Below are 85,818 nucleotides of genomic sequence, written 5' to 3'. Positions count from 1 at the left end.
CGGGCCTCCCGGGCCTCCCGGGCCTCCCGGGCCTCCCGGGCCTCCCGGGCCTCCCGGGCCTCCCGGGCCTCCCGGGCCTCCCGGGCCTCCCGGGCGAATGTTGCGCCGGGAAGCGGGATGCGACAACTTTCTGCGGTGTTGGTTGTCAAGTCCGGGCAATCGTGTCCGGCAGCAGAACATACGTTTCCTCGCCAGACGTGATTGGCCCGCGCTTGACACCTAACGCCGCAGGACGTTGCGGCATCGCGGGTTTCAGCGCAACTTCGTGCCCCTACTCACCCAGGGCCGGCCGCACGTCGTAGGTTGCGCGGAGTTCGTCGAAGGCCGCGAGGACGTCGTCGGGGATGTCGACGTGGGCGAGGAAGTCGCGACCCCGGGGGCCGTAGCCGTCCGGGGTGTCGGAAAGGCGCGGGATCTCCCCCATCAGCAGGGAGATCCAGTGGTCGAGATCCCAGGCGCCCCAGTGTGGCGTACCCGTGTAGGCGAGCTTGCCGTCGCGGACTTCGACCCGAGGGCTGGTCCCGGCGAAGTTGACCACCTTGGGCGTGCCGTAGGTCCATTTCGCGCGGACCACGGCATCCATCCGCTGCTGCATGGACGCGTCCTGGATCAGGATCATGGATTCCGGCGGCCCGCCGCCCCATGCCCGAATTGTCCGCTCGGTGAATGTGATGTTGTTGCCGGAGTTCGTCGATTCACGCTCCATCAGCACATCCGTGATGCCGTACTCGGCCGCGAGATAGGCGGCCATCATGTCGGCCTCGACGTCGAACCCCGCGAGCCGAGGAAAGCGCCGGAGCATCGGCGTCGTATGCCCCGCGCCCCCGACCAGCAGGAACTTCCCGGCGATCCCGTCCAGCCAGGCCCGGGCGGCAAGATCCCAGCCCTCCGGCGGGCAGCCCCCGAACAGGACCAGAACTGTGTCACTACCCAAGCCTGGACTATCAGTCGGCGGAGCTTTTGCGGCTGGACGCGTGAGGGTGGGCACGTCGCGCCGGCCGAGGAACCCGGCCAGGGTGTTCAGCTGATCAGCAGACCTTGAAAGTGTCACAAGCTGTTTTTATCGGTACGGCCAGGCCAATGCCCTCGGCATCCCGCGCTTTCGCCGTGGCGAGCCCGATGACCTGGTCCGCGCTGTTCACGACCGGCCCGCCCGAGTTGCCCGGGTTGATCGGGGCGTCGAACTGGATCGACGGCCCGTCCGAGTCGTCCGGCCGGTACGCGCTGACCACGCCCGTGGTGACCGTGTCCTCGAGCCCGAGCGGCGTGCCGACGACCACGACCTGCTGGCCCGGCTTCACGGTTTCCTTGGCGACCGCCAGCCCGGCGATCTCCTTGTCCGTACGCAGCAGCGCGATGTCCTTGGCCTTGGAGACCTTGACGATCGTGGCGGTGAGCTCGTCCTTGCCGCGTTCGAGGAAGACCTTCTTGGTTCCGGCCTCCCACACCGACTCGACCACGTGATAGTTCGTCAGCAGGTTCGTCTGCTTGTCCGCGGGATCGCCGACCGCGAACGCCGTGCCCGTGAAGTTGCCGGCCCGGACCCGGAAGACGCTCGGCAGCACCGACGACGAGATGGCCTCGGGGTCGAAGACGCCGGCGAGCTGGGTCTCCAGCTTCTCGGCGCGATCAGCGAGCTCGGTCTGCCGCACCTGCGAGGCGGTCAGCTGGTCGTTGAGCCGGGCGTCGGCCTGCTCCATCCGCCACGCCAGGAATCCCCCGCCACCGAGCAGCAGCAGCGCCAGCAGGACCGGGATCACCCGGCTGCGGCGGCGGCCCTCGATCGGCTCGGAGACGACAGGGAACGGCGCCCCACCCGACGGCGACACCAGGTATGGCCCGCTGTCGCGACGCGCCGGGCGTGGATGACCCACCCGCGGCGGACCCATGTCGATGTCCGGCATCGGCTGCGGCGGATAGGAGGTCGCCGCCCACTCGCCGGACGGGTGGTCGGGCAGGCTCAGCAACGGGTCGTGCGGCGCCCGGCGCTGACCCGGCACCCCGTAGGGGTCATAGGCGGTGGTCATGAAACTCCCGAGTACTAGAGGCTTCGGGGGGTAGTACGAGAAAAAACCCTCGTCCGGACGGGTCCGGACGGGCCTTTTTCGGCGCGGATTCAGGCAACAAGTGGATCGAGCGCCGACGCGCCGGTACCCGGCTGCACACGCGGGGGTGGGTACCCCCGTACGGTTACGGAGTGACCGACGACGCACCCCTGCACCGTCGGGACACGCCGGACCTTGCACAAGACGGACCGCACGACGTGCCGCCCGACCTAACGTCTGGCGGTCCCGAGCCTGCCCGCACCGCTGTCCCGCTGACCGCGCCCCGCGAGGGAACGCCGCGCCCGGTGGAGTCCAGCGCCGAGTTAGCCGAGGTCGTGGCCAGGATGGCCGCCGGCTCCGGCCCCGTTGCCGTCGACGCCGAACGGGCGTCCGGCTACCGCTACACCCAGCGTGCGTACCTCGTACAACTACGCCGCGCGGGTTCGGGCACGGTGCTCGTCGACCCGATGCCGCTGAGCGATCTCAGCACCCTCGACGAGGCTCTGGCCGACACCGAGTGGGTGCTGCACGCCGCGAGCCAGGACCTCGCCTGTCTGGCGGAGATCGGGATGAAACCGCGCAGGCTCTTCGACACCGAGCTGGCCGCGCGCCTGGCCGGGTTCGAGCGGGTCGGGCTCGCCGCCCTCACCGAGCAGCTGCTGGGCTTCTCGCTGGAGAAGCACCACTCCGCCGCGGACTGGTCCACGCGGCCGCTGCCCGAGTCGTGGCTGACGTACGCCGCGCTCGATGTTGAACTTCTGACCGACCTGCGTGACCTGCTCGCCGCCGAGCTGGAGCGGCAGGGCAAGGCGGAGTGGGCGGCCGAGGAGTTCGCCGCGCTGGTCGCGAGCGCCGACCGCCCGCCGCGCAGCCGCCCGGATCCCTGGCGGCGCACGTCGGGAATACACCGAGTCCGCGGTGCCCGCGCCCAGTCCCGGGTCCGCGCCCTCTGGTACGCCCGCGACGGCGTCGCCTCCCGCCGTGACTCGGCCCCGGGCCGCGTGCTCCCCGATTCCGCGATCATCGCCGCCGCCGAGCTGGACCCCAAGGACGAGCGCACGCTGCTCACCCTGCCGGGCTTCGGTGGCCGATCGGTACGCCGCCTGGCCCGCGTCTGGCTCGACGCCCTGGATTCCGCCCGCGCCCTGGGCGACGACGAGCTGCCCGTGAACCAGCCGGTCGAGGGCCCGCCCCCGCCGCACCGCTGGGCCGAACGCGACCCGGTCGCCGCCGCCCGGCTGCAGCGCTGCCGCCAGGTCGTCATCGCCATCGCCGAGTCCCACACCCTGCCCCCGGAGAACCTCATCAGCCCGGACTTCATCCGCCGGCTGGCCTGGGCCCCGCCGGACGAGGTCACCCCGGAGGCGGTCGGCGAGGTGCTGCTCGGCTTCGGCGCCCGCAACTGGCAGGTCGTGCTGCTCGCGGAGCAGGTCGCCGCGGTCCTGCCCGACGCCCCGCCCGCGGCGGAGTGATCAAGCCGCCGCCACCCGTGGGGCTTTCGGTGACGTGCAATTCACCACCCGCACGACCGGCAGCGAACTCTTCGTCAACCCCCTGATGTCGATCTATTTCACTGTCCGTCTGGAGCCCCTGACCAGGCGTAACCTCTATCTGGACCGGCTCGAGGGCACCACGGACACGGGACAGGTCAGCCTGCGGATCGAGGAGTTCCGCGCGGAGATCTCCCCACGCATTCCGCGCGCGTTCCCACACTGACTGGCCGAGCTACTTACCCGCGAGTAACATAAGCGTGTCTAGAGCCCTGGGTTCACGCCTGCAAGGAGGCTTGTTGTGCCCCGAGTAAGCCGCGAGGTCGTCTTCGTAGACGGCGTCCGCACCCCGTTCGGCAAGGCGGGCGGCATGTATGCCGAGACCCGCGCCGACGATCTGGTGATCCGATGCATCCGTGAGCTGATGCGCCGCAACCCACAGCTCCCGCCCGAGAAGGTCGACGAGGTCGCGATCGCGGCCACGACCCAGATCGGCGACCAGGGCCTGACCATCGGCCGCACCGCCGCTCTGCTGTCCGGCCTGCCCAAGACCGTGCCCGGCTACTCCATCGACCGCATGTGCGCGGGTGCCATGACCGCGGTGACCAACGTCGCCGGCGGCATCGCGATGGGGGCGTACGACGTCGCCATCGCCGGTGGTGTCGAGCACATGGGCCGCCACCCGATGGGCGAGGGCGTCGACCCGAACCCGCGGATCCTCGCGGAGAAGCTCGTCGACCCGTCCGCGCTGGTCATGGGTAGCACCGCCGAGAACCTGCACGACCGGCTCCCCGGCATCACCAAGGAGCGCGTCGACGCGTACGGGCTGGCGTCGCAGGAGAAGACGGCCAAGGCGTACGCGAACGGCAAGCTCCAGCCCGACCTGGTGCCCGTCGCGGTCCGCAGCGCCGAGGAGGGCTGGGGTCTCGCCACGACCGACGAGGCGCCCCGCGAGACCTCCCTGGAGAAGCTCGCCACCCTCAAGACCCCGTTCCGCCCGCACGGCAAGGTCACCGCGGGTAACGCGGCCGGCCTCAACGACGGTGCGACCGCGGCGCTGCTGGCCGACGAGGAGACCGCTCGCGAGCTGGGCCTGCCCATCGCGATGCGGCTCGTGTCGTACGGCTTCGTCGGCGTCGAGCCGGAGATCATGGGTTACGGCCCGATCCCGTCGACGGAGAAGGCGCTGCGCCTGGCCGGGCTCACCATCGACGACATCGGCCTGTTCGAGCTGAACGAGGCGTTCGCCGTGCAGGTGCTCGCGTTCCTCGACCACTACGGCATCGCCGACGACGACCCCCGGGTCAACCCGTGGGGCGGCGCGATCGCCATCGGCCACCCGCTCGCCTCGTCCGGCGTGCGGCTGATGACGCAGCTGGCGCGGCACTTCGAGGAGCACCCCGAGGTCCGCTACGGCATCAACGCGATGTGCATCGGTATCGGCATGGGCGGAACGGTCATCTGGGAGAACCCCCACTGGGAAGGAAACGACAAGTGACGGCGCTCCCGGACTACCCCAACGAGGTCGTGACCAAGGCGCTCGTACGCCTGGTCAAGGTGCCCGGGCTCGACAAGCCCGCCGCGCTGATCACCCTCGACAACGGCTTCGACCACAAGAAGCCCAACAGCTTCGGTCCCGCGGGGCTGGCGTCGCTCGACGAGGCGATCACCAAGGCAACCGAGGCGGAGCCGGCGTTCATCGCGCTGACCGGCAAGCCGTACATCTTCTGTGTCGGCGCCGACATCACCGGCATGCCGTTCATCACCAAGAAAGAGCAGGCCGTCGCCCTGGGCGAGCTGGGCCACCGGGTCTTCGCCCGGCTCAAGAACTCAAGCATCCCGACCTTCGCGTTCATCAACGGCGCCGCGCTCGGTGGTGGCCTCGAGGTCTCCCTGCACTGCCACTACCGCACGGTCTCCGGCGGCGCGGCGGCACTCGGCCTGCCCGAGGTCGCGATCGGCCTGATCCCCGGCTGGGGCGGCAGTCAACTGCTTCCCAATCTGATCGGTACGCCCGGAGCAGCGCAGATCATCCTGCAGAACCCGCTCACCCAGAAGGTCCTCCGCCCGAAGCAGGCCGCCGAGCTGGGCGTCGCCGACGTGCTGTTCGAGCCGGCCGACTTCCTGGAGCGCTCGCTCGAATGGGCCGCCGGCGTGGTCCAGGGCACGGTGACGGTCGAGCGTCCCGAGGTCGACCGGGACATGTGGGAGGGCGTGCTCTTCTTCGCGAAGCAGCAGCTCGACGAGCGGCTGCACGGCGCCGTCCCCTCCGCGAACAAGGCGCTGGAGCTGCTCGCTCTCGCCAAGGACGCGACGTTCGAGGACGGCACCGCGGCGGAGACCGAGGCGCTCGCCGAGCTGATCATGGGTGACGAGTCCCGCGCCAGCCTGTACGCGTTCGACCTGGTGCAGCGGCGGGCGAAGCGCCCGGTCGGCGTACCCGACAAGGGGTTGGCCCGGAAGGTCACCAAGGTCGGCATCGTCGGTGCCGGTCTCATGGCCTCCCAGCTCGCGTTGCTCTTCGCCCGGCGCCTGGAGGTGCCGGTGGTCCTCACCGACCTCGACCAGACCCGCGTCGACAAGGGCGTCGAGTACGTCCACGGCCAGATCGCCAAGATGCAGTCCAAGGGCCGGATGGACGAGGGCACCGCGGCCAAGCTGCGTGGCCTGGTCAGCGGCTCGGTCGACAAGTCCGTCTTCGCCGACGCCGACTTCGTGATCGAGGCGGTCTTCGAGAACCTCGAGCTCAAGAAGCAGATCTGGGCCGAGCTGGAGAAGATCGTCACCCCCGAGGCGATCCTGGCGACGAACACCTCCTCGCTGTCGGTGACCGAGATGGCCGCCGGCCTCGAACACCCCGAACGGGTCGTCGGCTTCCACTTCTTCAACCCGGTCGCCGTCCTCCCGCTGCTCGAGATCATCAAGGGCGAGCGGACCGACGACGTGACCCTGGCCACGGCGTTCGCGGTCGGCAAGGACCTGCGCAAGTCGTCGGTGCTGGTCAAGGACGCCCCGGCGTTCGTGGTCAACCGCCTGCTGACCCGCTTCACCAGCGAGGTCTTCAACGCGATCGACGCCGGCACCCCCCTCGATGTCGTCGACGTCGCCCTCGACCCGCTGGGCCTGCCCATGCGCCCGATCGCGCTGCTCCAGCTCGTCGGCCCCGCCGTGGCCCTGCACGTGGGCGAGACGCTGCACGAGGCGTTCCCGGACCGCTTCGGCGACAGCCCCAACCTGCGCAAGATCGTCGACGCCGGCCTGCCCCTGATGGCCGACGACGAGATCAACCCCGAGGTGGTCAAGCTGATCGAGGCCGGTTCCGCTCCCCTCACCGCCGATGAGGTACGCCAGAAGGCGCTGGACGCGCTCGCCCAGGAGATCCGCCTCATGCTCGACGAGGGCGTCGTCGCCGAGGCACAGGACATCGACCTGTGCATGATCCTCGGCGCGGGCTGGCCGTTCCACCTGGGCGGCGTCACGCCGTACCTCGACCGTAGCGGCACCGCCGAGCGGGTCACCGGCAAGCGTTTCCTGCCGCAGGGCGTGGCCAGCCTTCCGGTCTGACCCCCGCCTCGCCGGCGAACCCTGCTTCGCCGCGCTGAAGACCATCGATGCCCTCGCGTCCCCACGGCGCGGGGGCATCGTTGTCCCATCCGTTCGGACTGTCATGATCGCGTAACAGGGGATCACACGGGCCGCTCAGGGCGGCTAAGCTCGCCAGGGCCGCAGCCTGACCCGATGGAGCGTGGATGTCCCAGCCGCCCAACCAGCCGCCTTACCCGGGCGAGCCCTACAACCAGCCCGGCTCGGGCGGACCTTACGGTTCCCAGCCGCCGACCTCGGGCGGCCCTTACGGCGCTCAGCCCCCGTCCTCGGACGGACCCTACGGCGCTCAGCCCCCGTCCTCCGGCGGGCCTTATGGCGCTCAGCCCCCGTCCTCCGGCGGACCCTATGGCGCTCAGCCGCCCTATGGCGACTCGCAGCAGCCCTATGGGGCTCAGCCGCCCTACGGTGCCCAGCCCACTGGTGCTCAGCCCCCTTACGGCGCTCAGCAGCCGTCCTACGGGCAGCCCAACCCCGACCAGCCCGGCTCGGTGCCGCCCGGCTACCCGCCGGCCGCGGACTACACCCAGCAGCAGCCCGGCTTCCCGCAGCCCGGCCAGCCGTTCCAGACCCCGCCGAAGAAGAAGTCCAAAGCGCTCCCGATCGTCCTGATCTCGATCGCCGTGGTCCTCGTCCTCTGCGTGGGCGGCGGCACCGCCGGCTTCCTGCTCCTGCGTGACAAGGGCCAGGACGTCGTCGACGCCATCGCCTCGGCGGCCCCGACCACCGAACCGGGCGCCACCCCCGACGAGACGACCCCCACCACCGAGCCCGCCGCGGAATCCAACATCACCGTGACCGAGCCCAAAACCCTCGGCGGCCGCCCCAAGCTGACCGACCCCCAGTTCGCCGGCGCCGCCGACCAGCTGGAACAGGGCCTCAAAGAGGTCCCGGACGCCACGGACACGGTCGGCGCGCTCTACGGCACCCCCACCAAGCAGGACATCGTCATCGTCGCGGCAGCAGCAGCCCCGATCGCCGACCCCGAGAAGGAACTCGACAACACCTTCCTCGGCGCCGGCATCGGCGGCCTCAAGCTCACCGGCATCGTCGACGCCTCCCCCGGCGCCCTGGGCGGCTCCGCCAAATGTGGCAAGGGCGACGCCGGCGGCGCCGACCTCATCATGTGCGGCTGGGCCGATGACGGCAGCATCGGCTGGGTCATCTGGTACTTCAAGTCCATGAGCTCCGCCAAGGCCGAATTCCCGAAGCTCCGGGCCCAGGTCGAAAAGAAGAAGTAACCCGAACCGCGATTCCGGGGCGCCGCTCCTCCTCACGGAGGCGGCGCCCCGTTTCTCACCCGAAAGCCGCGACCGTCACGGTAGGTCACCTCAGCCACAAGGTATGTGCCCTGCGCTGAACAACGATCGCTCGCATTTGACAGCCGCCCCCATCACAAATTGCGGCACCTCAGGCTTCAGCGCAACATACGGCAGCAGGGCGGGTTCCGGCCGGATGATCGGTCTGGACCAGCCGCGCCCCACACCATGCAGTCGGTTACGGCACGTGTTGTCTATCGGGGCACCCGGCTGGACGCGGGCCATCAGAGGCGTGAAATCCACCGAATATTGCGCCGCTTGACCGAATACCACAATGTCTGCCAGCGCCTTCTGTCAAGCGCGGGGCAAATATTGTTCAGCGCAGGACACATACCCTTGGGCTGAGATTACCTACCGTGACGCTGTTGACTGCGGCCCGACCGATAAGCCCGGTTTCAGGCGCCGAGGGCAGAGCATGCAATCTGTCCACCAGGATCGACCAGGCATCCCGGAACCCAGACTTTCTAGCTGGGTGCCACGCCGAGGCCCTTGGCGCGCGGGACCGTCGCGGTGGCAGCTACCACCGGGGTGGTGTCGGCAGCGGGCAGGCTGACGGTTACTTCGAGGCCGCCGCCCGGCTGGGCGACTGCTGAGACCGTGCCGCCGTGGGCGTCGCAGACCGCTCGGACGATCGACAGGCCGAGGCCTGACCCGCGTGAGCCGGTGCGCTCCCAGCCGCCGCGGCGGAAGGGCTCGAACAGGCCGGGGACGTCCACCTGGTCGACCTCGAAGCCGGTGTTGCCCACCACCAGCATGGCCCGGCCATTCACGCTGGAGGTGCGCAGCCAAAGCTTGCCCATCAGGTGGTTGTAGCGGATCGCGTTCTCGATGAGGTTGCCGGCCAGGCGGTCGAGCAGGCTCGGGTCGCCCACGACGTTTGCCGCTTCGAGGTCGGTGGTGACGTCGAGCTTCATCCGCTCGGCTTCGGCCTTCACGGCGGAGAGGGCGTTGTAGACGCTGGTGGCCAGGTCGGCGGGCATTTTGCGGACCAGGCGGCGGCCGGACTGGGCTTCGCTGCGGGCGAGGACGAGGAGGGCGTCGACCAGGCCGTTGGCTCGTTCGGAGGCGTTGCGGACGACCTTGGCCATGCGGCGGTATTCGGCGACGTCGGCTTCGTCGTCGCTCAGGGTAACGTCGATTTCGGTACGCATGACCGCGAGCGGGGTTCGCAGCTCGTGGGACGCGTTGGCGACGAAGCGTTTCTGGGATTCGAAGGCGCCCGCGAGGCGGTCGAGCATGGCGTCGAAGGTGCGGGCCAGCTCGGCGACCTCGTCGTCGGCGCCGGAGTAGCGGATGCGTTCGTCGAGGGTTTCCTCGCCGAGGCGGCGGGCGGTGGCGGTGACGTTGTGGAGGGGGCGCAGGGCGCGGCCGGCCACCGCGTAGGCGCCGGCGATGCCGATGATGCCGATGGCGACGAGTGCGATCAGGCCTTTGACCAGCAGTTCCTGCGAGGCGGAGCCGACCAGGTTCTGCTGCCAGGTCAGCGCGTCGAGGCGGGTGCCGTCGGAGAGCACGACCTGGGTGCCGGGCGCCAGCTCGTCGCCGGGGCGCAGCGCGTCGCCGACCAGCAGCCAGGCCAGCAGCACCAGGATCGCCCCGGCGCCGACGAGCAGGATGCCGTTGAGCAGCGTCAGCCGGAGCCGCAGGGTCGGCCGCAACCGCAGCCGCTCCCGTTTGGACGCGTAGACGGTCATGAGGGGGTGACCACGACCGGCTCGGGAACCCGGTATCCGGAGCCGACCACCGTCTCGATGAGGGGCGGGTCGCCGACCTTCTTGCGCAGGGTCATCACCGTCACGCGGACCGTCGTCGTGAACGGGTCGGTGTTGGCGTCCCAGACCCGTTCGAGCAGCTCCTCGCTCGACACCACGCCGCCGCGGGCCTTGAGCAACTCCTCGAGGACGCCGAACTCCTTGTTCGTCAGGTCGATCGGGGTGCCGCCGCGGGTCACCACCCGGCGGGTCTGGTCGAGGACGAGGTCCCCGACGATGAGCACCGGCGGGGCCACCGGGGTCGCGCGCCGGCCGAGCGCCTGGACCCGAGCCACCAGCTCCTCGAACGCGAACGGCTTGGGCAGGTAGTCGTCGGCGCCGAGCTGCAGGCCCTCGACGCGGTCGGCGACCGTGACGCTGGCGGTGAGCATCAGGACCCGGGTGAGCGCACCCGACTCGACCAGGGCGGCGCAGATCTCGTCCCCGTGCATGCCCGGCAGGTCGCGGTCCAGCACGACGACGTCGTACCGGGTCACGTATGCCATCTCGTGACCGGTCAGCCCGTCATAGGCGACGTCGACCGCCATGCCCTTGCGACGCAGCCCCCGAGCGATCGCGTCGCACATGTTCCGCTCGTCTTCCACCACCAGCACGCGCACCGCGGGTCCTTCCGATCTGTCAGCCCCCGCGCACCAGCTTCCCCGGCATCGCGTAAAGGGGCTGTAAGTGCAGGCTACCGGCCAGTCACCGAATGTCCCAGATGGCGACGGAGGCATCCAGCCGGCGGCAGGCGAGGAAGTCGGTGGTGGCGGTGCAGTCGCCGGAGATGCCGGTGGCCGTGCCGAGCAGACGCAGGGCCGGCACGGCGGGGTCCAGCAGGCCGTAGTTGACGACTGTTCCCTCCTGACGCAGCAGGAGCACCGTACCGTCGGGGCGCACCGAGCCGGACGGCTGCCATCTGCCGTAGTCGGCGAGCACCTTGCCGGTGACGGGGTCGATGACGGCGAGCGGGAACCTGCCGGGCACGGCGTCGCCGACCTCGGTGCCCCGGACCATCAGGGCGGAGCCGACCGCGGTTGCCGTACTCCATCGGTCGGTGCTCCAGCGGACCGCACCGGTCGCGGGGTCGAGGGCCTCCAGGCCGTCGGCGAGGCCGAACACGCAGATGCTGCCCGCACAGTCGGGCTCCACGTAGCTGTCGTCGGTGAGATCTATCGGGACGGTCCAGCGCGCGGTCAGATCAGTCATACCGTACGCGGTGAGCCCGCTCTCCCCCTCGGTCAGCATCGCCTCGTCGCCGGCCCAGACGGCGATCCCCTGCTGGTTCCAGGTCGGATCCGCGGGCAGGTCGACGGCGTGAAGCAGCGCACCGCTGACCCCGTCGTGCAGCTCCACGTGCCCGTCGGGGGCCGCCGTCACCATCAGGCGCGGGAAGCCTTCCCCACCCTCGTCAACTCCCCGTCCTCCGGCGTCCGCATCGACCAGCGGAGCTTGCCGGTGGCCACGTCGATGGCGGACCAGTCCTGGTAGTCGCTGGAGCCGAGCAGCCCCAGCCCGGTGGCCGCGGAGACGCTCACGAGCTGGGCGGGCACCTTCCACGACGGCTGCGCCGCACCCAGCCGGATCCCCATGGTGGTCGGGGGGTCGGGGTAGACCGGTTGGTACGACACCAGCAGCATGTCGCCGGCCGAGGCGACCAGCCCGACCATGCCGAGCTGACCGTTGTCGCCGATCGGGGTCCGGGCGAGCACTTCGCCGCCGGGCAGCGAGTAGGTGGTGACCACCCGGCTGGCGGCGCTGGGCGGGCTGAGCACGTGCAGCCTGTGGGGGTCGAGATAGATGGACTCGCCGACCCGTACCGGCACGATCGCCGGGACCCGCTCGGCCGGGAGGCGGGCCGCCCCGCCGAGCAGCACGAGCAGCAGGATCGAGAGCGCGAGGAACGGTGACCGGGGCATGCGGAAACGGCGGATCCCGGGTGCCGGGCGATCGTCGGAGGGGTCGTGCGGACGGTCGAGATCGATCACCGCGTCGGTCACCGGGTCAGCTTAGGCATCGACCAGATCGCGATCGAGGCATCCACGCGGCGGCAGATCAGAACGTCCGGGGTGGCGTCGCAGTCCCCGGAGATGCCGGCGGCCGTGCCGAGCACGCGAAGGGCTCGCGCCGCCGGATCGAGCAGGCCGATGTTGAGCACGTCACCGGTCAGGTGCGTCACGATCGCGGTGCCGTCGGCGCGGAGCACACCGGTCATCCGCCACCGGCCGAAGTCCGCGAGCCGCTTGCCGGTTGCGCCGTCGAGGATGGCGAGCGGGTACAGCGCGTTGTAGGCGCCGGCACCGTTGTCGCCGCTGACGATCAGCGCGGACCCGGCCGGGGTGACGGTGGCCCAGCCCGGCTGGCGCCAGCGCGGTGCGCCGGTCGCGGCGTTGTGGATCTCCAGGCCGCCCTCGAAGCCGACGACGCAGAGACCGCCCGCGCAATCGGGCAGCACAAAACGCTGCTGCAGGTCGAAGGTGGCGGTCCAGCGCTGGGTCAGATCGCGCATCGCGTACGCGGTGACGCGCTTCGGCCCACCCGCCAGCAGAAGATCGCCGACGGGCATGAGCGAGATCCCGAGGCCCGGCCAGCTCTGGGTGTCCGGCAGTTTCGCGGCCCGGACCACCGTGCCACCGGCCGTTTCGATGATCGTCACGGTGCCGTCGGTGGTGGCCTGGATCAACCGGTCCTCCCCGGCCAGAAACGTGAATCCCTGGGGCGGCTCGGCAACCGTCCACCGGCGCTGTCCGGTGACCAGGTCCAGGCCGGACCAGGTGCCGTCCTCGGCGCGCATCACCGCGCTCCGGTCGGCGACGGAGAATGCGAAGACCTGGGCGGGCACCCGCCAGGACTCCGTCTGCGCGCCGAGCCTGGTCGCAACGGTTGACACCACCTGGGAGTCGTTCTCCCGGTAGGACACCAGCAGGAACTCGCCCACGGTGGCCACCGCCTGGACCGTGCCGGAGGCGACCATCCGGGTCCGCGTGATCAGCTCGCCGCCGGGCAGCCCGTACGCGCTGACCCAGCGATACTGCTGGTCGGGTGGGTCGACGACGTACAACCGCGGAGAACTGCGGTCGATGAACGTGCTGTCCCCGAGCCGGGCCGGCACGTTCACGACCGCCGGCTCGCCGAAGCTCGGCGCCGCGCCGCCCAGCAGGCAGGCCAGCGCCACCGCGGCAACGACGAATGTCGATCGGGGCAGCCGGAAGCGCTTTTCCGCGGGGGGTTCGCGAACGGTACCGAGATCGATCAGAGCGTCGCTCACGCCCTTACCCTAGGTATTGATAGACCTCGGCGCTGCCCCCGACGCGGCAGGCCAGGAATTTGTCGTCGCGCTCGCACGCGGCGGCCGCCCGGGGGATCCGTCCGAGCAGCTGGATCGCGGGTGCGCCGCGCCGGAGCAGGCCGAGCACCAGTCCGGCTCCGGGCTCGGGCCGCATGAGCAGATATCCGCGGGAGTCCGAGAGGTCGACAAAGCTCGACCAGGTGCTGAGCTCGACCCGGACCCGGCCGGTGCCACGGTCGACGACCCGCTGCGGCGCCGAGAGCGAGCGCAGCTCGAGGATCGCGTCGTCGCCGAACGCGACCAGGTCGAGGTCGTTGCCCGCGCTCCACAGCGCGGTGCCGGTGCGCGGGTCCAGCACGGTCAGGTCGGTACGCGTCTTGCGGCAGGGCAGTCCCACGCAGGTCGACGAGCTGCCCTGCGAGTCGGGCTGGTCCTGCTGCCAGCGTTCGTCGAGCGTGTCGAGGGCGTACGCGATGACCTCTCCGCCCTCCCCGAACGCGCCGTGATGCACCAGCACGGTGTCCCCGGCGACCTCACCCCACATCGGCCACGCCCCGCTGTCCTCGACGGCCCGTTCCCGCAGCACCTCCCCGGTCGACGGCGAGCGCACGGTGACCCGGTCGGCCGAGAAGACGACCACGACGTCGCCGGTCCAGACGGTGGCGACCGAGCCGGGCACGGTGACCGACCACAGGTGCCGGCCGGTGGCGAGCTCGACGCCCTCGAGCGAGGTGCTCAGGGCGGGTTCGGTGTGCAGGGTCTGGCTCGTCGTGCCGTAGAGGCGGCCCGGGTCGCCGGACTCGGGGTCGTATTCGGTACCGGCCCGGAAACTCTCGCTGGTGACCATCCCCCGGCCGGCGGCGAGCGCCTGGAGCGGGGTCGGTGACCGCCAGCGCAGGGCTCCGGTGCCGCCGTCGAGCACGGTGGTCGAGCGGGCCACGTTGACCATGAGCAGGCCCGGCACCCCGGCGGAGAGCGAGTAGTAGCCCTCGGCGCTGCCCTGCGGCCCCTGGACCCGCCACAGCCGGCGACCGGTCGCGGCGGACCAGGCGGTGATCATGGGCGGGTCGACGGCGAAGTCCGCGGCGTAGAGCCGGCCGTCGCCGATCACGAAGTCGGCGTCGCCGAGCGGGATGTGCCCGGTGTGCCGCAGCAGCATCGACTCGGGGCGGGCGGCACCGCCGAGGGCGAGGACGAGCAGGACGCTGAGGAACAGGCCGAGACGACGGTAGACGTACGCCGGGGGCGGTCCGCCGACGGGCTGAGCGGGGGCTTCGGTGCTCAGCTCGATCAGCGCCACGGTCAGCCTTTCCGCTGGTACGCCCACACCGCCAGATCACCCGAGGTGGAACGGCACGCGAGCCGGCCCGGCGCTGACTGGCAATCCGCAGTGCCGGCCGGAAGTGCCGCAAGGATCCGGGGTAACGCGTCGCCGGGGGCGGCGACCGCGACCATGGTACGACCGGCCTCGGCGGGACGGGTCACCAGCAGGTGGTCACCGCCGTCCCCGCCGACCAGCCGCCACCCGTGCAGACCGGTGAGCACTTTGCCGGTCGCCGGGTCGACCAGCCCGATGGGATCGTTCTCCCCGGCGGGCGTCCCGAACGCGACGAGCAGGCTGCCACGCTGGTCGACGCCGCGCCACTCCGGCTGGAACCACTGCTCGGTGCCGTCCCGCGGGTCGATCGCGCGGACGCCGTCGGGGCCGGTCAGGCACGCGTAACGGCCGCAGGTGGTGATCCCGAAGGCGAAGCCGGCCGGTCGGGTCCAGCGGAGCCGCAGGGTGAGCGGGTCGAAGGCGGAGACCATGCGCCCGGTCGGGGTGGGGTGGCGCAACAGGATCAGGCCCCCGGAGACGACGGGGTTGTCCGGACCGTAGTCGGCGGGTGGCAGCGGGCCGGCGGCGAGTTTCTCGCCGGTGACCAGGTCGTGCAGCGTCGCGGTGCGGTCGTCGTGCACCAGGAGCATGCGGGCGCCGTCGTCGGCCGGCCCGGGCACGCCGAGCAGCACGGCGGTGGACGGCACCGGGACCTCCCAGCGGGTCTGCCCGGTGGCGGGATCAACGGCGTCGATCGCGCGCTGCACCCGCCGGCCGACCGAGGTGAAGCTCTTGACCGGGGTGACGGCGAGCAGCGTGGGCGAGCCCGCCACGGTGGTGACGCTGTCCGCGCGGCGCCAGCGCACGCTGCCGTCCTGCAGGGAGACGGCCCGGGTGGCGCTGGTCAGCGAGCGGAGCAGCAGCAGGCCGCCACCGATGGTGAGCCGGTAGGTGGGCGTCTCGGTGCCGGCCTGCCAGAGCTTGGCGCCGTCGGCCAGGTCGAACGAGGCGAGGGTGCCCTGGGTCTGGGCGAGCAGGGTGCCGTCGTCGGTCATCGCATACGGATCCGCGGGCCCGACCTGGATCGTGAGCAGCGGCGTCAAGGCCGGCGGGGGCGGGCCGGCCGAGGCGGTGGCGGCGAGCAGGACCAGCACGGCGGCCGCGACCGGCCACAGCCAGCCGGGCATGGTCGAACGGGTCGGTGACACGTATTCCGCCGGCTCGCCGCGGGCAGTGCCCAGATCGATGACCACCGTCACGCCGCCGAACGTCTCCGCCGCCATACCCTCAAAGGTAACGGCTAGATAACGAAAACGCCCGGCGCGCGGGAGCGAGTTATTTCGCGGGCCCAGTTTCGCGGGCCCAGTTATTTCGCGGGCCCGGTTATTTGGCGAGCCGGTTATTTGGCGGGCTGGGGCTCCGAATCGGACGCCTGGATACGCGAGACCCATTCGGTGACATCCCGGGCGATGTCCTGCGCGGTCAGCCCGAGCGAGGCGAGGATCTCCGCCCGCGTGCCGTGCGGGTGGAAACCGGCCGGCACACCCAGGTCACGCAGCGGCACGTCGACGGCGTTGTCCCGCAGCATGCTCGCCACGGCCTCGCCCACACCACCGGCCCGGACGCCGTCCTCGACGGTGACCACGAGGCGGTGCCCGGCGGCCAGCGCGGCGAGCTCGACCGGGGCCGGGCGCACCCAGCGCGGGTCGACGACCGTCACGCCGTAACCCTGCTCGGCGACCCGCTCGGCGACCTCCATGCCCAGCTTGCCGAACGCACCCACCGCGACGAGCAGCACGTCCTTGCGGTCGTCCTCGCGCAGCACGTCGACCGGGCCGACGCGGCGCAGCGCCGGGAGGTCGGCGTTGACCGAGCCGGTCGGGAACCGCACGATCGTCGGGCCGTTGTCCACGGCGACGGCCTCGCGCAACTCCTCGCGCAGCGTGGCGGCGTCGCGCGGGGCGGCGATGCGCAGACCCGGCACGACCCCGAAGACGCTCATGTCCCAGATGCCGTAGTGGCTCGGGCCGTCGGGACCGGTGATGCCCGCCCGGTCGAGCACGAACGTGACGGGCAGCTCGTGCATGGCGACGTCGAGCAGCACCTGGTCGAACGCGCGGTTGAGGAACGTCGCGTAGACGGCGACGATCGGGTGCAGCCCGCCCATGGCCAGCCCGGCCGCCGAGGTGGCGGCGTGCTGCTCGGCGATGCCCACGTCGTAGACCCGCTCGGGGTACTTCTTGGCCAGCGCGGCGATGCCGGTCGGCTCGGCCATCGCGGCGGTGATGCCCACGATGTCGGGGCGCTCCCCCGCCAGCTTGACGAGCTCCTCGGCGAAGACGTTGGTCCATTTGACGGACGGCTTGGCGGTCAGCGCCCCGGTCTCCGGGTCGAACGCGCCCGGACCGTGGAAGTTGTCGGCTTCGTCGTCCTCGGCGGGCCGGTAACCGAAGCCCTTGCGGGTGACCGCGTGCACGATGACCGGCGCGTTGAAGCCCTTGGCCCGGCGCAGCGCCGACTCCATGGCCTCGATGTCGTGCCCGTCGATCGGGCCGATGTACTTGATGCCGAGGTCCTCGAACATCGGCTGCGGGCTGACCGCGTCCTTGATGCCCTTCTTGACCGCGTGCAGCACCTCGAACGCCGGCTTGCCCACCACCGGGGTCGAGCCGAGCGCGTTCTTCACCAGGTCGAGCACCCGCTCGTAACCCGGGTTGAGGCGCAGCGTGGAGAGGTGGTCGGCGAGCCCGCCGATCGTCGGCGCGTAGGAGCGGCCGTTGTCGTTCACGACGATGACGAGCTTGTTCTTCGCCGCGGCGATGTTGTTGAGCGCCTCCCAGCACATGCCGCCGGTCAGCGCGCCGTCGCCGACGACCGCGACCACGTGCCGGTCCTCGCGGCGCAGCGTGAACGCCTTCGAGAGGCCGTCGGCATACGACAGGGCGGTCGAGGCGTGCGAATTCTCGATCAGGTCGTGCTCGCTCTCGGCCCGGCTGGGGTAGCCCGACAGCCCCCCGCGCTGGCGGAGCTGGTCGAAGCCGTCCTGCCGGCCGGTCACGATCTTGTGCACGTAAGCCTGGTGCCCGGTGTCGAACAACACCCGGTCGCGCGGGGAGTCGAAGACCCGGTGCAGCGCGAGGGTCGTCTCGACCACCCCGAGGTTGGGCCCGAGGTGCCCGCCGGTGCGGGAGACCTTCGCGACCAGGAAGTCACGGATCTCCGCGGCAAGCAGGGTGAGCTGCTCAGAGCTCAAACGCTTGAGGTCGCCGGGCGTCCTGATGCCGCCGAGGATGCCGGTCGTCGTCTGATCACTGCGCTCGCTCATAGGGGCACAGTCTATCGGCGCGAAGCTCGCCCGCATCCGGCACGGACGGCCATACCGGGGTCCTCCACAAAACCTGCACACATCCCGCCGGTCACTGCGGCACCACCAGCGCCACGCATTCGACGTGCTGGGTCATGGGGAAGCAGTCGTACGCCCGCAGCTGCGCGACCTTCCACCCCAGCCCCGCGAACGTCTTGAGATCCCGGGCCAGCGCCGCCGGATCGCACGCCACATACGCGATCGCACGCGGCGAGGCGTCCACCATCGCGCGCACGACCTTGGCGCCGGCACCCGTGCGCGGCGGGTCGAGCACGATCAGGTCGACCGGACCGGCGGGGCGGCGGCGGGCGAGGGCGACCTCGACCTTCGCCGCGATGACCTCCGTGCCGACCAGGTCGGCCAGGTTGCGCCGGGCGGCGACGACGCCGATCGGGGACGATTCCACGACCGTGGTGCGGGCACCGGTACGGCCGTTGAGCGCGGCGGCGAACAGCCCCGCCCCGCCGTAGAGGTCCCAGGACGTCTCCCCCGGCTGCGGGTCGAGCAGCTCCAGCACGGCACCGACGAGCGTGTCGGCGGCGGACGGATGGATCTGCCAGAAGCCGTCGGCGGGCACGTGCCATTCCCGCCCGGCGGCCAGCTCACGCACCTCGACGGAACCCGCCTCGGGTGCGCTGTTCACCTCGTCGAGCAGGTCACCGGCGCTGCCGACGGTCGCTCGCGGGATGACCACCACGTCGCCACCGGTGGAGGCGACGGTCTCGATCGAGGACGCCTCCGGCCACGTACGCGTGGTGATGTCGAGGGCCTGGATGCCGGGGTGGGCGATCCGGCAGCGGTCCACCGGCACGACCTCGTGCGAGCGGTGTTTGAGCAGGCCGGGGCGGTCGGCGGCGTCGACTGCGTACCGCACGCGGGAGCGCCAGCCGAGTGGGCCACCGGGCAGCGGCTCCACGCGTACACCCAAATCTTTGATCTGGATCTCGCTCAGACCGGCCATCCGGGTGAGCAGGTTGTGCACCACCTCGGTCTTCCAGTCGAGCTGCGCGGCCGGGGCGACGTGCTGCAGGTCGCAGCCGCCGCACTTGCCGGGACCGGACCACGGGCAGGGCGGCTCGACCCGGTCGGCGGAGGCCTCGTGGACGGTGATCGCGTCGGCTCGTACCCAACTCTTGTGCAGCTCGGTGATCTCGGCCGTGACCTTCTCACCGGGCAGGGCGTGCCGCACGAAGACGACCCGGCCGTGCTCGCCACCGAGCCGGGCGACACAGTGACCGCCGTGGGCGGGCGCGCCCACGGTCAGCTCCACCAGGTCGCCCTCGACGAGTTCCACGGTCTCTACGGTCACTTGGGGGACTCCTCGGGTTCCGCGGCCGGATCGGGCGTGGCGGTGGTGGTGGCGGGTGCGGGCAGACGGGTGCGGGGGCCCCGGCGGGGTGCCGAGCTCAGGCCGCGGTCGTAACGGTCGAGGTCGCGGTCCTGGCTGGAGCGCAGCTGCCACGGGACGCTGGTGACCATGACGCCGGGCTCGAAGAGCAACCGGGCCTTGATCCGCAGCGCGCTCTGGTTGTGCAGGAGGTTCTCCCACCAGCGGCCGACGACGTACTCGGGGACGAAGACCGTCACCACGTCGCGGGGTGAGCCGCGGCGCACGCCCTTCACGAAGTCGATGATCGGGCGGGAGATCTCGCGGTAGGGCGAGTCGACGACGGTGAGCTGCACCGGGATCTGCCGGCGCTCCCATTCCGCCTGGATCTTGCGGGTGTCCTTGTCGTCCACGTTGACCGTGACGGCGGTGAGCGAGTCCGGGCGGGTGGCCTGCGCATACGCGAGCGCCCGCAGCGTCGGCTGGTGGACCTTGCTGACGAGCACCACCGCGTGGTTGCGCGACGGCAGCACGAACCGTTCCTCGGTGGGCTCCAGCTCCTCGGCGACCCGTGTGTAGTGCTTACGGATGCCCAGCATGAGCAGGTAGATGAAGATCATCGCGGCGATCGCGATCCAGGCACCGAGCAGGAACTTCGTGATGAGTACGACGACCAGCACCGCACCCGTCAGCGCCATACCGACCGTGTTGATCGTGCGCGAGCGGTACATCTGCCGGCGTTTGAGCGGATCTCGCTGGGTGCGCAGGAGCCTGTTCCAGTGCCGGATCATGCCGGCCTGCGACAGCGTGAAGGAGACGAAGACGCCGACGATGTAGAGCTGGATCAGCCGGGTGACCTGGGCGTCGAACGCGACGATCAGCACGATCGCGGCCACGGCGAGGAACAGGATGCCGTTGCTGAACGCCAGCCGGTCGCCGCGGGTGTGCAGCTGGCGCGGCAGGTAGCGGTCCTGGGCGAGGATCGAGCCGAGCACCGGGAAGCCGTTGAACGCGGTGTTCGCGGCCAGGAAGAGGATCAGGGCGGTGACCGCACCGACCAGGTAGACAAGCGCCGAGCCCTGGCCGAAGACCGTCTCACCGAGCTGCGCGGTGACCGTCTTCTGCACGTAGTCGGGCGGCCCGCCGATGATCTGCGACGCGTCCTCGACGAACTGCAGGTGCGTGACCCGGGCCAGCAGCACCATGCCGACCAGCATGGTGATCGCGAGACTGCCGAGCAGCAGCAGCGTGGTGGCGGCGTTCTTGCTCTTCGGCGGCTTGAACGCGGGCACGCCGTTGGAGATGGCCTCCACACCGGTCAGCGCCGCGCAGCCGGACGAGAACGTGCGCAGCATCAGGAAGACGAACGCGAAGCTGGTCAGATGGTGTTCCTCGGCGCTGATCACCAGCCCGGCGCTGGGCGCGCGGAGGTCCTGGCCGAGCACGAAGACCCGGACCAGGCCGGTAACGATCATGCCGACGATGACGATGATGAACGCGTACGTCGGAATGGCGAACGCCGTGCCCGACTCCCGCAGCCCCCGCAGGTTGAGCGCGGTTAGGATGGCGACCGCGGCGATCGCGATGCCGATCTTGTGCTCGGCGACGAACGGCACCACGGACCCGAGGTTGCTGACCCCGGCGCTGACCGACACCGCCACGGTCAGGATGTAGTCGACCAGCAGCGCGCTGGCCACCGCCACCCCGAACCGCGGCCCGAGGTTGACCGTCGCCACCTCGTAGTCGCCGCCGCCGGACGGATAGGCGTGCACGTTCTGCCGGTAGCTCGCGACCACCGTCACCATCACGACGGCGACCGCCAGCGTGATCCACGGCGAGATCGTGAACGCCGTCGCACCGGCGATCGAGAGGGTCAGGAGGATCTCGTCGGGGGCGTAGGCCACGCTCGACAGCGCGTCGGAGGCGAACACGGGCAGCGCGATCCGCTTCGGCAGCAGCGTGTGCGCCAGCTTGTCGGAGCGGAAGGGCCGGCCGAGTAACAGCCGCTTGGCTAAGGACGTCGAACTCGCCACAAGGCCAAAGCGTACGGCTGCCCGCGCCACGCCGCCGGGCGCCCCGGCCAGCGGCGGTCGCACGGGCATGGCACGCTCTGCGTGTCAGCCCCGTTTCGGAGAGGCGCGTAAAAGTGCACGTGGTGATCATGGGCTGCGGGCGGCTCGGCTCGACGCTCGCGCACAAGCTCGACGCTCGCGGCCACTCGGTCGCGATCATCGACCGCAACGCCGACGCCTTCCGCCGGCTCGGCGCTGAATTCGGTGGCACGACGATCACCGGCATCGGCTTCGACCGCGACGTGCTGCGCGAGGCCGGCATCGAACGCGCCGACGCCTTCGCCGCGGTGTCCAGCGGCGACAACTCCAACATCATCTCCGCACGGCTGGCCCGGGAGAATTTCGGCGTGGCCCGCGTGGTGGCCCGCATCTACGACGCCCGCCGTGCCCAGGTCTACGAGCGGCTCGGCATCCCCACCGTGGCGACGATCCGCTGGGCCGCCGACCGGATGGTGCGCCACCTGATCCCGGAGGGCACGGTCGAGGTCTTCCGCGACCCGACCAGCGCCGTCTCGATCGTCGAGGCCCCGCTGCACCGCGACTGGGTCGGCCAGACCGTCAGGTCGCTGGAGGACAGCACCGGCGCCCGGGTCGCCTACCTCGTACGCTTCGGCATCGGCTCGCTCGCCACCCCGAATACCGTGCTGCAGGACGGTGACCAGGTCTTCTTCGTGGTCACCGACGACATCGTCGAGGGTGTGCTGGCGGCCGCCGGCAGCGCCGGGCTCGGAGGTCACTGACCATGCGGATCGCCATCGCGGGCGCCGGCAACGTGGGCCGGTCCATCGCCCAGGAGCTCATCGGCAACGGCCACCAGGTCATGCTCATCGAGCGCGCCCCCGCCCAGCTGCGCCCGGAGCGCGTCCCCGAGGCCGAATGGATCCTCGCCGACGCCTGCGAGGTCAGCAGCCTCGAGGAGGCCGACGTGGCGGGCTGCGACGTGGTCATCGCCGCCACCGGCGACGACAAGGCCAACCTGGTCTGCTCGCTGCTGGCGAAGACCGAGTTCGCGGTCAACCGGGTCGTCGCCCGCGTCAACCGCGCCGAGAACGAATGGCTCTTCACCGAGCAGTGGGGCGTCGACGTCGCGGTCAGCAAGCCCCGCCTGATGGCCGCGCTGGTCGAGGAGGCCGTCACGGTCGGCGACCTGGTCCGGCTGATGACGTTCCGCCAGGGTCAGGCCAACCTTGTCGAAATCACCCTGCCGTCCGACGCGCCCTATGTCGGCGAGCCGGTCCGCTCGGTCCCGCTGCCCCACGACTCCGCCCTGGTCGCCATCCTGCGCGGCAAGCGGGTCCTGGTCCCCACCCCGGACGACCCGCTCGAAGCCGCCGACGAACTCATCTTCATCTGCACCGCGGAGGTGGAGGACGAGGTCAGGGCAGTCGTTCTGGGCAAGGCCGCGGACCTCGGCTGAGCGTCACGCCTTCTCGGGAGCGGCCTCGAGGGCCTGGGCTGCCGTCACGCGGTGGACGGCCCAGGCGGTGTAGGCGAAGGTGGCAGCGTAGATGGGCCAGCTGATCAGGATGCGGACGATGCCGATCGCGTTGGCCTCGTCGGCGAGGTAGAGCCAGCCCTGGACGCCCGCGCGGACGAACAGCGAGACCGCCCAGACCAGGGTCAGCCACTGGAACGTACGGAACAGCCGGCTGTTGTGGAACCAGTCGTGCTTGCCGCCGTTGGCGAGGACGCCCCAGACGTACCCGATGATCGGTCTGCGGACCACGACCGAGCCGATCAGCAGGACCACCTGGCCGAGGGTTAGCAGAATGCCCGGCAGGTAGAAATTCTTGGCGTCGCCAGTGCGGTAGGCGAGATAGGCGCCGACCGCGATGCCGAAGATGCCGTTGACCGCGTGCCGGACCGGCTGTTTGCGGCTGAGCCTGTACGCGCCGATGGCCAGCGCCGAGCCGACGCTGCCGCCGATCGCCCAGTAGAGCGCGGTCTTCTTCTCCAGTCCGAGCCCGATGTCGCCCAGCAGCACGTTGAGCAGCACGAACGCCAGCACCGGCACGCTCGACTCGATGAGCCCGCGCACCCCGCCCAGCTGCTCGGAGATCTGCTCGCTCATCGAGGGCAGCTCGTCGTCGACCTTCTCCGGCCCCTTCGCCGGGTGTTCCGTCACCGGGTGCAGGTCGAGCTCCTCGACAACTTCCTCGACAACTTCCGCGGCTACCCGCTCGCCGGCCGTCTCAGCAGCCGCGTGTTGGGGTTCATGGCCGGGTGTCACCGGGGCGCCTCCAGCTCGTAGTACGGGTTGTAGATGACCTTGCGTTCGTCCCGGATCGCGATCCGGCCCCGCGCGGTGAGCTGGCGGCCCGGCTCGATGCCGACGATCGAACGCCGGCCCAGGAAGACCAGTGTGACCACGTCGCTGCCGTCGTAGAGGTCCGCCTCCAGCGTCGGCAGGTTGGTCCGGGGAGTGTATGCCACGGTCCGCAGCCGCCCCGAGACCGAGACGACCTGGCCGCGGTGGCACTGGGTGGCCGGAACCGCCCCGCACTTGCGGCTGTCGCGCTGCAGCTCCTCGGCGTCCAGCTCCTCCTCGGAGGCGGTCAGCCGTTCGAAGAACCGGCGCAGCCCGTGACTGCGCTCTTCGGTGGTGCGCTCTTCGGTAGTCATGGCCCGTGACACCTCATCGTCGGCAAGCCTGGATACGCAGCCGGTTGGGCCCGCGCATCCACGGTACGCCCGGCACGCCCGGGTGATCGACGTCACCCGGGCGCGAATTCGATCAGATCAGTGGATGTGCCGGCCGTTCGGGCCGTGATCATGGCCGTCGTGCGAGTGGTCGTGACCCTCGTGTGAGTGGTCGTGACCCGCGTGGGCCTCCTCGGCAGCTGCCGCCATCTCCTGCGGCAGCCGCAACGGGAGGGGCTCGCGGACCGGGCGGGCCTCGTCGTCACGGACCACCACGACACCGCGCAAGCACTCGCCCAGCACACCCTCGTGCCTCGGGTCGGCGGCAGCCGGGCCCTGGAACAGCGCACGCAGCAGCCACCGCGGGCCGTTCACGCCCACGAACCGCACATCCGCCGGGCCGTCCGGGGTGGTGACCCGGGCCGCCAGCTCCACGCCCCACGGGCCGTCGAACTCGTGCGCCGGCACCCCGTCGGTCTTGATCGTGGCGGCGATCTCGTCGCGCACCTCGTCCCAGATGCCCTCGCTGCGGGGCGCCGCGAAGACGTTCAGCTGCAGTGCGCTGTTTTCGTGCACGAGCACGATCTGCTCGACGCCGCCGTCCGGGTTCGCTTGCACCCGCACCTCGACACCGTCGATCGCCGGGATCAGCAGGCTGCCGAGGTCCAGTCGCTGGACCCCCTCGGGTGCCTGCCGGCTGTCCCACGGCCCGAAATCAGGCGCCGGCGGCAGCCCGCCCATGCTCTGGACGAGCGCCGCGGGTCGGGGCGCGTCGTCCGGGCGTACGTGCCGCGGGACTCCGCGCTTGCGGGAGAACATCTGCTTGCCACCTTCCGGAACTATTCAGACGTCAGGGCGGCGTGACCGCCCGTGGAACCGTGCCCGCCGGCCCCGCGCTCGGTGCCGGGCAGCTCATCGACGACGTGGAACACGGCCCGCTCGACCCGCTGGAACACCAGCTGGGCGATGCGATCGCCGCGGGAGATCTTGACCGTGTTCGCGAGATCGTGATTGATGAGCACGACGAGGATCTCTCCCCGGTAACCGGCGTCGACCGTACCGGGCGCGTTCAGCACGGTCACACCCAGCTTGGCCGCCAGCCCCGAGCGGGGATGCACGAGGCCCACGAACCCCTCCGGGATCGCGATCGCCAGGCCCGTGCGGACGGGCGCGCGCTCGCCGGGGGCGATCTGCACGGACTCGGCCGCATACAGGTCGGCGCCGGCGTCGCCGGGGTGCGCGTACGAGGGCACGGGCAGGCCGGGGTCGAGGAGGCGGACCTGGATCTCCAAGACGAATTTCCTCACGTCGGATCGGAATCGGGCGGCACCCACCCTGCCATCCTGCCGTCGGCAGGGGCGGAGGCGCGCCGTACCCTCACCAGCGTGACACCCGAGCCTTCGACACGCACGGCGGCCCCGGCCGGGTACGCCGAACGGCTGCGCGCGCCGTGGTGGATGTGGCCGACCGCGCTGGGCGTCGGCGGGCTGCTCGCGGCCGAGATCTGGATGGGGTACGACGGGCTGCGCGCCTGGGTCCCCTTCGCGATCCTCCTGCCGGTCTCCCTGCTGGGCCCGTGGTGGCTCGGTCGCATCCGCGTCGCGGTCACCGCCGGCGAGCTCCAGGTCGACGACGCGCGCCTGCCGATCGGCGTCATCGCCGAGGTGGTGGCGCTGGACGCGGACGGAAAGCGCGAGGTCCTGGGCGTCGGCGCGCACCCGCTCGCGTTCGTCATTCAGCGGCCGTGGATCGGTGGCGCGGTACAGGTGGTTCTCGACGATCCCGCCGACCCGACCCCGTTCTGGGTCATCAGCACGCGGCACCCCGTCGAGCTCGCCACCGCCCTGGTCACCGCAAAGCGCGCTGCTGCTTCTTCCTGAGGTCCTTGATCAGCTTCTCGCCGAGGGAGCGGGTCGCCCGGCGGTTCAGGTAACTCGCCACGGCCGCACCGGTCAGCATCGGACCCATCGTGGTCAGGTTGCGCCCGAAACGCCGTAAAAGTGTCTTCTGCAGCTCCTGCCGGGCCGCCGTGCCGAGCACCGAGGCCACGCCGACACCCGGCACCAGAGGATTGACCCCACGCTGCCCGGACCAGGCCTGCACCAGCGACATCGCCTTCTGCCCGCCGGAGCCCTCGACCGGCTGCGCGTACACCTCGTGCAGCTCGCCGATCAGCTTGAGCTCGATGGCGACCACAGCGACGGTCTCCGCTGCCAGCAGCACCGGCGCGGAGAGCAGGGTCGGAGCGGCGACCCACTCGAGGGAGGCCACACCGCCGCCGGCCGCGCCCACCCCGGCGGTCGCCCGCGCGGCGTTGCGGACCAGCCGCTCGGCGAGATCGTCGTCGTCGAGGCCGCTGAAGTGCCGGCGCAGCGTCGCCTGATCCCGCACGGGCACGTGCGGAGCCACGTCGGAGACCACGTCGGCCATCCACTTGATCGCGGACTTCGGGCGGAACATCTGCCCGAGCCCACGCTTGCGCACGTCACCCACGAGGCGGCCCAGGAGCCTGCGCCGCTTGTCCGGGGCGAGATCGTCAGCCGTCAGCTCGGCCACGGTGGCGCCGATCTCAGCGTCGACAGCCACCTTCTCGTCGGTTCGCACCAGATCCGTTCCTGGTGCGGTGCCCCCCGCACGGGGAGCTGGGTCGACCTCGATGAGCTCTGGCCCCGGCTCTGCGGTCGGTACCGAGTTCTCTTCTGGGCGGCTCATGGTGGTCGACCTCCCCGTTCGTCTGCCGTTGGCGGGTCACATACCCATCCTCGCGGGCGGGCACACAACATCACCCGTCATGTGTCCCTGAACTTCTCAAGGGTTGGCCTGAGGTTTTCAGGGGTTGACACGACGCCCGGCCGTCGGCGACGGCCGGGTAGGACATTGCCGAGACGCGCCGGTCAGGCACACTCTCGGCAGATCAGTTCCCCGTTGCGTTCCGCGGCCAGCTGGCTGCGGTGATGCACGAGGAAACAGCGAGCACAGCGGAATTCATCGGTCTGCATCGGCAGGACCTTGACGGTGAGCTCTTCATCGGCCAGGTCGGCGCCGGGGAGCTCGAAGCTCTCCGCCACCTCTACCTCGTCGACGTCCACTGCGCCCGACTGCGAGTCGGCGCGGCGGGCCTTGAGTTCCTCGAGGCTGTCCTCGCCGAGGTCGACCTCATCGCGACGCGGAGCGTCGTAGTCGGTGGCCATCGGTTTTCACTCTCCTGTATCGATGTGTCACTTGGCGTAAGTAACGCCCGCGACGGCGTTTCGGTTCCCGTTCCGACGGACTTTTCTCCCCAGCCCGATCAGCAAGGAACGATCATCCGCCGAGGCGCCCCCACCCCCTCGTGAAACTGCCCCGGCAGACGCGGCACGTTACCTCCCTCGTGGGAGGGTTGTACGCCCAGTGGCAGCCAATTGTTCCCGATGTGACTGAGGCGACATCAAAGTAGGGGCACATGGCCGTGGATCATCGTCGGCGCGCCGGAGTCTTTCCCTGTTTCCGCGCACCCGGCGGCCTCACGCTAACCTCACCCGAGACCGCGTCCCTCGAACGAATCCCGGGAGTGCCTGCACCATGAGCTTTGCGCGCGTCCGAGCCCTCGTGGTGGTCGGCGTCCTGGCCGTCGCCGCCGTGGTCTTCGTCGTAGTCGCGCTGGTGCGCGACACCCAGGGCGGAGCGGTGGCCTCCGGTGGCTGCCCCGACGGCTCCGTGATGGCCAACGTGACCCTGCCCGACGATCCCCAGGGCGTCACGGTCAAGGTCCTGAACGGCACCGACCAGCCGGGTCTCGCCGACAACGTCACCAACGAGTTCAAGAACCGCCGGTTCAAGACCCAGAAGCCCGACGAGGCGAAGAAGAAGGTCGACGGCGTCGCGGTCATGACGTACGGGCCGGAGGCGGTCGGTTCGGCGTGGCTGCTGCGGGCGTACTTCCTGAACCAGGCCGACACGCAGTACGACGCGAAGCGCAAGGGCACGGTCGTCGACATCGCGATCGGCAGCCAGTTCCAGCAGCTCGCCACGACCACCGAGGTCAACCAGTCGCTCGTCGAGCTCGGTGAGCCGGTCCTGCCGCCGGGCGCGTGCGCGGCACCGGCCAAGAAGGACGACAAGGACTCCTGAGCTCCCGCGTGACAATGCCCGCCGATTTTTTCAACCGGCGGGCATTGTCGTCTAGCGGGTTTTACGGCGTTTTACGGACCGCCCGATGCGTCCAGCTTGCTGAGGGCGTCATGCAACGCCGGGAACAGGGCTGACGGCGCCGCTACGAGCATTTCCGAGCTCGCCGCAGCACCATCCAGTCCGGACACGGTCAGGCCCGCCTCCGTGGCAACCAGGCCGCCCGCAGCGTGGTCCCAGGGGTTCAGGCCCTTCTCGTAGTACGCGTCGAGCATGCCCTCCGCCGCCATGCACAGGTCGAGCGAGGCCGCACCGAACCGGCGGATGTCGCGCACCTGCGTGATGAGCCCGGCCAGCACCGCACCCTGATGTGCCCGGCGCGCCGCGTCATAGCCGAAGCCCGTGCCCACCAGCGCCTGGTCCAGCGTGGTGCGAGCCGACCCGCCGAGCCGCCGGCCGTCACGCCAGGCACCACCGCCCAGCGTCGCCGTCCACTCCTCGCCGGTGGCCGCATTGTGCACCACGCCGGCCACCACTGTGCCCTCGACCTCGGCGGCCAGCGAGACGGCGTACTGCGGGAGGCCGTACAGGTAGTTCACCGTGCCGTCGATCGGGTCGAGGATCCAGCGGACCGCGCCCGTCGCGGTGGTGTCGCCGTACTCCTCGCCGAGCACGCCGTCGCCGGGCCGCTCGACCCGCAGCGCCTCGACAACCTGACGCTCGACAGCCTTGTCCGCGGCCGTGACCACATCGGTATCAGTGCTCTTCGTCTGCACATCGGTGATCGCCTCAGCGCGCATCCGCCGGGCGGTCGCAGCCGCCTCCCGCGCTGTTCGCACCGCGATCACCAGCAGCTCATCCGGTGTTGGTACCCCGGGGTTCTCAGCCACTACACACCACCCTCTCAGCAGTTACCATTCTTTCGCACCGGCGCCCGAAGGGAGGTCGGCGACCCCTCGCGGCGCGCTGCGGCGGGAGGATCTCGCTCGACGGCGCTACAATTCACCCCTGCCCACGCTTCACGGACGACCGCCTGCAAGCCAGTCCGCGTTCCGGGGGCTCCCACACCACACCGGCCAGCCTTGTTTAGCCCTGTGCTGCGCTGGGCCCATGGCCGTGTTTCATCGCCCTCCGGAAGGTCATTCGTGACAGAAGCCCACCAGACCGGTGCCGACGTTCGCTCTCTCACCGAGGCCCTGATCGCCCACGCGCAGGGTGCGGGTGGGCAGGTCACGTCGGCGCAGGTCGTGCAGACGGTCGAGGCCGCCGAGGTGACTCCGGCCCAGGCCAAGAAGATCCTGCGCGCCCTCGTGGACGCGGGTGTCACGGTCATCGTCGACGGCTCGGCGAGCACCACGCGCCGCCGGGTCTCCGCCGCGCGCGCCGCGACCCCCGCCTCGAAGGCCACCACCGCCAAGGCGACCCGCGCCCCGGCCGCCAAGAAGGCCGCCCCCGCGGCGCCCAAGCCGGCCGACGGCACCGCCGCCGGCCCGGCCAAGAAGGCCGCGGTCGCCAAGAAGACCGCCGGCCCGGCGAAGAAGGCAGGCCCCGCCAAGGCCGCCAAGCCGGGCGAGGCCCCCGCCGACGGCGAGGAGATCGATCCCGAGGAGCTCGCCGCCGGCATCGAGGATGTCGTCGTGGAGGAGCCGGCCGCCATGGTCCAGGCCGCCGCCACCGACGCCGCCAGCTCGGCGACCGACGGCGACTTCGAGTGGGACGACGAGGAGTCCGAGGCCCTCAAGCAGGCGCGTCGCGACGCCGAGCTGACCGCGTCCGCCGACTCGGTCCGCGCCTACCTCAAGCAGATCGGCAAGGTCCCGCTGCTCAACGCGGAGCAGGAGGTCGAGCTCGCCAAGCGGATCGAGGCCGGCCTCTACGCCGCTGAGCGCCTCCGCGCCGTCGAGGAGGGCGAGGAGAAGCTCGAGCGCAACTTCGAGCGTGACCTGCGCTGGATCGGCCGCGACGGCGAGCGCGCCAAGAACCACCTGCTCGAGGCCAACCTGCGCCTCGTGGTCTCGCTGGCCAAGCGCTACACCGGCCGCGGGATGGCGTTCCTGGACCTCATCCAGGAGGGCAACCTGGGCCTGATCCGTGCCGTCGAGAAGTTCGACTACACCAAGGGCTACAAGTTCTCGACCTACGCCACGTGGTGGATCCGCCAGGCCATCACCCGCGCCATGGCCGACCAGGCCCGCACCATCCGCATCCCGGTGCACATGGTCGAGGTCATCAACAAGCTCGGTCGCATCCAGCGTGAGCTGCTCCAGGATCTGGGCCGCGAGCCCACCCCGGAGGAGCTGGCCAAGGAGATGGACATCACTCCCGAGAAGGTGCTGGAGATCCAGCAGTACGCCCGGGAGCCCATCTCACTCGACCAGACCATCGGCGACGAGGGCGACAGCCAGCTCGGTGACTTCATCGAGGACTCCGAAGCGGTCGTGGCCGTCGACGCGGTCTCGTTCTCGCTCCTGCAGGACCAGCTCCAGCAGGTCCTCCAGACGCTCTCCGAGCGCGAGGCGGGCGTGGTCCGGCTGCGCTTCGGCCTGACCGACGGCCAGCCCCGCACCCTGGACGAGATCGGCCAGGTCTACGGCGTGACCCGCGAGCGGATCCGCCAGATCGAGTCCAAGACGATGTCCAAGCTGCGCCACCCGTCGCGCTCCCAGGTCCTGCGCGACTACCTGGACTGACCCACAGCGACACCGAAGCCCCCGTGCCGGCGACTGCCGGTGCGGGGGCTCAGTCGTGTCCAGGGCCGCGTGTGCGGGTCGTTTCGCACTCGACACGTACACCTTGATCAATACTGGATAACCGCCCAGCCCGTCAACATTACGTGCCCTTTTGGTCACTACCCGTACATCATCGAGTGGTGATCAGACCGTTGTGCAGAAGTGATCGTTGACGTGGCACCCTTGAGGGACGGCAGACTAGCCGTGTCCCGGCCTGATCGACGGGACAGGGCTCAGCTCGACCACGTGTGACTTGGGTCGCCTCAGGGCACTGTGGGAAGGCTGCAACGGCCAAGGGTGTTGCACGATGGGTGAACGGTAGCCGAGGAACATGTTCATCGGTGACGACCAGAGGAGGAAGGCGATGACCCCGACTCTCACGCCGCCGGCGGGAAGCGTGGCCGGAACAGCAGCCGATGAACGGTGCGACCGCTGCAATGCAGCAGGGAAGCTCCGTCTGACCTTGGCTGGCGGTGGCGAGCTGGTGTTCTGCGGACACCACGCCAACCGCTACGCCGAAGACCTGGTGAAGATCGCGGTCCAGTATGCGGCCGATCCCGAGTTCACCTGGCGCGGCGCGGACATGATGTCCAACTCTAACTAAAAACCCCCTGAACAGGCACCAAAGGGCGTCCCGGTGTGGGGACGCCCTTTCCCTGTGCCCAAAACGGCCCGACCACCCCGGCCCGGCCACCCCGGCCCGGGTGCCCGTCAGCTAGCCCGTGGCGCTGGCAACCGCCTCGCGCCGCCCGGCAACCCGCCCGCGGCGCCGGCAACCCGCCCGCGGCGGACGTCAGCCGGGGAAGGCGAGCCCGGTGCGATCGGCCGGGGTCAGCCAGCCGAGCTCGACCATGGTGTCCAGGATCTGGTTCCAGCCGGCCTTCGGCTCGGGCCGGTCCGGGTGGAGCTGCACCGCGAGCAACGCCGCCTCGGCGACGCTCAGTTGCGCGAGCGGCTTGGCGAAGTATGTCTGCGCGGCGGCGTCCAGGCCCACCGCGCCGCGGCCGTAGTCGGCCCTGCTGAGGTAGCCGTCCAGGATTTCCGTCTTGGTGTAGCTGGTCTCGGCCTTGTGGGCCATGATCCGGGTACGCAGGCCGGACTCCTTCTCGGCACCGAACCCGAGGACCACGTACCGCCGGGTGATCAGCGAGTCGCTTGCGGCGTAGAAGTCGGGGTCGATGGCGGCGACGAAGGGCTTCTCCACCAGAGGCGGCACCGAGGTCACCGGTGCCGCGGCGTTGCTCTCGATCAGGGGCACGCTGTCGTAGTAGTACGTGCCCGCGACCGTGCCGCCGGCCACCACCAGCAAAGCGATCGAGATGCCGATGGCCAGTCGTCGGCCGCGACGCCGTGCGGGCGGGGCAGAGACCGGTTCGTGGGGTGGCTGGGCCGTGTCGGCGAGAGTCATCGGGACACAGTAGGGGCGTGGCGCCCTCCCGGCCAACGCCGGCCTCGCGACCACCCCGGGATCCAGACCCAGCTTCCGCTGCGGTGATTCTTGCGGCGCTCAGCCTGGACGAGCACCTCAGGGGTCACAGGGTCTGGACGGTGGCGATGCGTTCTTCGAGCTGTTCGATGGTGGCCTGGGCCGAGGGCGGGCCTCCGCACAGGCGGCGCAGCTCGGCGTGGATCTTGCCGTGCGGGAGGTTGGTACGGTGGTGGTGGGCCGCGACCAGGGTGTTGAGCTGGCGGCGGAGGGCGGCACGGCGCTCGCCGGCGCTCATCGGGGCGACCGGCTCGCGCTGGGCGGGGACCGGGTCCGGGGTTAGGGCGGCGGCCCGTTTCTGGGCGGCGATCTGGTCGGACTGGCGCTTGGAGAGCAGCGTGGTGACCTGGTCGGGGCTCAGCAGGCCGGGAAGACCGAGATATTCCTCCTCCTCGGGGGTGCCCGTGCGGGCTCCGGTGCCGAAGGAGGTGCCGTCATAGATGACCTGGTCGAGCTCGGCGGTCGCGGAGAGCGCCTCGAAGCGTTTATCCAGCTCGCCCTCGGCGTCCTCGGCTCGCTGGGCCCGCTCGAGGAGGTCGTCGTCGAGGCCGTCCTTCTCCTTCGGTGCGCCGAGGATGTGGTCGCGCTGGGCTTCCATCTCGCTGGCGAGGCCGAGGAGGTGGGGGACGCTGGGGACGAAGACCGTGGCGGTTTCGCCGGTGCGGCGGGCTCGCACGAAGCGGCCGATGGCCTGCGCGAAGTAGAGCGGGGTGGAGGCGCTGGTGGCGTAGACGCCGACGGCGAGGCGGGGGATGTCGACGCCTTCCGACACCATGCGGACCGCGACCATCCAGCGTTGTTCGGATAGTGCGAATTCGGCGATTCGGGACGAGGATCCGTTGTCGTCGGAGAGGACCACAACAGCTTGCTCGCCGGAGATCTCCCCGATCAGCTTCGCGTACGCCCGGGCGGTCTGCTGGTCGCTGGCGATGATCAGGCCGCCGGCGTCGGTCATGCCGTGGGATCTGATCCGGGAGAGACGCGCATCGGCCGCACGCAGGACCTGGGGCATCCAGTCGCCGCGGTGGTCGAGGGCGGTGCGCCACGCCTGGGCGATCAGGTCCTTGGTCATCGGCTCGCCGAGGCGGGCGGCGAGCTCGTCACCCGCGCTGGTGCGCCAGCGGGTCTCGCCGGAGTAGGCCAGGAAGATGACCGGGCGCACAACGCCGTCGCTGAGGGCGTCGCTGTAGCCGTAGATCGAGTCGGAGCGGGAGCGCTGCAGGCCGTCCTGGCCGCGCTCGTACTCGACGAACGGGATCGGGTTGTCGTCGGAGCGGAACGGGGTGCCGGTCAGCATCAGGCGCCGCTCGGCCTCGTCGAACGCGTTCTTGACGCCGTCGCCCCAGCTGCGGGAGTCGCCCGCGTGGTGGATCTCGTCGAGGATGACCATGGTCGGGCGGGTCATCGTGCGGCGGCGGTGGACTGCGGGGGCCATGCCGACCTGCGCGTAGGTGATCACCGCGCCGTGGAAGTCGCGGGAGCTGTGGACGTCGGCGTTGCGGAACGACGCGTCGAGCTGGATGCCGACGCGGGCCGCCGCGGACGCCCACTGCGTTTTGAGGTGCTCGGTCGGGCAGACCACCGTGACCGCCTCGACGGTGCCGTCGTTGAGCAACTCCGCGGCGATGCGCAGGGCGAAGGTGGTCTTGCCCGCGCCGGGTGTCGCGACCGCCATGAAGTCGGGCGAGCGTCGGCGCAGGTACTTGACCAGGGCCTTGCGCTGCCAGTCACGCAGCGGTGGGAAGGTTTCCAGGTTCGGCAACGACGGACTCAAGCTGCGACGATCCCCTTCAACAGAGACCCCCGCAAGAAGCGCGGGGGCGGCCCTTCAACTGAGACCCCCGCAAAAACGCGGAGGCGGCCCCTTCAACAGAAACCCCCGCGAAAACGCGGAGGCGGCCCTTCAACAGAAAACCTCCGCGGGAAAGGCGCGGAGGCGACCCCCAGCATAACCAAATCGGGCCGCTACCCGGGGCTACGGCACGGCCACGGGAGCCGACCAACGGCGGTAGAGCGCGATCAGGCGTACCGATGTCATGCCGGCCGCAGCCGCCGCGAGAGTGACCATGTCGGCGACGTTGAGCCAGCTCAGGACGGTAACCGCGATGGCACCGCCGAGGGCGACTATCGCGTAGATGTCACGCTGCAGCACCGCCGGGATCTCGCCGGTGAGCAGATCCCGGGCCAGTCCACCGCCGATCGCAGTGAGCATTCCCACCAAGCAGGCGCCGACGGGTGGGACGCCGGCGGCGATGGCCTTGAGGGTGCCGGTGACCGTGAACAGGCCGAGGCCGGCCGCGTCGAGCAGCAGCACCGTGCGCCGGAGCCGGTTGAGCTGCGGGTGCAGCCAGAACACGGCGACCGACGCGAGCACGGCGGTGATCGCGTAACGCCAGTCGGCGAAGGCGAGCGGCGGCACCGCGCCGATCACGAGATCGCGCAGGATGCCGCCGCCCAGCGCCGCCACGAAACCGACGAACGCCACTCCGAACAGGTCGAGGCGTTTCGCGACCGCGGCGCTGGCGCCGGAGGCCGCGAAGACCGCCACCCCGATCAGGTCTGCGACGAGCAGACTGTAACTTCCCGTCACAGAACGTTACTCCTGGTCAGTGTTGCCCCATCAGTGCTGCATCGCCTCGTAGATTTCTTTGCAGGCCGGACACACCGGGGAGCCGGGCTTCGGTGTTTTGGTCACCGGGAATTTGTCCCCGCACAGCGCCACCACGTAGGTGCCCATGACCGCACTCTCCGCGATCTTTTCCTTGCGCACATAGTGGAACATCTCCGGCCCGGTGTCGGCGTCCTTCGTCTCCGGGCGCTCGAGGATCTGCGTGCTCACGGCATCTGCCTCTCGTCGTCAGTCTTCAGCAAGAATCGCACCGCGTGCCCCCCGGCCTGCGCGGCATAAGCTTCAACCAGCAAGTCTGACACCTCACGCCTGGTCGGTCCAACGACAAGGGCGCTCGGCGGGGCCGTACCGTTGCCATCGTGACCGATTCCACGCGGCAGTTGGGCCGCTTCAGCATCCGTTACGGCGAGCACGTGACCCGGGCACGCCGCGACGGACTTCCGGTGGTGGCGCTGGAGAGCACTATCGTCTCGCACGGCCTGCCCCGGCCGGACAACCTGCGTGTCGCACGCGAGATCGAGCAGACCGTGCGCGACAACGGCGCGGTGCCCGCCACGATCGGCATGATCGGCGGCGAGCTGATCGTGGGCCTCGAGGACGCCCAGATCGAGCACCTGGCGGGCGCGGACGGAGTGGCGAAACTCTCCGTGCGTGACCTCGCCCTCGGTGCCGCTACCGGGGCGGACGGCGCGACCACGGTTGCCGCCACGAGTGCCGTCGCTGCCGCGGCCGGGATCGGTGTCTTCGCCACCGGCGGGCTCGGCGGGGTGCACCGTGAGGCCAGCCACACCTTCGACGAATCGGCCGACCTCACCACGCTGTCGCGTACGCCCATCGTCGTGGTCTGTGCCGGGGTCAAGTCGATCCTCGACGTGGGCGCGACGCTGGAACGCATGGAGACGCTGGGCGTGGCGGTGGCCGGGTACGGCACCAGGCGCTTCCCGGGCTTCTTCATCACCGACGGCGGCCACGAGGTCGACTGGCAGCTCGACTCCCCCGCGCAGATCGCCGGCGTGATGGCGGCCCGGGCGGATCACGGCGTCGGCGCGGGCGCGCTGGTGCTGGGCAACCCGCTGCCGGTCGACGAGCAGCTCGACCCGGCGCTGCACGACGCGACGCTGGCCGAGGGGCTGGAGCTGCTGGCCCGCGACGGGATCACCGGCAAGGCCGTCACGCCGTTCCTGCTCGCGCACTTCCACAGCAGCACCGAGGGCAAGAGCCTCGAGGTCAACGTACGCATCATCCTGCGTAACGCGGCCCTCGCGGCCCAGATCGCGGTCGCCGCGACGCCCGCGCACGCGTCGCTCGGGTTCAGCCTGCCGGGATGAACGTCCTCGTAGTCGGCGATCTGGTCACCGACATCCTGGTGGAGCAGCGCGGGGAGATCACCGCGGGCTCCGACACGGACGCGCGGATCAGCATCGGCGGGGGCGGCCAGGCGGCGAACACCGCTGCCTGGCTGGCCCACGCCGGCGCTGCCCCCACGCTCATCGCCGCCGCCGGGGACGACCCGGCCGGGCGGGAGCGGGTCGCCGAGCTGGTCGCGGCCGGGGTGCGGTGCGCGGTCCGGCATCACGCGGGCACGGCGACCGGCAGTGTCGTGGTGCTCGCCGACGCCTCGGAACGCACGATGATCACCGATCGGGGCGCTTCGCTGCTGCTGGACCCCACGGATGTGCGGGACGCGGTCAAGGTCGCCCCGGACGCGGTTCACCTGCATCTGTCGGGCTATCCGCTGCTGCATGCCGGGTCGCGGCCGGGTGGGCTGGCCGCGCTGGATGCGGCCCGGGAGCGCGGGCTCACGACCAGCGTCGACGCGGCCTCGGCGGCTCCGCTGCGGTCGGCGGGGGATTTCCTCGAGCTCGTACGCGGAACCGACCTGCTCCTGTGCAACGCCGATGAGGCGGCGGCGCTGGCCGGGGAGGGATCAGCGGCGGAGCAGGCAAGAGTGCTCACCGCCTTCGCCCGGAACGTCGTGATCAAGCTTGGGCCCGACGGCGCCGTGTGGCGAACGCAGGACGGGGAGCTGCGGTTGTCCGGCGCCCAGCGCGTACATGCCAAAGATCCGACCGGTGCTGGTGACGCCTTCGCAGCTGGCCTGCTCAACGCCTGGCTGAGGGGTTCTGAGCCGGAAGCCGCCCTCCTGGCCGGCGCCGCACTGGGCGCGGCGGCCGTGCAGAAGGTCGGCGCGAGACCCTAGGGCTAAGGCTCGACGTCGATCGTGCGGTGCTGGATCTCTTCTTCCTCGCTGTGCTTCTCCAGCATGGGCTGGGTGGTGTGCTGAGGCTGCGGGGCGGCGGGGTTCTCGCGGCTCTTGGGCGGGCGGTCGTTCGCGATCAGGACGGCCATCCAGGGCAGGAGGACCATGCCGAGCGCGCAGAGGATCAACCAGACCGGGAGCAGTGGGGGCTGGATGCTGATCAGGACCGCGCCCAGGATCAGGCAGAGCGAACGGATGCCCATCATCGTGACGTAACGGATCTGCCGGGTGCGGAGCTGGTCACCTTGGCTGCGGGCGGCGTCGGTGATCAGGACTGGCCGCTCCGGCTGCTTCTTCACGTTCCTCATCCTTGCACCGTGGTCACCAGGTCGGCCACTATCGACGCAGCGGTCCGGATGGAGCGTAAACCGGTTCATTCGCGCGCTGCCCGACCGATCATGGAGGCGTGCGGGTCTCGAAGCGGCGACGGTGGGCGGGTCTCGCCCTGGTCATCGTCGTGTTGTTCGCCGGGCTCGTCACCACCGGCGTGGTCACCCGCAACGCCGAGCGGGCCGAGCAGCGCTACGCCGCGCAGCTCATGGACCGCTACACCAGCGATCTGAGCAGGGCCATCTCGACCGAGATCCAGCGGTACGGCGACACGCTCGCCGACGTGGCCACCGCGCTCGGCGCCCAGAGCGACCTCAACGCCGACGACTTCGGCTGGATCACCACGCGGGTGAGCACCCGGCGGCTCCCCGGCGCGACGTCACTCAGCTTCGTGGTCACCGCGCCGGACTCCGGAGTCGCCGCGCTGGAGGACTACTGGCGCGACAAGGGCGCCACCGATCTGCGCCTCAAGCCCTCCGGCAGCGACACGGAGCACGCGTTCATGGTGTTCGCCCGGTCGTTCGACGGCCAGCAGGTGGAGACCGGCTGGGACATGAGCGCCGTACCGCAGGCCGGCCAGGCACTGCACGACGCACGGACCATCGGCGGGCTCGCGGTCAGCCGGGCGTACGTGCTCGCCGCCGACCGCACCCTGCCCGCCGCCGAGCAACAGCTCTCGTTCACGCTCGCCGTGCCCGTCTACTTCCTCGGCGGCACGTTCCGAGGCTGGCTCACCATGGGCGTGCACGGGCGTGACCTGCTGGAATCGACGCTGCGGGCGCAGGCACACGACTCGGTCGCCGCCGAGCTCGTCGACCCGACCGGCGGCGCCGAGCTGATGGTCGCGGAGGTGGCCGGGCGCGACGTCGCAGCGCCGCCCGCTCTCGACCGGCTCACCTACATCGGTGCCGGGCTGCACACCTGGAAGCTGCGGGTGCACCCCACCGAGCGGCTGCTCCAGGAGACCGACCGCGGGATCGTCAGCACCACCTTCGTGGTCGCGATGCTGATCACCCTGCTCGCCACGGCCCTGGTCGGCCTGCTGGCGAACGCGCGTAACCGGGCCATGAGCAAGGTCGACGCGGCCACCGCGGCGCTGCGCAGCGACATCGCGCGGCGCCAGGAGGTCGAGACGAGGCTGCGGCAGCGCGAGCAGGAGCTGCGGCAGATGGCGTTGCACGACCCGCTCACCGGGCTGGCCAGCCGGGCCGGGCTCGACGCGCGGCTCGACGAGCTCGTCGGAACCCGGCCGGACCTGGCCCTGCTGCTCATCGACCTGGACGGGTTCAAGCTGGTCAACGACGCGTACGGGCACGCGGTCGGCGACGTCGTGCTGACCGGCTTCGCCGAGATCCTGCGCGGGGCGGTCCGGGAGTCGGACGTGGCCGCCCGGATCGGCGGGGACGAATTCGTGGTCCTGCTCACCGGCGTGTCCGAGGCCGAGGAGGCCTGCGCGACCGGCCGGCGCATCCTGGCAGCGGCGGCCGCCACGCCGGTCCGGGTCGGTGACGACCTCATCCAGGTACGCGCGAGCGTCGGTGTCACGACCACCCGGGACGCGGACAGGCCCAAGGAGCTGATGCGCCGCGCCGACATCGCGATGCGCCAGGCCAAACACCTCGGCACGCACGGCGTCAGCCTGCACGACCCCTCGATGATCGACCAGCGCCGCGCCGACGCCCAGCTCGGCGAGGAACTGGCCGACGCGGTCGCGAACGACGAGCTGACCGTGCTCTACCAGCCGCTCGTGGACCTGGCCGACGGCCGCCCGCTCGGCGTCGAGGCACTGGTCCGCTGGGAACACCCCTACCTCGGCACGGTCTCGCCCACCCGGTTCATCCCGATCGCCGAGCGCACCGGCGTGATCGGCGCCATCGGCATGGCGGTGCTCGAGACCGCCTGCCGCCAGCTGGTCGCCTGGGACGCCGGCCTCTACGTGAGCGTCAACCTCTCCCCCCGGCAACTGAGCGAGCCGTCGCTGGTGCAGGAGGTGCTGGCGGTGCTGACGCGTACGGGCATGGACCCGGCCAATCTCGTCCTGGAGATCACCGAATCCGCCCTGGTCGACGATCGGACCGCCATCGACATGCTCGCCGCCTTCCGCTCCCACGGCATCCGCATCGCCGTCGACGACTTCGGCACCGGCTACTCCTCCCTGCACTACCTGACCCGGCTCCCGATCGACATCCTGAAGATCGACCGCAGCTTCGTCGCCGAACTCAACGGCACCCCCGAGGGCGCCGGCATCGCGGACGCCATCCTGCGCCTGAGCCAGGCCCTGCACCTCACCACCGTCGCCGAGGGCATCGAAACCACCGCCCAGGCCGCTGAGCTGCGAGAACTCGGCTGCGTCATCGGCCAGGGCTACCTGTTCGCCAAGCCCCTCCCTGCCGACGAGGTCCTCAGCGTGCTGCTGCCTTCATCTCCTTCTTGAAAGCCCGCACCTTCCCCAGCGACTCGGCGTCGACGATGTCCGCAACCGAGCGGTGGGAGCCTTCCTCGCCATATGCCCCGGCCGCTTCGCGCCAGCCGGAGGGCTGCACGCCGTACTGCTTGCCAAGGAGCGCCGCGAAGATCTGCGACTTCTGCTTGCCGAAGCCCGGGAGTGCTGCGATCCGCTTGACCAGCTCTTTGCCGTCCGTGGCGTCCTGCCAGAGATTGGCGGCCTCACCGTCGTAGGTGCCGACCAGCACGCGGCAGACTTCCTGGACACGGCCCGCCATCGCCTTGGGAAAACGGTGCAGGGCTGGGGGCTCCGCGAAGATCGCGATCAGCGCTTCGGGGTCATAGGCGGCGAGCTCTTCCGCGGTGGGTGCATGGCCGAGGCGCTGCGCCAGCACGTACGGCGAACTGAACGCCTTCTCCAGCGGAATCTGCTGGTCAAGCACCATCCCGACCAGCAGCGCCAGCGGATCCCGATCCAGCAGCGCGTTGGCCTCAGCAGCGATAGGCAATGAAAACGTCACACCAGCCATCTTGCTACTGCAACCACACCCGGGTCTCGTACGAGGAGAAGAAATCCGACGTCAGCCTGGCGGTTCAGATGGTGGAGGATGCCGCGCTGAACGCGTTTGATCACGCCCGTTCGCGCAGGCAAAGGTGTACATCTTCTTGTACCATTGGCTCATGAGTGTTCTCGGTGTCGCAGAGGCTCGTAAGCAGCTGCCCGACCTCCTGGCCGGGTTCAGTCGCGGCTCGGCGGAGTCCGTGTTCCTCGGGGCCCACCGCAAGGCGGTCGGTGTGCTCATGCCGGTTCGGGTGTACGAGGAGCTGCGCAGCGAGCGCGACCGGGCTGTCGACGACTCGGTCGGGTCGTTGCGGGCCGAAGGGCTGGAGCCGTCCTCGGTGGCTACCGAGCTGGCCGGGCTGTTCTCGCAGGGGCGGATCACCGCGGGGCAGATGGAAGCGATGCTGCTGGCCTATCACCGCGTCGGGTGACCGAGGCGAACAAACTTGGCATAACGTCCGCGGTGGCGCTCAGCCGGGCTGAAGCTGACCTGAGCCTCGCCGCGCTGCTGCGCCTGTCGGTGCAGCCTCTTCCCGGCGGCTACGACCTCGATCACCTGCGGGAGTTCCACCGGCAGATCTTCGGGGCGATCTATCCGTGGGCCGGGCAGCTGCGCACGGTGGACATCGCGCGGACCCCACAGGACCTGTTCTGCCACTGGCGTTTCATCGAGTCGTACGCCGCAGGTGTCTTCGGTGCTCTCGCCGCTGATGGCCGTTTGAGGGGGCTGGGCCGGGAGGCGTTCGTGGCGCGCCTGGCGCACTACTACGGCGAGATCAACGCCATCCATCCGTTCCGGGACGGCAACGGCCGGGCGCAGCGTGCTTTTCTCGGGCAGTTGGCCAGGGAGGCGGGATGGCGGGTCGCGTGGAGTGAGCTCGACGCGGCGGAGAACGACGCGGCGTCGGCGGCTGCGCTGCACGGTGACATCGGCCCGCTGGTCGCGATGCTGGACGACATGGTCCGGGCGCGCTGAAAACGTCGGGCCGGCGGGTGGAAGGCATGGTCCGGGCGCGCTGAAAACGTCAGGTCGGTGGCCGGGATACCGATCGTCAATTCTGTGACGGGTGCATCGGTACGGCGGCGGCGATGGTTCGGTCTGGCCGTCGTGCTGCTCGTGCTGATGGCCGGGGGTTCGGGCACGGCGCTGGCGACGGTTCTCGTGCACCGGGCCGAGGAGCACAACGCGACGCAGGCCATGGACAACTACACCACCCTGGTGTGCCGATCGGTTCTCGACGAGGTGCAGACGTACAGCGATGCGATCGAGGACGTCGCCGGTGGGATCAACGCCCAGAACGACTTCAACCAGGAAGATTTCAGTACGATCACCGCTGGGTTGAGCCCCGTCCGGCTCCCCGGCGCCAGCTATGTCGGCCTCGTCGTGCCCGCCACGGTGGACGAGGTGCCCGCGGCGCAGAGCTACTGGCGGGCGCGGGGTGCCGAGGGGCTGGTCCTGAAGCCGCAGACGGCCGTCGACGAGCACAACTTCATCATCTTCAGCCATTCCTTCGACGGCATGCCCACCCATCCGGGTCTCGACATGACGCTCTCCGCGGCGGCCGTGGACGCGATGACCACCGCCCGGCGCAGTGGGGAGGTCGCGATCAGTCAGGCGTACGTGCTGATCAGGGATCGTGGTCTGCCCAAGGCACAGCAGCAGATGTCCTTCCTGATCACGATGCCGATCTATGCCAAGGGTGGCAACGGCCTGAAGGGCCAGCTGCGCGGCTGGGTCGTCATGGGTGTGCACCTGAACGACTTCGTACGGCTCAGCATCGCCGCCCAGGCGCAGAACGCGGTCAGCGCGGACCTCGCCGAGCGGGTGGCCGGGCAGGACATCCCGATCGTGCGGGTCGGCGAGGCGGATGCCCGGTCCGACCTGGCCCGGCGGCGCACCCTGTTCGTCGGGCAGCGCGAGTGGCGGCTCACGATCCACCCCACCGAGCGGCTTCTCAGCACGTCGGACCGGCGGATGGACAGCATCGCGTTCGCGGTCGGGTCCGTCGTCACCCTGCTCATGGCGGCCCTGGTGGCCGTCCTGGTCACCGGCAGGAACCGCGCCATGACCCGGGTCGAGGAGGCCACCTCGGCGCTGCGCAGCGACATCCGGCAGCGGCAGGAGGTCGAGCGGCAACTGCGCGAGCGGGAGGACGAGCTGCAGCGCCTCGCCCTGCACGACCCGCTCACCGGGCTGGCCAACCGGACGGCGCTGGAGGCCAGGCTGGGTGCGGCGCTGGGCCACGACGACCGGATCGGCCTGCTGCTCATCGATCTCAACGGCTTCAAACCCATCAACGATGTGTACGGGCACGACTCCGGCGATCTCGTGCTCACGGAGTTCAGCAGGTTGCTGCGCGACGCCGTACGCACCGACGACGTGGTCGCCCGGATCGGCGGTGACGAGTTCGTGGTGCTGCTGTCCGACGTACCCGACGAGCCCCACGCCATGGTCGTCGCCCAGCGCATCCTGGCCTCGGCCGCGGCCACCCCCGTACGCGTCGGCGAGGACACCCTCCCGATCCGCGCGAGCATCGGCGTGACGATCGCCCGCCCCGGGGACACCGCCAAGGAGCTGCAGCGCCGCGCCGACGTGGCGATGTACCACGCCAAGCGCACCGGTTCTCACAACGCGGCGGTGCACGACCCGTCGATGATCGACCGCCGGGCCGCGGACGCCGCGCTGGGTGACGACATCTCCGTCGCCCTGGAACGCGGTGAGCTCTTCGCCGTCTATCAGCCGATCGTGGACCTCGACGACGGCACGCCGGTCGGGGCGGAGACGCTGCTGCGCTGGCAGCACCCCCGGCACGGCCTGGTGCCGCCCGACCGGTTCATCCCGCTGGCCGAGCGCAACGGGTCCATCGCCGCGATCGGGTTGTGGGTGCTCGAGCAGGCGTGCCGGCAGGCGTGCGATTGGGACGTCCGGTACGTGAGCGTCAACATGTCGCCACGTCAGCTGCAGGAGCCGGCGATCGTGCACGACGTGCTGGCGGTCCTCCGGCGTACCGGGCTGGCCCCGTCGCGGCTGGTGCTGGAGGTGACCGAGTCCGTGATCGTGGACGAGGCCGCGGGCATTCCGGCGTTGCGGGAGCTCCGGTCGTACGGAATCCGGATTGCGATTGATGATTTTGGCACTGGTTATTCGTCCTTGCACTATCTGACCCGGATGCCCGTGGACATCCTGAAGATCGACCGCAGCTTCGTGAACGAGCTGAACGGCACGGCGGAGGGCGCGGCGGTGACCGAGGCGGTGCTGCGGCTGAGCCAGGCGCTGCACCTCACCACGATCGCCGAGGGCATCGAAACCCCTGCCCAGGCCAAGGAGCTGCGGGCGCTCGGCTGCGACACCGGACAGGGATATCTGTACGCGCGCCCGAGCGCCGCCGCCGAGCTGGAGGGGTTTGCCGTGCCCAGCGAGGGGCAACCAATCCTGCCATGAGCGACATCAACGAAATCGGCCACGGCGCGTACGGCGAGGGTGTCCTCGACGAGCCCACGACCTACCGCCCCGAGAAGGGCGACCCCGACCCGGGCCTGTCGAGCACGTACGCGGCGGGCACCGACCCGGAGGAGCTCGTGAACGGCGGCCCGCGCCCCGAGCACGGCATCATGACGACGACCGGGGGCAACGCCGGCCCCAACAGCTTCCGGCCCAAGGCCCGCCACGGCCAGGGCATCGCCCCGACCACGACCGGCGACGCCACCACGGGTTCCATGGATTCCCCGACCGACGGCGCCACGAGCGACGCGACGAGCAGCGCGGTCGACTGATAGCTTCGCCGGGTGACCGGCCGCCTGCTCGCCTCCGGCCGTGAGGCCGACGTCTTCGAGATCGACGGCACCAGGGTGCTCCGCCGCTACCGGCGCGACGCCGACGTGACTGCCGAGGCCGAGGCGATGCGTTATGTCGGCGCTCTGGACTATCCGGTGCCCGAGGTCCACAGCGCCTCGGGCATCGACATGGTCCTGGAACGCCTCGACGGTCCTACGATGGCCACCTCGGGCCTGCCTCCCGCCGAGTGCGCCAGCATCCTCGCCGACCTGCACCGGCGCCTGCACGAGTTGCCGCCGTGGCCGGATGCCCCGGCCGGCACCAGCATCGTGCACCTCGACCTGCATCCGGAGAACGTGCTGATGACCGCACGTGGGCCGGTGGTGATCGACTGGTGCAATGTCCGCGCGGACGACCCTGATCTCGACACCGCGATGACCGCGCTGATCCTCGCGGAAGTCTCGCTCTGGGACCACCCGATGAGCGCCCTGGCCCGCGCGACCCTCGACGAATTCCTGGCGATCGCGCCCGGCGACCCGCGCCGGCTGGTCGCCGACGTGGCCGCCCAGCGCCGAGGTCAGACCGTCACGCTGACGCCCGACGAGCTCGAGGTCGTCGACAGAGCGGTTTCTCTGGTGCGCGGATGAGGGCCGTCATCCAGACCGTCAGCGAAGCATCCGTCACGGTCGACGACGAGGTGATCGGCAAGATCACGGACGGCCTGCTGGTGCTGGTCGGCATCACGCACACCGACACCGCCGCGGTCGCCGTCGAGCTGGCCCGCAAGGTGCACGAGATGCGCATTCTCGACGGGTCCCGCTCCGCCTCGGAGACCGGTGCGCCGCTGCTGGTGGTCAGCCAATTCACTCTCTACGGCGATGCTCGCAAGGGCCGCCGCCCGTCATGGTCCGCAGCAGCAGCGGCGCCGGTGGCCGAGCCGCTGGTCACCGCGTTTGTCGACGCGCTGCGGGCACGCGGTGCGCACGTCGAGACAGGGCGGTTCCAGGCCCACATGCTCGTGTCGAGCATCAACGTGGGCCCGCAAACCGTCATCCTCGACCTCTAGGGCCTTTTAGAAGAAGCCGCGGCGCTGGGCCGACTGCTGCAGCCAGTTGTTCAGCTGCGAGGTCCAGTCGACCTGATCGACGCTCTGATAGTCGACGTCGAAGCGGCCGAAGGCGTCGTGCCCCTCGGTGAAGACCCCGCCGCGCTTGTCTATCTCCAGCACCACCTGCAGCTGGTACGGCGTGGGGATGAACGTCACCTCGAGCTGGTTGATGCCGCCCGCGTACTGCGACGGCGGGTGGAACTCGATCTCCTGGTAGAACGGCAGCTGCTGCTCCACGCCGTAGACCCGGCCGCGCTCGACGTCGGCCCGGCTGAACCGGAACCCCAGCCGCAGGAACGCGTCGAGGATCCGTTCCTGGGCCGGCAGCGGGTGCACCGCCACGGCGTCCAGGTCACCCTTGTCGACCGCCCGGGCGACTTCGAGCTCCGTACGCAGACCCATCGTCATACCGTGCAGATGCTGCCCGTACACCTCGGTGATGGGTGTTTCCCAAGGCACCTCGAAGCGGAACGGAACGTCGTAGCGCGCCCCCGCGTCGAGCTTGAAGGAACCCGTCAGACGCTGGCGGTGGAATTCCTGATCGGTGTTGTACTCACTGTCGCCGCTCTCCACCTCGACCCGGGTCAGCAGCCCCACCGAGACGTATTCGACGTCGACGGCGTGCTCACCACCGATGACGTGGACCTGGCCCTCCAGGAATCCGCCGGGACGGCAGTTGGGGTTTGTCAGCACCGTCTCGACCGACGGGCCGCCCACGCCCATTGCCTGCATCAAACGCTTGAAAACCACCGGACCTCCTTGTTCTCTTCGCAGATTATCGGGGACGAGCAAGGTAATCGTAATTGCCGAGATTCCGGAAATGTCCAGCTGATCCGGACGCTTTGTCGGGTCGGCGACCTCAGGGTTCTCCCTGATTCATGCCACGTGGAGGCTTGCCTCACCTCCGCTTAACGCCCTCAGGTCCAAACTTTTGATCACCGGACGCGGAAAGCGGCTGGGAACGCACGTCATCGGTCAACGCGGGGAGGGGACTGAAATGGCGGTCCTGGAGATGAAGGCTTCGGAGTCCACGGCGGCAGTCGCTGTTGAGACCAGCATTGCCGACGGTGTCGAGCCGCAGCAGGTCGACCTCGACGCCACCGACGAGCGCGGCGTCTCCGCGGACCTGGTGCGGGCATACCTGAACGGCATCGGACGAACCCGGCTGCTCACCGCGGTCGAGGAGGTGGAGCTCTCCAAGCGCATCGAGGCCGGCCTCTACGCCGAGGAGAAGCTCCCCACGGCGGGCGACGACCTCGCCCCCCTGTTCACCATCATCATGGCCGAGGGGCGCGCCGCCAAGAACCACCTGCTCGAGGCCAACCTCCGGCTCGTGGTCAGCATCGCGAAGCGCTACACGGGACGCGGCATGGCGTTCCTGGACCTCATCCAGGAAGGCAACCTCGGCCTCATCCGCGCCGTCGAGAAGTTCGACTACACCAAGGGCTACAAGTTCTCCACGTACGCCACCTGGTGGATCCGCCAGGCCATCACCCGCGCCATGGCCGACCAGGCCCGCACCATCCGCATCCCGGTCCACATGGTCGAGCAGGTCAACCGCATGGTCCGGGCCCGCCGCGACCTCGCCACCTCGCTGGGCCGCGAGCCCAACGTCGCCGAGATCGCCAAGGCCATGGGCGTCCCCGAGTTCCAGATCATCGAGCTCATCTCCTACGACCGCGAGCCCGTCAGCCTCGACCAGGCCGTCGGCGAAGACGGCGAAAGCGCCCTCGGCGACTTCGTAGCCGCCGTCGACCCCAACGCCGAGCCCGGCGCCACGGTCAGCCGAGGCGAGCTCCGCAACGAGGTCGAAATCGTCCTCGCCACCCTCTCCGAGCGCGAATCCGCGGTCATCCGCCTCCGCTTCGGCCTCGACGACGGCCGCCAGCGCACCCTCGACGAGGTCGGCCGCGAATTCGGCCTCAGCCGCGAACGCATCCGCCAGATCGAAAAGGTCACGATGTCCAAGCTCCGCGACCCCCAGCGCGCCTCCCGCCTCGAGGCCTACGCCAGCTGACGCCCCAGATCCCAGAAGACCGGTCGCGGTTCGCGACCGGTCTTTTGCATGCCCGCTGCTGCAATGAACGCCTATATGACCCGCCGCACTGGCCCTTTCGGAGCAGCACCGGTCGCGGCATGCGGCCTCGGCGCAACCCCTCCCGACCATCGCGGTCACGCGCGGCGCAAACTTCTCGGGCCGGCGCGGTCACGCGCTGCGCAATCTCCTCGGGCCGGCGCGGCCACGCGCCGCGCAATCTTCTCGGGCCGACGCGGTTACGCGCTGCGCAATCTCCGGGGGCCGGTGTCGAGGCGGGTGCCGGGCTCACCGACCTCTATCGAGGCGTGCAGGATCGCGTAGCCGTCGGGCCGGGCCAGCACCGGGTTGAGCGACAACGCCCGCACCCGCGGATGCTCATCGGCGAGCCGCCCGACCCGCAGCAGCAGGTCGATCAACGCCTCCCGATCCACCGGCTGAGACCCTCGATATCCATGCAGCAGCGGCGCCGCCCGGGGCTCGTCGACCAGAGCCGCCGCGGCCCGGTCGGTGAGCGGGGCCGCGCGCCAGGCCCGGTCGCCGAGCAGTTCGCTGGCCACCCCGCCGAGCCCGAACCCGACCACCGGCCCGAACGCCGGGTCCTCCACGAGGTCGATCGTGCAGGCGACTCCCGGCGCGACCATCGACTGCACCAGCACGTGCGGCCCGAACGCGGCGGCCAGCTCACGGTAGGCGACCCGGACGTCGTCCTCGTCGGCCAGTGCGAGCCGCACCGCACCGAGGTCGATGCGGTGCCGCAGCGCACCCCCGGCCGCTTTTAACGCGACCGGATAGCCGAGGGCGGCGGCCGCTGCGATCGCTTCCGCCACGTCGTTGGCCGAGGTCGAGGGCTCAACCCGGATTCCGTACGCGGAGAGCAGCTCGGCCGGCGGCCCCAGGATCTCGGCAGCGTCCTGGTCCACGCCGGACAGCGCGGGCATGACCCCGGGCGGCCGGCGCAACCATTCGGCGTACGTGGCGACGCGCCCCAGAGCCCGCACAGCCTCCTCGACCGACGGGTACGACGGCACCTTGGACGGCAACTGCCCGAGCAGGAACATGGCGACGGTCGGCTTCTCCCCCGCGAGCGCGACGCTGCTGAGGGCGGCGACGAAGTCAGCGTCCTCGTCGGGCAACTGCCCTGGTAGCGGGGGTGCGAAGACCACCACGAGGGCGTCCACCCGCTCGTCGACCGCGGCGTCGGCCAGCGCGTCGGCGAAGTCGTGGGCGCTCGCCTCGGGGCTGACGTCATGCGGGTATCCCTCGCCGACGACCAGCCCGTTGGCCCGGCACGCGGCGACGGCCAGCCCCGACAGAGCCGACGAATTGCCGACCACCCCGACCCGCCGCCCGGCCGGCAACGGTTGATGCGCGAGCAGAATGCCGACGTCGAACAGCTCCGCGACCGTGTCGACGCGAATGACCCCGGACCGCGCGAACAGGGCGGTGACCGCGTTGGTGTCGGGACCGGGCAGGTCACCGGCGAGCCCCGGCGGCCGGGTGGCCGACGCAACGGCGACAACGGGCTTGACGCGGCTCATCCGGCGGGCGAGCCGGGCGAACTTCCGCGGGTTGCCGAACGTCTCCAGGTAGAGCAGGACGGCGTCGGTGCCCGGATCGTCCTGCCAGTACTGCAGGAGGTCGTTGCCGGAGACGTCGGCCCTGTTACCGGCGGAGACGAAGCTCGACAGCCCCAGACCACGGCTCTCCGCCTCGGCCAGCAACGCCACACCCAGCGCCCCGGACTGGCTGAAGAACCCGACGCGCCCGGCGGCCGGCAAGCGCGGTGCCAGCGTGGCGTTCAGGCGTACCGAAGGATCGGTGTTGGCCACCCCCAGGCAGTTGGGGCCGACCACCCGGAGCCCCGCCGACCGCGCCGCGTCGATCAGCGCCCGCTGGGCGAGCGCACCCTCCACCCCCGCCTCGGCGAACCCGGCGGAGACAACAACAAGACCACCCGCTCCGGCCAGGGCCGCGTCGGCAACAGCATCCGCAACCCCATCGGGGGGTACGGCGATGAGCGCCACATCAACCGCAACGCCCGCGTCGACAGCCGACCGGAACGCGGGCAGCCCCGCCACCCGCTCAGCACTGCGATGCACCGGAACGACCTCACCGGTGAACCCGCCGTCACGCAGGTGGGCCAGCATCGCGGCCCCGATCCCCTGCCCGCTCGCGCTCGCGCCGTAGACGGCGACCCCCCGCGGATGCAGCAGCCTGGCGATCGAGCGCGCCTCGGTGCGCTGCTCGCGGCTGTCCTGCACCTCCCGCGACTTCTCGGTGGGCGCGATCGGGAAGCTGAGGTGCACCACCCCGTCGGCGTACTTGCGCTGCACCTGGTAGCCGAAGTCGCTGAAGACCCGCAGCATCCCGCTGTTCTGCGGGAGCACCTCGGCCACGAACCGCAGAATCCCGTTCTCCTGGGCCGCATCGGCGAGATGCTCGAGCAGAACGGACCCGATCCCCCGCCCCTGATGCGCGTCCTCCACCACAAAAGCGACCTCGGCCTCGGGCGAATCAGGGCCCAACCGCTCATAACGCCCGACCGCCATGATCTGGCGCCCGGAAACAATCACGAACGCCTCCCGATCGCGATGGTCGACGTTGACAAACCGCTCCAGATCCCGCTCCGGAATGCGTGGATAAGGGGAGAAATAGCGTAGATAACGCGTGCGGTCACTCATCCGGGAGTGAAATTCGACGATGGCCGCCGCATCTCCGGGAGTAATAGGCCGCAAATGCACGGCACTGCCGTCGGAGAGAAGCACATCGGCTTCCCGCTTACCCACCACCACAACCACCGCCTCCCACTCCCAGCCGGACGAAGACCCTTTTGTCAGTCTCGACCGTCGTGCGGATCGAGCCCGAACAACGGGAAAACCTCCATGCGTGTAGCCAGAATCGCCTTGTCGACCGGGTCCGGGGTCGTGCCCGGCTGCCAGCGCTCGACCGGGGGCGGCGTCCCGTCGGTCAGGGTCTCCGGCACCACGCTCCCCGGTCTGCGCTGGGCGGCCAGCTTCCGCCACGTCGGCGGGGTCGGCGTCAGCGGGTCGAGCGGGTCACCGGTGGCCACGGCGAGCAGGTGGGTCCAGGCCCGGGGCACCACCTCGACCAGCGCGTACCCACCGCCGCCAGTGGCCACCCACTTCCCGTCGCACAACTCGTCGGCCAGCTCTCGCAGCGCGATGTAGGCCGCGCGTTGCCCGTCGACCGACAGCCGCAGGTCGGCGAGGGGGTCGAGGCGGTGGCTATCCGCGCCGCACTGGGTGAACAGGAGCTGAGGCTGGAAGGCTCGCACCACCGAGGGCACGATCGCGTGGAAAGCGCGGAGCCAGCCGGCATCGCTGGTAGCGGGCGGGAGGGCGATGTTGACCGCCGTGCCCTCGGCCCCGGGGCCGCCGGTCTCGTCGGGGTAGCCCGTGCCGGGGAACAGCGTCAGGGGCGACTCGTGCAGGCTGATCGTGAGGACGCGGGGATCGTCGTAGAAGGCCGCCTGCACACCGTCGCCGTGGTGCACGTCGATGTCGACGTAGGCGATGCGCTCGGCACCCTGGTCGAGCAGGCGCGCGATCGCCACCGCCGGGTCGTTGTAGACGCAGAATCCCGAAGCGCGGGCAGCCATCGCGTGATGAAGGCCACCTGCCACGTTCACCGCCCGGGTCGCGGCGCCCGACCAGACCGCTTCGGCCGCCGCGATGGTCGCCCCGCAGATCCACGCCGAGGCCTCGTGCATGTGATCGAAGACGGGGTTGTCCGGGGTGTTGAGACCCCAGCCGCGGAAGAACGGGTCGCGGGGCGCGAGCCGGACCGCCTCCAGGTAATCGGGCCGGTGGATGCGGGTGAGCGCGGCGTCGTCGGCCGGCACCGGTGTCACCATGCTCACCCCCGGCCGATCGAGCACGCCCAGCTCACGGGCCAGCGCGATGGTCAGCTCCACCCGCACGGGGTTGAGTGGGTGATCACCCATGTCATAGGAGAGGAGTGCCTCGTCCCACACCACTGCTGTCGTCCCGTCCGCCATGTCAGCCACTTAACCACGGGGGTCCGACAGCTTTCCGCCCGGTCGATGCCGCGACCCGGCGACGGCCGCCGCCAGCTGGGACAACACACAAATGCCGCCACTACCACCGCCCGCTCGCACGGTGCATGCCCGTGAACAAGCCGCAGGCACGGTAGGGTTCGGTGACCCACCTCGTCGGCGCGAAGTCAACCCCCGGCTGCGAGGTAATATCGCTGTCGGGAGGGCCGCACCGTGAATGATCTCGTCGATACCACCGAGATGTACCTGCGCACGATCCTCGAGCTTGAGGAAGAGGGTGTGCCGCCGCTGCGCGCGCGCATCGCCGAGCGGCTGCATCAGAGCGGTCCGACGGTCAGCCAGACGGTTGCCCGGATGGAACGCGACGGCCTGCTGACCGTGGAGAACGACCGGCACCTGGTGCTCACCGAGGACGGGCGCGTCGCCGCGGTCGCCGTGATGCGCAAGCACCGCCTCGCCGAGCTGCTCCTGGTCAACGTCATCGGCATGCCCTACGAGGAGGCCCACGAGGAGGCCTGCCGCTGGGAGCACGTCATGAGCGACTCGGTGGAGAAGAAGGTCTACGAGCTGCTGAATCGTCCGACGCGCTCACCGTACGGTAATCCGATCCCCGGTCTTGAGGTTCTGGGCACGCCCGGCGACGGACCGCTGGAGAGCGTCACGGCCGGGCTCAATGGCGGCAGTGAGCGCAACCTGGCGTTCCCCGGCCTGAGTGGCAGCGTGGTCGTGCGCCGCATCTGCGAGAGCGTCCAGACCAACGCCGGTGTGCTGCGTCAGCTGCACGCCGCCGGCATCGACCCCGGCGCCACCGTGACGGTCGCCCAGGAGCGCGACGGCGTCACGATCGACCGTTCCGGCGACAAGATCCGCCTCCCGCGCGAGGTGGCTTCCCGCGTCTTCGTCGACGCGCACTGACCTGCGACAGCCCGCGGTGACGACGTCGCCGCGGGCTAGTCTTTCGCGGTGTCCAGGGCCTTGGCCAGGTTGAGCAGCTTGCCCTGCAGCGCCTTCACGTCGGCGGTCTTGGCGCTCTTGGCGAAGGTGTAGCGCAGCGTCTGCAACTGCCCGGCCTCACTCAGCCACGAGATCTCCACCACCGGTCCGTGAGCGCCGCTCGCCTTGGTGACGAGGCGATAGCCCGCCTTGCCCAGGCCCTTCATCTTGGTGGCCTTCGCCGGCATCAGCTCCCCGGTGAAGAGATCGGCATCGGCCTTGGTGCTTTTCACCACCGAAAGCACGAGGTACGGCCATTCGCTGCTGGTCATCTGCACCACGCACGTGGAGGTGTCGTCCACCTCATCGGAGGCGGCAGCCGTGAACGCGACGCCGATCTCCTTCTTGATGAGCGCGTAGTCCCAGAGAGCGCAGACGCCACCGGCCGAGGCCGCGGGCAGCTGGACGACTTTCACCGGCGGCAGCTTCGTCGTCGCAGCCTCAACCTTTTTCTCCGTGCAACCCGCCAGGGAAAGCAGCACCGCCAGGGCACCGAGGGCGAAGAGACGCGTGCGCACCGGAATCCTCCCGATCATTTCGGGGCACACCGTACTGGCCGACGGGCCGTCGGCGGAAGTCCAACTCAGGCACCATCAAAATACGGACAGTGACGACATCCCCGGCCACAGCAGGTCCCACGCTTCGCGAGAAACGCCGCGGTCAACACGAAGAGTCCCGAACCAGGGTCGAGATAGCCCGCCTGACCGGCACCGAGCGCGTCATCATGGGCGGCGAGCACCTCGCCCCGGCGCGGATGATCAAGAGCCAACCGGCTGTGGTGCGGCTCCGAAAGCGGGCGTGAGGCCAATTCATCCACCATCCCAACGTACGCCCACCGCGCGGCACACGACTACTTGGCAGCCACCGTCAAGTAGTGCCAGGATGGACGGGTGACCGACGACGCGCTCGTCGAGCAGATCGTCAGACTGCTCGACATCCGGCTGCTCGACCCGCTCGAGATCCTCCTCGACGGCGACGATGCCGTGAACGCGCTGCGCACACTCGTCCGCCTGCGAGCCGGCCGCTGGGCCGACTCGATGCAGCAGGGCGATGAGCAGTCCGCCGCAATGGCAGCGATGCGCCTCGTCATGACGCTCTATCCCAGCGACAGGGCCTTCAACCCGCCCATCGACTGGTGGTATTCACCGCTCGGCCGTGTGGTCGCCGAGCGCGTCGGCCACCCCTCAGCCGAGTCGGTCTCCTACGCGGTCGCCGGCGCCATGCTCGGCATCAGCCGCCAGGGTGTGCACGATCTCGTCCGCCGGGGCAAACTCCCCCGCCACCCCGACGGCGGCGTACCGTCCGCCGCCGTCCGCCACCGCCTGCAGCACACCCACCGTCCCGTTCTCCCAGAGCCCGTTCACCCAGAGCCCGTTCACACAGAGGAAGACCCATCGTGATCAACGATCGCCTCGTCGACGCGGGAGACCTGCCCATCGCCGTCCGGGACTTCGGCGGCGACCAGCCGCCCCTGCTCCTGCTCCACGGCGCCGGCGGCAACCTCGCCCAACTCACCACCCTGGCCCGCGCCCTGCGCCCCCACCACCGCGTGATCGCCCTCGACCTGCGCGGCCACGGCCGCTCCGGCGACGCCCCCTGGACCTGGAAGGCCGGCCTGGGCGACCTCGCCGCAGTCACGGTCCAGATGGAGCTCGACCGCCCCGCCGTGGTCGGCCACTCCCTCGGCGGCATACTCGCCACCCTCTGGGGCCAGCGCCACCCCGAAACCCCCGGCGTGATCAACCTCGACGGCAACCCACCCCCGGCCAGCCCCGCTCACCTCCCCGGCCTCGACCCGGAGAAGGCCGCCACCGAGCTCGCCCGCCTGGAAGCACTCTTCGACTCCATGGAGCTCACCATGGGTCAGCCCTTCCCCACCACAGACCTCCCCGCCCTGGTCGAAGCCCAACGAGCCGCCGCCCGCGAAGCCGGCGCCAACGAAAAACTCTGGCTCGAAGCCTTCCGCCGCAACATCGTCACCAAAGCCGACGAAACCACCATCCGCCCCACCCCCGAAACCGCCGGCACCCTCCGAACCCTCATGAAAGACCTGGACCTCACCGACGCCTACGCAACCACCCCGGCCCCCACCCTCACCATCCTGGCCACCCGCAACCTCCCGGCCCAAGAACCCTTCGCCGACCTCTACACCGCCCACCGCACCTACCTCCTCAACCAAGCCACCCAAGCAGCCAAAACCAACCCCCGCATGCACTACCTCCCGCTGGAAAACGCCTCCCACGCCATGGTCCTCGAACACCCAGAAGCCCTGGCCACAGCAATCACCAACTTCCTCCACGGCGAATCCCCCGCCTAACCACCACCGCGCGCCCCACCCCGACCAGGCGCCGGCCCAGCCGGGATCGGCCAACCGGCGGCAGACCTAGCCAGGCGCCAACCCATCGTCGAACGCCGCCCACAGCAGGGTGATCCCTCCCGCAGCCCGCCGAGCAGCCCCCGAGTGCCGACCCCAGCCAGGGCGCCAGTTCATCCAAGTGCCGACCCACCCGGGCGCCATTCCGAACCGGCTGGATCCGACCCTGCCTGCGCCGACAGGCTGGGCCAGGCTCGATGGCCAAGGTCCGCGACCTGGTCCGGGCACGGGTTCGGGTCCGGGTCCGCGTGCGAGTGCGGGTGCGGGTCCGGGTCCGGGTCCGGGTCCGCGTTCAGGTCCGGGTCCGGGTCCGCGTTCAGGTCCGGGTCCGCGTTCAGGTCCGGGTCCGGGTCCGCGTGCGAGTGCGGGTGCGGGTCCGCGTTCAGGTCCGGGTCCGCGTCCGGGTCCGCGTCCGCGTTCAGGTCCGGGTCCGCGTCCGGGTTCAGGTCCGGGTCCGCGTTCAGGTCCGGGTCCGCGTTCAGGTCCGGGTCCGCGTTCAGGTCCGGGTCCGCGTTCAGGTCCGGGTCCGCGTCCGGGTCCGGGTCCGCGTCCGGGTCCGGGTCCGGGTCCGGGTCCGCGTCCGGGTCCGGGTCCGCGTCCGGGTCCGGGTCCGCGTTCAGGTCCGGATTTGAATCCGGTCCAGGCCGAACACCGATCCGGCTTTTGCTGGAGCGGTGGTGTCCGAACCAGGTGAGCCCGCCCGAATCGGGTCAACCTCCGACGGACAAACCTCTATAGCGACCAGCCAGGGCGGACACCAGCAGCAGCTCAGCCGGCGGCGTTACCGTCCGAGTCGTGCGGCGGGCCGGCCGGAGTGGTTCGGGTTACTGCGGCGGGCAAGGGACGGGCTGCTCCCGAGCCGATCAGGCCCAGCCCGATGGCGACGACGACCAGGAGCAGTGCCCGCAGGATGCCGAAGTGTTCCGCGAGAAGGCCGATCAGCGGCGGCCCAGCCAGGAACGCCCCGTAGCCGATCGAGCCCGCGACGGACACCCGGATCGCCGCGCGGAGGGGATCATCGGCGGCTGCGCTCATGCCGATGGGAAACCCGAGGGAAGCGCCGGCGCCCCAGAGCAGCGCGCCGACGAGGACCACGGGGATCGGCAGGCCGGAGATCGCCAGGAGCAGGCCGAGCAGGGCGGAGATCGCCGTCACCCGTAAGGCTGTTACCCGGCCCCAGCGTTCGATTGCCGTGCCGCCGAAGAGGCGGCCGAGGGTCATGGCGGTGACGAAGAAACCGAAGCCGATGGCCCCTACCGTCTCTGTCGCGTGATAACCGTCGACGAGGCTGATGGCCAGCCAGTCGTTGGCGGCGCCTTCGGTGAAGCCGAAGCCGAGCATGATGACGCCGATGAGCAGGGTCCGGGGTTCGCGCCAGGCGTCGCGGACGCGGCCGCCGGGGTGGTTGCCCGCGGGGGTGGGTTCGGCCGGGAGGAACCAGCGGACCGTGAAGAGCATGACCGTTGCTGCCAGGAGAGCGGTGGCGCAGACCTGTGTGGTCACTGAGATTCCCAGGTACGCAGCCAGCGCGCTCAAGCCCGCCCCGCCGACTGTGCCCAGGCTGAAAGCTGCGTGGAAGCGGGGCATCAGGGTTCGGGCGAGACGGCGTTCGACGGTGGCGCCTTCGACGTTCATGGCTACGTCCCAGAGGCTGTTGCCCGCGCCGAGGAGGACGAGGCCGGCGCCGGCGATCGGGACTGAGCCGAGGGCGGTGCCGGTGCCCAGAATGAGCAGGCCGAGGACGACCGACATGCTGCTGGTGAGGACCGTGCGGGCCGCGCCGAAGCGTTGGACGAGCGGGCCGGCCAGGGGGATCGCCAGGACTGCCGCTCCCGAGAGGCAGAGCAGGAGCAGTCCGAGGCCGGCCGGGGACAGGCCCAGATCGTTGCGTACGGCGGGGGCGCGGGCCAGCCAGCCCGCGAACGCGATCCCGTTGGTGGCGAACGTGACCGCGACGGCGATCTTCGCAGCCTGGACGTGCGAGTCGCGCCGGTCGATCACGTCTCAACCTAGCAAGCCGCAGAGGCAGAAACGCGAGCAAGCCGCAAGGCAGAAACGCCAGCAAGCCGCAGAGCGGAAACGCCAGCAAGCCGCAGGGCAGAAACGCCAGCGAGCCGCAGAGGGAAGACGCGTAAGCAAGCCGTATAGGGAGAGCACGCCAGCAAGCCGCATGGAAAGAGCACGTCGGCAAGCCGCAAGGAGAGAAAACGCGGACAAGCCCGCCCGGGAGAGAAAGCAATCCCGAGCGGGCCGGAGTAGAAACGCCGATAAAAGCGTCAGTGACGGTCGGCGGTGATCGTGCCGTTCACCGCCGTGATGGTGTGGTCGTAGTCGGGTCCGGGCTGCCACAGGCGGTAGCGCTCGGTGGAGGTGCCGGTGGCGTGGCGCTGGTCGCGGGGGACGTTGAGGAGCCAGGAGGCGGTGCCCTCGTAGGTGTCGAGGAGGCGGGTGGCGGGGGTTGTCGCTGCGTCGGTGAGCGAGATCGTGGTGGTCAGGCGGTCGTTCTCATCGATGGTGATCGCGCCGCTCAGGGCGTACTGACGGCTGGTTGTTGTGGTGGACGGCCTGGAGCGGCCCGCTTTGATGGTGGTGCTGGTGGTGTCGGTCCAGATCGCGCGGAGCGCATCGTTGGTTTCGTCGGCGTTCCAGGTGTGCGTGCTGGTGTTCGCGACCGTGCGGCCGACCGTCGTGGTGACGCGGCCGTGTGAGGTGTTGAGGTAACCACTGACTGTGAGCGAATGGCCACCGGTGGTCTTCAGGGTGGGTTCGGTGTAGACCGAGGTGTTGCGCAGCGGCGACGACGTGCTGCTCAGCAGGCCGCCGGTGACCTGCGTGGCGTGTTTGTCCCGCCAGGCGAGCAGCGCCGTCGGGACGTCCCACCCGGACTGGCCTTCGGGTACACCGACCACGTCCACCTTGATGTCGTGCGCTTTACCGTCGGTGAGCAGACCGGCGAAAGGTGTCAGGTCATAGCGGATGGGCTGGATGTCGAATGCGCGGGGCGCCGGCAGGACGTACCAGAGGAACGGGTTTGACCATCCACCGGTGTAGATGTGCGGATACGGTGCGGCAATGCCCGCCAGCCGGCCGTCGATGGTGATCTGAACTTCGCGATACGGGCCGTTGTCCGCGGGGCAGGAGTACGGGATCCCGTCCGGAACGGTCTGATACCAGAATTCCTCGCAACCACCACCGGACCCCGTCGCATACACGTCGGCGAACAGCTTTTCGGTGTTGCGGGGAATGGCCTGGCTGATCGGGAGCACATCCGGCCGGTCACCGGACGCACCCCGATAGAAAGTCAGCTTCACCGTCACGTCGAGCACGCCCGTGTAGGTGCCGTCGACGACGTTCCCGATGAGCATTTCGATCGGTTGCGGCTTGGCGAGCAGCGACGCGTACTGCGTGATGTCCTTCTCCACCGACCAGGTGATTCCGTCCGGCGAAGGCTCGGGAGTCGAGGTCTTGAAGATGGTCACCCCGCCGACCGTCAGATAGCCGAGGCGGTCATATTGCCGCCCCGCGACCGCACCATCCAGGCGCAGCACCACTTTCTGCCAGGGCCCGGCACAAGACGGAGAATAATTCGACCGGTACGGCGTGAAGTCCCGGAATTCGGTATCCACAATCGTCGTCGAGCAGCTGGGGGCATGCGGGGCGGTCACGGGCGGGGCCGCCGTCACGGGGTCGTCCCAGTCGCTGCCGAACTCGGCGGGCGGGGTGGGACCGCTGATCAGGGTGAGCACCGCGGCGGCGGCTGCGAGAATCTGCACCCATCCAGCATCGCAAATATTGACCGATAGCGTGTTTCGATCTTGTCAAACCGGTCCCACACCTGAGCACCGAAGCGGCCTATGGTCAGTAGTCATGTCAGCACATGAGCTCGTCACGCCGGCCCTGGAACCCACAATCGCGGTGGTCAAGGCCGTCCGCCCCGACCAGCTCGACCTCCCCACCCCGTGCGGCAATTTCACCGTACGCCAATTACTGGACCACATGGCCGGCACCGCCACCTGGCTGTCCTCAGCCGCCGGGGTGACATCCGAGCCCCCGGAAAGCCTCGAGGACCGCTACGCCATCCTGGGCACCGTCTACTCCGACCCCAAGTCGTGGGAGGGCGAAATCTCCATGGGCAATGCCCCGATGCCGGCCCCGATGGTCGGCGGCATGGCCATCGGCGAAGTCGTCGTCCACGGCTGGGACGTAGCCACGGCGACCGGTCAGCACCCACAATGGGCGCCCGGGGTGCTCGACTTCCTCCTCGAAGACGTCGCGAAAACCGCCGAACTCGGCCGCCAGATGGAGGCCTACGGCAAAGAAATCCCCATCCCCGCCGACGCCCCACCCCTCGACCGCATCCTCGGCCTCACCGGCCGCGACCCCGCTTGGACCGCATAGAGGCTGAGGGGGCTCCGCAACCGTGGGGCCCCTCAGGCGCCTCCCGCCCAGTATCAGCACCAGGTCGAAACCATCAGTGCCGTAGGCAGCGTGGGCGAGACCGGCGAAAGACTTCGATCGATGTGAACCGGTGCACTACCTCTTGCCTGCCGCGCGGTCGGCCAGGTTGGGTCGGCGCATGGCACTTATCGCGTACGACAGAGTGGACACAGCGGCGTTCGAGGAGACCCGTCACCTGCGGGACGATGACCTCGCTACCTGGCGCGCCGCGATCGGGCGGCACTTCGAGCCCCGACCCGGGGTGCGCCTGCTCGACCTCGGGTGCGGCACCGGCAGCTGGGCGCGGGCATTCCGCACCTGGTGGCCCGGCATCGCCGTCCTGGCCGTCGAGCCTTCGGCAGCGATGCGTGAGCGGTCGATGTTTCAACCGGTCTCCGCCGGTGCCGCCGACGACATCCCGTTCCCGGATGCGAGTCTCGACGGGGTCTGGCTCTCCACCGTGATTCATCACGTTCCCGACCTGGAAGCCGCCGCCCGCGAGATCCGGCGGGTACTGAAGCCGGGCGCGCCGGTGCTGATCCGCTCCGCGTTCGCCGGCCGGCACGAAGCGATCAACCTGTTCCGATGGTTCCCGGAAGCCGTCGCCGTGCTGGACCGCTACCCGAGCATCCCCGACGTCGAGGCGGCGTTCGCCACCGCCGGCTTCACGGCAACCGGCTGCGAACCGGTCCCACAAGTGACCGCCCCCTCCGTGGCCGATGCCGCCGCCGGCCTGCAGCGCGATGCGCATACGCCCCTGCAGTTGATCAGCGATCAAGCCTATGCCGCGGGTGTAGCCCGTCTTCAGGAGGCCGCACGAACCGAGTCCGGCCCGGTCGTCGACGCCCTCGACCTGCTCGTACTCCGGTGACCACCCGGTTGGCAGTGGTCACCGGCAGCAGCCGAGGGCTCGGTGCGGCCCTGACCAGATATCTCGCCGATCAGAGTTGGAACGTCGTGGCCTGTGTCCGTACAGAGTCCGCAGCAGTGTCGATCAAGCGGGCCGGCGTTGAACCTGTTCTGCAGGACGTCCGGGATCCGGTGAGCGAGGCCCTTCTGGCGGTTGTCCACGGACGGCCGGTCGACGCGCTGATCAACAATGCCGGCATCGGAGCGTCGGCCTGCCCACTCGAGGACTGCGACCCGCAGACGATCCTGGACGCCGTCGATGTCAATGTCGCGGGCCCGATGCGTCTCACCCAGGCCCTGCTACCGATGCTCCTGGCCGCGCCCGCGCCGCTGATCATCAACGTGTCGTCCCGGCTCGGCTCGCTGGCTGCGCAGGCCGCAGGCGACTTCGCCGTCCGACGGACCAGCTACGCGTACCGCATCTCCAAGGCTGCTCAGAACATGCTGACAATCGCCCTCGCCCAGGAACTCGCCGGTCGCGTACGGTGCTGGGCTGTCCATCCGGGCAGCCTCACCACTGCCATGGGAGCGGGCGACGCGGACACGTCGCCCCGCGAGGCTGCCATCCGGCTCGGTCAACTCCTGGACAGCTCCGACACCACCTCGCCGCGCTATCTCTCCTTGGAGGGCAATGACCTCCGCTGGTGAGTCTCCTCACCGATCCCCCGGCTCATCCGCCGCTGGACGCTGGGCACGAGGCGCGGCTGGCATCGTGGTGCCTTGACGGGGCGTGGCACGGGCTCGGGTCCTGCTCCGGACAGGTGCCGGGGTCTCGCGGACCCCGGTCGAGTCCACGTCGTGTACCAACGGAAAGTCCCCCGGACCGCGACAGGTCCGGGGGACTTCCCGATTTATCAAGCGTGCAGCATCTTCTGGGTCTCAGGACGCCCCTGGAGGGGACGCCCCAGAACGGTCATTTTTCAGCTGCAGCCGGAGGTGGAGCCGCAGCCTTCGCAGACGTAGCAGCTGCCTGCGGGGCGCATCTTGGTGCCGCAGGTGAAGCAGAGCGGGGCGTCGGCGGAGGTGCCCAGGACGATTTCGAGGAGCTCCGTGGAGGAGTGCGCTGTGGTGGGCGCGGCCTTCTCGATTTCGGTGGCGGCGGGGACCTCGGCGGTCGGGGCGGTGACCGGGGCTGAGGCGGCCATGCCTGCGAGGTCGACGCTTGTGGTCTCGGCGACCACGCCTGCGGCCTCGGCGGCTTCGGCCTGGATCTGGGCCGCACGCTCCTTGGCGGTGAAGATGCCCAGCTCGGCGCGGGTGTCGTAGGGCAGGAAGTCCAGGGCCAGGCGGCGGAAGATGTAGTCCATCACCGAGGCGGCCATGCGGACGTCGGAGTCGTCGGTCATGCCGGCGGGCTCGAAGCGCATGTTGGTGAACTTGCTGACGAACGTCTCCAGGGGGACGCCGTACTGCAGCCCTATCGAGATTGCCACCGAGAAGGCGTCCATGACGCCGGCCAGGGTGGAACCCTGCTTCGACATCTTGAGGAAGACCTCGCCGAGGCCGCCGTCCGGGTAGGACGACGCCGTCAGGTAGCCCTCGGCACCGGCGACCGAGAACGACACCGTCTCCGAGGTGCGCTTCTTGGGGAGGCGCTTGCGGACCGGGCGGTACTCGATGACCTTCTCGACGATCTTCTCGGCCTCGGCGACCACATCGACCACTGCCGGGGCGGCGGCCTTGTTGCCCTTGGACGCCGACAGCGGCTGGCCGACCTTGCAGTTGTCGCGGTAGATCGCGAGCGCCTTCAGGCCCAGCTTCCAGCCCTGGAAGTGCACGTTCTCGATGTCTTCGACGGTCGCCGACTCCGGCATGTTGATCGTCTTGGAGATCGCGCCCGAGATGAACGGCTGGACGGCCGCCATCATCCGGACGTGGCCCATCGGGGCGATCGAGCGCTCGCCCATCGCGCAGTCGAAGACCGCGTAGTGCTCGGGCTTGAGGCCGGGCGCGTCGACCACGATGCCGTGGTCGGCGATGTGCTCGACGATCGCCTCGACCTGCTCCTCGGGGTAGCCGAGGCTGCGCAGCGCGCGCGGGACCGTCTGGTTGACGATCTGCATCGAGCCGCCGCCGACGAGCTTCTTGAACTTGACCAGGGCCAGGTCGGGCTCGACGCCGGTGGTGTCGCAGTCCATCATCAGGCCGATGGTGCCGGTCGGCGCGAGCACGGACGCCTGGGCGTTGCGCCAGCCGTTCTTCTCACCGATCTTGTTGCCGTTCTGCCACTGCTTGGTGGCTTCCTTCACCAGGGCGGTGGCGACGTCGCCCTGCGGGCGGATCGCGTCGTTCGCCGCGGCGTGCTTGCGCATGACCCGCTTGTGGGCGTCGGCGTTGCGGGCATAGCCGTCGTACGCGCCGACCACGCCGGCGATCTCCGCGGAGCGGCGGTAGGCGACACCAGTCATCAGCGAGGTGATCGCGGCGGCGACGCCACGGCCCGACTCCGAGTCGTACGGGTGGCCGGTCGCCATGAGCAGCGCGCCGAGGTTCGCGTACCCGATGCCGAGCTGGCGGTAGGCACGCGTGGTCTCGCCGATCTTCGGGGTCGGGAAGTCCGCGAAGGAGATCGAGATCTCCATGGCGGTGATCACGAACTCGACGCTCTTGACGAACTTCTCGATCTCGAAGCCACCGTCGGACTTCAGGAACTTCATCAGGTTGAGCGAGGCGAGGTTGCAGGACGAGTCGTCCAGCGACATGTACTCCGAACACGGGTTGGACGCGGTGATGCGGCCGGTCTCCGGGTTGGTGTGCCAGTCGTTGATCGTGTCGTCGTACTGCAGACCCGGGTCGGCGCACTCCCAGGCGGCCTTCGCGATCTCGGTGAACAGCTTGCGGGCGTCGATGCTCTCGATCGTCTCGCCGTGCATCCGGCCCCGCAGGTCGAACGTGGTGCCCTCGTCAACCGCCCGCATGAACTCGTCGCTGACGCGAACGGAGTTGTTGGCGTTCTGGTACTGCACGGAGACGATGTCGGCGCCGCCGAGGTCCATGTCGAACCCGGCGTCGCGCAGGGCCCGGATCTTGTCCTCTTCGCGGGCCTTGGTGGTGACGAACTCCTCGATGTCGGGGTGATCGACGTCGAGGATGACCATCTTGGCCGCGCGGCGGGTCGCGCCACCGGACTTGATCGTCCCGGCGCTGGCGTCGGCGCCACGCATGAAGCTGACCGGGCCGCTGGCGGTGCCACCGGAGGAGAGCAGCTCACGGGAGGAGCGGATCCGGGAGAGGTTGACGCCGGAACCGGAGCCACCCTTGAAGATCAGGCCCTCTTCTTTGTACCAGTCGAGGATCGAGTCCATCGAGTCATCCACGGACAGGATGAAACACGCACTGACCTGCTGCGGCGAGGACGTGCCGACGTTGAACCACACCGGCGAGTTGAAGCTGAACACCTGGTGCAGCAGCATCCAGGTCAGCTCGTGCTCGAACACCTCGGCGTCGGCCGGGGCGGCGAAGTAGTTGTTGTCGTCGCCGGCCTTGCGGTAGGTCTTCACGACCCGGTCGATGAGCTGCTTGAGCGACCACTCGCGTCCCGGCGTGCCGACCGCACCCCGGAAGTACTTGGTGGTGACGATGTTCGCGGCGTTGACGCTCCACGTGGCCGGGTATTCGACCCCGCGCTGCTCGAAGTTGATCGAGCCGTCCCGCCAGTTCGTCATGACGACGTCGCGGCGCTCCCACTCGACCTCGTCATACGGGTGGACCCCCTCGGTCGTCCAGACCCGCTCGACGCGCAGCCCCCCGACCGCGGCGCCCCCGTTACCAGCGCGAGTGCGCTGCCGACCTGCTGTGATGCCGTCACCGGCCATGTGCGTGCTCCCCCTCGAACGATCACGGCTTCCCCACCGCGATCCACTTTCCGACAGCGCGGCCTCCCGGGCCGTGCTTCCATTCCCAGCCGTTTCGGGGCAAAACCCCTCTGCCGGTACGCCCGAAAGCGCACCGGTACGCGCGGCGCCCCGTGGCGGCGGTGCAGTACTCGCGCCGGTGTTGCAGTCCCAGGTGATACGCCCGCGGTTACTTGCCCTCCCACGGGTTTTGCTTCGGCGCTGCGCTTTTCCTAGCCCCACGCGCTTCGGCCGGCGCACACTGATGGTGTCTGCGCGCGCCGCTGGTGCTCGCCGTGCCGCCTCGCCCGGCGTGGTGGTGCCGGCCTAGGGCGACCTGTCGCTGATCTTCGGTGCCCTGCCGCCGGAGGGCCTGGTGGTGACCACGTGCCGGGCGGCCGCCTCCCGGCTCGTGGCGGCCTCTCGCAGCTCGGAGATCTCCCGCTCGAACTCGTCGAGCGAGTCGAACGACTTGTAGACGCTCGCGAAGCGCAGATAGGCCACCTGGTCGAGCTCACGAAGCGGAAGCAGGATCGCCAGGCCCACGTCGTGACTGGGCACCTCGGCCGCACCCTTGGCCCGCACGGTCTCCTCGACCTTCTGCGCGAGCAGCGCGATCGAGTCCTCGTCGACGGGCCGGCCCTGGCAGGCCTTGCGCACCCCGCTCATGATCTTCGTCCGGCTGAAGGGCTCGGTGACTCCGCTGCGCTTGACCACGGCGAGGACGGCCTCCTCGACGGTGGTGAACCGCTTGCCGCACTCGGGGCACGACCGACGGCGACGGATCAACTGACCGTCGTCGGCCTCACGCGAGTCGACCACGCGGGAGTCCGCGTGCCGGCAGTACGGGCACCGCACCGTAATCCTCCTGTCGCCAGAGCTTCAGAGCACTGATCACCAGAGGAAGTTGCCCGCGGTCTCCCCGCCGCCCGGACACGCCAACACGCAGCTCCGAGGTGATCAATTTCCGCCTCGGACCTGTGGACGAATCTGTGGACGACGTGGGGGCCAGACCCCAACCTGTGGATGACTTACACCCTTGTAACTACTAGATGTTGGGGTTGACGTTATGCCGCTGCGGACGCCGACGCAAGTTCACCGACGGTTCGGCGCGCCGTATTTTCTACCTCAACACGCCGGGTGCCGCACCGGTCACGGCCAGCACCGAAACCAGTTGATCAAGGTCACGCGACGGGGTAAACCCACCACGCCCGGACCCTCATATCCATGAATGCCCCGACCGGTCAACGGCCTGCTCTCCACCCCTGCCGGCAGCCCCCGGACACCACAGCACCCCCACCACCACGCCACCGACGACAGGTGATCCCGACTACTCACCCCGGTCGCCGCCACTACCCACCACGCCGAGCGCCCGCGGGGCGAACCCTCAGCGGCTCGGGACCGCCAGGGTCTGGCCGGCATAGATGTACGCACTGTCGATCCCGTTCAGATCGCGGATCTCAGGGACCACCTGCTGCGGCGAGCGCTCCGGGACCATCCGGTCGGCGATCGACCACAGCGAGTCGCCCGGCTGGACCACCACCGACACGGCGGGTCCGGCGGGCGTTTCGTCGGCGCGCGAGGCTGTGGTCCACAGCACTGCACTGGCCAAGGAAGCCAGAAGCACGAAGAAAGCCAGAACGGCGACACGTCCCCGCCGCGTCAACCGCAGCGGGGCGGGGCGGCCCGAGCGCACACCGGTTGCTACCACGGCATATTCCTTTCATCGCATACTTCTCTCGTACGGGCGTTCGATCGAACGCCCGTACGACGGTCTATCAGAACAGGCGTACGGAAGTCGAGCACTTCAGGGCGACACGCCGGGAGAATGTCGTACAGATGTTTGAATATGTCGTACCGCGCAAGTACGGTTCTGCTTCAAGAGGGGTCAGCCGGACATACGTCATCCCCACGGCAGATGTCCGGCTCCGCGAGCGCACCACGTGTCCGAGAGGGCACTGGCCGACAAGGAGGGCCGACGTGTCGACCGACGACCGGACGAGCCGGGAACAGCAGAAGGACTCGAAGCCCGAGGCGACGAACAACCGGGCGGCCCTGCGCCGCCGGACCCCGGCCCGGGCCCGCAGCGCCGACGCGCCGCAGTTGCGTTCGGTGACACCGGTGGTGAGCCAGTTCCCCGACGTGGTGACGGCTGACCTCACGGCCCGCCAGCGCCGCATCCTGGAGTTCATCAAGGACTGGGTGGAGCGCTACGGCTACCCGCCGAGCGTCCGTGAGATCGGCGAAGCGGTCGGCCTGGTCTCCCCGTCGAGCGTGGCCTACCAGCTCAAGGAGCTCGAGAAGAAGGGCTTCCTGCGCCGCGACCCCAACCGGCCGCGCGCGGTGGACGTCCGCTCCCCCAGCGAGATGGTCGACGACGAGACCCTCCGCTCGGCCCGCCCGGCCCCGGCCTACGTGCCGCTGCTGGGTCGCATCGCCGCCGGTGGCCCGATCCTGGCCGAGCAGGCGGTCGAGGACTTCTTCCCCCTCCCCCGCGAGCTCGTCGGCGAGGGCGAGGTCTTCATGCTCGAGGTCAAGGGCGACTCGATGATCGACGCGGCCATCTGCAACGGCGACTGGGTGGTGGTCCGCCAGCAGCCCTCCGCCAACGTGGGCGACATAGTGGCCGCCATGATCGACGGCGAAGCCACCGTCAAGAGCTATCGCCAGCGGGACGGCCACGTCTGGCTGATGCCCGCCAACCCCTCCTTCGACCCCATCCCCGGTGACGACGCCGTCGTCATGGGCCGCGTGGTGGCCGTCCTCCGCCGGATCTGACACCAACCGGGCCGCCCCGCCGCACGAGCATTCTCCGGGTACGGCGGGAAAGTTGGGCATGAGCAGCTGGGACCGGGCCTTCCACGCGTACGGACCGGCGCGCGGTGGCGACGAGTTGCTGGACGTGCTCCAGCGCGGCGGGGAAGACACCTACCTCAAGGATCATCCCGGCGCGGTGTGGCAGCCCTACACGTTCCTGTGGACAGCGCTCCACTGCGGCGGGCGGATCACCCCGGCAACGGTTCTCGGCCTGCGCCACCTCGTGAGTGCCGTCACCGCGGACGACTTCGGCGGGTCCGATCCCACCCTGCGGGTCGCCGCGGTGTGGTGGATCCGGGATGTGATCCGTTCCGCCCTCACCGGCAACGACCTGGACAGCGCGCGGCTCATCGCCGCCCGCCGCAACGACCCGGCCGTGCACGAATGGCTCGACGAATTCCTGCGGCAGGAGCGGTCGATCTTCGACTGGGATGCCGGTGACGCACCTGGCCAGGTGTTGATCGCCGCGGCCCGAGTGGACTGCTTCGACTTCCTCCCGGAGTGTTTCGCACCGCTGTCAACGCTGCTCGCGCCAAGTCAGCCGGAGGAATTGCGCGCAGCCGCTGCGAGCGCCACGGCGTTGCTCGTCGCCCACCCCAGCCTCCGCAGGTACCACGACGAGATCACCGCCTACCACGCCGAGCAGGCTTGCCAGGGTTCACCGCGTTATCGGGAGTCGATGGTCCTCGGGCTCGGCGAGCTGGGCGTGACGCCGACGAAGTGGCTCTCGGATGCGGAGTTGGGGGTCCGGGTATCCGCCGCTCTCGCGCCGGGCCTCGTCGGCGATGAGACGGCCGCCGAAGTGCTCCGGCTCGCATACCTGCACCCCGCGGCGCTCGACGGCCTGTCCCTGCATCAGCTGCCCTCGATCAACCAGGCCGTCGCCGAGGCTCTCGGCGAACGCTCCGCGGAGTGGGGCCCGTGACTGGCAGGTACGAGCGGTCATGACAACGGCGATGGAAACCAAGCGAGGCCGGACACCCGGTGTGGTGTCCAGCCTCGCTGAGCTGAGTGGTCAGCGGCCGTACATCTGACCAAAAGAAGACGGGCCGCAGGAGCCCCGGTTCTCCAGGCCTCCCCCGCCTCGGTGCGCGTTGTTCAGGGAGCTGTTGGGGTTGGCTCGCTTACCGGCCTCCGCCGCCACCCTGCTGGGGACCGCCGCCATAGACGCCCCCTCCGCCGCGGCCGGGGCGGCCGTTGTCGCCACCGCCTTGCTGGGGGCCGCCGCCGCGGGTGGGAGGGGGTGTGGCGCGGCCGGGTTGGGCGGCTCCGCCGCGTGGGGGCTGGCCACCGCGGGCGGGAGGCTGAGGGGCGCGGCCGGGTTGCGGGGCCGAGGCAGGCCGGGCAGCGGGCTGGCCACCCTGGGGCGGGCGGGGTGCGCCGCCGGTGGGACGGCCCTGGCCGCCGGCGGGACGGCCGGACTGGGCACCGTCGGCGGGACGACCCTGCTGGGCACCACCTGCGGGACGACCTTGCTGAGCCCCACCTGCGGGGCGACCCTGGGCACCGCCACCGGCGGGACGACCCTGCTGAGCGCCACCAGAGGGACGGCCTTGCTGGGCACCACCAGTGGGACGGCCCTGCTGAGCACCACCCGCCGGGCGAGCGGGCTGGGCAACGCCGCCCGGACGCGGAGGCTGAGCCGCACCGCCCGGACGCGGAGGCTGGGCAGCGCCACCGGGACGCGGAGGCTGAGCTGCGCCCGTGGGACGAGAAGGCTGGGCGGAACCGCCGGTGCGAGGGGGCTGGGCGACAGGAGCTCCACCGGCGCGGGCGGGCTGCGCAGCGCCACCGGGGCGGGGAGGTTGAGCGGCGCCGGTGGGGCGGCCGGGCTGGGCCGCGCCGGCGGGGCGGGCAGCTTGGGCGCCGCCGGTGGGACGACCCTGGGGGCCACCGGGACCGCCGGGGCCACCAGGGCGGGCGGGCTGCGCACCGCGAGCGGGCTGACCTGCGCCCGGAGGGCCACCGGCAGGGCGACCCTGCGGGCCACCGGGACCGCCAGGACCAGGGCGACCCGCGGCGGCTGCACCAGCAGCGGCGCCGCCGTAGACGCCTGCGCTCTGGGCTGCGGCTGCTTTGGCTCCGTAGATCGGGCCCGAAGGGCCGGCCCCGGCGGCGTAGGCCGCGTTGCCGCGGGGTGGGCCGCCGACGGTGAGGAGTTCGGTTTTGGCGTCGCCGGGGGCGGGGGCGCCGAGGAGATCGTCCTCGTCGTCGTCGGCGGGTGCCGGCTCGAGGGCTCGCTTCTTGCGGGCCTTCACGATGCCGATGACGCCCGCGCCCACGAGGAGGAGGCCGATGACGCCGACGCCGGCGACGAGGTAGGTGATGTCGTCGAGGCTGAGGTCGGAGAAGAAGCTGGAGCCGGCTGACTTGCTGTCGGAGGCGGAGTCGGACTTCGCCTCGACGACCTTGGTGGCCGGGGTGTAGCGCAGGATGTAGTTGACCGAGCCGTCGTCGATGTCACCGAAGTCGGAGACCGTGACGAAGGTCTTGCCGTCGGCGCTGTAACTGATGGCTTCGCCGAACGGCTCGTTGGGGAGGCCGGTGGCGCGGGGGGTGGCTTTGAGGGCCGCGACCACGTCGCCGTTGGTGACGTCCCATTCGAAGGCGTCGAGGTAGGTGCGGATCACTACCTTCTTGCCGTCGGGAGAGACGGCGCCGCCCGTGACCACTCCCTGGGCGAGGCGGGCGAACGTGGTGCCCGAGGTGTCCGTGCGGGGGAGTTCGAGCGTGCCGACCTTCTTGAGCGGGACGCCCTCTTTGTTGTTCGTCTTCAGGGCCGTCGTGGGCGTGTAGATCTGCGCCGCGCCGGTGACTTCCTTGGTGACGATGATCGGGTTGCCCTTGCCGTCCAGCAGGAGCGCCTCGGCGTCGTGCTTGTCGCCGTCGGGGTACGAGAGGCGGTGGATCTTCGGCTTCTCGGAGCCGTCGGTCGGCATGGTCCAGAGGGCGACCGTGGGGCGGGGGGTGGCGCTCTTGTCACGGACGGCGTTGTCGCCGGTGTCCGCGATCCAGAGCTTTTTGCCGTCCGGCGAGACGATCATGTCTTCGGTGTCGAGGGGTCCACCGCTGTAGGCGACGGAGTTCTTGATCGCACACTTGTCGTCGAGGAAGAAAACCTTCTTCTTCTCGTCGGTGAGCGACCCGTCGTTGATGACGATGAACCCGTCGTCCGTCGCGACGATGCCCGAGAGCTCGTCGAGAAGCGGATCGGTGACCTTACAGACCTTCTTGCCGGCCGCGGCCTTCGTCGCCGAGGCCGCTGGGGCCTCCTCGGCGGAGGCTGGCACGGCACCCGCCACTACCAGCCCAAAGGCCAGCATGGCTGGGAACACGAGACGCCGCATCCGATCAGTGTCGCATGCGGCGTCGCGTGCCGGTGTTACGCGTGGATCAAGGCTGGTCAAAGGGCGGCGAACCGGGGCACGCACCGTATCGGGCCCATCACCGAGGCACGACGAACTGCTCCAGATCGGCGGCCAGGTGCTCGCCGACGCGCACCCGGAGCTCCGATCCCTCGTCGGTGTGCCGGGTGTCCAGCACCTGTCCCTGGCGGTGGATGCGGGCGACCAGGTCGCCGCGGTCGTAGGGCAGCAGGATCCGCAGATCCACCGCGGGCCGCGGAAGCCGCTGCGCGATGGCGGCGTGCACCTCGGGGATGCCCTGGCCGGACCGGGCTGACGCGAAGACCGCGTCGGGCCAGGCCCGCTTGAGCCGCAGGATCGTCTCCTCGTCGGCCGCGTCGACCTTGTTGATGACGAGCAGCTCGGGGATGCGGTCGGCACCGACCTCGCTGAGGACCTCGCGGACCGCGGCCACCTGACCCTCGGGGTCGGGGTGCGCGCCGTCGACCACGTGCAGGACGAGGTCGGCGTAGGCGACTTCCTCGAGCGTCGAGCGGAAGGCCTCGACGATCTGGTGCGGCAGGTGCCGGACGAAGCCGACGGTGTCGGAGAGCGTGAAGACCCGGCCGTCCTCCGCGGCGGTGCGCCGCGTCGTCGGGTCGAGGGTGGCGAAGAGCGCGTCCTCCACCAGCACACCGGCCGAGGTCAGCCGGTTGAGCAGGCTGGACTTGCCGGCGTTGGTGTAGCCGGCGATCGCCACACCCGGCACCCCGCTGTTGGAACGTTTGGAGCGCTTGGTCTGGCGGGCCGTCCGCATCGCCTTGATCTCACGGCGCAGTTTCGTGATGCGCTGGTTGATCCGGCGGCGGTCGGTCTCGATCTTCGTCTCACCGGGGCCACGTGTTCCCACGCCACCGCCGGATCCACCGCCCGCGCCACCGCCCTGCCGGGACAGCGAGTCACCCCAGCCGCGCAGTCGCGGCAGGAGGTACTGCAGCTGGGCCAGCTCGACCTGCGCCTTGCCTTCCTTGCTCTTCGCGTGCTGGGCGAAGATGTCGAGGATCAGCGCGGTGCGGTCGACGACCTTGACCTTGACCTGCTTCTCCAGGTTGCGCAGCTGGGACGGCGAGAGCTCGCCGTCGCAGATGACGGTGTCGGCGCCGGTGGCGATGACCACGTCGCGCAGCTCGTCGACCTTGCCCCGGCCGATGAAGGTGGCCGAGTCGGGCCGGCCGCGGCGCTGGATGAGGCCTTCGAGCACCTCGGAGCCGGCGGTCTCGGCCAGAGCGGCGAGCTCGGCGAGGGAATTCTCCGCATCGCTGACGCTGCCCTCGGTCCAGACGCCGACCAGGACTACTCGCTCGAGCCGCAGCTGCCTGTACTCGACCTCGGTGATGTCCGTGAGCTCGGTGGAGAGACCCGCCACGCGCCGTAGCGAGTGCCGTTCCTCGAGTTCCAGCTCACCGGTCGTTACGTCGGGTTCGAAAAGCTCTGTTCGCAAAAGGTGACCTCCTCAGCCCGATGGTGGCACGTCCCGGGGTCGAGCGCATCCACATATGAGGGCTGAGCGTTGTCGCAGAAGTGTCTGACTCACCAGTAACCACCGCGGTGGTTGCCGCTATTCCCCAGGGGCGAGAATGCGGGTACACACCCGCCAACGACGGAGGGAAATCCGTGGTGACCACCCGCCTGCCCAGCGCAGGATTCTCGATCACTGTCCGTATCGCCGTGACAGCCGACGCCTCTTCCATCGGACGGCTCACCACCTGCGTGGGTGAGGCGGGCGCGATCGTGACGGCGCTCGACGTGGTGGACTCCGACCCGACCCGCGTCCTCGTGGACCTCACCTGCGACACCGCCGACGCCTCGCACGCCGACCAGGTCGTGAAGAACCTCGAGGAGCAGGACGGCGTCGACGTCCGCAAGGTCTCGGACCGCACGTTCCTGCTGCACCTCGGCGGCAAGATCGAGGTCAACTCGAAGGTCGCGCTGCGCAACCGCGACGAGCTCTCCCGGGCGTACACCCCGGGCGTGGCGCGGGTCTGCATGGCCATCGCCGAGAACCCAGCCGACGCGCGCCGGCTGACCATCAAGCGCAACACGGTCGCCGTGGTGAGCGACGGCTCGGCGGTGCTGGGCCTGGGCAACATCGGCCCGGCCGCCGCGATGCCGGTCATGGAGGGCAAGGCCGCCCTCTTCAAGCGGTTCGGCGGCGTGGACGCCTGGCCCGTGGTGCTGGACACGCAGGACACCGACGAGATCGTCGCCATCGTCAAGGCGATCGCCCCGGCCTACGGCGGCATCAACCTGGAGGACATCGCAGCGCCGCGGTGCTTCGAGATCGAGGCGCGGCTGCGTGAGCTGCTCGACATCCCGGTCTTCCACGACGACCAGCACGGCACCGCGATCTGCGTGCTCGCGGCGCTGACCAACGCGCTGCGCGTGGTCGGTAAGAACCTCGCGGACGTCAAGGTGGTCGTCTCCGGCGCCGGCGCCGCGGGCACGGCCATCATGAAGCTGCTGCTGCGGCAGGGCGTGGGCGACATCATCGCGTACGACCGCCGTGGCGCCCTGCACCGCGACATGGACGACCTGAACCCGACCTGGCAGTGGCTCGTGGAGCACACCAACCGCGACAACTACTCGGGGGATCTCCCGGGCGCGATCGCCGGCGCCGACGTCTTCATCGGGGTGAGCGCGCCGAACCTGCTCACCGGCGACGACATCGCCAAGATGGCGGACCGGTCGATCGTCTTCGCGCTGGCCAACCCGGACCCCGAGGTGGACCCGCGGGAGGCCCGCAAGTACGCCGCGGTCGTGGCCACCGGCCGCTCCGACCAGCCGAACCAGATCAACAACGTGCTGGCGTTCCCCGGCGTGTTCCGCGGCATGCTCGATGTGAGCGCCGAGGAGTTCACCGAGGACATGGCGCTCGCGGCGGCCATGGCCATCGCGAACGTGGTCGGCGACGACAAGCTCAACCCGACCGTGATCGTGCCGAGCGTGTTCGACCCGCGGGTGACCCCTGCGGTGGCCGCGGCGATCCGGGCCACGGTCAAGGGCACCCCGGCGCCGCAGAACGCCGCCGCGGTCGCCAAGGAGGAGCTGGACGAGGCGCCCGAAGAGACGTTCTAGGCGACGAGGGAGTTGGCCCAGCCGGTCAGTTCCCCGGTGTGGTCGGTGATCAGGCCGGCCACACCGGCGTCGACCAGCCCGGGCCAGAGCGCGGCGTCGTTCGCCGTCCACGGCATCACCGAGACGCCGACCCCGGCCAGCGCCGCGACCGTCCCGGGCGAGCCGAGCACCGAGCTCATCCGCGGGTTGCAGTAGGAGATGCCCAGCTCCTGGGCGATCTCGACCTGGTCGGCGTCGAAACCGTCGCGCAGCAGGCCGCGGCGCACGTCGGGGGCGACCTCGCCGGCCAGCCGCACGATGGCCGGGTCGAAACTCTGCACGACCGTGCGGCCCAGCAGCCCGGCGTCGGCGACCTGGCCGAGGATGTTCTTGACCTGCTCGAGCGTGGCCGGGGGCTTGATCTCCAGCAACAGCTCGGCGTCGTGCGGGCCGAGCAGATCAAGAACCTCGGTCAACTGCGGCACACCGATTCCCGCGTACGCCGGGGAGAACCAGGTCCCCGCGTCCAGCCCGGAAATTTCGTCGAGGGTCAGCTCCCAGACCTTGCCGGACCCGTCCGTGGTCCGGTCGACCGTCCGGTCGTGGATCACCACGGGCACGCCGTCGGCCGTGGTCCGCACGTCGAACTCGATGAACGTCGCCCCGGCCAGCACACCCGCGGTCAGGGCGGGCAGGGTGTTCTCGGGCGCGATCGCCGAATATCCGCGATGCGCCACGCGGTGCAGCGAATCCATCAACCGAGGGCCGCCACATCAACCTCGCCGGTGGCCACCAGCACCGCCGGACCCGCCAGCCACCACCGCCCGTCACCGTCGGCGGTGACCAGGAGCCGGCCGCCGGGCAGGTCGACGGCGACCCGGCCCTCGGTGAGGCCCGCCTCGCGCAGGGCGACCGCGCCGACCGCGAGCGCCCCGGAGCCGCAGGACAGCGTCTCGGCCGAACCGCGCTCGTAGACGCGCATGTGCACGTGCCGGTCGGCGCCCTCGACGGGCTCGCCGGGGGTGGTGAACTCGACGTTCACCCCTTCGGGGAAGACGCTGGGGTCGTAACCGGGTGCCACGTGCAGGTCGATCCTGTCGAGCCGGACGCCGTCGTGCAGCCCGGCGACGAGGTGGGGGTTGCCACAGTTCACGGCGATCCCGGGGAACGTCAGCGGTCCGATAGTTGCGGTGCTGGCGGCGTACACCTCGGGGGTGCGCATGTGAACGGAGATCAGGTCGCCCTCGAAGACCGCGCGCACGACGCCTGATCGCGTCGCGACCGGAAGGCCCGCAGGGCCGGCGGCGGCGAGATCGTGGGTGAGCAGGTAGCGGGAGAAGACGCGGACGCCGTTGCCGCACATCTCGGCGATCGTGCCGTCGGCGTTCCAGTAGTCCATGAACCACTCGGCCTCGGCCGCGTAGCCGGCGCCGTCGGGGTGCTTCGCGGCTCGCACCACGCGCAGCACGCCGTCGGCGCCGATGCCCCGATGGCGGTCGCAGAGTGCGGCGACGAGGAACGGCGTCAGGTCGAGCGCGCCGTCGTGGTCATCGAGGATGACGAAGTCATTGCCGGTGCCGTGGCCCTTGGTGAACAACACGCGGTCCATCATCGCTCAGCCCCGCGAACCACTGCCAACGCGGCGTTCGTCACGTTTGGATCGGCGGCGTCCAGCCAGGTGATCCGGGGATCACGCCGGAACCAGGACCGCTGGCGGCGCACGAACCGGCGGGTGGCCCGGACGGTCTCGTCCCTGGCCTGCTCCCCGGTCAGCTCGCCGTCGATCTCGGCGAGGGCCTGCTGGTAGCCGAGCGCGCGGCTGGACGTGCGGCCCTCGCGCAGGCCGGCGAGGTCGAGCGCGCGAACCTCGTCGAGCAGCCCCTGCGCCCACATCAGGTCCACCCGCTCGGCGATCCGCCGGTCCAGCTCGTCGGTGACGCGATCCACACCGATCTGCACGGCCGGGTAGTACGGCGTGGGTTTGGGCAGGCTCGCGGTGAACGGCCGCCCGGTCATCTCGATCACCTCGAGCGCCCGCACGACCCGTCGCCCGTTCGAGGGAAGGATCTTGCCGGCGGCTTCGGGGTCGGCCTCCCGCAGCCGCGCGTAGAGCGGTGGAAGTCCGTTTTCGGCGAGCTCGGCCTCGAGACGTTCCCGAATGGCGGGATCCGTGCCCGGAAATTCAAAATCTTCCAGAACGGCCCGGACATACAAACCGGACCCCCCGACCAGCATGGGTACGCGTCCCCGCGCGGCAATCTCGTCAACAGCGGCCCGGGCGACCTTCTGGTACTCGGCGACGCTCGCCGCAACCGTGACGTCCCACAGGTCAAGGACGTGGTGCGGGACGCCTTCCCGCTCGTCGGAGGTCAGTTTGGCGGTGCCGATGTCCATGCCCCGATAGAGCTGCATCGAGTCGGCGTTGACCACCTCCCCGCCCAGCTCACGGGCCAGGGCGAGGCTCAGCGCGGACTTTCCGGCGGCGGTCGGGCCGACGACGGCCACGACTGTCGGGGGTGGGAGCAACGGCACGGAGCCACCGTAACGGGCTGGTCACGGTCATCCGTGGGCGCTTCCCCGGAACCGGGTTGGACCTGTGACAATGCGCGAGAAACAATGCCGATGGAATGATGGCATTCGACTGCGCCATGGCGGCGACCCCGGGCAGCGGAGCCCGAGACGCCGGGAGAACGAGGATGGGCTCATGATTGACTGGACGACCTTCGGGCGCGTGGATGCCGACGGCACCGTGTACGTCAAGACCGCCGAGGGCGACCGGGTGGTCGGTTCTTGGCAGGCCGGCACGCCGGAGGAGGGCCTGGCGCACTTCGCCCGGCGCTTCGCCGACCTGGTCACCGAGGTCGATCTCGTGGAGGCCCGGCTCAAGTCCGGCGCAGCCGACGCGTCGCACTCGCTGACCAGTGTCAAGCGGATCCGGACGACCCTCGACGAGGCGCACGTCGTCGGTGACATCGACGGCCTGGCCGCGCGGCTGGACCGGCTGACCGAGCTGGCCGACGTCAAGGCCGGCGAGGCCAAGGCCGCCCGCGAGGTGGCCCGCACCGAGGCCCTCGCGCGCAAGACCGCGCTGGTCGAGGAGGCCGAGACGATCGCGGCCGACGCGACCGGCTGGAAGAGCGCGGGCGACCGGCTCAAGGAGATCCTCGACGAGTGGAAGACCATCCGCGGCGTCGACAAGAAGACCGACGGCGAGCTGTGGAAGCGCTTCGCGGCCGCCCGGGACGGCTTCACCCGTCGCCGCGGCGCGCACTTCGCCACCCTCGACGGTCAGCGCAAGCAGGCGCAGACCGCCAAGGAGGACCTGGTCAAGGAGGCCGAGACGCTCGCCGAGTCCACCGAGTGGGGGCCGACGGCCACCCGGCTCAAGGACCTCATGAACGAGTGGAAGGCCGCGCCCCGCGCCGCCAAGGAGTCCGAGCAGAAGCTCTGGGAACGCTTCCGGGCCGCGCAGGACGCCTTCTTCACCAAGCGCAGCGAGGTCTTCTCGGCCCGCGACGCGGAGTACAAGGGCAACCTCGAGAAGAAGCAGGCGATCCTCGCCGAGGTCGAGGCCCTGGACATCGACGCGGACCCGCGCGGCGCCCAGAACAAGCTGCGGGACGCCCAGGCCGCCTGGCACGACGCCGGCCGTGTGCCCCGCGAGTCGTCCGTCGGTCTCGACCGCCGCTGGCGCGCGGCGGAGGAGCGCATCCGCATCGCGATGGACTCGGCGTGGCGCAAGACCACACCGCAGGACAACCCGCTGCTCAAGCAGATGCGTGACCAGGTCGCGGAGGCCGAGGAGAAGCTCGCCCGCGCCCAGGCCGCCGGTGACACCAAGCGGGTCAAGGAAGCCGAGAAGGCACTGGCCTCCAAGAAGCAGTTCCTGGCCCTCGCCGAGGCGGCCGGCTGACGTAGTACCTCTTCAGATGGCGCCCGGCTCTCGCCGGGCGCCATTTTTTACAGCCCCGAGAGCCCTGAGAGCTCTGTGGCGTCCGCGTTGCCACCGGTGCACACCACGGCCACCCTCCGGCCCTCGAAGAGGTCAGGGCGGCCCAGGACGGCGGCGAGGGCTGCCGCGCCGGCTCCCTCGGCGAGGGTGTGCGCATCGGCCGCCAGCCGGCGCCGGGCAGCGTCGATCTCATCGTCGGTGACGAGCAGGAAATCGGCCAGGCCGGTACGCAGGAGGCGCTGCGGCAGCTCGTAACCGCGCCCGGTCGCCAGGCCCGCCACCCGCGTGCGGTTCGGCCGGTTGACGAGCTCCCCCGCCTGCCAGGAGTCGTACGCCGCCGGCGAGCTCGCCGACTGCACGCCGTAGACCTTGCAGGCCGGTGCCAGCTCCCGGGCGACCACGGTGGCAGCGCCCGCGCCCGTGCCGCTGCCGATCGGCACGACGATCGCGTCGAGCTCGGGCTCCGCCTCGAGGATCTCCAGGTAGAGGGTGCCGACCCCGGCGAGCAGTTCCGGCGTGTCACCGGGGCTGACCAGGCGCGCCCGGGTCCGGTCGGCCAGCGCCTCGGCGTAGCGCTGGGCCGCCTCGAGATCGTCACCGGTCAGGACGACTTCGGCGCCGTGGCCTCGTACGGCTGCGGCTTTGGCAGTGCTGGCAGTTCCCGGCATGACCACCGTGCAGGCGGCGCCGAAAACGGAGCTCGCATAGGCCAGGGACTGCGCGTGGTTACCGGTCGACCACGTAACGATGCCGCGTTTGCGATCGTCCGGCGACATCGCGTCGAGCAGGGTGAGCCCGCCACGCACCTTGAAGGCACCGACCGGCTGCGCGTTCTCGTGCTTGACGAACACCGTGGCACCGACCGTCTCGTTCAGGACGGGATAGGACCACATCGGGGTCGGCGGCAGGTGCCGGTAAACCACTTCGCGAGCCGCGAGCACGTCCCCAAAATCAAGATCCACGGGACCATCATCCCTGGTAGGGCGGTGCGACTCCCCATCCCCAGTGCGGTACGGGTGCGTCCATGAACACTTCCGCCCCGGGCTGTGAATTCTGGTGGGCCAGCCGGGTGCCCCATTCGACGTACCCGAGGAACGCCGCGCGGAACTCAGGATCGCCGGGCAGCCCGGCCTCGTCGGCGGCGTCCTGGATCAGGTTGACCCAGCGGCGCCGCTGGGGCTCGGTGATCGCCATGCCGATGTGCTTGGCGACCATGTGGGGATAACCCCCGTGCTCATCGGTGTACGTCGTCGGGCCGCCGAAGACCTCCGCGAACCAGATCGCCACGTAGCGGGCGTGCTCCGGATCCATCCGGGCGAACAGCGGCCCGAGCAGGTCGTCCTCGACCACCCTCGCGTAGAAGGCCTCGGTCAGCCGCTCGAAGGCCGCGGTGCCGCCGGCCCATTCCCACAGTGTCGGTGTATCCCCCATGCACCAGTTCTACCGGTTCTACCGGACGGCGCAACCGTCGGCTGCTACCGGACGGCGCAACCGTCGGCGGCGGGCAGCGGGGCCGGGACGCCGATCGTGGGCAGGCCGAGGGAGACGCCGGGGAGCTTCGGGGTGCGGCCCGCCTCGAACGCGTCACCCGCGCGGGTGCGGCGGTGGCTCAGCGGAGCGCCGTCGGCGTTGAGGTGGTGCGGGGCCGCATACGTGATGACGGTCTCGATGATGTCGCCCGGGCGGGTGGTCGTGTCGCCGGTGGCGAAGTGGACCAGCCGGCCGTCGCGGGCGCGGCCACTGAGCCGGCCGGTGCGCTCGTCCTTGCGGCCCTCGCCGACGGCCACCAGGACCTCGACCTTCTCCCCCACCAGGCGCTTGTTCTCCGCCCAGCTGATCTCTTCGAGCACCTCGATCAGGCGTACGTAGCGCTCCTGGACGACCTCCTTCGGCAGCTGGCCGTCCATGGTCGCGGCGGGCGTGCCGGGGCGCTTCGAATACTGGAACGTGAAGGCGCTGGAGAAGCGGGCCTGACGCACGACGTCGAGGGTGCGCTGGAAGTCGTCCTCGGTCTCGCCGGGGAAGCCCACGATGATGTCGGTGGTGATCGCGGCATCCGGCATGGCGGCCCGGACCTTGTCGATGATGCCGAGGTATTTCTCCGAGCGGTAGCTGCGGCGCATCGCCTTCAGCACCTGGTCGGAGCCGGACTGCAGCGGCATGTGCAGCGAGTGGCAGACGTTCGGCGTCTCGGCCATCGCGGCGATCACGTCGTCGGTGAAGTCCTTCGGGTGCGGGCTGGTGAACCGGACCCGCTCCAGGCCCTCGATGGTGCCCGTGGAGCGCAGCAGCTTGCCGAACGCGAGCCGGTCGCCGAACTCCACGCCGTAGGAGTTGACGTTCTGCCCGAGCAGCGTGACCTCGAGGACACCCTCGCGGGCCAGCGCCTCGACCTCGGCCAGGATCTCGCCGGGGCGGCGGTCCTTCTCCTTGCCGCGCAGCGACGGCACGATGCAGAACGTGCACGTGTTGTTGCAGCCCACCGAGATGGAGACCCAGCCCGCGTAGGTCGACTCGCGCTTGGTCGGCAGCGTCGACGGGAAGACCTCGAGCGACTCGAGGATCTCGACCTCGGCCTCCTGGTTGTGCCGGGCCCGCTCCAGCAGCGTCGGCAGCGAGCCGATGTTGTGGGTGCCGAAGACGACATCGACCCAGGGTGCGCGCTTGACGATGTCGCCGCGGTCCTTCTGCGCCAGGCAGCCACCGACGGCGATCTGCATGCCGGGGTTCTTCAGCTTGGTGGGCCGCAGGTGGCCGAGGTTGCCGTAGAGGCGGTTGTCGGCGTTCTCCCGGACGGCGCACGTGTTGAAGACCACGATGTCGGCCGCGTCGGCGTCGGCGGCACGGACGTAGCCCGCGTCCTCCATCAGGCCGGAGATGCGCTCGCTGTCGTGCACGTTCATCTGGCAGCCGTAGGTGCGCACGTCATACGTCCGGGGATCGGCGGACGTGCCGGGGACAGCGGGCGTGCGGGGCTCGGTGCTCTGCGAAATGTCAGTCATGGCAATTGACCAGGGTAGTCCCTAAGCCGCCGCGGGTCTCCCCGGAGGCCGCTCCGGTTTCCACCTCGATCGCGAGCAACCGGGGCCGGCGGCGCAGGCGGGGTCGGAACCGGTGCAGACGCGCACGTGGCTCCGCTCCGTGCCGTCGTCGGTCTCGGTCTCCTCCACGTGTACGGGTCGGAGTGTGCCATCGGGCTCAGCGCGTACATATCGGGTGGGATTGAGGGTGTCGTCCGGGAGCAGGAGGTCGGCACCGAGCCGGACCGCGACGGCGCTGGCGATGGTCGCCTCCGCCACGTCGCCCGGGGCCATGTAGCAGTCAATCAATGTCGGGAAGTCGCCCCCGACATGCCAGACGTCGCAGAGGACGGCGTCGCCCACGGGGGCGTCCAGGGTCATCACAGGTCGCTGCAGGGCGCCGGAAACGGCGTCACGGACAAGTGCCGCATCGAGGGTCCCGGCGGCACACCAGTTCCAGAGCCCGTCGGTCGGGTCGGTGTCTGCCATACCGCTCATCGTGGACATCCCTTCCGGTCCGCAGCCGCGGTGTTACTGCTCCGTGACCATTCTCGACGCGTTCCGATACAACTGCGCCAATAGAGTGACCCCATCAGAGTGATGCCCCCACAGACAGGACGGTGGTCAGACGGTGACGACGAGCGAGCCTCTCATCGTCCTCGAAGGCGTTAACAAGTACTTCGGCCCCCTGCACGTCCTGCAGGATGTCAGCCTCTCCGTGGATCGCGGTGAGGTGGTCGTCGTGATCGGACCTTCGGGGTCGGGTAAGTCCACGCTCTGTCGCGCGATCAACCGCCTCGAGCCGATCAGCGGCGGGTCGATCACCTTCGACGGTCAGCCGCTGCCCGCGGAGGGCAAGGCGCTCGCGCGACTGCGCAGCGAAGTGGGCATGGTCTTCCAGTCCTTCAACCTCTTCGCACACAAGACCATCCTGCAGAACGTCATGCTGGGTCCGATCAAGGTTCGCGGAGAGAAGTCCGCAGCCGTACGCGAACGGGCGATGAGCCTGCTCGAAAGGGTCGGCATCGCGGCACAGGCGGAGAAGTACCCCGCGCAGCTCTCCGGTGGTCAGCAACAGCGGGTCGCCATCGCGCGCGCCCTCGCCATGCAGCCCAAGGCGCTGCTCTTCGACGAGCCGACCAGCGCGCTCGACCCGGAGATGGTCGGCGAGGTGCTCGACGTCATGACCTCCCTCGCTCGCGAGGGGATGACCATGGTCGTCGTCACCCACGAGATGGGTTTTGCCCGTGCCGCAGCCGACCGGGTGGTCTTCATGGCCGACGGCCAGCTGGTGGAGCAGGCCGCGCCGGCCGAGTTCTTCGCCAGCCCGAAGAGCGACCGCGCCAAGGACTTTCTCTCAAAAATCCTCACCCACTGAGTTCTGGATACAGAGCTTCGTTGTTCCGACAGATGCCTTGTGGCGTCTGCGGACGAGGACGTCCACTTCAGTTTGATCTGCAATTTTTCAGTAAGAGGAGCGTGACGATGCGCATCACCCGTTTGACTGCGATGGCCGGGGTCTTCGCCCTGGCAATGGCCGCGGCGGCATGTGGCGGCGGCGACGACAGTGGGTCGGGTTCGGCCAGCGGCATCGTCGGCAAGGCGAGCAAGGACAAGAAGCTGGTCTTCGGCGTGAAGGCCGACCAGCCCGGTCTCGGCCTGCAGACCGGTGGCACCTACGCCGGCTTCGACATCGAGATCGCGAAGATCGTCGCCAAGGGCCTCGGCGTGCCCGAGACCGGCATCGAGTACAAGACGACCGTCTCCGCCAACCGGGAGCCGTTCATCCAGCAGGGCCAGGTCGACGTGGTCATCGCGACCTACACGATCAACGACGAGCGCAAGAAGGTCGTCAACTTCGCCGGCCCGTACTACGTCGCCGGTCAGGACCTGCTCGTCCCGATCGCCTCGACCATCACCGGCCCCGAGACGCTCGCCGGCAAGAAGGTCTGCTCCGTCTCCGGCTCCACGCCGGCCAAGCGGATCCAGACCGACTACAAGGACGCGAAGCTCCAGCAGTTCGACTCCTACTCCAAGTGCGTCACCGCACTCGCCGCGGGCTCGGTCGACGCGGTCACGACCGACGACATCATCCTCGCCGGTTACGCCGCCCAGGATCAGTACGCGGGCAAGTTCAAGGTCGTCGGCAAGAAGTTCTCCGACGAGCCGTACGGCATCGGCGTCAAGAAGTCCGACACCGAGGGCTGCAACAAGATCAACGAGATCCTGAAGGCGTCCGCCACGGACGGCTCCTACACGGCGGCGTGGAACAACACGCTCGGCAAGAGCGGCACGCCGGCTCCCGAGCTCGACGTCACCAAGCTCACCAACTGCGCCTGATTTTCTCCTAGGAGGGGCGGGGCCGGCACCACGCCGGCTCCGCCCCTGCTTTCCCCCTCCAGCGTCGCGAGGAAGCGAGGGCGATGGACGTCTTCTCGGATTCAGCCAACATCGACACGTACGTGACCGGGTTCCTCTGGATCCTGAAACTCACGGCCGCGGCCACGGTAGGTGCCCTGGTGCTCGGCGTGCTGCTCGCCGGCATGCGGGTCTCCCCCATCCCGGTCCTGCGTGGCTTCGGTACGGCCTGGGTCAACACGTTCCGGAACACGCCGCTGACGCTGATCGTGTTCTTCTGCTACTTCGGCCTGTATTCCGCGCTCAGCCTGGAACTGTCCGACGACATCGACACGAACAACTACTGGCTCGGCGTGATCGGCCTCTCGGTCTACACCGCCGCGTTCGTGTGCGAGGCGATCCGCTCCGGCATCAACACCGTCCCCGTCGGACAGGCCGAAGCCGCCCGCGCGATCGGGATGTCGTTCATCCAGACGCTGACCCTGATCATCCTGCCGCAGGCCGGCCGCGCGGTCGTCGCGCCACTGGGCAGCATCTTCATCGCCCTGGCGAAGAATGCCACCATCGTCGGCACCATCGGCCTGATGGAATCCTCGTCGGCGATGAAGGAACTGATCAACGCCAACGGCGACGCGGTCTTCCCGATCTTCTTCGTCTTCGCGGGTACGTTCGCCATCTTCCTGATCCCCACCGGTTACGCCTTCGGCTGGCTGGCCAACCGACTGGCGGTGAAGCGGTGAGCGTCACCGACGCGGTCCTCTACGACCACCCCGGCCCCCGCGCCAAGATCCGCAACCGGATCCTCACGGTCGTCCTCGGCATCGCCATGCTCGCCGTGCTCTATTGGATCTACACGAAGTTCGACGACAAGAACCAGTGGGCCGGACCGCTCTGGAAGCCGTTCCTCGAGGGCGAGACCTGGACGTCGTACATCCTCCCCGGCCTCTGGGGCACGATCAGCGCGGCCGCGGTCGCCATGGTGCTCTCGCTGGTCTTCGGCATCATCTTCGCCGTCGGGCGGCTCTCCGACCACTGGTGGCTGAGCATCCCGGCCGGCGCCGTGGTCGAATTCTTCCGAGCCGTGCCGCTACTGCTCATGATGTTCTTCATCTTCTTCGGCATCCCGTTCCTCACCGAAGAACCCATGCCCCCGTTCTGGGCCGTCGTGATCAGCCTGACCCTCTACAACGGGTCGGTCCTCGCCGAGGCCTTCCGCGCGGGCATCAAGTCGGTGCCGACCGGCCAGAGCGAGGCCGGCTACGCGATCGGCATGCGCAAGAACCTCGTCATGCGCGAGATCCTGATCCCGCAGGCCGCCCGGGCGATGCTCCCGGTGATCGTCAGCCAGCTGGTCGTGCTGGTCAAGGACACCGCACTGGGCTACATCATCGGCTACACCGAGCTGCTGCAGGACGGCGTCAACACCCTCGGCGCCAACTTCGGCAACACGGTGGCCGCAGCGATCGTCGCGGCGATCATCTACATCATTCTGAACGCCTCCCTGACGTTCTTCGCGGGCTACCTGGAGCGACGCACCCGCCGCACCGGGCGCGCTCCCCGCAGCCCCAAGGCCGCCGCAGCCACGCCGGGCACGGTCGTCGACGGGGCAGCCACGATCTGATCCAGCTCTTCCGGACCTTCCCGCTCTTTTGGCGCCAGGCCCGGTTCACCCCTACCGGGTGGGCCGGGCCCGAGTCTTTACCTCCGGGCGAAGACCGCCGTTTCGTTGCCGAAGCGGGATTTGGCAGCCTCTTCGATCATCAGGGCGGCCACGTCCGCTCGGGTGATCGTCGGGAACATCAGGGGTGGGCGGTAGGTGGCCGCTGGGACGAGTTCGAACGTGCCTTTGGGTTCGTTGCCGCCCAGGATCGGGGCGTGCACGACGGTTCCGCCTGCGGCGCGGATAGTGTTCTCCGCGGCGGTCTTGGCGGGGATCTCTTTGCGGAGCACCAGATTGAACAGCGGCGTGAAGAGGGGTCCCGCGGATCCTCCGGTCGCGCCGAGACCGAGCGAACCCAGCCAGACGACCTTCGGCAGGCGCAGCGCGGCGACCGCATCCGCTCCCGCGGTCAGGGTGGTGACGTCACCACCGCGTGCGGTGCCGAGCGCGCTGACGAGGGCGCCGGCATCCTGCGTGGCGGCTGCGAATCCGGCCGGGGCAAAGACGTCCGCGGCGATGACGGTGAGACGTTCGTGCTCGAGGTCGACGAGCTTGGCCGGCGTGCGCGCTATCGCCACCACGTCGTGGCCCTGACGCAGGGCCTCGCTGACAAGAAGACGGCCGGTTTTGCCGGTTGAGCCCAGTACGGCGATCTTCATGACGGCCTCCTAATTCTTTGAACGTTCAAACACTGTAACCCTTTTCCTTTGAACGTTCAAATACTTGGTAAGATGGCGGGGTGGCTGACTCGCAACCCCTCCCGGACACGGCGGACGTCGCCTGGCTGACCGAGTCGGAGCAGGAGGCCTGGCGGCAGCTGTTGCGTGTGCTCCTGCGGCTGCCATCGGCGTTCGACGGGTTGCTGCGACAGGCGGACGATCTGGTTCTGGTCGAGTACAACGTGATGGCGTTCCTGTCCGAGGCGCCCGGGCGGTCGCTGAAGATGACGGCCATCGCGGCCGAGGCCGACCTTTCGCCGTCGCGGCTGTCCCACCTGATCGGGCGGCTGGAGAAACGGGGGTGGGTGCTGCGCCACCCGGCCACGGACGACAAACGGGTCATCATGGCTACGCTCACAGCCGAGGGATATGCCAGCGTTCAGCGACTCGCTCCGCGGCATGTGCGAGATGTTCGCGAGCTTGTCTTCGACCGCCTGACCGCCGAGCAGGTCGACCAGCTCAGCCGCATCGCCGCCGCGATCGCCGCCCGATAGCGGGCGTGGACCTACCGCGGAAACCGCTCTGGAGATCGTCGGTACGCGCGGCAAGATGCACATGGTCGACG

Annotated in this window: 82 protein-coding genes; 37 read left to right on the top strand and 45 right to left on the bottom strand. The window is 69.8% G+C overall.

The features are described from left to right. Positions 1–271 precede the first annotated feature (271 nt). Positions 272–934 carry an ElyC/SanA/YdcF family protein gene (locus Ahu01nite_RS23815; protein WP_203838812.1) on the bottom strand — a complete coding sequence of 221 codons (663 nt, stop codon included), beginning with the start codon at positions 932–934 and terminating at the stop codon, positions 272–274. Positions 935–1,028: 94 nt separating this feature from the next. After that, complete coding sequence (locus tag Ahu01nite_RS23810) at positions 1,029–2,027, bottom strand: S1C family serine protease (RefSeq protein WP_203838811.1); 999 nt, start codon at positions 2,025–2,027, stop codon at positions 1,029–1,031. Between the two features lie 170 nt (positions 2,028–2,197). Here Ahu01nite_RS23810 and Ahu01nite_RS23805 point away from each other — a divergent pair, with 170 nt between their 5' ends. The 5 genes from Ahu01nite_RS23805 to Ahu01nite_RS23785 all read left to right on the top strand — a co-directional run bounded on the left by Ahu01nite_RS23805 (position 2,198) and on the right by Ahu01nite_RS23785 (position 8,379). Next, entirely contained in the window at positions 2,198–3,517 is a 1,320-nt protein-coding gene (locus Ahu01nite_RS23805) for an HRDC domain-containing protein (RefSeq protein WP_203838810.1), read from the top strand. Positions 3,518–3,551: 34 nt separating this feature from the next. Next, positions 3,552–3,761, top strand: a complete 210-nt coding sequence (locus Ahu01nite_RS23800) for a hypothetical protein (protein ID WP_203838809.1) — start codon at positions 3,552–3,554, stop codon at positions 3,759–3,761. Between the two features lie 75 nt (positions 3,762–3,836). After that, positions 3,837–5,033 carry a thiolase family protein gene (locus Ahu01nite_RS23795; protein WP_203838808.1) on the top strand — a complete coding sequence of 399 codons (1,197 nt, stop codon included), beginning with the start codon at positions 3,837–3,839 and terminating at the stop codon, positions 5,031–5,033. Beyond that, positions 5,030–7,099 (top strand): 3-hydroxyacyl-CoA dehydrogenase NAD-binding domain-containing protein, encoded by a 2,070-nt coding sequence (locus Ahu01nite_RS23790; protein WP_203838807.1) that lies wholly within the window; start codon positions 5,030–5,032, stop codon positions 7,097–7,099. The genes Ahu01nite_RS23795 and Ahu01nite_RS23790 overlap by 4 nt, the downstream gene beginning before the upstream one ends. A 185-nt stretch (positions 7,100–7,284) precedes the next feature. Beyond that, a complete protein-coding gene (locus Ahu01nite_RS23785; protein ID WP_203838806.1) occupies positions 7,285–8,379 on the top strand; it encodes a hypothetical protein in 1,095 nt (364 codons plus the stop codon). A gap of 542 nt (positions 8,380–8,921) precedes the next feature. Here the strand turns inward: Ahu01nite_RS23785 and Ahu01nite_RS23780 are convergent. The 10 genes from Ahu01nite_RS23780 to Ahu01nite_RS23735 form a co-directional block, all read right to left on the bottom strand. Further along, a complete protein-coding gene (locus tag Ahu01nite_RS23780) occupies positions 8,922–10,151 on the bottom strand; it encodes a sensor histidine kinase (protein WP_203838805.1) in 1,230 nt (409 codons plus the stop codon). Beyond that, complete coding sequence (locus Ahu01nite_RS23775; protein WP_203838804.1) at positions 10,148–10,828, bottom strand: response regulator transcription factor; 681 nt, start codon at positions 10,826–10,828, stop codon at positions 10,148–10,150. The genes Ahu01nite_RS23780 and Ahu01nite_RS23775 overlap by 4 nt, the downstream gene beginning before the upstream one ends. Positions 10,829–10,913: 85 nt before the next feature. Further along, positions 10,914–11,591 carry a hypothetical protein gene (locus Ahu01nite_RS23770; protein ID WP_203838803.1) on the bottom strand — a complete coding sequence of 226 codons (678 nt, stop codon included), beginning with the start codon at positions 11,589–11,591 and terminating at the stop codon, positions 10,914–10,916. Continuing rightward, on the bottom strand, positions 11,591–12,208 hold the full coding sequence (locus Ahu01nite_RS23765) for a hypothetical protein (protein WP_203838802.1): 618 nt from the start codon (positions 12,206–12,208) through the stop codon (positions 11,591–11,593). The genes Ahu01nite_RS23770 and Ahu01nite_RS23765 overlap by 1 nt, the downstream gene beginning before the upstream one ends. Next, entirely contained in the window at positions 12,205–13,476 is a 1,272-nt protein-coding gene (locus Ahu01nite_RS23760; protein ID WP_203838801.1) for a PQQ-binding-like beta-propeller repeat protein, read from the bottom strand. Before Ahu01nite_RS23760 ends, Ahu01nite_RS23765 begins: the two co-directional genes overlap by 4 nt. Before the next feature lie 4 nt (positions 13,477–13,480). Next, the gene (locus Ahu01nite_RS23755) at positions 13,481–14,824 is read right to left on the bottom strand and encodes an outer membrane protein assembly factor BamB family protein (RefSeq protein WP_239159079.1); all 1,344 of its coding nucleotides are present in this window, start codon (positions 14,822–14,824) and stop codon (positions 13,481–13,483) included. Next, entirely contained in the window at positions 14,800–16,098 is a 1,299-nt protein-coding gene (locus Ahu01nite_RS23750) for an outer membrane protein assembly factor BamB family protein (RefSeq protein ID WP_203838800.1), read from the bottom strand. The genes Ahu01nite_RS23755 and Ahu01nite_RS23750 overlap by 25 nt, the downstream gene beginning before the upstream one ends. 116 nt (positions 16,099–16,214) lie before the next feature. Beyond that, entirely contained in the window at positions 16,215–18,140 is a 1,926-nt protein-coding gene (dxs, locus tag Ahu01nite_RS23745; protein ID WP_203838799.1) for a 1-deoxy-D-xylulose-5-phosphate synthase, read from the bottom strand. 91 nt (positions 18,141–18,231) lie between these two features. Further along, positions 18,232–19,488 carry a class I SAM-dependent RNA methyltransferase gene (locus Ahu01nite_RS23740; RefSeq protein WP_203838798.1) on the bottom strand — a complete coding sequence of 419 codons (1,257 nt, stop codon included), beginning with the start codon at positions 19,486–19,488 and terminating at the stop codon, positions 18,232–18,234. Beyond that, a complete protein-coding gene (locus Ahu01nite_RS23735; RefSeq protein ID WP_239159078.1) occupies positions 19,485–21,539 on the bottom strand; it encodes an APC family permease in 2,055 nt (684 codons plus the stop codon). The genes Ahu01nite_RS23740 and Ahu01nite_RS23735 overlap by 4 nt, the downstream gene beginning before the upstream one ends. Positions 21,540–21,652: 113 nt before the next feature. Here Ahu01nite_RS23735 and Ahu01nite_RS23730 point away from each other — a divergent pair, with 113 nt between their 5' ends. Both Ahu01nite_RS23730 and Ahu01nite_RS23725 read left to right on the top strand, forming a co-directional pair. Next, positions 21,653–22,318 (top strand): potassium channel family protein, encoded by a 666-nt coding sequence (locus tag Ahu01nite_RS23730; RefSeq protein WP_203838796.1) that lies wholly within the window; start codon positions 21,653–21,655, stop codon positions 22,316–22,318. Beyond that, complete coding sequence (locus Ahu01nite_RS23725) at positions 22,315–22,995, top strand: potassium channel family protein (protein ID WP_203838824.1); 681 nt, start codon at positions 22,315–22,317, stop codon at positions 22,993–22,995. The genes Ahu01nite_RS23730 and Ahu01nite_RS23725 overlap by 4 nt, the downstream gene beginning before the upstream one ends. Before the next feature lie 3 nt (positions 22,996–22,998). Here Ahu01nite_RS23725 and Ahu01nite_RS23720 read toward each other — a convergent pair whose 3' ends face one another. The 4 genes from Ahu01nite_RS23720 to dut form a co-directional block, all read right to left on the bottom strand. Then, on the bottom strand, positions 22,999–23,808 hold the full coding sequence (locus tag Ahu01nite_RS23720) for a DUF3159 domain-containing protein (protein ID WP_203838795.1): 810 nt from the start codon (positions 23,806–23,808) through the stop codon (positions 22,999–23,001). After that, complete coding sequence (locus tag Ahu01nite_RS23715; RefSeq protein ID WP_203838794.1) at positions 23,805–24,200, bottom strand: OB-fold nucleic acid binding domain-containing protein; 396 nt, start codon at positions 24,198–24,200, stop codon at positions 23,805–23,807. Before Ahu01nite_RS23715 ends, Ahu01nite_RS23720 begins: the two co-directional genes overlap by 4 nt. Before the next feature lie 117 nt (positions 24,201–24,317). Beyond that, entirely contained in the window at positions 24,318–25,037 is a 720-nt protein-coding gene (locus Ahu01nite_RS23710; RefSeq protein WP_203838793.1) for a DUF3710 domain-containing protein, read from the bottom strand. Positions 25,038–25,057: 20 nt separating this feature from the next. Beyond that, positions 25,058–25,525: a dUTP diphosphatase gene (gene dut / locus Ahu01nite_RS23705; protein WP_239159077.1), complete on the bottom strand. Its 468-nt coding sequence runs from the start codon at positions 25,523–25,525 to the stop codon at positions 25,058–25,060. A gap of 78 nt (positions 25,526–25,603) precedes the next feature. Here dut and Ahu01nite_RS23700 point away from each other — a divergent pair, with 78 nt between their 5' ends. Beyond that, positions 25,604–26,098, top strand: coding sequence for a DUF3093 domain-containing protein (locus tag Ahu01nite_RS23700; RefSeq protein WP_203838792.1), 495 nt, complete (start codon positions 25,604–25,606; stop codon positions 26,096–26,098). Here Ahu01nite_RS23700 and Ahu01nite_RS23695 read toward each other — a convergent pair. Together Ahu01nite_RS23695 and Ahu01nite_RS23690 are read right to left on the bottom strand one after the other, a co-directional pair. Further along, complete coding sequence (locus tag Ahu01nite_RS23695; protein ID WP_438874816.1) at positions 26,067–26,930, bottom strand: hypothetical protein; 864 nt, start codon at positions 26,928–26,930, stop codon at positions 26,067–26,069. The genes Ahu01nite_RS23700 and Ahu01nite_RS23695 overlap by 32 nt on opposite strands. A gap of 182 nt (positions 26,931–27,112) precedes the next feature. Then, entirely contained in the window at positions 27,113–27,409 is a 297-nt protein-coding gene (locus Ahu01nite_RS23690) for a DUF4193 domain-containing protein (RefSeq protein WP_015624762.1), read from the bottom strand. Positions 27,410–27,779: 370 nt separating this feature from the next. Between Ahu01nite_RS23690 and Ahu01nite_RS23685 the strand changes: the two genes are divergently transcribed. Beyond that, positions 27,780–28,328: a LytR C-terminal domain-containing protein gene (locus Ahu01nite_RS23685; RefSeq protein WP_203838791.1), complete on the top strand. Its 549-nt coding sequence runs from the start codon at positions 27,780–27,782 to the stop codon at positions 28,326–28,328. Positions 28,329–28,399: 71 nt separating this feature from the next. Here Ahu01nite_RS23685 and Ahu01nite_RS23680 read toward each other — a convergent pair whose 3' ends face one another. Further along, positions 28,400–29,215 (bottom strand): inositol monophosphatase family protein, encoded by an 816-nt coding sequence (locus Ahu01nite_RS23680; RefSeq protein ID WP_203838790.1) that lies wholly within the window; start codon positions 29,213–29,215, stop codon positions 28,400–28,402. A 255-nt stretch (positions 29,216–29,470) separates the two neighbouring features. On the opposite strand from Ahu01nite_RS23680, the gene Ahu01nite_RS23675 reads away from it, so the two are divergent. After that, the gene (locus tag Ahu01nite_RS23675; protein ID WP_203838789.1) at positions 29,471–31,015 is read left to right on the top strand and encodes an RNA polymerase sigma factor; all 1,545 of its coding nucleotides are present in this window, start codon (positions 29,471–29,473) and stop codon (positions 31,013–31,015) included. A gap of 403 nt (positions 31,016–31,418) precedes the next feature. Next, complete coding sequence (locus Ahu01nite_RS23670; RefSeq protein WP_026205883.1) at positions 31,419–31,658, top strand: DUF7455 domain-containing protein; 240 nt, start codon at positions 31,419–31,421, stop codon at positions 31,656–31,658. Positions 31,659–31,847: 189 nt separating this feature from the next. Here Ahu01nite_RS23670 and Ahu01nite_RS23665 read toward each other — a convergent pair whose 3' ends face one another. From Ahu01nite_RS23665 to Ahu01nite_RS23650, 4 genes are all read right to left on the bottom strand, one after another. Next, positions 31,848–32,462, bottom strand: a complete 615-nt coding sequence (locus tag Ahu01nite_RS23665) for a transglycosylase domain-containing protein (protein WP_203838788.1) — start codon at positions 32,460–32,462, stop codon at positions 31,848–31,850. A gap of 124 nt (positions 32,463–32,586) precedes the next feature. Beyond that, a complete protein-coding gene (locus Ahu01nite_RS23660) occupies positions 32,587–34,314 on the bottom strand; it encodes a DEAD/DEAH box helicase (RefSeq protein ID WP_203838787.1) in 1,728 nt (575 codons plus the stop codon). A 201-nt stretch (positions 34,315–34,515) separates the two neighbouring features. Then, the gene (locus tag Ahu01nite_RS23655; RefSeq protein WP_203838786.1) at positions 34,516–35,130 is read right to left on the bottom strand and encodes a trimeric intracellular cation channel family protein; all 615 of its coding nucleotides are present in this window, start codon (positions 35,128–35,130) and stop codon (positions 34,516–34,518) included. 30 nt (positions 35,131–35,160) lie between these two features. After that, positions 35,161–35,379 (bottom strand): DUF3039 domain-containing protein, encoded by a 219-nt coding sequence (locus Ahu01nite_RS23650; RefSeq protein WP_203838785.1) that lies wholly within the window; start codon positions 35,377–35,379, stop codon positions 35,161–35,163. A gap of 170 nt (positions 35,380–35,549) precedes the next feature. Between Ahu01nite_RS23650 and Ahu01nite_RS23645 the strand changes: the two genes are divergently transcribed. Both Ahu01nite_RS23645 and Ahu01nite_RS23640 read left to right on the top strand, forming a co-directional pair. After that, positions 35,550–36,497 carry a pseudouridine-5'-phosphate glycosidase gene (locus Ahu01nite_RS23645; RefSeq protein ID WP_203838820.1) on the top strand — a complete coding sequence of 316 codons (948 nt, stop codon included), beginning with the start codon at positions 35,550–35,552 and terminating at the stop codon, positions 36,495–36,497. Further along, positions 36,494–37,369, top strand: coding sequence for a carbohydrate kinase family protein (locus Ahu01nite_RS23640; protein WP_203838784.1), 876 nt, complete (start codon positions 36,494–36,496; stop codon positions 37,367–37,369). The genes Ahu01nite_RS23645 and Ahu01nite_RS23640 overlap by 4 nt, the downstream gene beginning before the upstream one ends. Before the next feature lie 2 nt (positions 37,370–37,371). Here the strand turns inward: Ahu01nite_RS23640 and Ahu01nite_RS23635 are convergent, their stop codons facing one another. Further along, entirely contained in the window at positions 37,372–37,728 is a 357-nt protein-coding gene (locus tag Ahu01nite_RS23635) for a DUF3099 domain-containing protein (protein ID WP_203838821.1), read from the bottom strand. A gap of 107 nt (positions 37,729–37,835) precedes the next feature. Here Ahu01nite_RS23635 and Ahu01nite_RS23630 point away from each other — a divergent pair, with 107 nt between their 5' ends. Then, positions 37,836–40,193: a putative bifunctional diguanylate cyclase/phosphodiesterase gene (locus tag Ahu01nite_RS23630; RefSeq protein WP_203838783.1), complete on the top strand. Its 2,358-nt coding sequence runs from the start codon at positions 37,836–37,838 to the stop codon at positions 40,191–40,193. Here the strand turns inward: Ahu01nite_RS23630 and Ahu01nite_RS23625 are convergent. Continuing rightward, on the bottom strand, positions 40,162–40,734 hold the full coding sequence (locus tag Ahu01nite_RS23625; protein ID WP_203838782.1) for an HhH-GPD-type base excision DNA repair protein: 573 nt from the start codon (positions 40,732–40,734) through the stop codon (positions 40,162–40,164). The two genes, Ahu01nite_RS23630 and Ahu01nite_RS23625, sit on opposite strands and share 32 nt — an antisense overlap. Positions 40,735–40,885: 151 nt before the next feature. On the opposite strand from Ahu01nite_RS23625, the gene Ahu01nite_RS23620 reads away from it, so the two are divergent. The 6 genes from Ahu01nite_RS23620 (at position 40,886) to dtd (ending at position 45,607) form a co-directional block, all read left to right on the top strand. After that, complete coding sequence (locus tag Ahu01nite_RS23620; protein ID WP_203838781.1) at positions 40,886–41,197, top strand: antitoxin VbhA family protein; 312 nt, start codon at positions 40,886–40,888, stop codon at positions 41,195–41,197. Continuing rightward, positions 41,194–41,742 carry a Fic/DOC family protein gene (locus Ahu01nite_RS23615; RefSeq protein ID WP_203838780.1) on the top strand — a complete coding sequence of 183 codons (549 nt, stop codon included), beginning with the start codon at positions 41,194–41,196 and terminating at the stop codon, positions 41,740–41,742. The genes Ahu01nite_RS23620 and Ahu01nite_RS23615 overlap by 4 nt, the downstream gene beginning before the upstream one ends. Positions 41,743–41,826: 84 nt before the next feature. Beyond that, entirely contained in the window at positions 41,827–44,208 is a 2,382-nt protein-coding gene (locus Ahu01nite_RS23610) for a putative bifunctional diguanylate cyclase/phosphodiesterase (protein WP_239159075.1), read from the top strand. After that, positions 44,205–44,540 carry a hypothetical protein gene (locus Ahu01nite_RS23605; RefSeq protein ID WP_203838779.1) on the top strand — a complete coding sequence of 112 codons (336 nt, stop codon included), beginning with the start codon at positions 44,205–44,207 and terminating at the stop codon, positions 44,538–44,540. The genes Ahu01nite_RS23610 and Ahu01nite_RS23605 overlap by 4 nt, the downstream gene beginning before the upstream one ends. Before the next feature lie 12 nt (positions 44,541–44,552). Beyond that, positions 44,553–45,188, top strand: coding sequence for a phosphotransferase (locus tag Ahu01nite_RS23600; protein ID WP_203838778.1), 636 nt, complete (start codon positions 44,553–44,555; stop codon positions 45,186–45,188). Next, on the top strand, positions 45,185–45,607 hold the full coding sequence (dtd, locus tag Ahu01nite_RS23595) for a D-aminoacyl-tRNA deacylase (RefSeq protein WP_203838777.1): 423 nt from the start codon (positions 45,185–45,187) through the stop codon (positions 45,605–45,607). The genes Ahu01nite_RS23600 and dtd overlap by 4 nt, the downstream gene beginning before the upstream one ends. A 6-nt stretch (positions 45,608–45,613) precedes the next feature. On the opposite strand, the gene Ahu01nite_RS23590 is transcribed toward dtd, so the two are convergent. Then, complete coding sequence (locus Ahu01nite_RS23590; protein WP_203838776.1) at positions 45,614–46,399, bottom strand: sporulation protein; 786 nt, start codon at positions 46,397–46,399, stop codon at positions 45,614–45,616. Between the two features lie 247 nt (positions 46,400–46,646). Here Ahu01nite_RS23590 and sigB point away from each other — a divergent pair, with 247 nt between their 5' ends. Next, positions 46,647–47,666, top strand: a complete 1,020-nt coding sequence (gene sigB, locus Ahu01nite_RS23585) for an RNA polymerase sigma factor SigB (RefSeq protein ID WP_239159074.1) — start codon at positions 46,647–46,649, stop codon at positions 47,664–47,666. A 257-nt stretch (positions 47,667–47,923) separates the two neighbouring features. Here the strand turns inward: sigB and Ahu01nite_RS23580 are convergent, their stop codons facing one another. Then, positions 47,924–50,485 (bottom strand): bifunctional acetate--CoA ligase family protein/GNAT family N-acetyltransferase, encoded by a 2,562-nt coding sequence (locus tag Ahu01nite_RS23580; protein WP_239159073.1) that lies wholly within the window; start codon positions 50,483–50,485, stop codon positions 47,924–47,926. A 35-nt stretch (positions 50,486–50,520) separates the two neighbouring features. After that, positions 50,521–51,705, bottom strand: a complete 1,185-nt coding sequence (locus Ahu01nite_RS23575; RefSeq protein ID WP_203838775.1) for an acetoin utilization protein AcuC — start codon at positions 51,703–51,705, stop codon at positions 50,521–50,523. Between the two features lie 231 nt (positions 51,706–51,936). Between Ahu01nite_RS23575 and Ahu01nite_RS23570 the strand changes: the two genes are divergently transcribed. Continuing rightward, a complete protein-coding gene (locus Ahu01nite_RS23570; protein ID WP_203838774.1) occupies positions 51,937–52,638 on the top strand; it encodes an iron-dependent transcriptional repressor DtxR in 702 nt (233 codons plus the stop codon). 35 nt (positions 52,639–52,673) lie between these two features. Here the strand turns inward: Ahu01nite_RS23570 and Ahu01nite_RS23565 are convergent, their stop codons facing one another. Both Ahu01nite_RS23565 and Ahu01nite_RS23560 read right to left on the bottom strand, forming a co-directional pair. Next, positions 52,674–53,234, bottom strand: a complete 561-nt coding sequence (locus Ahu01nite_RS23565; protein ID WP_239159072.1) for a hypothetical protein — start codon at positions 53,232–53,234, stop codon at positions 52,674–52,676. 65 nt (positions 53,235–53,299) lie between these two features. Then, positions 53,300–53,536: a C1orf53 family protein gene (locus tag Ahu01nite_RS23560; RefSeq protein ID WP_203838772.1), complete on the bottom strand. Its 237-nt coding sequence runs from the start codon at positions 53,534–53,536 to the stop codon at positions 53,300–53,302. Positions 53,537–53,606: 70 nt separating this feature from the next. Between Ahu01nite_RS23560 and Ahu01nite_RS23555 the strand changes: the two genes are divergently transcribed. From Ahu01nite_RS23555 to Ahu01nite_RS23545, 3 genes are all read left to right on the top strand, one after another. Further along, positions 53,607–54,116, top strand: a complete 510-nt coding sequence (locus tag Ahu01nite_RS23555) for a hypothetical protein (protein ID WP_203838771.1) — start codon at positions 53,607–53,609, stop codon at positions 54,114–54,116. Further along, a complete protein-coding gene (locus Ahu01nite_RS23550; protein ID WP_203838770.1) occupies positions 54,113–55,033 on the top strand; it encodes an alpha/beta fold hydrolase in 921 nt (306 codons plus the stop codon). The genes Ahu01nite_RS23555 and Ahu01nite_RS23550 overlap by 4 nt, the downstream gene beginning before the upstream one ends. A gap of 254 nt (positions 55,034–55,287) precedes the next feature. Next, entirely contained in the window at positions 55,288–55,722 is a 435-nt protein-coding gene (locus Ahu01nite_RS23545; protein WP_203838769.1) for a hypothetical protein, read from the top strand. Between the two features lie 136 nt (positions 55,723–55,858). Here Ahu01nite_RS23545 and Ahu01nite_RS23540 read toward each other — a convergent pair whose 3' ends face one another. Together Ahu01nite_RS23540 and Ahu01nite_RS23535 are read right to left on the bottom strand one after the other, a co-directional pair. After that, the gene (locus tag Ahu01nite_RS23540) at positions 55,859–57,091 is read right to left on the bottom strand and encodes an MFS transporter (RefSeq protein ID WP_203838768.1); all 1,233 of its coding nucleotides are present in this window, start codon (positions 57,089–57,091) and stop codon (positions 55,859–55,861) included. Positions 57,092–57,366: 275 nt separating this feature from the next. Continuing rightward, entirely contained in the window at positions 57,367–58,863 is a 1,497-nt protein-coding gene (locus tag Ahu01nite_RS23535; protein ID WP_203838767.1) for a peptide-N4-asparagine amidase, read from the bottom strand. 94 nt (positions 58,864–58,957) lie between these two features. Here Ahu01nite_RS23535 and Ahu01nite_RS23530 point away from each other — a divergent pair, with 94 nt between their 5' ends. From Ahu01nite_RS23530 to Ahu01nite_RS23520, 3 genes are all read left to right on the top strand, one after another. Beyond that, the gene (locus Ahu01nite_RS23530) at positions 58,958–59,488 is read left to right on the top strand and encodes a TIGR03086 family metal-binding protein (protein WP_203838766.1); all 531 of its coding nucleotides are present in this window, start codon (positions 58,958–58,960) and stop codon (positions 59,486–59,488) included. 178 nt (positions 59,489–59,666) lie between these two features. Then, entirely contained in the window at positions 59,667–60,398 is a 732-nt protein-coding gene (locus tag Ahu01nite_RS23525) for a class I SAM-dependent methyltransferase (protein WP_203838765.1), read from the top strand. Next, positions 60,395–61,084, top strand: coding sequence for an SDR family NAD(P)-dependent oxidoreductase (locus Ahu01nite_RS23520; RefSeq protein ID WP_203838764.1), 690 nt, complete (start codon positions 60,395–60,397; stop codon positions 61,082–61,084). Before Ahu01nite_RS23525 ends, Ahu01nite_RS23520 begins: the two co-directional genes overlap by 4 nt. A 272-nt stretch (positions 61,085–61,356) precedes the next feature. On the opposite strand, the gene Ahu01nite_RS23515 is transcribed toward Ahu01nite_RS23520, so the two are convergent. From Ahu01nite_RS23515 to Ahu01nite_RS23505, 3 genes are all read right to left on the bottom strand, one after another. Then, positions 61,357–64,251 (bottom strand): vitamin B12-dependent ribonucleotide reductase, encoded by a 2,895-nt coding sequence (locus Ahu01nite_RS23515; RefSeq protein WP_203838763.1) that lies wholly within the window; start codon positions 64,249–64,251, stop codon positions 61,357–61,359. Positions 64,252–64,596: 345 nt separating this feature from the next. Further along, on the bottom strand, positions 64,597–65,127 hold the full coding sequence (nrdR, locus tag Ahu01nite_RS23510; RefSeq protein ID WP_203838762.1) for a transcriptional regulator NrdR: 531 nt from the start codon (positions 65,125–65,127) through the stop codon (positions 64,597–64,599). Between the two features lie 529 nt (positions 65,128–65,656). After that, positions 65,657–65,980: a LysM peptidoglycan-binding domain-containing protein gene (locus Ahu01nite_RS23505; RefSeq protein WP_239159071.1), complete on the bottom strand. Its 324-nt coding sequence runs from the start codon at positions 65,978–65,980 to the stop codon at positions 65,657–65,659. A gap of 269 nt (positions 65,981–66,249) precedes the next feature. Between Ahu01nite_RS23505 and lexA the strand changes: the two genes are divergently transcribed. Then, positions 66,250–67,047 (top strand): transcriptional repressor LexA, encoded by a 798-nt coding sequence (gene lexA, locus Ahu01nite_RS23500; protein ID WP_438874815.1) that lies wholly within the window; start codon positions 66,250–66,252, stop codon positions 67,045–67,047. A 58-nt stretch (positions 67,048–67,105) separates the two neighbouring features. Continuing rightward, on the top strand, positions 67,106–68,011 hold the full coding sequence (locus Ahu01nite_RS23495) for a hypothetical protein (RefSeq protein ID WP_203838761.1): 906 nt from the start codon (positions 67,106–67,108) through the stop codon (positions 68,009–68,011). A 199-nt stretch (positions 68,012–68,210) separates the two neighbouring features. Here the strand turns inward: Ahu01nite_RS23495 and Ahu01nite_RS23490 are convergent, their stop codons facing one another. Both Ahu01nite_RS23490 and hflX read right to left on the bottom strand, forming a co-directional pair. Next, positions 68,211–70,433 carry a hypothetical protein gene (locus Ahu01nite_RS23490; RefSeq protein WP_203838760.1) on the bottom strand — a complete coding sequence of 741 codons (2,223 nt, stop codon included), beginning with the start codon at positions 70,431–70,433 and terminating at the stop codon, positions 68,211–68,213. 97 nt (positions 70,434–70,530) lie between these two features. Next, positions 70,531–71,931, bottom strand: coding sequence for a GTPase HflX (hflX, locus tag Ahu01nite_RS23485; RefSeq protein ID WP_203838759.1), 1,401 nt, complete (start codon positions 71,929–71,931; stop codon positions 70,531–70,533). 173 nt (positions 71,932–72,104) lie between these two features. Between hflX and Ahu01nite_RS23480 the strand changes: the two genes are divergently transcribed. Next, positions 72,105–73,565, top strand: coding sequence for an NAD-dependent malic enzyme (locus Ahu01nite_RS23480; RefSeq protein WP_203838758.1), 1,461 nt, complete (start codon positions 72,105–72,107; stop codon positions 73,563–73,565). On the opposite strand, the gene Ahu01nite_RS23475 is transcribed toward Ahu01nite_RS23480, so the two are convergent. From Ahu01nite_RS23475 to miaA, 3 genes are read right to left on the bottom strand one after another with little or no spacing between them, the layout of a single operon-like run. After that, on the bottom strand, positions 73,562–74,299 hold the full coding sequence (locus Ahu01nite_RS23475; protein WP_203838757.1) for a glycerophosphodiester phosphodiesterase: 738 nt from the start codon (positions 74,297–74,299) through the stop codon (positions 73,562–73,564). The two genes, Ahu01nite_RS23480 and Ahu01nite_RS23475, sit on opposite strands and share 4 nt — an antisense overlap. Then, entirely contained in the window at positions 74,299–75,144 is an 846-nt protein-coding gene (gene dapF, locus Ahu01nite_RS23470; RefSeq protein ID WP_203838756.1) for a diaminopimelate epimerase, read from the bottom strand. Before dapF ends, Ahu01nite_RS23475 begins: the two co-directional genes overlap by 1 nt. 8 nt (positions 75,145–75,152) lie before the next feature. After that, positions 75,153–76,076: a tRNA (adenosine(37)-N6)-dimethylallyltransferase MiaA gene (gene miaA / locus Ahu01nite_RS23465; protein ID WP_203838755.1), complete on the bottom strand. Its 924-nt coding sequence runs from the start codon at positions 76,074–76,076 to the stop codon at positions 75,153–75,155. A gap of 172 nt (positions 76,077–76,248) precedes the next feature. On the opposite strand from miaA, the gene Ahu01nite_RS23460 reads away from it, so the two are divergent. Continuing rightward, positions 76,249–77,457, top strand: coding sequence for a DUF349 domain-containing protein (locus Ahu01nite_RS23460; protein ID WP_203838754.1), 1,209 nt, complete (start codon positions 76,249–76,251; stop codon positions 77,455–77,457). Positions 77,458–77,504: 47 nt separating this feature from the next. On the opposite strand, the gene Ahu01nite_RS23455 is transcribed toward Ahu01nite_RS23460, so the two are convergent. The 4 genes from Ahu01nite_RS23455 to Ahu01nite_RS23440 are packed head-to-tail and all read right to left on the bottom strand — an operon-like array spanning position 77,505 to position 81,005. Beyond that, positions 77,505–78,458, bottom strand: coding sequence for a threonine ammonia-lyase (locus Ahu01nite_RS23455; RefSeq protein ID WP_239159070.1), 954 nt, complete (start codon positions 78,456–78,458; stop codon positions 77,505–77,507). 7 nt (positions 78,459–78,465) lie between these two features. After that, positions 78,466–78,927 (bottom strand): group II truncated hemoglobin, encoded by a 462-nt coding sequence (locus tag Ahu01nite_RS23450; protein WP_203838753.1) that lies wholly within the window; start codon positions 78,925–78,927, stop codon positions 78,466–78,468. 44 nt (positions 78,928–78,971) lie between these two features. Continuing rightward, positions 78,972–80,498 (bottom strand): tRNA (N6-isopentenyl adenosine(37)-C2)-methylthiotransferase MiaB, encoded by a 1,527-nt coding sequence (miaB, locus tag Ahu01nite_RS23445; protein ID WP_203838752.1) that lies wholly within the window; start codon positions 80,496–80,498, stop codon positions 78,972–78,974. 21 nt (positions 80,499–80,519) lie between these two features. After that, the gene (locus Ahu01nite_RS23440) at positions 80,520–81,005 is read right to left on the bottom strand and encodes a hypothetical protein (RefSeq protein ID WP_239159069.1); all 486 of its coding nucleotides are present in this window, start codon (positions 81,003–81,005) and stop codon (positions 80,520–80,522) included. A gap of 142 nt (positions 81,006–81,147) precedes the next feature. Between Ahu01nite_RS23440 and Ahu01nite_RS23435 the strand changes: the two genes are divergently transcribed. The 4 genes from Ahu01nite_RS23435 to Ahu01nite_RS23420 all read left to right on the top strand — a co-directional run bounded on the left by Ahu01nite_RS23435 (position 81,148) and on the right by Ahu01nite_RS23420 (position 84,495). Beyond that, complete coding sequence (locus tag Ahu01nite_RS23435) at positions 81,148–81,894, top strand: amino acid ABC transporter ATP-binding protein (protein WP_203838750.1); 747 nt, start codon at positions 81,148–81,150, stop codon at positions 81,892–81,894. Positions 81,895–82,001: 107 nt separating this feature from the next. Next, complete coding sequence (locus Ahu01nite_RS23430; protein WP_203838749.1) at positions 82,002–82,856, top strand: glutamate ABC transporter substrate-binding protein; 855 nt, start codon at positions 82,002–82,004, stop codon at positions 82,854–82,856. A gap of 83 nt (positions 82,857–82,939) precedes the next feature. Then, positions 82,940–83,614: an amino acid ABC transporter permease gene (locus tag Ahu01nite_RS23425; protein WP_203838748.1), complete on the top strand. Its 675-nt coding sequence runs from the start codon at positions 82,940–82,942 to the stop codon at positions 83,612–83,614. Then, positions 83,611–84,495: an amino acid ABC transporter permease gene (locus Ahu01nite_RS23420; protein WP_203838747.1), complete on the top strand. Its 885-nt coding sequence runs from the start codon at positions 83,611–83,613 to the stop codon at positions 84,493–84,495. The genes Ahu01nite_RS23425 and Ahu01nite_RS23420 overlap by 4 nt, the downstream gene beginning before the upstream one ends. Positions 84,496–84,572: 77 nt before the next feature. On the opposite strand, the gene Ahu01nite_RS23415 is transcribed toward Ahu01nite_RS23420, so the two are convergent. After that, positions 84,573–85,193, bottom strand: a complete 621-nt coding sequence (locus Ahu01nite_RS23415; RefSeq protein ID WP_203838746.1) for an NAD(P)-dependent oxidoreductase — start codon at positions 85,191–85,193, stop codon at positions 84,573–84,575. An 80-nt stretch (positions 85,194–85,273) separates the two neighbouring features. Here Ahu01nite_RS23415 and Ahu01nite_RS23410 point away from each other — a divergent pair, with 80 nt between their 5' ends. Continuing rightward, the gene (locus Ahu01nite_RS23410) at positions 85,274–85,747 is read left to right on the top strand and encodes a MarR family winged helix-turn-helix transcriptional regulator (RefSeq protein ID WP_239159068.1); all 474 of its coding nucleotides are present in this window, start codon (positions 85,274–85,276) and stop codon (positions 85,745–85,747) included. Positions 85,748–85,818: the final 71 nt, after the last annotated feature.

The sequence above is a fragment of the Winogradskya humida genome (genome assembly GCF_016862215.1).
Lineage (GTDB): Bacteria > Actinomycetota > Actinomycetes > Mycobacteriales > Micromonosporaceae > Actinoplanes > Actinoplanes humidus.
This window is presented reverse-complemented; position numbering and strand designations above follow the sequence as displayed.

Bases quoted from the DNA above. Each gene is read 5' to 3' on its own strand.
- Ahu01nite_RS23810 (WP_203838811.1), bottom strand. From the start codon at position 2,027: ATGACCACCGCCTATGACCCCTACGGGGTGCCGGGTCAGCGCCGGGCG.
- Ahu01nite_RS23785 (WP_203838806.1), top strand. From the start codon at position 7,285: ATGTCCCAGCCGCCCAACCAGCCGCCTTACCCGGGCGAGCCCTACAAC.
- Ahu01nite_RS23780 (WP_203838805.1), bottom strand. From the start codon at position 10,151: ATGACCGTCTACGCGTCCAAACGGGAGCGGCTGCGGTTGCGGCCGACC.
- Ahu01nite_RS23770 (WP_203838803.1), bottom strand. From the start codon at position 11,591: ATGGTGACGGCGGCCCCCGACGGGCACGTGGAGCTGCACGACGGGGTC.
- Ahu01nite_RS23750 (WP_203838800.1), bottom strand. From the start codon at position 16,098: ATGGCGGCGGAGACGTTCGGCGGCGTGACGGTGGTCATCGATCTGGGC.
- dxs (WP_203838799.1), bottom strand. From the start codon at position 18,140: ATGAGCGAGCGCAGTGATCAGACGACGACCGGCATCCTCGGCGGCATC.
- Ahu01nite_RS23715 (WP_203838794.1), bottom strand. From the start codon at position 24,200: ATGACTACCGAAGAGCGCACCACCGAAGAGCGCAGTCACGGGCTGCGC.
- Ahu01nite_RS23710 (WP_203838793.1), bottom strand. From the start codon at position 25,037: ATGTTCTCCCGCAAGCGCGGAGTCCCGCGGCACGTACGCCCGGACGAC.
- Ahu01nite_RS23695 (WP_438874816.1), bottom strand. From the start codon at position 26,930: ATGAGCCGCCCAGAAGAGAACTCGGTACCGACCGCAGAGCCGGGGCCA.
- Ahu01nite_RS23690 (WP_015624762.1), bottom strand. From the start codon at position 27,409: ATGGCCACCGACTACGACGCTCCGCGTCGCGATGAGGTCGACCTCGGC.
- Ahu01nite_RS23685 (WP_203838791.1), top strand. From the start codon at position 27,780: ATGAGCTTTGCGCGCGTCCGAGCCCTCGTGGTGGTCGGCGTCCTGGCC.
- Ahu01nite_RS23670 (WP_026205883.1), top strand. From the start codon at position 31,419: ATGACCCCGACTCTCACGCCGCCGGCGGGAAGCGTGGCCGGAACAGCA.
- Ahu01nite_RS23665 (WP_203838788.1), bottom strand. From the start codon at position 32,462: ATGACTCTCGCCGACACGGCCCAGCCACCCCACGAACCGGTCTCTGCC.
- Ahu01nite_RS23640 (WP_203838784.1), top strand. From the start codon at position 36,494: ATGAACGTCCTCGTAGTCGGCGATCTGGTCACCGACATCCTGGTGGAG.
- Ahu01nite_RS23625 (WP_203838782.1), bottom strand. From the start codon at position 40,734: ATGGCTGGTGTGACGTTTTCATTGCCTATCGCTGCTGAGGCCAACGCG.
- Ahu01nite_RS23620 (WP_203838781.1), top strand. From the start codon at position 40,886: ATGAGTGTTCTCGGTGTCGCAGAGGCTCGTAAGCAGCTGCCCGACCTC.
- Ahu01nite_RS23605 (WP_203838779.1), top strand. From the start codon at position 44,205: ATGAGCGACATCAACGAAATCGGCCACGGCGCGTACGGCGAGGGTGTC.
- dtd (WP_203838777.1), top strand. From the start codon at position 45,185: ATGAGGGCCGTCATCCAGACCGTCAGCGAAGCATCCGTCACGGTCGAC.
- sigB (WP_239159074.1), top strand. From the start codon at position 46,647: ATGGCGGTCCTGGAGATGAAGGCTTCGGAGTCCACGGCGGCAGTCGCT.
- Ahu01nite_RS23575 (WP_203838775.1), bottom strand. From the start codon at position 51,705: ATGGCGGACGGGACGACAGCAGTGGTGTGGGACGAGGCACTCCTCTCC.
- Ahu01nite_RS23560 (WP_203838772.1), bottom strand. From the start codon at position 53,536: ATGGTGGATGAATTGGCCTCACGCCCGCTTTCGGAGCCGCACCACAGC.
- Ahu01nite_RS23545 (WP_203838769.1), top strand. From the start codon at position 55,288: ATGGCCAAGGTCCGCGACCTGGTCCGGGCACGGGTTCGGGTCCGGGTC.
- Ahu01nite_RS23530 (WP_203838766.1), top strand. From the start codon at position 58,958: ATGTCAGCACATGAGCTCGTCACGCCGGCCCTGGAACCCACAATCGCG.
- Ahu01nite_RS23525 (WP_203838765.1), top strand. From the start codon at position 59,667: ATGGCACTTATCGCGTACGACAGAGTGGACACAGCGGCGTTCGAGGAG.
- Ahu01nite_RS23515 (WP_203838763.1), bottom strand. From the start codon at position 64,251: ATGGCCGGTGACGGCATCACAGCAGGTCGGCAGCGCACTCGCGCTGGT.
- Ahu01nite_RS23495 (WP_203838761.1), top strand. From the start codon at position 67,106: ATGAGCAGCTGGGACCGGGCCTTCCACGCGTACGGACCGGCGCGCGGT.
- Ahu01nite_RS23490 (WP_203838760.1), bottom strand. From the start codon at position 70,433: ATGCGGCGTCTCGTGTTCCCAGCCATGCTGGCCTTTGGGCTGGTAGTG.
- Ahu01nite_RS23475 (WP_203838757.1), bottom strand. From the start codon at position 74,299: ATGGATTCGCTGCACCGCGTGGCGCATCGCGGATATTCGGCGATCGCG.
- Ahu01nite_RS23460 (WP_203838754.1), top strand. From the start codon at position 76,249: ATGATTGACTGGACGACCTTCGGGCGCGTGGATGCCGACGGCACCGTG.
- Ahu01nite_RS23450 (WP_203838753.1), bottom strand. From the start codon at position 78,927: ATGGGGGATACACCGACACTGTGGGAATGGGCCGGCGGCACCGCGGCC.
- miaB (WP_203838752.1), bottom strand. From the start codon at position 80,498: ATGACTGACATTTCGCAGAGCACCGAGCCCCGCACGCCCGCTGTCCCC.
- Ahu01nite_RS23440 (WP_239159069.1), bottom strand. From the start codon at position 81,005: ATGGCAGACACCGACCCGACCGACGGGCTCTGGAACTGGTGTGCCGCC.
- Ahu01nite_RS23430 (WP_203838749.1), top strand. From the start codon at position 82,002: ATGCGCATCACCCGTTTGACTGCGATGGCCGGGGTCTTCGCCCTGGCA.
- Ahu01nite_RS23425 (WP_203838748.1), top strand. From the start codon at position 82,940: ATGGACGTCTTCTCGGATTCAGCCAACATCGACACGTACGTGACCGGG.
- Ahu01nite_RS23415 (WP_203838746.1), bottom strand. From the start codon at position 85,193: ATGAAGATCGCCGTACTGGGCTCAACCGGCAAAACCGGCCGTCTTCTT.